This window comes from Streptomyces albus subsp. albus (assembly GCF_000719865.1).
Taxonomy (GTDB): domain Bacteria; phylum Actinomycetota; class Actinomycetes; order Streptomycetales; family Streptomycetaceae; genus Streptomyces; species Streptomyces albus_E.
In genome coordinates, this window is sequence record NZ_JOID01000008.1 from 112,297 (window position 1) to 226,415 (window position 114,119).

99 protein-coding genes and 3 tRNA genes (2 of these 102 only partly in view) are annotated in these 114,119 nt (G+C 71.9%); 44 read left to right on the forward strand and 58 right to left on the reverse strand.

Features of this window, described 5'->3' with window-relative positions; translation table 11 throughout:
• Positions 1 to 1,539 carry the 3' portion of a protein kinase domain-containing protein gene (locus tag IF83_RS0109330; protein ID WP_030543612.1) on the forward strand. Its footprint begins 171 nt before the window's first position, so 1,539 of the gene's 1,710 nt are visible here — the last part of the coding sequence; its start codon lies off the left edge, out of view; its stop codon occupies positions 1,537 to 1,539.
• A 158-nt stretch (positions 1,540 to 1,697) separates the two neighbouring features.
• Here the strand turns inward: IF83_RS0109330 and IF83_RS0109335 are convergent, their stop codons facing one another.
• From IF83_RS0109335 to pdhA, 9 genes are all read right to left on the reverse strand, one after another.
• The gene (locus IF83_RS0109335) at positions 1,698 to 2,270 is read right to left on the reverse strand and encodes a bacterial proteasome activator family protein (protein WP_030543613.1); all 573 of its coding nucleotides are present in this window, start codon (positions 2,268 to 2,270) and stop codon (positions 1,698 to 1,700) included.
• 223 nt (positions 2,271 to 2,493) lie between these two features.
• Positions 2,494 to 3,129, reverse strand: a complete 636-nt coding sequence (locus tag IF83_RS0109340; RefSeq protein ID WP_030543614.1) for a hypothetical protein — start codon at positions 3,127 to 3,129, stop codon at positions 2,494 to 2,496.
• A 172-nt stretch (positions 3,130 to 3,301) separates the two neighbouring features.
• Positions 3,302 to 4,279: an NAD(P)H-quinone oxidoreductase gene (locus tag IF83_RS0109345; protein ID WP_030543615.1), complete on the reverse strand. Its 978-nt coding sequence runs from the start codon at positions 4,277 to 4,279 to the stop codon at positions 3,302 to 3,304.
• A gap of 16 nt (positions 4,280 to 4,295) precedes the next feature.
• Positions 4,296 to 5,390, reverse strand: a complete 1,095-nt coding sequence (locus tag IF83_RS0109350; RefSeq protein WP_030543616.1) for a potassium channel family protein — start codon at positions 5,388 to 5,390, stop codon at positions 4,296 to 4,298.
• Positions 5,387 to 7,744, reverse strand: a complete 2,358-nt coding sequence (locus IF83_RS33045; protein ID WP_051722617.1) for a molybdopterin-binding protein — start codon at positions 7,742 to 7,744, stop codon at positions 5,387 to 5,389. Before IF83_RS33045 ends, IF83_RS0109350 begins: the two co-directional genes overlap by 4 nt.
• The gene (locus IF83_RS0109360; RefSeq protein ID WP_030543618.1) at positions 7,741 to 8,688 is read right to left on the reverse strand and encodes a DUF6457 domain-containing protein; all 948 of its coding nucleotides are present in this window, start codon (positions 8,686 to 8,688) and stop codon (positions 7,741 to 7,743) included. The genes IF83_RS33045 and IF83_RS0109360 overlap by 4 nt, the downstream gene beginning before the upstream one ends.
• Before the next feature lie 300 nt (positions 8,689 to 8,988).
• Positions 8,989 to 10,710, reverse strand: a complete 1,722-nt coding sequence (locus tag IF83_RS0109365; RefSeq protein ID WP_030543619.1) for a dihydrolipoamide acetyltransferase family protein — start codon at positions 10,708 to 10,710, stop codon at positions 8,989 to 8,991.
• On the reverse strand, positions 10,710 to 11,705 hold the full coding sequence (locus tag IF83_RS0109370; protein WP_030543620.1) for an alpha-ketoacid dehydrogenase subunit beta: 996 nt from the start codon (positions 11,703 to 11,705) through the stop codon (positions 10,710 to 10,712). Before IF83_RS0109370 ends, IF83_RS0109365 begins: the two co-directional genes overlap by 1 nt.
• A gap of 53 nt (positions 11,706 to 11,758) precedes the next feature.
• Positions 11,759 to 12,940: a pyruvate dehydrogenase (acetyl-transferring) E1 component subunit alpha gene (gene pdhA, locus IF83_RS0109375; RefSeq protein WP_030543621.1), complete on the reverse strand. Its 1,182-nt coding sequence runs from the start codon at positions 12,938 to 12,940 to the stop codon at positions 11,759 to 11,761.
• A gap of 197 nt (positions 12,941 to 13,137) precedes the next feature.
• Here pdhA and IF83_RS0109380 point away from each other — a divergent pair, with 197 nt between their 5' ends.
• Positions 13,138 to 13,629 carry an Lrp/AsnC family transcriptional regulator gene (locus IF83_RS0109380; RefSeq protein ID WP_037679345.1) on the forward strand — a complete coding sequence of 164 codons (492 nt, stop codon included), beginning with the start codon at positions 13,138 to 13,140 and terminating at the stop codon, positions 13,627 to 13,629.
• 60 nt (positions 13,630 to 13,689) lie between these two features.
• Here IF83_RS0109380 and IF83_RS0109385 read toward each other — a convergent pair whose 3' ends face one another.
• Positions 13,690 to 14,280 carry a TetR/AcrR family transcriptional regulator gene (locus tag IF83_RS0109385; protein ID WP_030543623.1) on the reverse strand — a complete coding sequence of 197 codons (591 nt, stop codon included), beginning with the start codon at positions 14,278 to 14,280 and terminating at the stop codon, positions 13,690 to 13,692.
• Positions 14,277 to 15,821, reverse strand: a complete 1,545-nt coding sequence (locus IF83_RS0109390; RefSeq protein ID WP_030543624.1) for a 3-hydroxyacyl-CoA dehydrogenase — start codon at positions 15,819 to 15,821, stop codon at positions 14,277 to 14,279. Before IF83_RS0109390 ends, IF83_RS0109385 begins: the two co-directional genes overlap by 4 nt.
• Before the next feature lie 170 nt (positions 15,822 to 15,991).
• Between IF83_RS0109390 and paaN the strand changes: the two genes are divergently transcribed.
• Positions 15,992 to 17,689, forward strand: a complete 1,698-nt coding sequence (gene paaN, locus IF83_RS0109395; protein WP_030543625.1) for a phenylacetic acid degradation protein PaaN — start codon at positions 15,992 to 15,994, stop codon at positions 17,687 to 17,689.
• 85 nt (positions 17,690 to 17,774) lie between these two features.
• Here paaN and IF83_RS0109400 read toward each other — a convergent pair whose 3' ends face one another.
• Positions 17,775 to 18,842, reverse strand: coding sequence for a carbohydrate kinase family protein (locus tag IF83_RS0109400; RefSeq protein ID WP_037679348.1), 1,068 nt, complete (start codon positions 18,840 to 18,842; stop codon positions 17,775 to 17,777).
• Between the two features lie 301 nt (positions 18,843 to 19,143).
• Between IF83_RS0109400 and IF83_RS0109405 the strand changes: the two genes are divergently transcribed.
• Positions 19,144 to 20,538, forward strand: a complete 1,395-nt coding sequence (locus tag IF83_RS0109405) for a family 4 glycosyl hydrolase (RefSeq protein ID WP_030543627.1) — start codon at positions 19,144 to 19,146, stop codon at positions 20,536 to 20,538.
• Between the two features lie 23 nt (positions 20,539 to 20,561).
• Here the strand turns inward: IF83_RS0109405 and IF83_RS0109410 are convergent, their stop codons facing one another.
• The 3 genes from IF83_RS0109410 to IF83_RS0109420 all read right to left on the reverse strand — a co-directional run bounded on the left by IF83_RS0109410 (position 20,562) and on the right by IF83_RS0109420 (position 23,352).
• Positions 20,562 to 21,188 carry a TrmH family RNA methyltransferase gene (locus tag IF83_RS0109410; protein ID WP_030543628.1) on the reverse strand — a complete coding sequence of 209 codons (627 nt, stop codon included), beginning with the start codon at positions 21,186 to 21,188 and terminating at the stop codon, positions 20,562 to 20,564.
• A gap of 146 nt (positions 21,189 to 21,334) precedes the next feature.
• Positions 21,335 to 22,636, reverse strand: a complete 1,302-nt coding sequence (locus IF83_RS0109415; RefSeq protein WP_037679354.1) for an HTTM domain-containing protein — start codon at positions 22,634 to 22,636, stop codon at positions 21,335 to 21,337.
• The gene (locus IF83_RS0109420) at positions 22,633 to 23,352 is read right to left on the reverse strand and encodes a DUF5819 family protein (protein ID WP_037679356.1); all 720 of its coding nucleotides are present in this window, start codon (positions 23,350 to 23,352) and stop codon (positions 22,633 to 22,635) included. Before IF83_RS0109420 ends, IF83_RS0109415 begins: the two co-directional genes overlap by 4 nt.
• A 205-nt stretch (positions 23,353 to 23,557) precedes the next feature.
• Here IF83_RS0109420 and paaA point away from each other — a divergent pair, with 205 nt between their 5' ends.
• The 5 genes from paaA to paaE are packed head-to-tail and all read left to right on the forward strand — an operon-like array spanning position 23,558 to position 27,316.
• Entirely contained in the window at positions 23,558 to 24,670 is a 1,113-nt protein-coding gene (gene paaA, locus IF83_RS0109425) for a 1,2-phenylacetyl-CoA epoxidase subunit PaaA (RefSeq protein ID WP_051722618.1), read from the forward strand.
• The gene (paaB, locus tag IF83_RS0109430) at positions 24,667 to 24,954 is read left to right on the forward strand and encodes a 1,2-phenylacetyl-CoA epoxidase subunit PaaB (RefSeq protein WP_030543632.1); all 288 of its coding nucleotides are present in this window, start codon (positions 24,667 to 24,669) and stop codon (positions 24,952 to 24,954) included. Before paaA ends, paaB begins: the two co-directional genes overlap by 4 nt.
• On the forward strand, positions 24,951 to 25,724 hold the full coding sequence (paaC, locus tag IF83_RS0109435) for a 1,2-phenylacetyl-CoA epoxidase subunit PaaC (protein WP_030543633.1): 774 nt from the start codon (positions 24,951 to 24,953) through the stop codon (positions 25,722 to 25,724). Before paaB ends, paaC begins: the two co-directional genes overlap by 4 nt.
• Positions 25,718 to 26,221 (forward strand): 1,2-phenylacetyl-CoA epoxidase subunit PaaD, encoded by a 504-nt coding sequence (gene paaD, locus IF83_RS0109440; protein WP_030543634.1) that lies wholly within the window; start codon positions 25,718 to 25,720, stop codon positions 26,219 to 26,221. Before paaC ends, paaD begins: the two co-directional genes overlap by 7 nt.
• Positions 26,222 to 27,316, forward strand: a complete 1,095-nt coding sequence (paaE, locus tag IF83_RS0109445) for a 1,2-phenylacetyl-CoA epoxidase subunit PaaE (RefSeq protein WP_030543635.1) — start codon at positions 26,222 to 26,224, stop codon at positions 27,314 to 27,316.
• A 242-nt stretch (positions 27,317 to 27,558) separates the two neighbouring features.
• Here the strand turns inward: paaE and IF83_RS0109450 are convergent, their stop codons facing one another.
• The 4 genes from IF83_RS0109450 to IF83_RS0109465 form a co-directional block, all read right to left on the reverse strand.
• The gene (locus tag IF83_RS0109450) at positions 27,559 to 28,392 is read right to left on the reverse strand and encodes a hypothetical protein (RefSeq protein WP_030543636.1); all 834 of its coding nucleotides are present in this window, start codon (positions 28,390 to 28,392) and stop codon (positions 27,559 to 27,561) included.
• Between the two features lie 119 nt (positions 28,393 to 28,511).
• Positions 28,512 to 30,044: a DUF2252 domain-containing protein gene (locus IF83_RS0109455; protein WP_078843318.1), complete on the reverse strand. Its 1,533-nt coding sequence runs from the start codon at positions 30,042 to 30,044 to the stop codon at positions 28,512 to 28,514.
• Positions 30,045 to 30,416: 372 nt separating this feature from the next.
• On the reverse strand, positions 30,417 to 31,079 hold the full coding sequence (locus tag IF83_RS0109460) for a response regulator (protein ID WP_030543638.1): 663 nt from the start codon (positions 31,077 to 31,079) through the stop codon (positions 30,417 to 30,419).
• Between the two features lie 139 nt (positions 31,080 to 31,218).
• The gene (locus IF83_RS0109465; protein WP_078843319.1) at positions 31,219 to 33,105 is read right to left on the reverse strand and encodes a sensor histidine kinase; all 1,887 of its coding nucleotides are present in this window, start codon (positions 33,103 to 33,105) and stop codon (positions 31,219 to 31,221) included.
• Between the two features lie 218 nt (positions 33,106 to 33,323).
• Here IF83_RS0109465 and arsM point away from each other — a divergent pair, with 218 nt between their 5' ends.
• From arsM to arsA, 3 genes are all read left to right on the forward strand, one after another.
• Positions 33,324 to 34,157 (forward strand): arsenite methyltransferase, encoded by an 834-nt coding sequence (arsM, locus tag IF83_RS0109470; RefSeq protein ID WP_037679359.1) that lies wholly within the window; start codon positions 33,324 to 33,326, stop codon positions 34,155 to 34,157.
• A 121-nt stretch (positions 34,158 to 34,278) separates the two neighbouring features.
• Positions 34,279 to 34,659, forward strand: a complete 381-nt coding sequence (arsD, locus tag IF83_RS0109475; protein ID WP_030543641.1) for an arsenite efflux transporter metallochaperone ArsD — start codon at positions 34,279 to 34,281, stop codon at positions 34,657 to 34,659.
• A 1-nt stretch (position 34,660) separates the two neighbouring features.
• Complete coding sequence (gene arsA / locus IF83_RS0109480; RefSeq protein WP_078843320.1) at positions 34,661 to 36,517, forward strand: arsenical pump-driving ATPase; 1,857 nt, start codon at positions 34,661 to 34,663, stop codon at positions 36,515 to 36,517.
• 112 nt (positions 36,518 to 36,629) lie between these two features.
• On the opposite strand, the gene IF83_RS0109485 is transcribed toward arsA, so the two are convergent.
• Positions 36,630 to 37,043 carry an arsenate reductase ArsC gene (locus IF83_RS0109485; RefSeq protein WP_030543643.1) on the reverse strand — a complete coding sequence of 138 codons (414 nt, stop codon included), beginning with the start codon at positions 37,041 to 37,043 and terminating at the stop codon, positions 36,630 to 36,632.
• Positions 37,044 to 37,184: 141 nt separating this feature from the next.
• On the opposite strand from IF83_RS0109485, the gene IF83_RS0109490 reads away from it, so the two are divergent.
• The 3 genes from IF83_RS0109490 to IF83_RS0109500 are packed head-to-tail and all read left to right on the forward strand — an operon-like array spanning position 37,185 to position 38,844.
• Complete coding sequence (locus tag IF83_RS0109490) at positions 37,185 to 37,499, forward strand: ArsR/SmtB family transcription factor (RefSeq protein WP_030543644.1); 315 nt, start codon at positions 37,185 to 37,187, stop codon at positions 37,497 to 37,499.
• Positions 37,496 to 38,620: an ACR3 family arsenite efflux transporter gene (gene arsB, locus IF83_RS0109495; protein WP_030543645.1), complete on the forward strand. Its 1,125-nt coding sequence runs from the start codon at positions 37,496 to 37,498 to the stop codon at positions 38,618 to 38,620. The genes IF83_RS0109490 and arsB overlap by 4 nt, the downstream gene beginning before the upstream one ends.
• Positions 38,617 to 38,844, forward strand: coding sequence for a DUF2180 family protein (locus IF83_RS0109500; RefSeq protein ID WP_030543646.1), 228 nt, complete (start codon positions 38,617 to 38,619; stop codon positions 38,842 to 38,844). The genes arsB and IF83_RS0109500 overlap by 4 nt, the downstream gene beginning before the upstream one ends.
• Positions 38,845 to 38,908: 64 nt before the next feature.
• On the opposite strand, the gene IF83_RS0109505 is transcribed toward IF83_RS0109500, so the two are convergent.
• The 3 genes from IF83_RS0109505 to IF83_RS0109515 form a co-directional block, all read right to left on the reverse strand.
• A complete protein-coding gene (locus tag IF83_RS0109505) occupies positions 38,909 to 39,172 on the reverse strand; it encodes an SHOCT domain-containing protein (RefSeq protein ID WP_030543647.1) in 264 nt (87 codons plus the stop codon).
• Between the two features lie 301 nt (positions 39,173 to 39,473).
• On the reverse strand, positions 39,474 to 41,159 hold the full coding sequence (locus IF83_RS0109510) for a ribonuclease J (RefSeq protein ID WP_030543648.1): 1,686 nt from the start codon (positions 41,157 to 41,159) through the stop codon (positions 39,474 to 39,476).
• A gap of 128 nt (positions 41,160 to 41,287) precedes the next feature.
• Positions 41,288 to 41,689, reverse strand: coding sequence for a MerR family transcriptional regulator (locus IF83_RS0109515; RefSeq protein ID WP_030543649.1), 402 nt, complete (start codon positions 41,687 to 41,689; stop codon positions 41,288 to 41,290).
• Between the two features lie 395 nt (positions 41,690 to 42,084).
• Between IF83_RS0109515 and IF83_RS0109520 the strand changes: the two genes are divergently transcribed.
• Positions 42,085 to 43,587, forward strand: a complete 1,503-nt coding sequence (locus IF83_RS0109520; RefSeq protein WP_030543650.1) for a SulP family inorganic anion transporter — start codon at positions 42,085 to 42,087, stop codon at positions 43,585 to 43,587.
• A 219-nt stretch (positions 43,588 to 43,806) separates the two neighbouring features.
• Here IF83_RS0109520 and IF83_RS0109525 read toward each other — a convergent pair.
• A tRNA-Leu gene (locus tag IF83_RS0109525) sits at positions 43,807 to 43,890 on the reverse strand.
• Positions 43,891 to 44,329: 439 nt separating this feature from the next.
• Here IF83_RS0109525 and IF83_RS0109530 point away from each other — a divergent pair.
• From IF83_RS0109530 to pknB, 6 genes are all read left to right on the forward strand, one after another.
• Positions 44,330 to 45,154 (forward strand): FhaA domain-containing protein, encoded by an 825-nt coding sequence (locus tag IF83_RS0109530; protein WP_030543651.1) that lies wholly within the window; start codon positions 44,330 to 44,332, stop codon positions 45,152 to 45,154.
• A gap of 10 nt (positions 45,155 to 45,164) precedes the next feature.
• On the forward strand, positions 45,165 to 45,686 hold the full coding sequence (locus IF83_RS0109535; RefSeq protein ID WP_030543652.1) for an FHA domain-containing protein FhaB/FipA: 522 nt from the start codon (positions 45,165 to 45,167) through the stop codon (positions 45,684 to 45,686).
• 138 nt (positions 45,687 to 45,824) lie between these two features.
• Positions 45,825 to 47,354: a PP2C family protein-serine/threonine phosphatase gene (locus IF83_RS0109540; protein WP_244176959.1), complete on the forward strand. Its 1,530-nt coding sequence runs from the start codon at positions 45,825 to 45,827 to the stop codon at positions 47,352 to 47,354.
• 10 nt (positions 47,355 to 47,364) lie between these two features.
• The gene (locus IF83_RS0109545) at positions 47,365 to 48,762 is read left to right on the forward strand and encodes an FtsW/RodA/SpoVE family cell cycle protein (RefSeq protein WP_030543654.1); all 1,398 of its coding nucleotides are present in this window, start codon (positions 47,365 to 47,367) and stop codon (positions 48,760 to 48,762) included.
• Positions 48,759 to 50,219, forward strand: a complete 1,461-nt coding sequence (locus IF83_RS0109550; RefSeq protein ID WP_030543655.1) for a peptidoglycan D,D-transpeptidase FtsI family protein — start codon at positions 48,759 to 48,761, stop codon at positions 50,217 to 50,219. The genes IF83_RS0109545 and IF83_RS0109550 overlap by 4 nt, the downstream gene beginning before the upstream one ends.
• Positions 50,220 to 50,387: 168 nt before the next feature.
• Positions 50,388 to 52,385, forward strand: coding sequence for a Stk1 family PASTA domain-containing Ser/Thr kinase (pknB, locus tag IF83_RS0109555; protein ID WP_030543656.1), 1,998 nt, complete (start codon positions 50,388 to 50,390; stop codon positions 52,383 to 52,385).
• A 141-nt stretch (positions 52,386 to 52,526) separates the two neighbouring features.
• On the opposite strand, the gene IF83_RS0109560 is transcribed toward pknB, so the two are convergent.
• From IF83_RS0109560 to IF83_RS0109580, 5 genes are all read right to left on the reverse strand, one after another.
• Complete coding sequence (locus IF83_RS0109560; RefSeq protein ID WP_030543657.1) at positions 52,527 to 53,255, reverse strand: class E sortase; 729 nt, start codon at positions 53,253 to 53,255, stop codon at positions 52,527 to 52,529.
• A gap of 30 nt (positions 53,256 to 53,285) precedes the next feature.
• Positions 53,286 to 54,800: a class E sortase gene (locus IF83_RS0109565; protein WP_030543658.1), complete on the reverse strand. Its 1,515-nt coding sequence runs from the start codon at positions 54,798 to 54,800 to the stop codon at positions 53,286 to 53,288.
• Complete coding sequence (locus IF83_RS0109570; protein ID WP_030543659.1) at positions 54,797 to 55,450, reverse strand: aminodeoxychorismate/anthranilate synthase component II; 654 nt, start codon at positions 55,448 to 55,450, stop codon at positions 54,797 to 54,799. Before IF83_RS0109570 ends, IF83_RS0109565 begins: the two co-directional genes overlap by 4 nt.
• Positions 55,447 to 55,620, reverse strand: coding sequence for a hypothetical protein (locus tag IF83_RS34050; protein WP_030543660.1), 174 nt, complete (start codon positions 55,618 to 55,620; stop codon positions 55,447 to 55,449). The genes IF83_RS0109570 and IF83_RS34050 overlap by 4 nt, the downstream gene beginning before the upstream one ends.
• Positions 55,621 to 55,738: 118 nt before the next feature.
• Positions 55,739 to 56,524 (reverse strand): DUF881 domain-containing protein, encoded by a 786-nt coding sequence (locus tag IF83_RS0109580; RefSeq protein WP_030543661.1) that lies wholly within the window; start codon positions 56,522 to 56,524, stop codon positions 55,739 to 55,741.
• A 151-nt stretch (positions 56,525 to 56,675) separates the two neighbouring features.
• Between IF83_RS0109580 and crgA the strand changes: the two genes are divergently transcribed.
• Positions 56,676 to 56,930, forward strand: coding sequence for a cell division protein CrgA (crgA, locus tag IF83_RS0109585; protein WP_030543662.1), 255 nt, complete (start codon positions 56,676 to 56,678; stop codon positions 56,928 to 56,930).
• Between the two features lie 306 nt (positions 56,931 to 57,236).
• On the opposite strand, the gene IF83_RS0109590 is transcribed toward crgA, so the two are convergent.
• Both IF83_RS0109590 and IF83_RS0109595 read right to left on the reverse strand, forming a co-directional pair.
• Entirely contained in the window at positions 57,237 to 58,136 is a 900-nt protein-coding gene (locus IF83_RS0109590) for a rhomboid family intramembrane serine protease (protein WP_030543663.1), read from the reverse strand.
• Positions 58,137 to 58,319: 183 nt separating this feature from the next.
• Entirely contained in the window at positions 58,320 to 58,853 is a 534-nt protein-coding gene (locus IF83_RS0109595; protein ID WP_030543664.1) for a peptidylprolyl isomerase, read from the reverse strand.
• 230 nt (positions 58,854 to 59,083) lie between these two features.
• Between IF83_RS0109595 and IF83_RS0109600 the strand changes: the two genes are divergently transcribed.
• Positions 59,084 to 59,830, forward strand: a complete 747-nt coding sequence (locus IF83_RS0109600) for a DUF5324 family protein (RefSeq protein WP_037679362.1) — start codon at positions 59,084 to 59,086, stop codon at positions 59,828 to 59,830.
• 74 nt (positions 59,831 to 59,904) lie between these two features.
• Here the strand turns inward: IF83_RS0109600 and IF83_RS0109605 are convergent.
• Positions 59,905 to 59,977, reverse strand: a tRNA-Ala gene (locus IF83_RS0109605).
• Positions 59,978 to 60,140: 163 nt separating this feature from the next.
• Here IF83_RS0109605 and IF83_RS0109610 point away from each other — a divergent pair.
• Positions 60,141 to 60,692, forward strand: a complete 552-nt coding sequence (locus IF83_RS0109610) for a helix-turn-helix domain-containing protein (protein ID WP_030543666.1) — start codon at positions 60,141 to 60,143, stop codon at positions 60,690 to 60,692.
• Positions 60,693 to 60,722: 30 nt separating this feature from the next.
• Entirely contained in the window at positions 60,723 to 62,423 is a 1,701-nt protein-coding gene (locus tag IF83_RS30070) for a serine/threonine-protein kinase (RefSeq protein ID WP_037679365.1), read from the forward strand.
• A 31-nt stretch (positions 62,424 to 62,454) separates the two neighbouring features.
• Here IF83_RS30070 and IF83_RS0109620 read toward each other — a convergent pair whose 3' ends face one another.
• The 11 genes from IF83_RS0109620 to dnaA form a co-directional block, all read right to left on the reverse strand.
• Entirely contained in the window at positions 62,455 to 63,993 is a 1,539-nt protein-coding gene (locus IF83_RS0109620) for a hypothetical protein (protein ID WP_051722620.1), read from the reverse strand.
• A 267-nt stretch (positions 63,994 to 64,260) separates the two neighbouring features.
• Positions 64,261 to 64,401 carry a DLW-39 family protein gene (locus tag IF83_RS34665; protein WP_019706276.1) on the reverse strand — a complete coding sequence of 47 codons (141 nt, stop codon included), beginning with the start codon at positions 64,399 to 64,401 and terminating at the stop codon, positions 64,261 to 64,263.
• Between the two features lie 165 nt (positions 64,402 to 64,566).
• Positions 64,567 to 64,640 (reverse strand) — tRNA-Ile (locus tag IF83_RS0109630).
• Positions 64,641 to 64,721: 81 nt separating this feature from the next.
• Positions 64,722 to 65,414, reverse strand: coding sequence for a DUF3566 domain-containing protein (locus IF83_RS0109635; RefSeq protein WP_030543669.1), 693 nt, complete (start codon positions 65,412 to 65,414; stop codon positions 64,722 to 64,724).
• Between the two features lie 3 nt (positions 65,415 to 65,417).
• A complete protein-coding gene (gene gyrA / locus IF83_RS0109640; RefSeq protein WP_030543670.1) occupies positions 65,418 to 68,057 on the reverse strand; it encodes a DNA gyrase subunit A in 2,640 nt (879 codons plus the stop codon).
• A gap of 97 nt (positions 68,058 to 68,154) precedes the next feature.
• Positions 68,155 to 70,212: a DNA topoisomerase (ATP-hydrolyzing) subunit B gene (gyrB, locus tag IF83_RS0109645; protein ID WP_030543671.1), complete on the reverse strand. Its 2,058-nt coding sequence runs from the start codon at positions 70,210 to 70,212 to the stop codon at positions 68,155 to 68,157.
• A 391-nt stretch (positions 70,213 to 70,603) separates the two neighbouring features.
• Complete coding sequence (locus IF83_RS0109650) at positions 70,604 to 71,143, reverse strand: DciA family protein (RefSeq protein WP_030543672.1); 540 nt, start codon at positions 71,141 to 71,143, stop codon at positions 70,604 to 70,606.
• A 161-nt stretch (positions 71,144 to 71,304) separates the two neighbouring features.
• Positions 71,305 to 72,495 carry a DNA replication/repair protein RecF gene (gene recF, locus IF83_RS0109655; RefSeq protein WP_030543673.1) on the reverse strand — a complete coding sequence of 397 codons (1,191 nt, stop codon included), beginning with the start codon at positions 72,493 to 72,495 and terminating at the stop codon, positions 71,305 to 71,307.
• 8 nt (positions 72,496 to 72,503) lie between these two features.
• A complete protein-coding gene (gene gnd, locus IF83_RS0109660) occupies positions 72,504 to 73,439 on the reverse strand; it encodes a phosphogluconate dehydrogenase (NAD(+)-dependent, decarboxylating) (protein WP_030543674.1) in 936 nt (311 codons plus the stop codon).
• Positions 73,440 to 73,620: 181 nt separating this feature from the next.
• Positions 73,621 to 74,751 (reverse strand): DNA polymerase III subunit beta, encoded by a 1,131-nt coding sequence (gene dnaN, locus IF83_RS0109665; protein WP_030543675.1) that lies wholly within the window; start codon positions 74,749 to 74,751, stop codon positions 73,621 to 73,623.
• Between the two features lie 898 nt (positions 74,752 to 75,649).
• Entirely contained in the window at positions 75,650 to 77,545 is a 1,896-nt protein-coding gene (gene dnaA / locus IF83_RS0109670; RefSeq protein WP_030543676.1) for a chromosomal replication initiator protein DnaA, read from the reverse strand.
• 451 nt (positions 77,546 to 77,996) lie between these two features.
• Between dnaA and rpmH the strand changes: the two genes are divergently transcribed.
• From rpmH to IF83_RS0109715, 9 genes are all read left to right on the forward strand, one after another.
• Positions 77,997 to 78,134, forward strand: coding sequence for a 50S ribosomal protein L34 (rpmH, locus tag IF83_RS0109675; RefSeq protein WP_030543677.1), 138 nt, complete (start codon positions 77,997 to 77,999; stop codon positions 78,132 to 78,134).
• A gap of 25 nt (positions 78,135 to 78,159) precedes the next feature.
• The gene (gene rnpA / locus IF83_RS0109680) at positions 78,160 to 78,558 is read left to right on the forward strand and encodes a ribonuclease P protein component (RefSeq protein ID WP_051722622.1); all 399 of its coding nucleotides are present in this window, start codon (positions 78,160 to 78,162) and stop codon (positions 78,556 to 78,558) included.
• Entirely contained in the window at positions 78,555 to 78,872 is a 318-nt protein-coding gene (yidD, locus tag IF83_RS0109685; RefSeq protein WP_030543679.1) for a membrane protein insertion efficiency factor YidD, read from the forward strand. Before rnpA ends, yidD begins: the two co-directional genes overlap by 4 nt.
• A 3-nt stretch (positions 78,873 to 78,875) precedes the next feature.
• Positions 78,876 to 80,003 (forward strand): membrane protein insertase YidC, encoded by a 1,128-nt coding sequence (gene yidC, locus IF83_RS0109690; RefSeq protein ID WP_030543680.1) that lies wholly within the window; start codon positions 78,876 to 78,878, stop codon positions 80,001 to 80,003.
• Positions 80,004 to 80,014: 11 nt separating this feature from the next.
• Positions 80,015 to 80,521, forward strand: a complete 507-nt coding sequence (locus IF83_RS0109695) for a Jag family protein (protein ID WP_030543681.1) — start codon at positions 80,015 to 80,017, stop codon at positions 80,519 to 80,521.
• A gap of 135 nt (positions 80,522 to 80,656) precedes the next feature.
• Complete coding sequence (gene rsmG / locus IF83_RS0109700) at positions 80,657 to 81,385, forward strand: 16S rRNA (guanine(527)-N(7))-methyltransferase RsmG (protein WP_030543682.1); 729 nt, start codon at positions 80,657 to 80,659, stop codon at positions 81,383 to 81,385.
• A gap of 291 nt (positions 81,386 to 81,676) precedes the next feature.
• Complete coding sequence (locus IF83_RS0109705; RefSeq protein ID WP_078843323.1) at positions 81,677 to 82,795, forward strand: ParA family protein; 1,119 nt, start codon at positions 81,677 to 81,679, stop codon at positions 82,793 to 82,795.
• Positions 82,792 to 83,895, forward strand: a complete 1,104-nt coding sequence (locus IF83_RS0109710; protein WP_030543684.1) for a ParB/RepB/Spo0J family partition protein — start codon at positions 82,792 to 82,794, stop codon at positions 83,893 to 83,895. The genes IF83_RS0109705 and IF83_RS0109710 overlap by 4 nt, the downstream gene beginning before the upstream one ends.
• Positions 83,896 to 84,088: 193 nt before the next feature.
• Entirely contained in the window at positions 84,089 to 84,706 is a 618-nt protein-coding gene (locus IF83_RS0109715) for a GNAT family N-acetyltransferase (RefSeq protein WP_030543685.1), read from the forward strand.
• Between the two features lie 78 nt (positions 84,707 to 84,784).
• Here IF83_RS0109715 and trxA read toward each other — a convergent pair whose 3' ends face one another.
• From trxA to IF83_RS0109750, 7 genes are all read right to left on the reverse strand, one after another.
• Positions 84,785 to 85,114, reverse strand: a complete 330-nt coding sequence (gene trxA, locus IF83_RS0109720; protein ID WP_030543686.1) for a thioredoxin — start codon at positions 85,112 to 85,114, stop codon at positions 84,785 to 84,787.
• A 38-nt stretch (positions 85,115 to 85,152) separates the two neighbouring features.
• A complete protein-coding gene (gene trxB, locus IF83_RS0109725; protein WP_030543687.1) occupies positions 85,153 to 86,139 on the reverse strand; it encodes a thioredoxin-disulfide reductase in 987 nt (328 codons plus the stop codon).
• 128 nt (positions 86,140 to 86,267) lie between these two features.
• Entirely contained in the window at positions 86,268 to 87,200 is a 933-nt protein-coding gene (locus IF83_RS0109730; RefSeq protein ID WP_030543688.1) for an anti-sigma factor family protein, read from the reverse strand.
• On the reverse strand, positions 87,197 to 87,874 hold the full coding sequence (sigM, locus tag IF83_RS31895; RefSeq protein WP_107046743.1) for an RNA polymerase sigma factor SigM: 678 nt from the start codon (positions 87,872 to 87,874) through the stop codon (positions 87,197 to 87,199). The genes IF83_RS0109730 and sigM overlap by 4 nt, the downstream gene beginning before the upstream one ends.
• A 49-nt stretch (positions 87,875 to 87,923) precedes the next feature.
• Positions 87,924 to 89,678: a protein kinase family protein gene (locus tag IF83_RS0109740; RefSeq protein WP_030543690.1), complete on the reverse strand. Its 1,755-nt coding sequence runs from the start codon at positions 89,676 to 89,678 to the stop codon at positions 87,924 to 87,926.
• 108 nt (positions 89,679 to 89,786) lie between these two features.
• The gene (gene murJ / locus IF83_RS0109745; RefSeq protein ID WP_030543691.1) at positions 89,787 to 91,934 is read right to left on the reverse strand and encodes a murein biosynthesis integral membrane protein MurJ; all 2,148 of its coding nucleotides are present in this window, start codon (positions 91,932 to 91,934) and stop codon (positions 89,787 to 89,789) included.
• Positions 91,935 to 91,979: 45 nt separating this feature from the next.
• On the reverse strand, positions 91,980 to 94,421 hold the full coding sequence (locus IF83_RS0109750) for a DUF6049 family protein (RefSeq protein ID WP_030543692.1): 2,442 nt from the start codon (positions 94,419 to 94,421) through the stop codon (positions 91,980 to 91,982).
• A gap of 167 nt (positions 94,422 to 94,588) precedes the next feature.
• Between IF83_RS0109750 and IF83_RS0109755 the strand changes: the two genes are divergently transcribed.
• Positions 94,589 to 96,064: a CCA tRNA nucleotidyltransferase gene (locus IF83_RS0109755; protein WP_208605859.1), complete on the forward strand. Its 1,476-nt coding sequence runs from the start codon at positions 94,589 to 94,591 to the stop codon at positions 96,062 to 96,064.
• Positions 96,065 to 96,183: 119 nt separating this feature from the next.
• Here the strand turns inward: IF83_RS0109755 and IF83_RS0109760 are convergent, their stop codons facing one another.
• The 3 genes from IF83_RS0109760 to IF83_RS0109770 form a co-directional block, all read right to left on the reverse strand.
• Positions 96,184 to 97,341 carry an MFS transporter gene (locus tag IF83_RS0109760; RefSeq protein ID WP_107046733.1) on the reverse strand — a complete coding sequence of 386 codons (1,158 nt, stop codon included), beginning with the start codon at positions 97,339 to 97,341 and terminating at the stop codon, positions 96,184 to 96,186.
• A gap of 110 nt (positions 97,342 to 97,451) precedes the next feature.
• Positions 97,452 to 98,534 carry an inositol-3-phosphate synthase gene (locus IF83_RS0109765; protein WP_030543695.1) on the reverse strand — a complete coding sequence of 361 codons (1,083 nt, stop codon included), beginning with the start codon at positions 98,532 to 98,534 and terminating at the stop codon, positions 97,452 to 97,454.
• 49 nt (positions 98,535 to 98,583) lie between these two features.
• Positions 98,584 to 99,387, reverse strand: coding sequence for a PadR family transcriptional regulator (locus IF83_RS0109770; RefSeq protein ID WP_030543696.1), 804 nt, complete (start codon positions 99,385 to 99,387; stop codon positions 98,584 to 98,586).
• A gap of 385 nt (positions 99,388 to 99,772) precedes the next feature.
• Between IF83_RS0109770 and IF83_RS0109775 the strand changes: the two genes are divergently transcribed.
• Positions 99,773 to 102,439, forward strand: a complete 2,667-nt coding sequence (locus tag IF83_RS0109775) for a transglycosylase domain-containing protein (protein WP_030543697.1) — start codon at positions 99,773 to 99,775, stop codon at positions 102,437 to 102,439.
• 138 nt (positions 102,440 to 102,577) lie between these two features.
• Entirely contained in the window at positions 102,578 to 104,053 is a 1,476-nt protein-coding gene (locus tag IF83_RS0109780; protein WP_037679375.1) for a glycosyltransferase family 87 protein, read from the forward strand.
• A 70-nt stretch (positions 104,054 to 104,123) separates the two neighbouring features.
• Here the strand turns inward: IF83_RS0109780 and IF83_RS0109785 are convergent, their stop codons facing one another.
• The 3 genes from IF83_RS0109785 to IF83_RS0109795 form a co-directional block, all read right to left on the reverse strand.
• Positions 104,124 to 105,155: an alanine racemase gene (locus IF83_RS0109785; RefSeq protein WP_030543699.1), complete on the reverse strand. Its 1,032-nt coding sequence runs from the start codon at positions 105,153 to 105,155 to the stop codon at positions 104,124 to 104,126.
• Positions 105,156 to 105,272: 117 nt separating this feature from the next.
• Positions 105,273 to 106,391 (reverse strand): lipid II:glycine glycyltransferase FemX, encoded by a 1,119-nt coding sequence (locus tag IF83_RS0109790; RefSeq protein WP_030543700.1) that lies wholly within the window; start codon positions 106,389 to 106,391, stop codon positions 105,273 to 105,275.
• Positions 106,392 to 106,549: 158 nt separating this feature from the next.
• Positions 106,550 to 106,879, reverse strand: a complete 330-nt coding sequence (locus tag IF83_RS0109795; RefSeq protein ID WP_030543701.1) for a hypothetical protein — start codon at positions 106,877 to 106,879, stop codon at positions 106,550 to 106,552.
• Between the two features lie 269 nt (positions 106,880 to 107,148).
• Between IF83_RS0109795 and rpsF the strand changes: the two genes are divergently transcribed.
• From rpsF to rplI, 4 genes are all read left to right on the forward strand, one after another.
• Complete coding sequence (rpsF, locus tag IF83_RS0109800; protein ID WP_019707397.1) at positions 107,149 to 107,439, forward strand: 30S ribosomal protein S6; 291 nt, start codon at positions 107,149 to 107,151, stop codon at positions 107,437 to 107,439.
• Between the two features lie 116 nt (positions 107,440 to 107,555).
• Positions 107,556 to 108,155 (forward strand): single-stranded DNA-binding protein, encoded by a 600-nt coding sequence (locus tag IF83_RS0109805; RefSeq protein WP_030543702.1) that lies wholly within the window; start codon positions 107,556 to 107,558, stop codon positions 108,153 to 108,155.
• A 57-nt stretch (positions 108,156 to 108,212) separates the two neighbouring features.
• Positions 108,213 to 108,449, forward strand: a complete 237-nt coding sequence (gene rpsR / locus IF83_RS0109810; RefSeq protein WP_004950692.1) for a 30S ribosomal protein S18 — start codon at positions 108,213 to 108,215, stop codon at positions 108,447 to 108,449.
• A gap of 18 nt (positions 108,450 to 108,467) precedes the next feature.
• A complete protein-coding gene (rplI, locus tag IF83_RS0109815; RefSeq protein ID WP_019707399.1) occupies positions 108,468 to 108,914 on the forward strand; it encodes a 50S ribosomal protein L9 in 447 nt (148 codons plus the stop codon).
• 95 nt (positions 108,915 to 109,009) lie between these two features.
• On the opposite strand, the gene IF83_RS0109820 is transcribed toward rplI, so the two are convergent.
• Positions 109,010 to 110,347 carry an MATE family efflux transporter gene (locus tag IF83_RS0109820; protein ID WP_030543703.1) on the reverse strand — a complete coding sequence of 446 codons (1,338 nt, stop codon included), beginning with the start codon at positions 110,345 to 110,347 and terminating at the stop codon, positions 109,010 to 109,012.
• A 458-nt stretch (positions 110,348 to 110,805) separates the two neighbouring features.
• Between IF83_RS0109820 and dnaB the strand changes: the two genes are divergently transcribed.
• Positions 110,806 to 112,287, forward strand: coding sequence for a replicative DNA helicase (dnaB, locus tag IF83_RS0109825; protein ID WP_030543704.1), 1,482 nt, complete (start codon positions 110,806 to 110,808; stop codon positions 112,285 to 112,287).
• A 23-nt stretch (positions 112,288 to 112,310) separates the two neighbouring features.
• Complete coding sequence (locus tag IF83_RS0109830) at positions 112,311 to 113,705, forward strand: serine hydrolase domain-containing protein (RefSeq protein ID WP_030543705.1); 1,395 nt, start codon at positions 112,311 to 112,313, stop codon at positions 113,703 to 113,705.
• A 29-nt stretch (positions 113,706 to 113,734) separates the two neighbouring features.
• Here the strand turns inward: IF83_RS0109830 and IF83_RS0109835 are convergent, their stop codons facing one another.
• A protein-coding gene (locus IF83_RS0109835; protein ID WP_030543706.1) for a GNAT family N-acetyltransferase crosses the window boundary here: on the reverse strand, positions 113,735 to 114,119 show its 3' portion. Its footprint extends 71 nt past the window's final position; only the last 385 of its 456 coding nucleotides appear in the window; its start codon lies off the right edge, out of view — the gene reads right to left on this strand; the stop codon is at positions 113,735 to 113,737.

Genomic DNA, 114,119 nt, shown 5'->3' on the forward strand with positions numbered 1-114,119 from the left:
GAGGAGGCGTTCCGCGAGCGTTTCCGGCGCGAGGCGCAGTCGGTCGCGAAGCTCTCGCACACCAACATCGTCTCCGTCTTCGACACCGGTGAGGACACCCTCTCCGACGCCGAGGGCGGCGGCAAGATGCCGTACATCGTCATGGAGTACGTCGAGGGCCGCCCGCTGCGCTCCGTGCTCGACGAGGACATCGCCCGGTACGGCGCGATGCCCGCCGACAAGGCCCTGCGGATCGCGGGCGACGTGCTGGCGGCCCTCGAGGTCAGCCATGAGATGGGCCTGGTCCACCGGGACATCAAGCCGGGCAACGTCATGATGAACCGGCGCGATGTGGTCAAGGTCATGGACTTCGGCATCGCGCGGGCCATGCAGTCCGGGGTCACGTCGATGACGCAGACCGGCATGGTCGTCGGCACCCCGCAGTACCTCTCGCCGGAGCAGGCGCTGGGGCGCGGCGTCGACGCCCGCTCCGACCTCTACTCCGTCGGCATCATGCTCTTCGAGCTGCTCACCGGGCAGCTGCCGTTCGACGCGGACTCCCCGCTGGCCATCGCGTACGCGCATGTGCAGGAGGAGCCGCCCGTCCCGTCGTCCGTCAACCGCTCGCTGCCGCCGGCGGTGGACGCGCTCATCGCCCGGGCGCTGAAGAAGAACCCGAACGAGCGGTTCCCGACGGCGGAGGCGATGCGCCAGGAATGCGCGCGGGTGGCATCCGCGGGCCAGACCGGCGCCGCCCCGGCGATCGTCGGCGGCGGAGCCCGGAACAGCGGCGCCGGGGTCGGCTCGGCGGTCTTCCCGCCGCTCGACCAGCAGAACCCCGCCGCGTCCGCGCACGGGGTGCCGGGTGCTCCCGGGGCTCCGGGCGTGCAGATGCCGTACCAGCCGTCGCCCGTGCCGGGTCTCGCGGGCCCGGGCGGCTTCGGTCCGTCCACTCCGCCGCCCCCCAGCTACCCGATGGGGCAGCAGGGCTATCCGACGCCCTCCCCGTACGGCCCCTCCGGACCGGGCGCGCCGTACAACCTCTCGCCGCCGGCCGGCGGGAGCGGCGCGGGCGGCGGCAAGAGCAACATGCCGGTCGTGGTGGGCGCCGTCGCCGTGGCGCTGCTGGCCGTCGGCGGTCTGATCACGGCTCTCGTCCTCAACAACGACGACGACGCGGGGAAGCCGGTCGGCGGCGGGGGGACCAGCCAGTCCGCGGACCCCTCCGGCGGCCAGACCGGTGAGGGCGGTGAGGCCGCGCCCGCCAAGGAGATCCCGGAGGACAAGAGCCGGACGATCGACGCCGAGAAGTGCACCGACGCGTATGAGCACTACGACGACAAGGACGCGGTGTCCATGCCGGATCTGCGCTTCCGCCACATCGCGTCGGTGAAGGACTGCATGAACCAGGCGGGCTGGAAGTACAACGAGCTCGAGTACGAGGATTCCTCCATTTGGGGGAAGAACGCGGTCCTGGAGCAGGTCCCCCGCCAGGGTGACCCCTTCGACCCGGACAAGGACACGATCACGCTGACCGTCGCCACGGGCAAGCCCGAGTAGTCCGGGCGGTCCCCGCGGTCCGGACGGTCCGGGGAAGACGACGGCCGGGGCCCGGCACGCGGCGCGCGATGCGCGCCGTACGTGCCGGGCCCCGGCCGCTTCCGTTCACGGGCCCGGGCGCCGCCCCGCGGAACCACGTCCGCGAGAGCCGCGGTGGATCAGAGGTACGGGCCCGAGCGCGCGCCGCCGCCGGGCCGGCCGTCCTCCTCCTCGCCCTCCTGGTCCGGCAGATGGACGCCCGGGGGCAGGGCGCGGCGCATCTGCTCCAGCTGGGCGCGGGCCGCCATCTGCTGGGCGAACAGGGCGGTCTGGATGCCGTGGAAGAGGCCCTCCAGCCAGCCGACCAACTGGGCCTGGGCGATGCGCAGTTCGGCGTCGGTGGGCACCGCGTCGTCGGTGAACGGCAGCGAGAGCCGCTCCAGCTCCTCCACCAGCTCCGGTGCGAGGCCGTCCTCCAGCTCCTTGACGGAGCTCGCGTGGATTTCCTTGAGCCGTACCCGGCTCGCCTCGTCGAGAGGAGCCGACCGGACCTCTTCGAGCAGTTGCTTGATCATGCTGCCGATGCGCATGACCTTGGCGGGCTGTTCGACCATCTCCGTCAGGGGGGTCTCGCGGGACTCGTCCTGCTCCTCCCCGCCATCGGAAGCGGCGCTTCCGAGAGCCATCCCGTCCGGTCCCACGACCAGGACATGGGAGCTCTCCTGCGACCGTTCATTCCTCGGCTTCTCCATGCGGCCATTCTCGCGCACACGGCGCGGGGAGGGCGGGGAGGGGCTCGACGAGACGATCCTCACAGCCGGACCGGGACGGGGCGGGCACGGGTGGACACAGGCGGACACGGACAGAAACGAGCGGAAACGAGCGGACAGAGACGGACGGGGACGGAGGGGAGTGGAAGGGAGCGGACGGCGGGACAGGGGGCGGACAGGGGCGGACCGAAGCGGCCCGCCGTTTTCAGTCGCGGCGCAGCCGGAAGCCGATGTAGCCGAGCCCCAGACCGATCAGCAGCAGACCGGTGCCGAGCGGCAGCACCCGTACCGCCGGGCGGCCGGCCGGCACGGCGGCCGGAGTCCCGGTTCCGGTGTCCGCGCCGGGGCCGGGGCCGGCGTCCGTGGCGTCGCCGGCGCCGCCCGCTTCCGTACCGCCGTCCGGCTCCTTCTCCGGCGGTGTCGGGCGGCCGGGGCCCCACTCGTACGGACGCGGGCCGGACGGGTACGGCTCGTACCCGTCTCCGTATCCATATCCGTATCCGTATCCGTACGGAAAGACATCGGAGGGCGGCCCCCCGGCCGCCGGCCCGTGGTCCCGCGCGGGCGGCTCCCACGGCGGGAGGCCACCCGGCGGAGTGCGGGCGGGAGGGCCGGACTCCGCCGGGGGCTCCGGGGGCCCGGTCCGCCCCGGCCGGGCGCGCCCCTCGGCGGCCCGCCGTCCCGCGGAGCCCCCGGCCTCGTGACGGGCGGTGGGGGAGGCGGCGGCCCGCGGCTCCGCGTCGCCGGAGAGGCGGTCGTGCAGAAGGACGAGGGGCGCGGGAAGAAGCACCGCGGCTGCCAGCAGTCCCGACGCGAGCCGGGAACGGAACACCGGAGTCACCGCCGGACCCCTTCCCGGACCGAAACGGCAGGACGGTGTCCAGCGTCACACGGGGGAACCGTCCCGGCATCCCGATCACCGGGCCCGGGCCGGCAGCCGGGCCGCCCCGGCCCCCTGGCGTCGCGCCCGCAGTGCGCCGGGCGCCACGGACAGGCGCCACGGGCAGGCGCCGCTACGGCACCAGCAGGATCTTGCCGACGTGGCCGCCGGCCTCCATCACCCGGTGCGCCTCGGCGGCGTCCCGCATCGGCACCGTGCGGTCCACGACCGGCCGCACCCGGCCCGCCGCGATCAGCGGCCACACGTGCTCGCGCACCGCCGCGACGATCGACGCCTTCTCCGCCTCCGGGCGGGCGCGCAGCGAGGTGGCGGTGACGGCGGCCCGCTTCGTCAGCAGGGCGCCCAGGTTGAGTTCCCCCTTGACGCCGCCCTGGAGGCCGATGATGGCGAGCCGGCCGTTGACCGCCAGGGCCTTCACGTTCCGGTCCAGGTACTTGGCGCCGATGATGTCCAGGATGACATCGGCCCCCGCGCCCTCGGTGGCCCGGCGCAGCTCCTGGACGAAGTCCTGCTCGCGGTAGTTGATCAGGATGTCCGCGCCCAGCTCCCGGCAGCGTTCCAGCTTCTCCGCGCTGCCCGCGGTGACCGCGACCCGGGCCCCGGCCGCCTTCGCCAGCTGGACCGCCATGGTGCCGATGCCGCTCGCCCCGCCGTGCACCAGCAGGGTGTCGCCGGGCCGGAGGTGGGCGATCATGAAGACGTTGGACCAGACCGTGCAGGCGACCTCCGGCAGGGCCGCGGCCGTCACCGCGTCGACGCCCTCCGGCAGCGGCAGCAGCTGACCGGCCGGCACGGCCACCTTCTCCGCGTAACCGCCGCCCGAGAGCAGCGCGCACACCTCGTCGCCCACGGACCAGCCGGCGACGCCCGGGCCCAGTGCCGCGATCCGTCCGGAGCACTCCAGTCCGGGGTACGGCGAGGCGCCCCGCGGCGGATCGTAGTAACCCTGGCGCTGAAGGACGTCGGCGCGGTTGACGGCACTGGCCGCCACCTCGACCAGCACCTCCCCCGCGGCGGGTACGGGATCCGGCACCGGGGCCCACACCAGGGCCTCGGGTCCGCCGGGTTCGGGGATGGTGATCGCGTGAATGGACATGTCCGCGAGGCTACTCCCGCGGACGGCGGTCCTCCGGCTCCGCGGCCTGCGCTCGGGGGCGGGCCCGGACGATGGTGATGAGGCGGTCGGTGGAGCGCAGCGGGCTCGCGGTCGGGTCGTCGTAGGCGAGCAGCCGGTGGCCGCGGAGGACGGAGACCACCAGGTCCTCCGTCTCCCGTACGGAACGGCCCACTTCGGCCTTGACCACCGGGCGCTCGACGAGGTCGAGCCCGCTGCCCTGCTGGATGAGGTCCTCCATGACCATGCCCGCGCTCGGGCTGAGGGAGGAGAGGCCGAGCAGCCGGCCGGCCGCGCTGGCGCTGGTGATCACGGCGTCCGCGCCGGACTGGCGCAGCAGCGGCGCGTTCTCCTCCTCCCGGACGGCCGCAACGATCTTCGCCGCCCGGTTGAGCTGCCGGGCCGTCAGGGTGACGAGGACGGCGGTGTCGTCGCGCTGGGTGGCGATGATGATCTGGCGGGCCTTCTGCGCCTCGGCGCGCAGCAGGACGTCGCTGCGGGTAGCGTCCCCTATCACGCCCACGAAGCCCTCGGCGTTGGCCGAGTCGATCACCTTGCTGCTCGGGTCGACGATGACGACCTGGTCCTTCGGCAGCCCCTTGGCGTTCAGGGTCTGCACGGCCGAACGCCCCTTGGTGCCGAAGCCGATGATGACGGTGTGGTCGCGCAAGTGGGTCCTCCAGCGGGCCAGCCGCCACTCCTCACGGGTGCGCTCCGTGAGGACCTCCAGGGTCGTGCCGACCAGGATGATCAGGAACATCACCCGCAGCGGCGTCACCGCGAAGATGTTGACGAGCCGGGCACTGTCGCTCGCCGGGATGATGTCGCCGTAGCCGGTGGTGGAGAGGGTGACGGTGGCGTAGTAGGCGGCGTCGAGGAAGTCGACGCTCTTGTCGGTGTTGTCGGTGTAGCCCTCGCGGTCCACGTAGACGATCAGCACGGTGGTCACCAGGACCAGCAGCGCCAGCAGCAGCCGCCGCACCACCTGGCGCAAGGGGTGCGCGGCGATGCGGCGCGGCAGCTGGATGCGGAAGCCGGTGGCGTCCGAGGCGTCCCGTGCGGCGATGTCGTAACTGGGCAGCTTCACTCGGTTTCCCCCTCGAACCAGGGGAGTTCGAGAATCTCCGCCATGGACCCGTCCACGGCGCCGCCCGGCGGGACGACGGCGAGCCCGTCGGCGGCGGCGATCCCGCGGAGCATAGCCGGTCCGTTGAAGCGCAGCGGCACCGCCCGGTGGGCGGTCGCGGCGCTGGTCGCGGCGCTGGTCGCGGCGCCGGTCCGGGTGCCGGTCCGGGTGCCGGTCCGGGTGCCGGTCCTCGTGACGGCCCGGGTGCCGGACGGGGACGCCTCCGGGATGCCGGTGCGGCGGACCACGGGCACCAGGCGGGTGTCCCGGGGATGGCCCGGCGCGCCCTCCGCCAGCGGCGCGTACGCGGCGGTGCGCGGGGCACGCCCGGAGAGCGTGCGGAGCAGGGGCTCGACGAGCGTCAGCAGCCCCGAGACGGCTGCGAGCGGGTTGCCGGGCAGGCCGACCAGGTGCCGGCCGGCCGCGAGCCGGGCCAGCAGCATGGGATGGCCGGGGCGCACGGCGACACCGTCCACCAGCACCTCGGCCCCGGCGCGGCGCAGCACGGGGTGCACATGGTCGACCGGGCCGGCGGCCGTACCGCCGGTGGTGACGATCACGTCGGCGTCCGATTCCGTGACCGCGGTGTGCAGGACCTCGGCATCGTCGCCGAGCCGGTGGGTTCCGGTGACCTCCGCGCCGAGTGCCTCCAGCCAGGGGCCGAGCATGGGGCCGAGGGCGTCGCGGATGCGGCCGTCGCGGGGGAGCCCGGAGTGCAGCAGCTCGTCGCCGAGCACCAGCACCTCCACGCGCGGGCGGCGGACCGTCCGCAGCTCGTCGTAGCCCGCGGCGGCGGCGAGGCCGAGCACCGCCGGGGTGACGGCCGTCCCGGCTGCCAGCAGCCGGTCACCGCTGCGGCACTCCTGGCCGCGCGGGCGGATGTCCTGGCCGGGCACGACGGTACGGCCACCGGTGGTGTGCAGCCAGGCCTCGCCGGGGGCGGGGGTCTCCGGGGCCTCCGGGGCCTCCGGGGTGGCGGCGGTTTCGGGGCCGGCGGGCGTTTCGGCGGGGGCCCCGGGTCGGGCGGGTGCCCGAGTGGTGGGGCCGTGGTGGGCGGCGGCGGGGTGGGCGGGGGAGCCGGCCGTGTTCCGTCTGCCTTCGCGGGATTCGCGGGAGTTGACGGTCCGGTGGACCGCCGCCGCACCGCTGCCGCGGCTGCCGTCCCGGCGGGCGTACCCCGGGCCGCCCTGGTGACCGTTCCCCGAGCCGTCTTGGTGACCGTTCCCCGAGCCGTCCTGGGTGCCGTTCCCCGGGCCGTCCCCATGCCTCTTCCCCGAGTCGTCCCGGTGACCGTCCCGCCAACCGTCCTGGGTGCCGTCCCCCGGGCCGTCCTGCGCGCCGTCCTCGCCGCCGCGCGCCGTGCCGCCGGCGGCGGCGGCACGGCCGCGGGCATCCTCGCCGCCCGCTCGGCCCGGGCCGGGACCGGCTCCTCGGGCGGCCGGGCGCCGGCGGATCTCGCCGTACTCGCTGCGGAGGACGCCGGTGGTGCCCGGCGGCACCCGCGCCCCCGTCGCGATACGGACCGCGTGGCCGTCCTCCAGCGGTACGAGGCCGTCGTCCCCGGCCAGGACGCCCGGCCCGCCGGTGTCGATCCGCCAGGGGCCCGGGCCGGACACGGCCCAGCCGTCCATCGCGGAGGAGTCGAAGGACGGCAGATCGGTGAGCGCGGTGAGCGGCTCGGCGAGCACCTTGCCCAGCGCTGCCGGGAGTTGACGGACCTCCGGGGTCAGCGGACCGCGCACCGCACGGGCGGCGGTGGCGCGGGCCTCGGCCCACGGCATGGCTCCGTGCCGGTGCCCGGGGCGTTCCCCCGGTGACGACCCCGGGGTGCCCGGCCCCCCGGTGTGCCCGGCGCGGCCCGCCCGGGCATCCGGGGGCCCGGGAGCGGTCGCGCCGGGGCGCCCGTACCCGTGCTCGTCTCCCTGTCCGTGGTCGTGGCCGTGCCCGTGGTCGCGGTCGTGCCCGTGGTCGCGGTCGTGCCCGTCGCCCGGCCGCCCGCCGGAGGCCGGTCCGGGCCGCCGGGTGCGGGACGCCGTTGCGTCCGGGGGTTCCTCACCGTTGATCCGTTCCCAGGGATCCCAGGCGTCGTCCTGCCCGGCGAGCGGTTCCCCGGGGGACCCGGAGGACGGTCCGCCGGGCGGTCCGGCCGACGCCCGGGCATGGTCCCCGGTGCCGGACACCGGCTCCGCGGCGCGTCCCGCGGACGGCGTCACGGCCGTACGCGGCGACGACAGGCCGTCGTTGGCGATCGCGAGGGCTTCGTCGACGTCCCGGTCGGCGCCGGCGGCACCGCGGTCCGCTCCCCGGTGCGTCATCCGTCGGTCTTCCCCGGGGCCTCGCCCGCCTCCTCGGCCCAGCGCGCGGCGAGCGCCGCGGCCCGGCGGACGTTGGCCAGTACCTGCTCGGGACCACCCCCGGAGTGACCGGCCGCGTACCCCACCAGGAAGGTGGTCAGCGGGGCGGCGGGCCGGGCGACCCCGTGGGCGGCGTCACGGGCCAGATCGAGGAGCGCGGCGGTGTCCACGTCCAGCTCGATGCCGAGTTCCTGCTTGACTTCGGAAATCCATTCGTCCAACACCCGCCCATGGTCCCTGATGCGGGCCCGGGCCGCGGCAAGGTGGTCCCAGGTGTCGCAGTCGAAGGCCGCGGCGGGGTCGGGGGCCGGGAGCCGGCGGAGCGACAGACCGGCGGTGAGCAGGCGCAGCGGGAGGTGTGCGAGGCCGCCGTGTTCGGCCGCGATCAGGGCGAGTTCGCGGCGCAGCGGCTCGGTGCGGTAGACGGCGACGAGGGGCTGGTCCCGGCCGTCGGCGTCGGTCAGCAGCACCCCGTCGGGGCGGGCGGGGCCGGGCGGGCGGTCCGCGTTCTCCGGCCGGCCGGTCGCCGCTCCCTCGCCGGCGTCCGCATCGGTGTCCGCGTCCGGCGCGTCGAGGGCCGTGAGCAGGGCCCGTACGGTGTCCGCCGTCAGGAAGGGGAGATCGGCGGAGAGCGCGAGCACGACCGGGGCGTCGACCAGACGGACCCCGGCGTTGAGCGCGGCGAGCGGACCGCCGCCCGGCGGCTGCTCGAACGTCCAGCGCACGGGCCGTACGGTCGGACGGCGGGAGCCGACGACGACCGTCCCGGCCGCGTCCGCGCAGGCGCTCAGCACCCGGTCCAGCAGGGGCCGGCCGCCGACCCGCAGTCCGGGCTTGTCGGCACCGCCCAGCCGCTTCGCGGCACCGCCGGCCAGCACCACGGCGTCGTACACCAGCACAGTCATGCCCCGAGTATCACCGGGCCCCGCCCGGCCCGGACAACCGGCCACCCGCCGGGCCGGATTCCGGCGCCCGCGGCCGCGTTCCGCCGGGGCCGGCCCGGACCCGGCACGGCGGGAAGGAAGAGCACCGGACCCGGTCGGCTCGGACCGGGGCGGCACCCATGGACCCGGCCCCGGTACGGGAAGGCGCGGGTCCGGCCCGGACCCGGCCGTACCGGAACCGATGAACCGAGCCGGCCCGGACCGGGCATGCACCCGGCCGGGTGGGTCCGGGCCCCGGGCCCGCCCGGCCGGGGGCGCGGGTCAGAGCGTGCGGAGGAGCAGGGCCGGCTGCTCTATGCAGTCGGCGACGTAGCGCAGGAAGCCGCCGGCCGTGCCGCCGTCGCACACCCGGTGGTCGAAGGTGAACGACAGCTGCACCACCTGCCGTACGGCCAGCTCCCCCCGGTGCACCCAGGGCTTCGGGGCGATCCGGCCGACGCCGAGCATGGCCGCCTCGGGGTGGTTGATGATCGGTGTGGAGCCGTCGACCCCGAAGACCCCGTAGTTGTTGAGGGTGAAGGTGCCCCCGGTCAGCTCGGCGGGGGTGAGCCGCCCGGCGCGGGCGGCCTCCGTGAGCCGGGCGAACTCCGCCGACAGGGCGGCGGCTCCGAGCGTGTGGGCGTCCCGGATCACCGGCACCATCAGGCCCCGGTCGGTCTGCGCCGCGAACCCCAGGTGCACGGCCGGGAGCCGGACGACCTCGCGGGCGGCGGTGTCCACGGTGGAGTTCAGCTCCGGATACTCGGCGAGGGCCGCCGTGCAGATCCGGGCCAGCAGCGCCGGCAGCGACACCTTGGGGCGGCCCGGGGTGTTCATGGCCGCCCGCGCCGCCAGCAGCTCGGTGGCGTCGGCGTCGACCCACGTCGTGGCGTCCGGGATCTCGCTCCGGCTGCGGGACAGCTTGTCGGCGACCGCACCCCGCACGCCGCGCAGCGGGATCCGCTCGGAGCGCAGGCCCCGTTGTCCGGCCGCCGCGGCCGCCGGTGAGGTGCCCGTACGAGCCGCGGAGGCCCGGGAGGCCCCGGTTCCCGGAGCACCGGCACGGGTACCGGCCGGGTGCGGGTCCGCGGAGGCCGCCGTGTCCGGGGCCGTGACCGGCGCGGCCGGGCCGCTCCGCTCGGCCGCCCGCCGTACCGCGTTCTCGACGTCGGCGCGGAGGATCAGCCCTTCGGGGCCCGAGCCCGTCAACTGCCGTAGATCGAGGCCGTGTTCCCGGGCCAGCCGGCGCACCAGCGGGGAGATGACGGCCAACGGGCCGTCCCGCCGGTCCGTCCCGGTGGGGGCTCCGTCCGCGCCGACGGCGCGGGCAACGCCGGGAGCGGCCGCTCCGGTACCGGTGCTCCCGGCGGGGGCCGGGCCGGCGGTGGCTCCGGGCGCGATCTCCACCCCCGGCTCGCGGAAGCCCGTCCCGCCGGGCCCGGACGGGGCGGAGCCGCCTCCGGGGCGCGAGCCGTTCCGGGAGCCGGCGGCCCCGGGAGCCGCCGGGGCGCGGCCCGCGGCGGTGCCGCCGCCGAGGCCCGTGGGACGGACCCGGCGCCGGCGCGCGGGAGGCGCGCCCGTGCCGTAGCCGACCAGGACGTTGCCGGACGCTTCGCCGGCCGCCCCGTTCACCGCCGCGGCGGGCGCACGGGAGCCCTCCGGCCCCGTGCCCTGTGATCCGGCCGGGCCCGCAGGACCGGCCGAGCCGCCGGAGTCTCCGGAGCCGCCGGAGCCCGCGCCGCCGTCCGCCGCGGACCCGGCGCCCACGGCGACGGTCAGCAGCGCCGCGCCGACGGGGAGTTCCGTGCCCTCCTCACCGAACCGGGCCGTCACCACCCCCGCGTAGGGACAGGGGACCTCCACCATGGCCTTGGCCGTCTCGACCTCGACGACGGGCTGGTCGACGGCGACGACGTCGCCCACCTCCACCAGCCAGCGGACGATCTCCGCCTCGGTCAGCCCCTCGCCCAGGTCGGGCAGCGCGAACTCACGGACGGCGGCCATCAGCGGGCCCCCTCGCGGCCGGTGAAGTCCGCCTCCCACTGGAGCCGGGCCACCGCGTCCAGGACGCGGTCGACGCCGGGCAGATGGTGCTTCTCCAGCATGGGCGGCGGATACGGGATGTCGAAGCCGGTGACGCGGAGCACCGGGGCCTCCAGATGGTGGAAGCAGCGCTCGGTGACGCGGGCGGCGATCTCCGCGCCGGGGCCGGCGAACCCGGTGGCCTCGTGCACCACGACGGCCCGGCCGGTGCGGCGGACGGAGGCGGTCACCGTCTCGTCGTCGAACGGCACCAGGGTGCGCAGATCGACGACCTCCAGCTCCCAGCCCTCCTCGCGGGCCGCCTCGGCCGCCTCCAGGCAGACGGGCACGGACGGTCCGTAGGAGATGAGCGTCGCCGAGCGGCCGGTGCGGCGGACCGCGGCGCGGCCGAGGGGGCCGACGGGCTCCGGCGATTCCGGGGTCCAGTCGGCCTTGGACCAGTAGAGCCGCTTCGGCTCCAGGAAGACCACCGGGTCGTCGGAGTCGATGGACGCGCGGAGCAGCCCGTAGGCGTCGGCGACCGTCGAGGGGGTGACGACGTGGAGGCCGGGCGTGGCCATGTAGTACGCCTCGGAGGAGTCGCTGTGGTGCTCGACGCCGCCGATGCCGCCGCCGTACGGGACCCGCACCGTGATGGGCAGCGGCATGGCACCGCGGGTGCGGTTCCGCATCTTGGCGACGTGGCTGAGCAGTTGCTCGAAGGCCGGGTAGGCGAAGGCGTCGAACTGCATCTCGACGACCGGCCGCAGCCCGTACATCGCCATGCCGACGGCCGTGCCGAGGATGCCCGCCTCGGCCAGCGGGGTGTCGGTGCAGCGGTCGTCGCCGAACTCGGCGGTCAGCCCGTCGGTGATCCGGAAGACCCCGCCGAGGGCGCCGACGTCCTCGCCCAGGACGTGCACCGCGGGGTCGGCGGCCATCGCGTCGCGCAGGGCGCGGTTGAGGGCCTGCGCCATGGTGGCGGGCTTGCGCGTGGTCGTGGCCGGCTTCTCGGCGGCCGGTGCGGTGGTCACCGGTGGTCCTCCCCCGTCTGCTCCGTGTGCTGGGTCTGCTCCGTCTGCTCCGTCTCCTCGGCGGCGTCCAGCTCGGCGCGCAACTGTTCGGCCTGCTCGCGCAGTTGCGAGGTGCGCCGGGCGTAGACGTGCTCGAAGAGGTCCATGGGCTCCGTCACCGGGTCCTCGTTCATCCGGGCCCGCAGGCCGGCGGCCATCTCCTCGGCCGCCTCCCGCGCGGCCGCCACGTCCTCGTCACCCAGGTGCCCGGCCTCCCGCAACGCGCGCTCCAGCAGCGCTATCGGGTCGTGGGCGCGCCACACCTCGACCTCCTCCGCCTCCCGGTAGCGGGTCGCGTCATCGGCGTTGGTGTGCGCCTCCATGCGGTAGGTGACGGCCTCGACGAGGGTGGGCCCGCCGCCGGCGCGTGCGCGCCGCACCGCCTCGTCCAGGACGGTGTGGACGGCGGCGACGTCGTTGCCGTCGACCAGGCGGCCGGGGATGCCATAGCCGACGCCCTTGTGCGCCAGGGAGGGCGCCGCGGTCTGCTTGGCGAGCGGTACGGAGATGGCGAAGCCGTTGTTCTGGACGAGGAAGACGACCGGGGCCCGCCAGACGGCGGCGAAGTTCAGCGCCTCGTGGAAGTCGCCCTCGCTGGTGCCGCCGTCGCCCACCATGGCGAGCGCCACGACGTCGTCCCCCTTGAGGCGGGCGGCGTGCGCCAGGCCCACGGCGTGCGGGAGCTGGGTGGCCAGCGGGGTGGACAGCGGGGCCACCCGGTGCTCGCGGGGGTCGTAGCCGGTGTGCCAGTCGCCGCGCAGCAGGGTGAGGGCCTGGACGGGGTCGAGACCGCGGGCCACGGCGGCGAGGGTGTCGCGGTAGCTGGGGAAGAGCCAGTCGCGCTCCGCCAGGACCTGGCCGGCGGCGACCTCGCACGCCTCCTGCCCGGTGCTGGACGGGTAGACGGCGAGCCGGCCCTGCCGGGTGAGCGCGGTGGCCTGCGTGTTGTAGCGGCGGCCGCGCACCAGGGCGGCGTAGAGGCGCTTCAGGAGCTCCGGGTCGGCGTCGCGGGCCGCGGGCGTACCGAGCACGCGGAACGGCTCCCGGTCCGGCAGCAGGGGAGCGGGATCGGTGCGGGGCCGCCAGGCGGGCGGCGGGACCGGCCGGGGAGACGTGGCGGTCTGCTGCAGGACCGTCATGGACGAACACCTCCTGGACTGCCCCGGCGGGATGCGCCGGGGGGCGGGGGGCTTCGGACGCGGAGCGGGGTGGACTCCCCTACCGATTGTTCGGTCCGTCGGCACAGTTTGGCTACAGGCGGCCTCAGCCTGTGGACAAACGGTTTTCCACGGCGTGGGATGTGCACAGGACGTCCAAGAGGGGGTGGCGCAGGGAAATGCCGGCTGAACAGATGGCCCCCGGTGACGTGCCGAGGCCCCCCGCACGGCCGCTCGACTCCATCGACCGCGACATCCTGCGGATCCTGCGCGCGGACGGCCGCGCCTCCATACGGTCCGTCGCCGAGCAGGTGCACGTCTCGCGCGCCAACGCCTACGCGCGGATCAACCGCCTCGTCGAGGACGGGGTGATCCGCGGCTTCAGCGCCCGGGTCGACCAGGAGCGGGCCGGCCAGGGCGCGTCCGCGTACATCACCCTCAAGATCGTGCAGAACTCCTGGCGCCGGGTCCGCGAACAGCTGCAGGAACTGCCGGGGGCCGCCCACATCGCCCTGGTCAGCGGGGACTTCGACGTGCTGCTGCTGGTGCACACCGAGGACAACCGGGCGCTGCGGGAGCTGGTGCTCACCAGGATCCAGTCGATCCCGGAGGTGCTCAGCACCCGCACCCTGCTGGTCTTCGAGGAGACGGACCTCGGCCCCGAGCCGTAGCCCCGGCTCGCGCCCCGCGTGCCCGGCCGGAGCCGGAGCCGGCCGGGCCGGTCCGCTCGCTCAGGAGGTGCGCAGGCCGCCGAAGGCCATGAGCACCACCGCGTCCGCGACCCGCTCGCGCTCGGCCGCCCCGCCGCCGTCCGGGCGGTACCACTCCGCGATGGAATTGATCATGCCGAAGAGGAGCCGGGTGGCGAGCCGGGCGTCGAGGTCCTCGCGCAGATCGCCGTCCGCCGCCGCCTGCTTGAGCAGGGCCGCGACCCGCTGGTCGAACTCGCGGCGGCGCTCCATCGCCCAGCGCTCGGTGCCGGTGTTGCCGCGCACCCGCAGCAGCAGGGTGACGTACGGCAGTTCGGTCATCAGCACCTCGGCGGTGCGCCGGGTCACGTGCTCCAGCCGCCGCACCGCCCGGCCCTCCCGCGCGCCCGGTTCGTCGAGCACGGCGAACAGGCCGTCCAGCGCCCGGCTTATGGCCCGCCGCAGCAGTTCCTCCTTGCCGCGCACGTGGTGGTAGATCGACGACTTGGAGATCCCCGCGGCCTGCGAGAGGTGCTCCATGGAGGTGCCGTCGTAACCGCGCTCGTTGAACACCCCGACGGCGACCGCGAGGAGCGACTCGGGCGTGTAGGTGTCGCGCTTGGCCATGGTCATGATTCAAGCAGGTTCTCTTCGGCGGCGGCCCGGCGGAGCAGGTACGGGGACGGGGCGTAGCGGCCGGTGGGGTGGACCCGGTCGAGGTTCCACAGGACGTTCCTCACCCAGCGGGCCCCCAGGGCCTCGCCCCACTCCAGCGGTCCGCGCGGGTAGTTCACGCCCAGCCGCATGGCGGTGTCGACGTCGCCGGCGCTCGCCACCCCGCGGCCCACCGCGTCGGCGGCGAAGTCCACGAGCATGGCGACCGTGCGGGCGACGATCAGGCCGGGTACGTCATCGATCACGCTGACCTGCTTGCCCAGCGCCTGGAACAGACCGATGGCCGCCGACACCGCCTCGGGGTCGGCCCGCTCCGAGGGGGCCAGCGCGACGCGGGCCGCGGTCCGGTAGTCCAGCGCCAGGTCGAACTTGATGTACGTGCCGGCCTGGTCGGTGGTGGCCGGGGAGCCGTCGGTCAGGGCGAGGCGGGTGCCGCCGGGCAGCGCGAGGAAGCCCTCCGGGGCGTACGGCGTCCGGTCCCGGGTGACCTCGATTCCGGCCTCCTCGATCAGCGCGCACAGGGCCGTCGCCGGCCCCAGGTCGCCGTGGACGGCGACCACGGCGGGGGCCTCGCAGGGCGGCGCGGTGTGCGGCGCGGGGCGCTCGGCGTCCGCCCCGTGGTCGTACCAGCCGCGGCCGGACTTGCGGCCGTGCAGCCCGGACTGCACCAGCCGCCGCTGGGCCAGGGAGGGCGTGAACTTCGGGTCACGGAAGAAGGATTCCCACACGGAGTGGGTGACGGCCTCGTTGACGTCCTGGCCGATGAGGTCGGTCAGTTCGAACGGGCCCATCCGGAAGCCGCCGGACTCGCGCAGGACGGCGTCGAGGGTGGCCGGGTCGGCGGCCCGCTCCTCGTACACCCGGAACGCCTCGGCGTAGAACGGGCGCGCGACCCGGTTCACGATGAAGCCGGGGGTGTCCGCGCAGCGCACCGGGGTCTTGCCCCAGGCCGCGGCCGTGGCGTACGCGCGGCCGGCCGCCGGGGCGTCGGTGGCGAAGCCGCTGACGACCTCGACGAGCGGCATGAGCGGCGCCGGGTTGAAGAAGTGCAGTCCGAGGAAGCGCCCCGGCAGCCGCAGGGCGCCCGCCACGGCGGTGACGGAGAGCGAGGAGGTGTTGGTCGCCAGGAGGCAGTCGTCCGCGACCACCTCCTCCAGGGCCGTGAACAGCTCCCGCTTGGCCCCGGCGTCCTCGGCGACGGCCTCCACGACGAGCGCGGCGTCGGCCAGTTCGGCGATCGAGGCGGCGGGGGTGAGGCGGGCGCGGGCCGCGTCGCGGTCGGCGGGCGCCATGCGCCCCTTGTCCACCAGCCGGCCGAGGCGCGCGGCGACGCCCTCCGCGGCCTCTGCGGCCCGGCCGGGCACGGCGTCGTACAGCTTGACGGGATGGCCGGCCACGAGGGCGACCTGGGCGATGCCGGCGCCCATGGTGCCGGTGCCGACGACGGCGACCGTACGGTCCGTCCCGACGGGGTCCGGTGCCTGCCCGGCTGCGGTCATGCGCACATCCCTTTCACCCGGGGACGAGGAGTTCTCCGGAGTTTTCCACAGCCCCTTGTCCCGACCGATCGTTCGGTTACTCTAAAGCCGTTCCCGCATCCACACCCCACCGTCCCTCACGGAGCGCTCACGCGCGTCGTCATTCCGGCTCGACGAGGAGTTGGTCAGACATGGCCCCCCATCTCACCGCACACCAGCTCGCCGAGAGGCACCGCCCCACCCTCGACCGGGCCCTGGAGGCCGTCCGGACGCGGGCGTACTGGTCGCCCCACCCGGAGCACCCGAAGGCCTACGGGGAGAACGCCGCCGAGGAGGGCAAAGCGGCCTTCGAGGCGCTGCTCGGCCGCCGCCTGGAGCTGGACCAGCCGGGCACCGACGCCTGGACGGGCGGCGAGGTTTCCCCGTACGGCATCGAGCTCGGCGTGGAGTACCCGCACCCCGACGCGGAGGTGCTGCTGCCGGCCATGCGGGCCGGCATGGGCGACTGGCGGCGGGCCGGCGCGGAGACGCGCGCCCTGGTCTGCCTGGAGATCCTGGCCCGGATCAGCGCCCGCACCCATGAGTTCGCGCACGCCGTGATGCACACCTCCGGCCAGGCCTTCCTGATGGCCTTCCAGGCCGGCGGCCCGCACGCCCAGGACCGGGGCCTGGAGGCGGTGGCGTACGCCTACGCCGAGCAGGTCCGGGTGCCGGAGCGCGCGGAGTGGTCCAAGCCGCAGGGCAAGCGCGACCCCCTCGAACTGACCAAGACCTTCACGCCCGTTCCGCGCGGTGTCTCGCTGCTCATCGGCTGCAACACCTTCCCCACCTGGAACGGCTACCCCGGTCTCTTCGCCTCCCTGGCCACCGGCAATCCGGTGCTGGTCAAACCGCATCCGCGGGCCGTCCTGCCGCTCGCCCTGACCGTGGTGGCGGCCCGGGAGGTGCTGGCGGAGGCCGGATTCGACCCCAATCTGGTGGCGCTGGCCGCGGAGCTTCCCGAGGAGGGCCTGGCGAAGACGCTGGCCACGCGCCCGGAGATCCGCATCATCGACTACACCGGCTCCTCGGCCTTCGGCGACTGGCTGGAGGAGAACGCCGTCCAGGCGCAGGTGTACACCGAGAAGGCCGGGGTCAACACGGTCGTCGTCGACTCGACCGACGACTACCGCGGCATGCTGGCCAACCTCGCCTTCTCCCTGTCCCTGTACAGCGGCCAGATGTGCACCACCCCGCAGAACTTCCTCATCCCGCGCGACGGCATCACCACGGACGCCGGGCCGAAGTCCTACGACGAGGTGGTGGCCGACCTGGCCGCCGCCGTGGACAAGCTCCTCGGTGACGACGCCCGGGCGAACGCCTTGCTCGGCGCCCTCGTCAATCCGCAGGTGGAGAAGCGCGTCGAGGAGGCCGGCGGGCTGGGCGGGACCGCTCTCGCCTCACGCCCGGTGACCAACCCGGAGTTCCCCGGTGCCACCGTCCGCACCCCGGTCGTGGTCAAGCTCGACGGCGCCCGGAAGCTGTGGGAGGGCAACGGGAACCGGCCGGCCTTCCTCAGCGAGTGCTTCGGCCCGGTCGCCTTCGCCGTCGCCGTGGACTCCACGGCCGACGGGGTCGAGCTGCTGCGCCGCACCGTCCGGGAGCACGGGGCGATGACCGTCGGCGCGTACACCACCTCCGAGGAGGTGGAGCGGCTGGTGGAGGACGTCTGCCTGGAGGAGTGCGCCCAGCTGTCGCTCAACCTCACCGGCGGGGTGTACGTCAACCAGACCGCGGCCTTCTCCGACTTCCACGGCTCCGGCGGAAACCCGGCGGCGAACGCCGCGCTGTGCGACGCGGCCTTCGTGGCGAACCGCTTCCGTACGGTGGAGGTGCGCCGGCCCGCCTGAACCCGCACGTCCCGTGACTCCGCGGTCCGCGCGCCGCGGAGGCCGCGGGTGGCCGTTGCCCGGCTGCCCGCGGCCCGCGGCCCGCTCAGGGGGCGCGGAAGCCGATCGTCGGGGTGGCCCGGCGCAGCGGCCAGTCGGCGGTGCCCGCGGGCAGCAGGTCGTCGAGGAAGCGGTAGCGCCGCATCACCTCCTCGCTCTGCCCGCCGCACTTGATGGCGTACTGCCACCAGGCGGCGACCTCGGCCCAGCCGGGGGCGGAGAGCGATCCGCCGAAGTGCTGCACGGAGAGGGCGGCGGTGAGGTTGGCGAAGGCGAGCCGGTCGGTGAGCGGCCAGCCGGCCAGGGTGCCGGTGATGAAGCCGGCCATGAAGACGTCGCCCGCGCCGGTCGGGTCGAGGGCGTCCACGCGCAGGGCCGGCACATCGGCGCTCTCCCCGGTGAGCCCGTCGACGGCGACCGCGCCCGCGGCCCCCTTGGTGACCACCGCGACCGGCACCAGCTCCGCCAGCGCCCGCACCGCCGCCTCGGGGCTGTCGGTGCGGGTGTAGTGCTGGGCCTCGGTGGCGTTGGGCAGAAAGGCGTGGCAGTGGGTGAGGTCGGCCAGGGTGTCCGGATCCCAGACGCCGCTTCCGTCCCAGCCCACATCCGCGAAGATCTTGCTGCCCTCGCCATGGGCCCGGCGCACCCAGTCGTCCAGCCGCCGGCCCGGGTCCAGGGAGGCCACACAGGCCAGGGAGCGCGGCCGTTCGGCGACGCTGACGCAGGGGGTGGGCGCCGCGTGCCCGTGCGAGACCATCGTCCGCTCGCCCTCGTACGCCATGGAGACGGTGACCGGCGAGTGCCAGCCGGGCGCGCGGTGGGAGGGCCCTAGGTCGATGCCCTCGCAGTCCGCGAGGCTCTCCCAGCAGTAGTCGCCGTAGACGTCGTCGCCGAAGGCCGCGGCCAGTGAGGTCCGCAGCCCGAGCCGGCGCAGCGCGGTGGCCATATTGGCCGCGCCGCCCGGGCTGGAGCCCATACCGCGGGCCCAGGTCTCGGTGCCCCGCACCGGCGCGTGGTCGAGCCCGGTGAAGACGATGTCGAGGAAGACGGTGCCGGTCAGGAAGACGTCCGTCACCGGGTCGTCCTCGCGCCGTACGGAGGCCAGCGGGTCCATCGGCGTCCGCGACGGCGCCGGATGGGCGGTTCCGGTGTTACTCAACGCTCGTGCCTCTCTCGCTGGGCCTGCTCACCGGGGCGCCTGTCCGCTCGTTCGCGCCGGATCCGGCGCGGCCTCCGGTGCCGTGCATCGTACGGCGGGGGGCCGCCCCCGTACCGGGCGTACGCGAGGACGGGCCCGGCACGGCGGCGAGGCGCGACGCCGGGCGCCGCGGACCCCGGGGGAAGGGCCGGGCAGGGCCTAGTGTGACGGACACCGTGCGAGGCGATGGGGAGGTTGTCCAGGCATGAGTCCAGGCATGAGGCTGACCGTGCTGGGCGGTGGCGGATTCCGCGTACCGCTGGTGTACCGGGCGTTGCTCGGCGACAGCGGCGATCCGGCGGGCCGCTGCACCGAACTGGTCCTGTACGACACCGACCGCGGCCGGCTCGACGCGATCGGCGCCGTGCTCGCCCGCCAGACCGCGCTCCATGCCGAGGCCGGCGACGGACCCGGCGGCCCGGCCGGCCCCGCGCCCGCCGTCCGCCTCACCACCGACCTGGACGAGGCGCTGCGCGGCACCGACTTCGTCTTCTCCGCCATCCGCGTCGGCGGCCTGGAAGGCAGGGTCCGCGACGAGCGGATCCCACTGACCGAGGGCGTGCTGGGCCAGGAGACGGTCGGCGCGGGGGGCGTGCTCTACGGGCTGCGCACCCTGCCCGTGGCGGTACGGATCGCCGAACGCGTCGCCGCCGTCGCCCCGGACGCCTGGGTCATCAACTTCACCAATCCCGCGGGCATGGTCACCGAGGCCATGGGCCGGGTCTTCCGCGAACGGGGCCTGCCGGACCGGGTGATCGGCATCTGCGACTCCCCGGTGGGGTTGTGCCGGCGGGCCGCGCGCGCCGTCGGAGCCGACCCCGACCGCGCGGACTACGACTACGTCGGCCTCAACCATCTGGGCTGGCTGCGCCGGCTCACCGTGGACGGCCGCGATCTGCTGCCCCGTCTGCTCGGCGACCGCGCCGCGCTGGAGTCCTTCGAGGAGGGGAAGCTCTTCGGCGCCGACTGGCTGCGGGCCCTCGGCGCGCTGCCCAACGAATATCTGCACTACTACTACTTCAACCGGGAGACGGTGGCATCCGTGACCGCCGCCGAGACGACCCGGGGCGAGTTCCTCCACCGCCAGCAGGCCCGCTTCTACGCCGGCGAGGCCGGCGCCGGAGCCGTCGGCGGGGCCGCGGGCGATCCGTACGAGGCCTGGGAGCGCACCCGTCTCGAACGCGAGGAGACGTACATGGCCGAGAGCCGGGAGGCGACCGGCGGCTGGCAGCGCGACAGCTGCGATCTCGACGGCGGCGGCTACGACCGGGTGGCGCTGGCCCTGATGCGCGCGATCGCCCGCAATGAGCGGACCAAGCTGATCCTCAACGTGCCCGGCCGCGGCGCGGTGCCGGCGCTCGACGCGGAGGCCGTGGTGGAGGTGCCGTGCCTGGTGGACGCGGGAGGCGCCCGGCCGCTGGCCACCGGCCCCGTGGCACCGGACCAGCTCGGGCTGATGCTGACCCTCAAGGCCGTGGAGCGGTCGGCGATCGAGGCCGCGGCGAGCGGCTCGCGCGCCGCCGCGCTGCGTGCGCTGGCCCTCCACCCGCTGGTGGACTCGGTCCGGGTGGCGGAGCGGATCCTGGACGCGGCGGGCGGTTTCCGCGGCTGACCGCCCAGACCGCCCGGGCCGCCTCAGCCGAACACGTGTGCCTGTACCCAGGCGTGCATGGCGATGGCCGCGGCGGCGCCCGCGTTGATCGACCGGGTCGAGCCGAACTGCGCGATCGAGCAGACCATGGCGGCGTGCTTTCGCGCCTCCTCGGTGAGGCCCGGCCCCTCCTGCCCGAACAGCAGGACGCAGCGGCGGGGCAGCACGGTGGTCTCCAGCGGTACGGAGCCGGGCAGGTTGTCGATACCGATGACGGGCAGGTCCTCGGCGGCCGCCCAGGCGGTCAGGTCCGCGGTGTCCGGATGGTGCCGGACGTGCTGGTACCGGTCGGTGACCATCGCGCCCCGCCGGTTCCAGCGCCGCCGCCCGACGATGTGCACCTCCTTCGCCAGAAAGGCGTTGGCGGTGCGCACCACGGAGCCGATGTTGAAGTCGTGGGACCAGTTCTCGACCGCGATGTGGAAGTCGTGCCGGCGGGTGTCCAGGTCGGCGACGATCGCCTCGCGCGTCCAGTAGCGGTACCGGTCGACGACGTTGCGGCGGTCGCCGTGCGCGAGCAGGTCGGGGTCCCAGTGGTCACCGGTGGGCCACGGCCGCGGGTGCGGCCCGACGCCGACGGTCTCGGGGGCGTAGCCCTCGTCGTACTGCACGGGTTCCGGGGCTGCTTCCGCGTCCGGCTCGCGCCCCGTCCCCGGCCCCGCCTCCCGTCCGGTTTCCCGTCCGCGGGGCCGGGCGGGTTCCCGCACCGGCTCGCCCGGTGCCGCCGGTGGTTCCGCTCCGCAAGAGTTCTCGCCGCTCACCCGACGAGGGTACGGTGCCGCCGGTCCTCCGGATCGCCGGCCGCCGGACCGCCGCCGGAGCCCGCCCCGCCCTCGCCGCGCCGCGACGGACGGCCGGACAGCAGCCGGTCGCGGGCGCGGCCCGCGATCCGTCCCGTGATCCGTCCCGTGGTCCGCAGGAAGCCGGTCGGCAGGAAGACCGCGTCCGCCGCGATCATCGCCAGCGAGAAGAAGGGCAGTCCGAGGACCACGGAGATGGCGAAGTGCTCGGTCATCATCGCGGCCAGCAGCACGTTCTTGACCCGCCGGTTGAAGAGCGTGAAGGGGAAGGCGACCTGGACGATCACCGTGCCGTAGGTGATCAGCATCACCATCACGCCGTTGGAGCCGAGCGCCTCGGAGAGGGCGGGCCAGGGCGTGAAGTAGTCGAGGTTGAGCGGGTAGTGCAGCGCGGTGCCGTCCTGCCAGCGCGAGCCCTGCACCTTGTACCAGCCGGCGGTGGCGTAGATCAGGCAGACCTCGGCCATGATCACGAACAGGGCGGCGTTGTGGACCAGGTTGGCGATCATGTCCAGCACCGCGCGGAGTTCGCCGCCGGGCGCGTGGCGGGACACCGCCCACCACAGGGCATGCACCAGCCAGAGGCCCCAGAACACCACCGCCCAGCCGGCCTCCAGCCCGGGGAGGAGGGACGCCAGGGCGAGGGCGAGGCCGAGCAGCGACCAGAGGATGACGCCGGTGACGTCCCGCGGGGCCCGGGGCGCGCCGGCACCCGTACCCGCGTCTCCACCGTCCCCGCCGTCCCCCGCCGCGGCCGCGGCGGCGCGCCGCCGCTCCCTCCGCCGCTCGCGGCGGGCGTCCAGCGACCAGACCCGGCCGCAGCGGGTCAGCACCAGGTAGATCGCCATGAGGTGGATGACGTTGTCCCCGCCGTCCCCCATGAAGACGCTGCGGTTCTGCAGCGACAGCACCCCCACCATGAACAGCACGGAGAACGTGCGGGTGCGCCAGCCGAGCAGCAGCAGCGCGCTCGCCGCCACGGACAGCAGATACACCGCTTCGAACCACAGCCGCCCGTCCGACCACATGAGCACCGTGAAGGCGCCGTTGCCGTCGGTCAGCTGCCGGGCCATGTCCCAGCTCCACGGCCCGTCGGGGCCGTACAGCTCCCGGCGGTTCGGCCACTCGCGGAGCAGGAAGACGAGCCAGGTGAAGGAGAACCCGATCCGCACCACGGCGGACTGATACGGGCCCAGGGCACCGCCCGTGACCCGGGTGATGCCGCGCGCGAGGGCGCCGGCGAGGCGGGAGAGGCTCACTTGCCGCTCACCACCGCTGCCTGGCCGGGGCGGGCGCTGCCGGGTACGTCGCCGGGGCCGGCCGGCCACCAGGGGAGCTCGCGGTGCACCGTCCCGCCCCCGTCCTCCCGGCCGGCCGTCCGCTCACCGCCGGTGGTCCAGGCGGGCGGGGCCACCGGAGTGGTGGCGGAGCGCAGCTGGACGCGGAGCACCTCCGTACCGGCGGTCTCGGGACCGATCCGGGAGAGGGCGATGCGCCGCAGATACTCCTCGGAGAGCGCGCCCCGCAGCCCGTTCGGGCGGTTCTCCTCGTCGTGGGAGCCGGTGAAGAAGTCCCAGGCCCGGCGGAGTTCGTTCTGGTTGACGTGGCTGGGGACGGGGTTGTGGCGGATGGCCTCGGCGTCCCGGGCCGTGAGGCTGGTCCAGCGGGTGACCGAGACGCCGCCGTCGGGCGCCATGACCTCGGCCCGGGCCTCCACGGCGATGTTCTGCTGGAGCGGGTTGGGGGCGAACAGCTTCCAGTTCTGCTCGAACTCCGGGTAGACGTAGCCGTCGATCGTCCCGCCGTGCCGGCTGGAGACCGTGTTCGCCGGCGCGACGTGCAGGAACACCATCGCCAGATGGACCAGGGCCGTCACCGCGACGAGCCCGAGGGCCACCGCGACGGCTATTCGGGCGGGCCACGACAGCGCTCCCACCCCGGCGTGCCCCGCCGCTCCGTGCTCGTCTGCGTCCATCGCGCCTCTCCCCTGGCTTCCCCCCGGTCCCGGAGAACGGTACTCAGCGCCCTCCGGACCGGCACAGGACCGTCAGGTTATCCACAGCCTTGACACCCCACAGCCCTCCCCGCACCATTGAACCGAACGATCGGTCGGTTGGGTCCCTGTCCGGGGCCGCATGGTCGGTGGCCGCTGGGGCCGGATCACGGAAACGAGGGGTGGCATGACGGCGGCTGGGACGACAGCGGCGGCGGAGGCCGGGACGGCCGGGCCCGGCACGGCGCCGGCCGGGAGGGCGGCACCGGAGGCGCCCGGCGCCGAAGCCGCGCGGGCGCTCTTCGAGGCGACGGTGGCGGCGGACGAGCGCGTCGAACCCCGCGACTGGATGCCGGACGACTACCGCGCCACCCTCGTCCGGCAGATGGCGCAGCACGCCCACTCCGAGATCATCGGCATGCAGCCGGAGGCCAACTGGATCACCCGCGCCCCCTCGCTGCGCCGCAAGGCGATCCTCATGGCCAAGGTGCAGGACGAGGCCGGGCACGGCCTGTACCTCTACAGCGCCACCGAGACGCTGGGCGTGAGCCGCGCGGAGCTGCTGGACAAGCTGCACAGCGGCCGCCAGCGGTACTCCTCCATCTTCAACTACCCCACGCTCACCTGGGCCGACGTCGGTGCGATCGGGTGGCTGGTGGACGGCGCGGCGATCACCAACCAGGTCCCGCTCTGCCGCTGTTCGTACGGGCCCTATGCCCGCGCGATGGTGCGGATCTGCAAGGAGGAGTCCTTCCACCAGCGTCAGGGGTACGAACTCCTGCTCGCCCTCAGCCGGGGCACCGAGGCGCAGCACGCCATGGCGCAGGACGCCGTCGACCGCTGGTGGTGGCCCTCGCTGATGATGTTCGGTCCCCCGGACGCCGAGTCCGCGCACAGCGACCGCTCCATGGCCTGGAAGATCAAGCGGCACTCCAACGACGAGCTGCGGCAGCGCTTCGTGGACATCTGCGTGCCGCAGGCGGAGTCCCTCGGGCTGACCCTCCCGGATCCGGAGCTGGCCTGGAACGAGGAGCGCGGGCACTACGACTTCGGGCCCATCGACTGGCAGGAGTTCCGCGAGATCCTGCGCGGCAACGGCCCCTGCAACGACCAGCGGATCTCCCAGCGCCGCCGGGCACACGAGCAGGGCGCCTGGGTGCGGGAGGCCGCGGCGGCGTACGCCGCCAAGCACAGCGCGGCCGGGCAGGAGCCCGGCGGGCGCCGGACCGACGAGCACCGGACCGACGAGCGGAGCGCCGGCGGGCAGAGGGCCGCCGCGCACGGAGAGGCAAGCGCATGAACCACGACGACTGGCCGCTGTGGGAGGTCTTCGTACGGAGCCGCCGCGGCCTCTCCCACACCCACGCCGGCAGCCTGCACGCCCCGGACGCCGAGATGGCCCTGCGCAACGCCCGTGATCTCTACACGCGGCGTGCCGAGGGCGTCTCGATCTGGGTGGTGCCGTCCGCCTCCGTCACCGCCTCCTCCCCGGACGAGAAGGACGCGTTCTTCGAGCCCTCCGCCGACAAGCCGTACCGGCACCCGACGTTCTACGAGATCCCCGAGGGGGTGCGGCACCTGTGAGCACACCACCGAACGCCCCGGCGGCACCGGCCGCCCCGGCGCCCCCGGGCACACCCGCCGCCGCGGCCGCCCTCGCCCTCGGCGACGACGCCCTCGTCCTCTCCCACCGGCTGGGGGAGTGGGCCGGACACGCCCCCGTGCTGGAGGAGGAGGTCGCGCTCGCCAATATCGCGCTCGACCTGCTGGGCCAGGCCCGGCTGCTGCTCTCCCTCGCCGGTGACGAGGACGAGCTGGCCTTCCTCCGCGAGGAGCGCGCCTTCCGCAACACCCAGCTCGTGGAGCAGCCGAACGGCGACTTCGCCCGGACCATGGCCCGCCAGCTCTACTTCTCCGTATACCAGGAGCTGGTGTACGACCGGCTGGCCGCGGGCGGCGGGCTCTTCGCCCCGATCGCGGCCAAGGCCGTCAAGGAGGTCGCCTACCACCGCGACCACGCCGAGCAGTGGACCCTCCGTCTGGGCGACGGCACCGAGGAGAGCCACCGCCGCATGGCGGCCGGGCTGACGGAGCTGTGGCGCTTCACCGGCGAGCTGTTCCAGCCGATGGAAGGGCTCGGCCTCGACGCGGCCGCGATGGCGGAGCTGGAGAGCGAGTGGTCCGAGCGGATCACGGCCGTCCTCCGGCGGGCCACGCTCCCGCTCCCGGAAGGGCCCCGGCACAGCGGCTGGACGGCCGGAGCCGGACGGCAGGGCCTGCACACCGAGCCCTTCGGCCGGATGCTGGCCGAGATGCAGCATCTGCACCGCAGCCATCCCGGAGCCTCCTGGTGACCCCCACGGCGCTGGAGGAGCGGCTGCGCGAACTGGCCGGCTCCGTGCCCGACCCGGAGCTGCCGATGCTCACGCTCGCCGAGCTGGGTGTCGTCCGCGGGCTCCGGCTGCTCGGGCCCGGCCGGGTCGAGGTCGAACTGACGCCCACGTACACCGGCTGCCCCGCGGTCGGCACGATGGCCGCCGACATCGAGCGGATACTCCGGGAGGACGGCATACCCGAGGTGACCGTCCGCACCGTCCTCTCCCCGCCCTGGACCACCGACGCCATCAGCCCGGAAGGGCGCCGGAAGCTCCAGGAGTCCGGTATCGCGCCGCCCCGCCCCGGCGGAGCCGCCGCGGCCGGCGGGCCGGTGCCGGTGGAGCTGTCCCTGCGCTGCCCGAACTGCGGCTCGACCGACACCACGCTGCTGAGCCGCTTCTCCTCCACCGCGTGCAAGGCGCTGCGCCGCTGTGATGCCTGCCGCGAACCCTTCGACCACTTCAAGGAGTTGTAGATGACCGCGGCTGCCCGTCACGGCGCGTTCCATCCGCTGCGCGTGGCCGCGGTCGACCGGCTGACCGACGACTCGGTCACCGTCACCTTCGCCGTGCCACCCGAGCTCCGCGAGGCGTTCCGCCACCGTCCGGGGCAGCATCTGACCCTCCGCACCCGGATCGACGGCGCGGAGATCCGCCGAACCTACTCGATCTGCGCCCCGGTGACCGACGCGGACGGTCCCGGCACCCTGCGCGTGGGCATCCGGCTCGTGGAGGGCGGCGCCTTCTCCACCCACGCCCTCAAGGAACTGTCCGCCGGGGACACCCTGGAGGTGATGACCCCGGCCGGCCGGTTCGTCCTGGAACCGCGCCCCGGGACGTACGCGGCCGTGGTCGGCGGCAGTGGCATCACCCCCGTGCTGTCCATCGTCGCGACCCTGCTCGCGCGGGAACCGGAGGCCCGTTTCTGCCTCGTCCGCAGCGACCGGACCACGGCCTCGGCGATGTTCCTGGAAGAGCTGGCGGACCTCAAGGACCGCTATCCGCAGCGGTTCCAGCTGGTGCAGAGCTTCTCCCGGGAGCAGCAGCAGACCGGCCCGGCCTCCGGCCGCCTGGACGCGGAACGGCTGACGGCCCTGCTCCCGGCGCTGCTGCCGGTGGAGCGTGTCGACGGCTGGTTCCTCTGCGGACCGTACGGGCTGGTCGACGGCGCCGCCCGGGCCCTGCGGGGCCTCGGAGTCCGGCGCGACCGCGTGCACCAGGAGATCTTCCATGTGGACGGCACCACGGCCGGGGAGGGAACGGCCGCGGCCGCACCGCGGACGCCGGGCCCCGAGGAGAGCACGCTGGCCGTGACCCTGGACGGCCGCTCCGGCGACTGGCCGGTCCGGAGCGGCGAATCCCTGCTGGAGACCGTCCTGCGCAACCGCTCGGACGCCCCCTACGCCTGCAAGGGCGGTGTCTGCGGCACCTGCCGGGCCCTGCTGGTCTCCGGCGAGGTGCGGATGGACCGCAACTTCGCCCTGGAACCGGACGAGCTCGACGCCGGCTATGTGCTGGCCTGCCAGTCGCATCCCGCGACGGAACGGGTGGAACTGGACTTTGACCGCTGACCGCTGATCGTTGCCTGGTGACTGCCGGCCGCCAGCCGGGGCCGGGCAGGGGACACGGGGCCGGACCGGGGCACTTGGACAGGCCGGATGCCGCGACGCCGCGCCGGGGCCCGCCGGGGTCCCCGGGCAGCAGGGAGCGCACGGCCGCCGAGCCCTGCCCCCGGTTCGGGCGGCCCGGAGCACCGGGCGCGCCCCGCCCGTGGGAGAGCTGAGCCGCCGCGCCGGGAAACGGCGCGGAAGCGCTACTCGGCGGTCAGCTTCGCCAGCGCGGCCTCGCGCTCGGAGACCTGTGCCAGCAGCTGCTCGGCGATCTCCTCCAGCAGCTTGTCCGGGTCGTCCGGGGCCATCTTCAGCATCTGCCCGATGGCGCTCGACTCCAGCTCCGAGGCGAGGCCGGCCAGCATCTCCTTGCGCTGGGCGAGCCATTCCAGACGGGCGTACAGCTCCTCGCTCCGGTCCGGCGCGCGCTCCGCGGGCCGCGGTCCGGACTCCCACTCCTCGGTGAGCGTCCGCAGCGTCTCCTCGTCCCCCAGGGAGTACGCGGCGTTGACCCGTGCGATGAAGGCGTCCCGGCGCCGCCGTTCGGCGTCGTCCCGGGCGAGGTCCGGGTGGGCCCTGCGCACCAGTTCGCGGTAGATCCGCCGGGCCTCCTCGCTCGGCCGGACCCGGCTCGGCGGCCGCACCGGCTTCTCGGTGAGCATGGCCGCCGCCTCCGGCGGGATGCCCTCCGCGTCGAGCCAGCCGTGGAACAGCTCCTCCACCCCGGGCATCGGCTGCACCAGTCCGCGAAGCTCCTCCGCCCGGCGCACGTCCTCCGGCTTGCCCGTCCGCGCCGCGACCGCCTCCGCGATCAACGCGTCCAGCTCGTCCAGCCGGGAGTACATCGGGCCGAGCCGCTGGTGGTGCAGCCGGGAGAAGTTCTCCACCTCGACCCGGAAGGTCTCCACCGCGATCTCGAACTCGATGAGCGCCTGTTCCGCCGCGAGCACCGCCCGCTCCAAACGCTGGGTGGCCGCCCGCTCGGCCTCGCGCTGCTCGGGCGTGGGCTCGGTCTGCTCGGCTTCCGGATTCGTCACCGGTACAGCCTACGAGCAACGCCACCGCCCGTGAGACCCTCCGCCGCCCGCATTCCGCCGCCCGCACTCCGCAGCGCGCATTCCGCGGCCTTCCCGCCCGGCGGTCCGCCCGGGAGCCGTCAGACCCCCGTCTCCGCCGCGATCCGCCCGCTCCGCACCGCCGCCACGAGCTCCGCGTGGTCCGCCTCCGTACGGTCCGCGTACGCCACCGCGAACGCCGCCACCGCCTCGTCCAGCTCCTCGCTCCGGCCGCAGTAACCCGCTATCAGCCGGGGATCGGCACTGTGCGCGTGCGCCCGCGCCAGCAGCGCACCGGTCATCCGCCCGTAGTCGTCGAGCTCGGCCGCGGTCAGCGCCGCCGGGTCCACGCTCCCCTTCCTGTTGCGGAACTGCCGCACCTGGAACGGCCGGCCCCGCACGGTGGACCAACCGAGCAGCACGTCGCTCACCACCTGCATCCGCTTCTGCCCCAGCACGACCCGCCGGCCCTCGTGGCCCGCTTCCGGGGCCGGGCGGCTCAGCCGCGGATCCAGCGCCGCCTTCTCCAGGTACGGCAGCAGCACCGACGGGCGGGCTTCCTTCACCTGGAGTACGAGGGGCGCGCCCCGGTGGTCCAGCAGCAGCACCACATAGGACCGCAGTCCGACACTGCCGGTGCCCACGACCCGGAAGGCCACGTCCTGCACGGAGAACCGCGCGAGCAGCGGCAGCCGGTCCTCGGGCAGCGTCCCCAGGTACTCGCCCAGCGAGCCCGCCACGGCGGCGGCCTCCTCGTCCGGCACCCGCCGCAGCACCGGAGGCGCGTCCGTGAAGCGCCGCGAGCCGCCGGGCAGCCGCTCCGTGGACTTGGCGGCGAACCGCGCACTCGTATTGCGCCGCGCCTTCTCCGAGACCCGTTCCAGGGTGCCCAGCAGATCGTGGGCGTCGCTGTGCGAGACGAGCTCCTCGTCGGCGATGGCGTTCCAGGCATCCAGCACCGGGAGTTTCGCCAGCAGCCGCATCGTCCGCCGGTAGGCGCCGACGGCGTCGTACGCGGCGGCGCGGCAGCTGTCCTCGCCGGCCCCGCCCTGCCGGCCCGCCAGCACCAGTGAGGCCGCGAGCCGTTTGAGATCCCACTCCCAGGGGCCGTACGCCGTCTCGTCGAAGTCGTTGATGTCGATGACCAGTCCGCCCCGGGCGTCGCCGTACAGCCCGAAGTTCGCCGCGTGGGCGTCCCCGCACAGCTGGGCGCCGATTCCGCTGACCGGCGTGGCCACCAGATCGTGGGCCATCAGCCCGGCGGAGCCGCGCAGAAAGGCGAAGGGGCTCGCGGCCATCCGGCCCACCCGGATCGGGGTCAGCTCCGGCAGCCGGCCGGCGTTCGACTCCTCGACCGCGCGGACCGCGCCCGGCCGGTCCGGCCCCGGGGGCAGACCTCCATGCGCCGATCGCGGCGTCCGCCCCCGCAGTTCCTTCCCCAGCCGCTTGGGGGAGACCGCGGAGTCCGCCGCCGGGGGAGCGAAGCCCGGCACCACCGGAATCCGGCGGTCCGCCCGCTCCAGCCGCCCGCCACTGCCCGGCCCGGCGTCGGCCGCCCCGTCATCCGGCCCAGCAGCCCCGCCCGGCCCGTCCGTACGCGTCTCCGCCGCCCCGCCGGCACACGTCTCCACCATGTCCTGTCGCCTCCCCCGCCACTGCGGCCGCCGTCCGACACGGGGCCCGTCCTCGACTGCCCAGACCGTACCCCCGCCCACCGGCAGCGGGCACTCCCCTGTGGATAACTCTTCCTCAAGAGCACGGCCCCGGCCCGACCTGCGCGATTCCCGCGTCCGCCGGACGCCCGGCACGGACCGGCCACCCCGGAGCCCTCGGCCATCCCGGCCATCTCGGCCGTGTGGCCGTCCCCGCCGCCCGGCTGAAGGCCGCCCCGCGCACCGGGCGTACGCACGCGTGCCCGCAACACGGCGAGGTGCGGTCCCGTGCGCCGCGGAACCGGCGGCGCCCGGCGGCAGCAACAGCCGGGCGGGCGGGCAGGTCCTCGTCCCTCAGGCCCCCAGTCCCGCGTCCCGGGCCAGCAGTGCCGCCTGGACCCGGTTCTCGCAGTCCAGCTTCGCGAGGATGCGGCTGACGTAGGTCTTGACCGTCGCCTCGCTCATGTGGATCCGCGCCCCCGCGTCCGCGTTCGACAGCCCCTCGCCCAGCAGGGCCAGCACCTCGCGCTCCCGTGCGGTCAGCGTCTCCAGGCGCCGCCGCGCCTCCTCCGCCTGTGCGGACGCGCGACCCGCTCCCCCCGAGGCCAGTGAGTCGACGACATGCCGTGTCGCCGCCGGCGACAGATAGGCGTCGCCCGCGGCCGCCGCCCGGACCGCCCGGATCAGCTCCCCCGGAGCCGAGTCCTTCAGCAGGAATCCGGCCCCGCCCGTGCCCAGCGCCCGCAGGACGTTCTCCCGCTCCCCGAAGGTGGTGAGCACGAGCACCCGCGCGGCCGGCGCGGCCCGCCGCAGTTCGGGGAGGGCCGACAACCCGTCCATCACCGGCATCTGAAGGTCCAGCAGGACGACGTCGACACCGTGCGCACGGGCCAGTTGGACCGCCTCCCGGCCGTTGCCCGCCTCCGCCACCACACCGATGCCGGGATCCGAGGTGAGGATCATCCTGATGCCCGCTCTGATGAGCGGCTCGTCGTCGACGACGAGGACCTTGATCACAGCTCTCCTGTCCGGCCGCCGTTTCCCCGACGGCACCCTGCGCCTGCTCCGTCTCCGTGAGCGGGACGCAAGGACGGCGCCCGCACCCGGTCTCCGGGCGAGCCACGGGGGACCGGCGGAGCGGCCCCTCGTGAGCCGGCTACAACCGGGCGTCGTAGGCCCGCTTCTGGACCAGTTTTCCGTCCCGGAAGCAGAAGCGGAACGCCGGATCGACCGCCCAGTCGGCCGAGGACTCGGTGGACAGCACGGCCAGACAGCGGGAGCCCTCCGGCCGGGGCGGTCCCTGCTCCTCCAGTCCGTCCGTCAGCCACGGGCTCCCGTCCGGCACCTTCTTCCGCACCTCCGCCTCGGAGTCCCCGACCTGCACCGACCGATAGGTCCTGGGCGAGATCATCGACTCCTCCAGTGCCAGGACCATCTTGACGACGCCCCACGCCAGGAGGGCACCCGCCACCACCAGCACCAGCACCGCGACCCCGCAGCCGGTGGCCACGCCCCCGGCCCTGCCGCCGCCGCGGACCGCGCCGGAGACCTCGCGCGGCGGCCGGTACGGGTCGTACTCCGCGGGCCCCCCGCCCCCGGCGCCGCCCTGAACGGGAAGGGCCACCGCCCCGGCGACCACCCCGCCCGGCCCGTGGAGCTCCGCGCCGGCCGCGCCCTCGATGCCGTACAGGCCCGCCGGACCGGCCGGGTCGCCTCCGGCGTTTCCGTGACCTTTCCGCTCCGTCCCCCGGTCCGGCCCGTACGGCAGTACGCCCGCCAGCCGGAAGCCGCCGTCCTCCACCGGACCGGCGTGCACCATCCCGCCGACCAGCCGGGCCCGTTCCCGCAGCCCGGGCAGCCCCTGGCCGCCGCTCACCTCATCGCCGACCGGAGCCGCCACCCGGAGGACCGCGCCTCCCACCGTGCCACCCCCCGCCGTGCCGCCCCCCGCGGCCCCGGCCGTCACGGGGACGGGTCCCGCCGCCGGCACCGGCACCGGTCCGTTGGCCACCTCGATCACCAGCGAGTCCGGCTCGTACCGCAGGTGCACGGTGATCGGCGCGCCCGGCGCGTGCTTGTGCGCGTTCGTCAGCCCTTCCTGGGCGATCCGGTACGCCGCGTGCCCCGCGGCCGGCGGCAGGTCCCGCGGCTCGCCCGAGCGCACCAGCTCGACCGGTGTCCCGGCGCCCCGCGACGCCTCCACGAGCCCTTCGACGCCCGCCACGCCCCGGGCCGCCGGCTGCGCGTCCTCGGCCGGCTCCGGGCCCTCCGTGCCGTCCCGCAGGATGCCCACGGCCTCGCGCAGTTCGTGCATCGCGGCCACCGACGCCTCGCGCAGCACGCCCACCGCCTCGCGCTGCCGTCCCGTCAGTTCGCGGTCGACCTCCAGCGCCCCGGTGTGGACGGCGATCAGCGCGAGCTGATGGCCGAGGCTGTCGTGCATGTCCTGCGCGATGCGCTGCCGCTCCCTCAGCCGCGCCTGCCGTACGACCATGGCGCGCTCGCGCAGCAGTTGGGCGTTGTGCTCGCGCAGGGTGTGCAGCAGGGTACGGCGCTGCGTCCAGTAGCGGCTGGCGAGGCCGGGCACCACCGTCGTCGCCAGGAAGAAGGCGCCGGAGAAGACGATCAGGATGGGCAGCGCCGTCCCGAACCGCGGATTCTCGTCCAGCACCGTCAGCCCCGTGCTGAGGACGAACGCCGCGCCGAACGCCCCCAGGGCCCGCCCCACCCCCTCGATCCGCCGGCCCGCGGACCAGCCGGCGGCCATCAGCAGCAGAGAGAACCCGGGGAGCACCCCGGACAGCGCGCCGGTGACCACCAGCACCGTCGCCGGCAGCGACCGCCGCAGCAGGGAGAGCACGGCCACCGCGAGCGCGGCGCCCGCCACTCGGAGACCGCCGGCGTCCCCCAGCGCCTCCAGCCCCGCCCCGGACAGCGCCAGCAGCGCCGCCAGTACCAGCTCCCCCGCGATGCGCCGCCCCGGCCAGTCGGCCCGTACGAACAGCCGCCCCCGGGCGTCCCGCACCCTCTCCCGTACATCCACGGGACCACGCTAGGCAGCCGGAGGGCCCGGCGGCACCGTCTTTCGTCGCGCTCGCACGCAACGAAAGTCGTCCCCGGGGGCACCCGCGCCGGACCCGCCGGGCATCCGGGAGGATCGGAGGACACTGATTCGACGCACTTCTATGTTGACGTCTCTCGATTCAGGCCCCACTCTTGATTCCACGAACATCGATGCAGAATCGATCGAGGGGAGCCCTCATGAGTGACCAGTCCGATCTGCGCGAGACCGTCCGTGCCGGCTACGCCGCCGCCGCGCTCCAGGTGACCGGGGGCGGCACGGCCTGCTGCGGATCCGGGTCCACGGAGATCGACGAGAGTTTCGGCGCCCGCACCTACGGCGACGAGGACCTCTCGGCGCTCCCCGAGGACGCGGTTGCGGCCTCCCTCGGCTGCGGCAACCCGCTCGCCGTCGCCGAACTCCGCGAAGGCGAGCGGGTGCTCGACCTCGGCTCGGGCGGCGGCATCGACGTCCTGCTCTCCGCGCGCCGGGTCGGGCCGGACGGCAAGGCCTACGGGCTGGACATGACCGAGGAGATGCTGGCCCTCGCGCTCGCCAACGCGGAGAAGGCCGGCGCCCGCAACGCCGAGTTCCTCAAGGGCACCATCGAGGCCATCCCGCTGCCCGCGGGCACCATCGACGTCGTGATCTCCAACTGCGTGATCAACCTGTCCGTGGACAAGCCCGCCGTCTTCGCCGAGATGTTCCGCGTCCTGAGGCCCGGCGGCCGCATCGGCATCTCGGACGTGGTGGCCGAGGACCACCTCACCCCGGAGCAGCGCGCGGAGCGCGGCAACTACGTGGGGTGCATCGCCGGGGCGCTGTCCTACGCCGAGTACCGCGCGGGTCTGGAGACGGCCGGGTTCGGCGATGCCGAGATCACCCCGGCGCACGAGGTCGCCGAGGGCATGTGGTCCGCCATCGTCCGGGCGGTCAAGCCCGCGGACGCCCAGGGCACCCCGGCCGTCCCGGCCACCACGGAGAGCACCGGCGCGGCGGCGGCCGCGGGCAGTGGCGGTTCCTGCTGCGGCTGACACGGCCGGCCGCCCGATCACATCAGTGGAGATTGATACATCAGACTTGACTGATGTAACGTCGCGTGTGGCCGATCCCCGGGAGATCCCGGGGACGGCCCGCTCGAGGAAAGGAGCCCCCATGTCCGCTGTCGAGGTGTACGACCCGGCGATGTGCTGCTCCACAGGAGTCTGCGGTCCGTCGGTCGACCCGGCGCTGACCCAGTTCGCCGCCGACGTGGAGTGGCTCGGCACCGCCGGCGTCGGGGTGAACCGGTACGGGCTCTCCACCGACCCGGGCAAGTTCGCCGCGGAGGCGCAGGTGACGTCGCTGCTGCAGGAGAAGGGCGACGAGGCCCTGCCGGCCGTGCTCGTCGACGGGGTGCTGCGCTGCTCCGGCCGCTACCCCACCCGGCTGGAACTGGCCGAGTGGACGGGCCTGCCCACCGAACGCCCCGGCCTGCCGCTGGCCCAGGACCCCGGCGGCGCGGGTGGCTGCGGCTGCGGCCCCGAGGGCTGCTGACATGACCACCCGCGCACCGGTACCCGCGACGGCGCCCCCGCCGCACCCCGCGCCCCTCCCCTCACCCTCCGACGCCCTGGCCGGCCTGCGCGCCGCCGCCACGCCGTACCTCTTCTTCACGGGCAAGGGCGGGGTCGGCAAGACCTCGACCGCCTCGGCCACCGCTCTCGGGCTGGCCGACGCCGGCCGGCGGGTGCTCCTGGTCAGCACCGACCCGGCCTCCAACCTGGGCGAGGTCCTGGGCGTCGAGGCGGGGCCGGTCCCGGTGCCCGTCCCCGGCGCTCCGGGGCTGTACGCCGTGAACATCGACCCGGCCGCCGCGGCCGCCCAGTACCGCGAGAAGGTCGTCGGGCCCTACCGCGGAACGCTGCCGGCCTCGGCGATCGACCAGATCGAGGAGCAGCTCTCCGGCGCCTGCACCGTCGAGATCGCCGCCTTCAACGAGTTCGTGGCCCTGCTGGCGGACCCCGCGGTCACGGAGCGCTTCGAGCACGTCGTGTTCGACACCGCCCCGACCGGGCACACCCTGCGGCTGCTGAGCCTGCCGGCCGCCTGGTCGGGCTATCTGGTGACCAACCCCGGCGGGGCCTCCTGCCTGGGCCCGCTGTCCGAGCTGGGCGCGCAGCGGGAACGGTACGCGCGGGCCATGGAGACACTCGCCGACCCGGAGCGCACCACGGTCGTCCTGGTGACCCGTCCGGACGACGGGCCGCTGGCCGAAGCGGCCCGTACGGCGGACGAGCTGCGCGCGCTCGGCATCGCCCGCCAGCGGCTGGTGGTCAACGGGGTGTTCACCGCGGCGCGGCGGGACGATCCCCTGGCCGTCGCCTGGCAGCGGCGTGCCGAATTGGCCCTGGACCGCCTGCCGCCCGCCCTCGCGCGCCTCACCGAGGTGGACAGGGTGCCGCTGCTGCCCGTGCCGCCGGTCGGGCTCGCCGCGCTGCGCGTCATGCTCGGCCGGGAGCCGGCGGAGCGGCCCGCGGCCGACGAGGCCGCGGCCGCCGTCCGGCCCGGCGAGCCGGGCCTGGGGGCTCTGGTGGACGAGATCGCCGCCGGCGGAAGCGGTCTGGTGATGACGATGGGCAAGGGCGGGGTCGGCAAGACCACCGTGGCCGCCGCGCTGGCCGTCGAACTGGCCCGCCGCGGGCTGCCCGTCACGCTCACCACGACCGACCCGGCCGCGCATGTGGACGCGGTCGCCGGCGCCGGCTCCGACCGGCTGCGCGTCACCCGGATCGACCCGGCCGCGGAGACCGCCGCCTACACCGCCTCGGTGCTGGCGGAGGCGGGGGCGTCACTGGACGAGGACGGCCGCCGGCTGCTGGCGGAGGACCTGGAGTCGCCCTGCACGGAGGAGATCGCGGTCTTCCACGCCTTCGCCCGCACCGTCGCCGAGGCGGCGGACCGGTTCGTCGTGGTCGACACGGCGCCCACCGGCCACACCCTGCTGCTGCTCGACGCCTCCCGGAGCTACCAGCGCGAGCTGTCCCGGCAGGCGGGGCAGACGGGACAGACGCCGCCGGCCGCGGCCGTGGACCTGCTGAACCGGCTGACCGATCCCGGCTACACCCGGATCCTGCTGGTGACGCTGCCGGAGGCGACGCCCGTGCACGAGGCCGCCGCGCTGCAGGCCGATCTCGTCCGGGCCGGTATCGAGCCCTTCGCCTGGGTGGTCAACCAGAGCCTCGCCGCCGTCTCCCCGGTGGATCCGCTGCTGGCGGCCAAGGCCGGGGCCGAGGGGCGTTATCTCACCGAGGTGACCGCCGAGCACGCCGAGCGCACCGCCGTCCTCCCCTGGACGGCCGTCCCGCCGGTCGGGGCGGAACAGCTGGCCGGGCTGGCCGCCGGCGGGCGCTGACTCCGGCCACCCCACGGGAGCCCGTAAGCGGCCCCGGAACACCTGGGGCCGGCACCCACGCGGGTACCGGCCCCAGGGGACCCCGGCAGGGGAGGGACGGTGAATCCGGCGCTCAGCCCGCCGGTTCCGGGGCGATCTCGGAGATCAGGCCCTCGATCCGGCTCCTGATCTCGTCGCGGATGGGCCGCACGGCGTCGACGCCCTGCCCGGCCGGGTCGTCCAGCTTCCAGTCCAGGTAGCGCTTGCCGGGGAAGACGGGGCAGGTGTCGCCGCAGCCCATGGTGATCACGACATCGGACGCCTGCACCGCGTCCACCGTCAGCACCTTGGGCACCTCCGCGGACATGTCGATGCCCACCTCGCGCATCGCCTCGACGGCGGCGGGGTTGACCTGGGCGGCGGGCTGTGAGCCGGCGGAGCGGACCTCGACGCGGTCGCCCGCGAGGTGAGTCAGCCAGGCGGCGGCCATCTGGGACCGGCCGGCGTTGTGGACGCAGACGAAGAGCACGGAGGGCTTCTCGGTCATCACGGGTTCTCTCTTGCCGTAGGGGCGGGTCGTGCGGAAACACACACGCGCGGCGAACGGCCGAGGCAACTGGCCACAGGCGGCCACAGGCGGACCACAGGCCACTGGCATCATCCGACGCTGATGTGAGAGTATCAGTCCATGATGACGTCAGTCGACACTGAACTGATCCGGGTGCTGGCGGACCCGCTCAGGCTGAGAATCGTGACGCTGCTAGCCAGCGAGACCCTCTGCACCACGCACCTGGTCGAGGAGACCGGCGCCCGCCAGACGAATCTTTCCAACCATCTGCGGGTGCTCCGCGAGGCCGGAGTCGTCGAAACCGAGCCCTGCGGCCGCTACACGTACTACAAGCTGCGGCCCGACGTCATCGAAGCCCTGGCCGTCTCGTTCGCCGAGCTGGCCCGCACCGCCCGCGCCACCCAGGCCGCCGACACGAAAAGGTCCTGCCCGTGACCCGCACCGACCCGCCCCTCGCGCCGGCCACGGAGGAACCCGGTTCCTCCGTCGTCGCGAAGCTCTCCACCCTCGACCGCTTCCTCGCGGTGTGGATCCTGATCGCCATGGCCGCGGGCCTGGGCCTGGGCCGGCTCGTCCCCGGGATGAACGACGCCCTGGCCGCCGTGGAGATCGGCGGCATCTCGCTGCCCATCGCGCTCGGTCTGCTGATCATGATGTACCCGGTCCTGGCCAAGGTCCGCTACGACAAGCTGGACGCCGTCACCGGCGACAAGCGGCTGATGGTCTCCTCGCTGGTGATCAACTGGCTCGTCGGCCCGGCCGTGATGTTCGCCCTCGCCTGGATCTTCCTGCCCGACCTGCCCGAGTACCGCACGGGGCTGATCATCGTCGGCCTGGCCCGCTGCATCGCCATGGTCATCATCTGGAACGACCTGGCCTGCGGCGACCGCGAGGCCGCCGCCGTCCTCGTCGCCCTCAACTCCGTCTTCCAGGTCCTGGCCTTCGGCCTGCTCGGCTGGTTCTACCTCGACCTGCTCCCCGGCTGGCTCGGCCTCGGCGACGGCAGCCGCCTCGACATCTCGATGTGGGAGATCGCCCTCAACGTCGTCATCTTCCTGGGCATCCCGCTCCTCGCCGGCTTCCTCACCCGCCGCATCGGCGAGCGGCGGATGGGCCGCGAGTCCTACGAGGCGAAGGTGCTCCCGAGGATCGGCCCCTGGGCCCTCTACGGCCTGCTCTTCACCATCGTGGTCCTCTTCGCCCTGCAGGGGAAGACGATCACCTCGCAGCCGCTGGACGTGGCCCGCATCGCCGTCCCCCTGCTCGTCTACTTCGCGCTGATGTGGTTCGGCAGCTTCGCCCTCGGCAAGGCCATCGGCCTGCCCTACGACCGCTCCGCGACCCTGGCCTTCACCGCCGCCGGGAACAACTTCGAGCTCGCCATCGCTGTCGCCATCGCGACCTTCGGCGTCACCTCCGGCCAGGCGCTCTCGGGTGTCGTCGGCCCCCTGATCGAGGTCCCCGTTCTCATCGGCCTCGTCTACGTGTCACTGGCCTGGCGCCACCGGTTCGGAACCCCCGCGCCGGCCGCCGGCCCGGAAGGAAAGCTGTCATGAACTGCCTCACCTGCACCCTGCACGGCGACACCGCCCCGGCCACGGGCCTCTGCGCCGGCTGCGGCACCGGAGTCTGCCGGGAGCACACCCGGATCGGCCTGCGTACCGTCCGCCGCGGCCCGATCATCGGCCCGGCCCTGTACGGCACCGAGCGCCGGCTCCTCTGCCCGGAGTGCGCGACGGCGGACGCCGCGGCCCCCGTGGCCGTCACGACCGCCGCGTAACCACGGGGCCGGCACCACGGCGGCCCGCCGCGGGAGCACGGGCCCGCCGCGGGCCGCCGGCCGTTCACGTCCGGGGCGGCCCGGCGGAGTGGAGCGTGTCCAGACGCCGCCGGTACTCCTCGTCGTCGATCTCGCCCCGTGCGAACCGTTCGGCGAGCACCTGCTCCGGCGAGGGGGGAACGGGCCGCGTCGGCTGCTCGGTCCGGCTGCCCAGGGCCCGGAAGAGCATCACCGCACCGGTAATGATCAGCACCCAGAAAAGGATCATCCCGGCGGACATCGCGAACCAGCCCCAGCCGCTGACGTCATGGTCGTACCAGAACATCATGTCCCTCACGCCCTTCGGATCCTCGGGCCGCGAACACGGACCGTCCGCCGCCCTCATCCTCCAGGCTGCCTCGCCCCCCGGCTGCCCGCATGAGCCGTTCGGGGGCCACACCCGGGACCAAGTACCCCCACCGGGTAGGGATGACTTCCCAAACCGACCCTGAACGGGAGCCCCGGGGGCGGACACCGGAACCCCGCCCTCCCCCGGCTCCGGGACCGGCTCGGGACACCGGCCGGGCCGCCGTCGGCCGCCCCGGAAAGGGGACGAGGCCCGGCCCCGGCCCGTCCGGTGAGCGCCCCCGTCAGGCGTCGATGACGACGGGGATGATGAGGGGCTTGCGGCGGTACGTACGGAACGCCCAGGAGGCCACGGCGCGGGCGATGAGCTGTTCGAGCTGGTGGGCCTCCCCGACCCCTTCCTCCGCCGCCTTCGCCAGCGTCTTCTCGATGACGGGCACGACCGGCTCGAACGTGGTGTCGTCGTGGACGAAACCACGGGCGAGGAAGTCGGGGGCCTCGGCCAGGGCGCCGGTGTCGGCGTCGACGATGGCCACGACGGTGACCACGCCCTCCTCCGCGAGGGTGACCCGGTCCTTGAGGGAGGCCTCGGTGGCGCCGCCGACCTCCATGCCGTCCACGTAGATGTTCCCCGCGGGCACCTTGCCGGTGATCGAGGCCCGTCCGTCCACCAGGTCGACGACCACGCCGTCCTCGGCGATGACCACGCGGTCGGGGTCGACCCCGGTCCGCACGGCCAGCTCCGCGTTGGCCCGCAAGTGACGCCACTCCCCGTGCACGGGCATGACGTTCCGGGGCTTGACGATGTTGTAGCAGTACACGAGCTCACCGGCGCTGGCGTGCCCGGAGACGTGCACCTTCGCGTTGCCCTTGTGGACGACGTTGGCGCCCCACCGGGTCAGCCCGTTGATCACCCGGTAGATGGCGTTCTCGTTGCCCGGGATGAGCGAGCTGGCCAGCAGCACGGTGTCGCCCTCGCCGATCCGGATCATGTGGTCGCGGTTGGCCATCCGCGACAGCGCGGCCATCGGCTCGCCCTGCGACCCGGTGCACACCAGCGCGATCTTGCTCGGCGGCAGCTTCTCCAGCTCCTTCACGGAGACCACCAGCCCCTTGGGCACCTTCAGATAGCCCAGGTCCCGGGCGATGCCCATGTTGCGGACCATCGACCGGCCCACGAAGGCGACCTTCCGGCCGTGCTGGTGCGCCGCGTCGAGCACCTGCTGGATACGGTGCACATGGCTGGCGAAGCTGGAGACGATGACCCGCTTCGGGGAAGTCCTCAGCACCCGCTCGATCGCGGGGTTCAGCTCCTGCTCGGAGGTGGTGAAGCCGGGCACTTCGGCGTTGGTGGAGTCGGTGAGGAACAGATCGACGCCCTCCTCGCCGAGCCGCGCGAAGGCCCGCAGGTCGGTGATGCGCTCGTCCAGCGGGAACTGGTCCATCTTGAAGTCGCCGGTGTGCAGCACCAGGCCCGCGGAGGTGCGGATCGCCACCGCCAGACTGTCCGGGATCGAGTGGTTGACCGCGACGAACTCGCAGTCGAACGGGCCGAAGCCGCGCCGGTCACCCTCGCGGACCCGCACCTGGCGCGGCTTGATGCCGTGCTCCTTGAGCTTCGCCTCCAGGAACGCCAGCGTCAGCTTGGAGCCCACGACGGGAATGTCCGCCCGCTCGCGGAGCAGATACGGCACACCGCCGATGTGGTCCTCGTGCCCGTGCGTCAGCACGATCGCCACGATGTCGTCCAGCCGGTCCCGGATCGAGGTGAAGTCGGGGAGGATCACATCCACACCGGGCTGGTGCTCCTCGGGGAAGAGCACGCCGCAGTCGACGACGAGCAGCTTGCCGGCGTGCTCGAAGACCGTCATGTTGCGGCCGATCTCGCCCAGGCCGCCCAGGGCGACCACCCGCAGCCCGCCGTCGGGCAGCGGAGGAGCGGCTTTCAATTCGGGATGGGGATGACTCATTGTCCGGACGCTACCGGAGGCTCCGGCAGGCGGCTCCCGGCCCCCACCGCTCGGCCCACCCGGCACCGCCCGATCAGGTAACCGGAAGCCGGCCCCCGAGGGCCTCCGGAGCCGCCCGCCGCCGGCCGTCAGCCGCGCGCTTCGAGCCGCCGGCGGAGGGTGGCGGCGAAGTCCTCGGCGGCCAGCAACCGGGCCCGCAGGGTCTCGCAGCGGGCGTCGGCCACCTTGCGGTACGCGTCCAGCCGCTCGCGCAGCAGCTCCCGCTCCCCGTCCGCCGGCGGATCACCGGCGCCCGAGAGGCGGTCGGTGATCTCCAGCAGATCCCGCATCTCCTCCAGGGAGAAGTCCAGCGGTTTCATCCGGCGGATGACCATGAGGCGCTCGACGTCGGCGTCGGTGTACAGGCGGAAGCCGCCCTTGCTGCGGGCCGAGGGGCGGACCAGACCGACGTCCTCGTAGTGGCGGATCGTGCGGAGCGACAACCCGGTCCGCTCGGCCACCTCGCCGATCTGCATCTGCCGCTCACTCATCGCCGCGCCTGCTCCCTCTGCCGTTCCACCGCTTCGAACGTTCGCATCGATCCAGCCCGCGTGTCTGGAATCACATGATTCGAGCGCTTGTCTACCTGCATTTCACAGCCCTGATTCGCACCCTGCCCTCACGTCAGGGTAGAGTTTTTGACGTGGACGCCCGCGCCGTACAGCTGCGGCCCGGGCACCCCCGCTGGACCGTGGCCCCCACCAAGCCCCGCCGGCACCCGCAGACTTCCGGGCAATGATGCCCGACCGGCGGCCACGACGGCCGCCACCCCCTACCGGCAGGGCCCCCGTCGAGGCCGGGCCGCCGGGATGCCGCACCGGGTGCGGAGCAGAGTACGCGTGGGCATCCAGCGGTTGGAGGCCTGCGCCCGAACAGAAACGGTCGCATGTCCTTCTCGCTGTCCGCGGTGCCCAAGCCGCGCCTGTCCCGGCCCGACTGGCTCGCCTCCCCGAAGGTGTTCCGCACCGAGGTACTGGCCGGCCTCGTGGTCGCCCTGGCCCTGATCCCGGAGGCCATCTCCTTCTCGATCATCGCCGGAGTCGACCCCGCCATCGGCCTGTTCGCCTCCTTCACCATGGCCGTGGTGATCTCCGTCGTCGGCGGCCGCAAGGCCATGATCTCGGCGGCGACCGGTGCGATAGCCCTCGTCATCGCACCGCTCAACCACGAATACGGCCTGGGTCACCTGGTCGCCGCGGTCATCCTCGGCGGTCTCATGCAGATCGCCCTCGGCGCGGTGGGCGTGGCCAAGCTGATGCGCTTCGTCCCGCGGTCGGTGATGGTCGGCTTCGTCAACGCCCTCGCGATCCTGATCTTCCTGGCCCAGGTCCCCGAGCTGCGGAACGTGCCCTGGGCCGTCTACCCGCTCGTCGCGGGCGGCCTGGCGCTGATGGTCCTCTTCCCGCGCCTGACGAAGGCCGTCCCGGCCCCGCTGGTCTCCATCGTCATCCTGACGCTGATCACCGTCGGCGCCGGCCTGGCCGTCCCGACGGTCGGCGACAAGGGCGAGCTGCCCTCCTCACTGCCGGTGCCGGGCCTGCCCGAGGTGCCGCTGACGCTGGAGACGCTCACCGTCATCGCCCCGTACTCCTTCGCCTTCGCGCTGGTCGGCCTGATGGAGTCACTGATGACCGCCAAGCTGGTCGACGACATCACCGACACCCACTCCAACAAGACGCGGGAGTCCATCGGCCAGGGCATCGCCAACGTCGTCACGGGATTCTTCGGCGGCATGGGCGGCTGCGCCATGATCGGCCAGACGATGATCAACGTGAAGACCTCCGGGGCCCGCACCCGGCTCTCCACCTTCCTGGCCGGTACGTTCCTGCTGATCCTGGTCGTGGTCTTCGGGCCCGTCGTCTCCGACATCCCGATGGCCGCCCTGGTCGCCGTCATGATCCTCGTCTCGGCCGCCACCTTCGACTGGCACTCCGTCCGGCCCGGGACGCTGCGGCGGATGCCGCTGGGCGAGACGGTCGTGATGGCCGCCACGGTCGCCGTGGTCGTCGCCACCCACAACCTCGCCATCGGCGTGGTCGTCGGCTGCGTCACCGCCATGGTGATCTTCGCCAAGCGCGTCGCCCACCTCGCCGAGGTCTCCGGCGTGGTCGACCCGGACGGCAACCAGGTGGTCTACGCGGTCACCGGCGAACTGTTCTTCGCCTCCTCCAACGACCTCGTCTACCAGTTCGACTACAAGGACGACCCGGACGACGTCGTCATCGACCTCACCGACGCCCACATCTGGGACGCCTCCTCCGTCGCCGCCCTGGACGCCATCGAGACCAAGTACGCCCAGCGCGGCAAGAAGGTCACCATCGTCGGCCTCAACAAGCCCAGCGCCGAGATGCACGACAAGCTCGCCGGCCGGCTCACCGCGGGCCACTGAGCCACTGACGCGCCCGTCCCCGGCCTCCCTCCTCCCGACGGGCCGAGGACGACTCCTCTCGCGGGGCCGGGCCGGGACACCGTGATCTCCGGCTCCGCGGGGGCGAGGCCCAGGCGCGGCAGCCGGCCGGCGACGGGGAACGGGATTCGGAAAACACGAAACGGGCCTCTCCGAGCGACTTTCGTCACCTGGAGAGGCCCGTTTCCGATACCTCTTGCGTGCGCGAGGGGGGAGTTGAACCCCCACGCCCTTTCGGGCACTGGAACCTGAATCCAGCGCGTCTGCCTATTCCGCCACCCGCGCATGGGTGTTGCCGAATGATTCTCTCACATCTCCCGGGCCTCTTCGGGCCGGTGGTGTGTGAGCGCCTTCCGACATCCAGAAGATTAGCACGCCGGTCAGGGTGACTTCACACGCGTTCCGCCGACCCCCGCGCGCCCCGGCGCGGCCCTCGCGCGACCCGGCCGCGGCGCCCGCGGGGGCCGCGCCGCCCGCCCCGGCCGTCCGCTCTCTCCCCATCCGTCCCGCGATCTCCTCGCGGGCGTCCGGTTTCCCGCCCCCGACCGCCCGAGCACCCCGCAGGTTGCGGGACACTGTAGGCGGCCGCCTCTACGATCCTGTGAGCGGCAACACTGACAGGCAGGGGCGGGATGTGGAACCAGTCGTGTTTGCGGCTCGTGGATACGATCAGTAGGCAGTACCAGCGGCGCGTTGCGGCACGGGTCAGGGAAGGAGGTGCCCAGTGGGAGTACTGAAGCGCTTCGAGCAGCGTCTCGAGGGTCTCGTGAACGGCACCTTCGCCAAGGTGTTCAAGTCCGAGGTGCAGCCGGTCGAGATCGCCGGCGCGCTCCAGCGCGAGTGCGACAACAACGCGACCATCTGGAACCGCGAGCGGACGGTCGTGCCCAATGACTTCATCGTCGAGCTGAGCACACCGGACTTCGACCGCCTCAGCCCCTACTCGGGCCAGCTGGGCGACGAACTGTCCGGCATGGTCCGCGACTACGCCAAGCAGCAGCGCTACACCTTCATGGGCTCCGTCCAGGTCCACCTGGAGAAGGCCGAGGACCTCGACACCGGCCTCTACCGGGTCCGCAGCCGCACCCTCGCCTCCAGCGAGTCCCAGGCGCCGGCCGGCCGCCGCCCCGCCGCGGCGCCGCACCCCGGCGGCTACCCGGCACAGCCCGGCGGTCCGCCGCCGATGCCCTCCTCGCCGCCGCCCGGTGCTCCGCCCGGCCCGGCGCCGGTGTCGCGGCTGCCCGGAGCCGGCCCGCTGCCCGGAGCGCAGACCCGCCGCTGGATCGAGATCAACGGCACCCGCCACCAGATCTCCCGTCCGACGCTGGTCCTCGGCCGCAGCACCGAGACCGATGTCCGCATCGACGACCCCGGGGTCTCCCGCCGGCACTGCGAGATCCGCACGGGTGCGCCCACCGTGATCCAGGATCTCGGGTCGACCAACGGCATCGTGGTGGACGGACAGCACACCACCCGCGCTACGCTCCGCGACGGCTCGCGAATCGTCGTGGGCAGTACCACCATCGTTTACCGGCAAGCCGAAGGGTGAAGCGGGGGCAATGTCAGAGCTGACCCTGACGGTCATGCGGCTGGGTTTTCTCGCCGTACTGTGGCTGTTCGTCATCGTGGCCGTACAGGTCATCCGCAGCGATCTGTTCGGCACCCGCGTGACGCAGCGCGCGGCGCGCCGCGGCGCCGAGCCCGGCCGCGCGGCCCCGGCGGGCCGTCCGCCGCAGCCCCCGCGCCAGCAGACCGGCGGCCGCGGCGCGGGCCGGCAGCGGCGCGGCGCCCCGACCAAACTCGTCGTCACCGAGGGCACGTTGACGGGCACCACCGTCGCGCTGCAGGGGCAGACCATCAGCCTCGGCCGCGCGCACGACTCGACCATCGTGCTCGACGACGACTACGCCTCCAGCCGGCACGCCAGGATCTATCCGGACCGGGACGGCCAGTGGATCGTCGAGGACCTCGGCTCCACCAACGGCACCTACCTCGACCGGAACCGACTCACCGCGCCGACGCCGATTCCGCCGGGAGCGCCGATCCGCATCGGCAAGACCGTCATCGAGCTGCGGAAGTAGTAAGACAATGAGCGAGCGGAGCGAGCGCGCCCCGGCGGATACCGCCGCCGGGACCGTCCCGGCAGGGGACCCCCGCGCGCTCCCGACCGGAGGGTGGGCACCGTGCGGATGTACCCGGAGCCGACAGGCGAGGTGCGCATGAGTCTGTCACTGCGCTTCGCCGCCGGATCGCACAAAGGCATGATCCGTGAGGGCAACGAGGACTCCGGTTACGCCGGTCCCCGCCTCCTCGCCATCGCCGACGGCATGGGCGGCCAGGCGGCGGGTGAGGTCGCCAGCTCCGAGGTGATCTCGACCCTCGTCCAGCTCGACGACGACGTACCCGGCTCGGACCTCCTCACCTCGCTCGGCACCGCCGTGCAGCGCGCCAACGACCAGCTGCGCGTGATGGTCGAGGAGGACCCGCAGCTGGAGGGCATGGGCACCACCCTGACCGCGCTGCTGTGGACCGGCCGCCGCCTCGGCCTCGTGCACGTCGGCGACTCCCGCGCCTATCTCCTCCGCGACGGCGTCCTCACCCAGATCACCCAGGACCACACCTGGGTCCAGCGGCTGGTGGACGAGGGCCGGATCACCGAGGAGGAGGCCACCACCCACCCGCAGCGCTCCCTGCTGATGCGCGCGCTGGGCAGCGGCGACCACGTCGAGCCCGATCTCTCCATCCGCGAGGTCCGGGCCGGCGACCGCTACCTGATCTGCTCCGACGGGCTCTCCGGTGTCGTCAGCCACCAGACGCTGGAGGACACCCTCGCCGGCTACCAGGGCCCGCACGAGACCGTGCAGGAGCTCATCCAGCTCGCGCTCCGCGGCGGCGGCCCCGACAACATCACCTGCATCGTGGCCGACGTCCTCGACGTGGACGGCACGGACACCCTCGCCGGCCGGCTCAACGACACCCCCGTGGTCGTCGGAGCCGTCGCCGAGAACCAGGCGCAGCTCGGCGACAACGGCGCGATGCAGACCCCGGCGGGCCGTGCGGCGGGCCTCGGCCGGGGCGTGCCCCAGCAGGGCCAGAACCCCGGCTCCCCGGCCCAGGGCGGCTTCGGCCCGCCCGGCAGCGGCGAGCCGGTCGGCGACCCGCCCGGTGACGGCTCCTACGGTGCCTACGCCGGCGGCGATCTGAGCAAGCCCCGGCGCGGCAAGTGGCTCAAGAGATCCCTGGGACTCGTCCTGGTGCTGGGCATCGTCGGCGGCGGGGTCTACGGCGGGTACCGCTGGACCCAGACCCAGTACTACGTGGGCACCGAGGGCGAGCACGTCGCGCTCTACCAGGGCATCAGCCAGGATCTCGCGTGGATCAGCCTCAACAAGCTCCACGAGGACCACCCGGAGATCGAACTCAAGTACCTTCCGGTCTACCAGCGCAACCAGGTCAAGGAGACCATCGCGGTCGCGAGCCTCTCCCAGGCCCGCGACAAGGTCGGCGACCTCGGCAAGCAGGCCACGGCCTGCCGCAAGCAGGCCGAGCAGCGGGCCGCCGCCGAGGAGAAGGCTGCCAAGGAGAAGGAAGCCGAGGAACGGCAGAACGAGGCCGGCGCCCCCGGCGGAACGGCCGACCGCGAGAACCAGAACGACGATGCCAGCAGGGCCGCCACTCCTTCGCCCGGCCCCAGCCTTTCGGAGGAAGAGCAACGGCTGGCCAAGCAGTGCGACAGCACGCAGCCGTAAGGGGCCAGCCATGAGCAGTTCCGCCAACACCACCACCATCGGACCGATGGGCGCACCGAGCCGGCGCAACACCGAGCTCGCGCTGCTCGTCTTCGCCGTGCTCATCCCCGTCTTCGCCTACGTCAACGTGGGCCTGGCGAAGGAGGGCACCGTTCCCGCGGGCGTCCTCGGCTACGCGGCGGGCCTCGGCCTGCTGGCGGGCATAGCCCACTTCATGGTGCGCAAGTTCGCCCCGTACGCCGATCCGCTGATGCTGCCGATCGCCACCCTCCTCAACGGCCTCGGCCTGGTGCTGATCTGGCGGCTGGACCTGGAGCCGAGCATCACCACCCCGCGGCTCGGCGGCGCGATGGCCCCCGGCCAGCTGATGTGGTCCACGCTCGGCATCGCGCTCTTCCTCGGCGTGCTGTTCTTCCTCAAGGACCACCGGGTGCTCCAGCGCTACACCTACATCTCCATGGTGGTGGCGCTGATCCTGCTGATCCTGCCGATGTTCTTCCCGGCCCGCTTCGGTGCCCGGATCTGGATCACCATCCCGGGCGTGGGCTCGCTGCAGCCCGGTGAGTTCGCGAAGATCATCATCGCGGTCTTCTTCGCCGGCTACCTCATGGTCAAGCGGGACGCCCTCGCGCTCGCCAGCCGCCGGTTCATGGGCATGTATCTGCCGCGCGGCCGCGACCTCGGCCCGATCCTCGTCATCTGGGCGCTCAGCCTGATGATCCTGATCTTCGAGACCGACCTCGGCACCTCGCTGCTCTTCTTCGGCCTCTTCGTGATCATGCTGTACGTGGCCACCGAGCGCACCAGCTGGGTGGTCTTCGGCCTCACCCTCAGCGCCGTGGGCGCTGTCGCGGTGGCGTCCTTCGCCTCCCACGTCCAGAGCCGGGTCCACAACTGGCTGAACCCGCTGGAGCTGCAGAACGGCGGGGTCACCGAGACCGCGCAGGCCATGTACACCTTCGGCGCGGGCGGCATCCTCGGCTCCGGGCTCGGGCAGGGCTACTCCCGGCTCATCGGCGGTATCGCCCCCAAGAGTGACTACATCCTGGCCACCGTGGGCGAGGAGCTGGGGCTCACCGGCGTCATGGCCGTCCTGGTGCTCTACGCCCTGCTGATCGAGCGCGGGATGCGCACCGCCCTCGCCGCCCGCGACCCGTTCGGCAAACTGCTGGCCGTCGGCCTCGCCGGCGCCTTCGCCCTCCAGGTCTTCGTGGTCGCCGGCGGCGTCACCGGGCTGATCCCGCTGACGGGCATGACGCTGCCGTTCCTCGCCCAGGGCGGCTCGTCCGTGATCGCCAACTGGGCCCTCGTGGCCATCCTGCTGAGAATCAGCGACACCGCTCGCCGCCCGGCCCCCGCCCCGGCACCGTCCACCGACGCCGAGATGACCCAGGTGGTCCGAACGTGAACAAGCCCCTCCGCCGTGTAGCGATCTTCTGCGGCCTGCTGATACTGGCCCTGCTGATCCGCGTCAACTGGGTGCAGTTCGTCCAGGCCGACGAACTACAGAGCGACAAGCACAACCGCAGGGTCGCCATCGAGCGGTACAGCGTGCCGCGCGGCAACATCATCGTGGACGGCAAGGCCATCACCGGCTCCACCACCACCGACAGCGGCGACTTCAAGTACAAGCGCACGTACAAGAACGGCGAGATGTGGGCGCCGGTCACCGGCTACGCCTCTCAGGCGTTCGGTGCCGACAAGCTGGAGAACCTCTTCGACGGCATTCTCACCGGCAACGACGACCGGCTGTTCTTCAGCCGCACGATCGACATGTTCACCGGCAAGGAACAGACCGGCGGGCAGGTCGTCACCACCCTCAACTCCAAGGCGCAGAAGGCCGCGTTCGAGGGACTGGGAAGCAAGAAGGGCGCCGTCGCGGCCATCAACCCGTCCACCGGCGCGATCCTCGCCCTCGCCAGCGCCCCGAGCTACGACCCGTCGGACATCGCCGGGATGGGCAGCAAGGACCAGGAGAACTACCAGAAGCTGCTCAAGGACCCGGACCGGCCGATGAACAACCGGCCGCTGCGGGAGACCTTCTTCCCCGGCTCGACCTTCAAGGTGGTCACGGCGGCCGCGGCACTCGAGCACGGTCTGATCGAGGACATCGACGCCAAGACGGACACCCCCGACCCGTACATCCTCCCGAACACGCGGACCGAGCTGGAGAACGACGGGCCCCACCCGACGTGTGAGAAGGGCTCCCTCCGGGAGGCGCTGCGGGTCTCCTGCAACACGGTCTTCGGCAAGATCGGCGCCGATCTCGGCCGGGACAAGCTGGTCGAGACCGCCGAGAAGTTCGGCTTCAACAACGACGAGATCGACACCCCGGTCCGAGCGGGCCGCAGCAACGTCTCCACCGAGATGGACAAGCCGCAGACGGCGCTGTCCGCCATCGGCCAGTTCGAGACCGCCGCCACCCCGCTGCAGATGGCCATGGTCGCCGCCGCCGTCGCCAACGACGGCAAGCTGATGAAGCCGTACATGGTCGACGAGCTGCGGGCCCCGAACCTCAACGTCATCGAGCAGACCAGCCCGGAGGAGATGAGCCGGCCGCTCTCGCCGGAGAACGCGCAGAAGCTCCAGCAGGCGATGGAGACGGTGGTCGAGAAGGGCACCGGCCGGGAGGCGCAGATCCCCGGTGTGACGGTCGGCGGCAAGACCGGTACCGCGCAGCGCGGTGTCGACAACAGCGAGAAGCCGTACGCCTGGTTCATCTCCTACGCGAAGACGGACGAGGGCTCCCCGGTCGCCGTGGCCGTCGTGGTCGAGGACTCCGACGCGGCCCGCGGCGACGTCAGCGGCGGCGGGCTGGCGGCCCCGATCGCCGAGGACGTCATGCGGGCCGTGCTCGGCAAGTGATCTCGGTCACGCCATGAAGCGATCCGCCCTTCTTGTCGTACCGGTCGTGTATCAGCTCGCCCCGACGCCCGGATCGCGTAAGACGCGCCGGGTACGGTATGCCCGGACAGCACACCGCCGGGCCCCATGTCGGTGCGGTCGGGAATGACGGAGAGGGCTGGAGAAGCTATGGAAGAGCCGCGTCGCCTCGGCGGCCGGTACGAGCTGGGCTCGGTGCTCGGCCGCGGTGGCATGGCCGAGGTGTACCTCGCCCACGACTCCCGGCTCGGCCGTACCGTCGCTGTGAAGACACTCCGGGTGGACCTCGCCCGTGACCCGTCGTTCCAGGCCCGGTTCCGCCGCGAGGCCCAGTCGGCCGCCTCCCTGAACCACCCGTCGATCGTCGCGGTCTACGACACCGGCGAGGACTACGTCGACGGTGTCTCCATCCCGTACATCGTGATGGAGTACGTCGACGGTTCCACCCTGCGGGAGCTGCTGCACTCCGGGCGGAAGCTGCTGCCCGAACGTTCGCTGGAGATGACCATCGGCGTCCTCCAGGCGCTGGAGTACTCCCACCGGGCCGGCATCGTCCACCGCGACATCAAGCCCGCGAACGTCATGCTGACCCGCACCGGCCAGGTCAAGGTGATGGACTTCGGCATCGCCCGCGCCATGGGCGACTCCGGCATGACGATGACGCAGACCGCCGCCGTCATCGGCACCGCCCAGTACCTCTCCCCGGAGCAGGCCAAGGGCGAGCAGGTCGACGCCCGCTCCGACCTCTACTCCACCGGCTGCCTCCTCTACGAACTCCTCACGGTGCGGCCGCCGTTCGTCGGCGACTCGCCCGTGGCCGTCGCGTACCAGCACGTCCGCGAGGAGCCACAGCCGCCGAGCACCTTCGATCCCGAGATCACGCCCGAGATGGACGCCATCGTCCTCAAGGCGCTGACGAAGGACCCGGACTACCGCTACCAGTCGGCCGACGAGATGCGCGCCGACATCGAGGCCGCCCTCGACGGACAGCCCGTCGCCGCCACCGCCGCCATGGGTGCCGTCGGCTACGGGGCCTACGGCGCCGACCAGCCCACCACGGCCCTGCCGGCCCAGGGCGCGGGCGGCCAGACGAGCATGCTGCCGCCGATGCGCGAGGACGACGGCGGCTTCGGCTACGACGAGCGCCCGGACCGGCGCCGCGGCGCGGCCAAGAAGACCAGCACCTCGACGATCCTGCTCGTCGTCGCGGGGCTGCTGGTCCTGATCGGCGCGATCTTCATCGGGCGGGTGCTCTTCGACGGCACATCCGACGACGACCGCACCGTCCCCAATCTGATCGGCCAGTCCTTCGAGGAGGCGGAGCGGCGGACCGGCAACACCGATCTGGAGATCGCCAAGGGCGGCAGCGAGCCCTGCGAGAGCGGTGAGAAGGGCACCGTCATCAAGCAGTCGCCGGAACCGAAGACCGAGGTCCCGAAGGGCGACACGGTCACGGTGACCGTCTGCTCGGGCCCGGAGAAGATCTCCATCCCGGATGTCATCGGGGCCAAGTTCGACGAGGCCAAGTCCGATCTGGAGGACAAGGGCTTCGAGAACATCCAGCGCAAGGACGTGGTCTCCGAGCGCACCCCCGGCACGGTCATCGAGCAGTCCCCCGAGGCGGGCAGCGAGCGGGCGAAGGACGTGACCATCACCCTCTCCGTCGCCAAGGAGTCGGAGAAGTCCACCGTCCCGGACCTCACGGGCAAGCGGCCGGACGAGGCCAAGACGATCCTCGAGGGCGTCGGTCTGGTGCTCGGCGAGCAGAGCGAGGTCGAGTCGGACGCCCCGCCGGGCACCATCGTCTCGCAGAGCTTCCAGCCGGGCGAGCAGGTCGCGGCGGGCTCGACCGTCAACATCCAGGTGGCGAAGGCCGCGGAGCAGTTCCCGATGCCGGATGTGAAGCGCCAGAGCGTCAAGGACGCCAAGAAGACCCTGCAGGACGCGGGTCTCACCATCGGCGGCTTCACCGGCCCGCAGGACGACAAGGCCGTGGTGATCAACAGCTCGCCGGCCGCGGGTGAGCAGGTGAAGAAGGGCCAGGCCGTCACGCTCGTCACCATCGGCGGTGACCAGGGCGGCAACGGCGGCGGTGACGGCGGCGGCTTCGGCGGCTTCTTCGGTGGAGCCGGCGGAGGCGACGACTAGCCCGACGGCCCGTCCCCGTCACGCGGAAGTCCCCGGTACCCCTCGCGGGTGCCGGGGACTTCCGCGTGAGCGGAGGGGGCGCGCGGGACGCGGAACCGCGCCCGCCGCCGGGGCACCCGGAACGCCCGGGCCCCGCGGGCTTCAGCGCAGTTCCTCCGGCGGGGTGCGGTCCGCGTCGACCTTCTCCGTGCGCTCCAGCTCGGCCCAGACGATGTAGCGGTAGTCCGAGGTGTAGATCGGGGTGCAGGTCGTCAGCGTCAGATAGCGGCCGGCCTTCTCCTTCCCCGACGCCTCGGGGATGTGGGCGAGCACGTCCACGTTGTACTTGGAGGTCTCCGGCAGCTTCTCGTAGATCCGGTACACGTACCAGGTGTCGCGGGTCTCGAAGACGACCGGATCGCCGTTCTCCAGCTTGTGGATGTTGTGGAACTTGGCGCCGTGGCCGTCGCGGTGGGCGGCGAGCGAGAAGTTGCCCCGCTTCTTCCAGGGCATCGCGGCCTTCACCGGGTCCGTGTAGTAGCCCGCGACGCCGGCGTTGAGTTCCTCGGTGTCGGTGCCCTCGGTGACGAGGATCGGCTCCTTCTCCATCGCCGGAACGTGGAGGAAGCCGATGCCGTCCCCGGTGTCGAGCGCGCCGGGGCCGCCCGCCCAGCGGTCCCGGATCTCCTGGCTCTTGCGGTCCGCCTCGCGGTCGGCCAGCACGTTCGTCCACCACAGGGAGTAGACGACGAAGAGGGCCAGCACCAGACCGGCGGTGATCAGCAGTTCGCCCAGTAGGCCGATCACCGCGGCCACCCGGCCCCTGCGGCGCGGCCGGGGGGCGGTCCGGGACGCCCCGGTCTGTTCATCGTGTTCGGTTGTGGCTGCCACGGCGTCCCCGTTGTCCGTTCCGCTCGGTCCTCAGCCGACGAGCGCGTCGGGCTTGCCCTCGCTGCGCGGCCGTTCGTCGACCATCTTGCCCCAGACGATCATCCGGTACGTACTGGTGAACTCCGGTGTGCAGGTGGTGAGCGTGACGTAGCGGCCGGGCTCGGTGAAGCCCGACTGCTTCGGCACCGGGTCGATCACGCTGATGTTGGACGGCGGGGTCTGGGGGAGGATGCTCGCCATCGCGTAGGTGTAGTAGGTGTCCCGCGTCTCGACGATGATCTCGTCACCCGGCTTGAGCTTGTTGATGTAGCGGAACGGCTCACCGTGGGTGTTGCGGTGCCCGGCCACCGCGAAGTTGCCCCGCTCGTCCCAGGGCATGGCCGTCTTCAGCTTGCCGTCGGCGTAGTGCCCGGCCATGCCGCGGTCGAGCACCTTGTGCTTGTCGATCCCCTCGGCGATCGGGACCTTCACGTCGAGCTTGGGGATGTACATGATCGCGAAGCCCTCGCCGGGCGAGAAGACGCCCGGGTCCCGGTTCTCGGTCTTCTCGCCGCCGCCCTTGTCCCACTCTTCCTGGAGGTTGCTGGCGGCGCCGCCGGCCTGCTGGTTCGCCAGGACGTTCGTCCACCACAGCTGGTAGGTGACGAACAGCAGCATCAGGACGCCGACCGTGATGAACGTCTCGCCGAGGACCCGGCTCGCGATCACCCCGGGGCTGTCCTTGCGGGCCCGCGCCAGCCGGCGGGCCTCGACCCGCGAGCACGGCGTCGCGGCGGCACCGGTTCCGCTGCCCGGGGCGGTTGCCGGCGTCGCACGGGTTCCCGCCGCCGCGCCGCCCGCGCCGGCCGTTCCGGGGCGCCGGGCGCGCCGTCCGCCGCCGTGCCGTCGGCCGCCGCTCTGCGCGGCCTTGCGCCGGGCCGCCCGGCCGCCGGTGACCGGTGCCGCGTCGGCCGGGCCGGCACCGCCGCTCCCCGGCTCCGCCGTCGGGATGTCGGCGATCCGCAGGGCCACCGTGGCCTCGTCCGCGGGCGGTTCGGGGGCGCGCAGGGTGACCGTGCGGTCGTCGCCGGAGACGGCGGCCAGCCCGGCGGTGAAGGGGCTGGGGCCCCGCCGGTGCGTCCGGGGCTCCGGGACGCCGTCGTAAGGCTCCGTGAGGGCGTCCGGGGGCCCGCTTCCGTATCCGCTGTGCGCGCGGCCCGACGGGGGCTCCACGGGCTCCAGGGGGTCCGCCACGGCCCGGAAGGCGGGGCTCCGGGGATACGCCTCGGCCGGGAACTCCTCGTGCGGACGGGCGGACGGTGGCGCGTACGGGTCGTCGTAATCCCCGGAGTGGCCGGCCGCGGTATGCGTCTCGCCGTAACCGGGCGGGGTGCTTCCGCCGTCGCGGAGGGCCTGCCGCGGGAGGCCGGGGAGCGGATCGTTCAGCGGATCGTGCGGCCCGCCGGCCGCCGCCGCCGGGAACGAGCCGGGCTCGTCGTACGGCGGTGTCCCGCCGCCCTCGTACGGGGCGCGGGAGCTGTCCCGTTCGGGGCGGAGGGCGGTCACGCGGCGGCCTTGCCGACCACCGGCGCGAGACCCACCGACCGTTCCACCGCGCCGCCGTCCCCGCACTCCGCGAGCCAGTTCGCCAGCATCCGGTGCCCCCATTCGGTGAGGACCGACTCCGGGTGGAACTGCACGCCCTCGACGGGGAGTTCCCGGTGACGCAGCCCCATGGCGATACCGTTCTCCGGTCCGTCCCCGCCCGTCCAGGCGGTGATCCGCAGCTCGGCGGGCACGGTGTCCCGTTCGACGGCGAGCGAGTGGTACCGGGTGGCCGTGAAGGGCGAGGGCAGGTCGCGGAAGACGCCCTCACCGCCGTGGTGCACCAGGGACGTCTTGCCGTGCAGCAGTTCGGGGGCCCGGCCGACGACGCCGCCGAAGGCCACCGCCATGGACTGCATGCCCAGGCAGACGCCGAAGACCGGGACGCCCGTGCCCGCGCAGTGGCGCACCATGTCCACGCAGACGCCGGCCTCTTCGGGGGTGCCGGGTCCGGGGGAGAGCAGCACCCCGTCGAAGCCGTCCTGGGCGTGGCCGAGCTCCACGGCGTCGTTCCGGACCACTTCACACTCGGCACCCAGCTGGTAGAGGTACTGGACGAGGTTGAAGACGAAGCTGTCGTAGTTGTCCACGACCAGGATGCGCGCGCTCACCGCGGACCACCCCCGTTGTCGACCGTCACGTCGCCGAACGGCAGCAGTGGCTCCGCCCACGGGAAGACGTACTGGAACAGCACGAAGACGATCGCCAGCACGAGCACGAGCGAGAGCAGTGCCCGCACCCATGTGTTCCCCGGCAGCTGCCGCCAGATCCAGCCGTACATGCTGACCCTTTCCGATCGGTGCACCGACCAGAGTAAGGGGAGCCGGGCCCCGGCCGGGGGTCAGCGGGGGAAAGCACCCCTTCCGGTTGACGCCGCGGGGCCGCGGCCCCGCGGCCGGTCACCTCTCGAGCGGGGTCGCGTGCTGGAGGTCGACGGTGCCCGCGTGGCCGCGCAGGGTCACCGTGTCGTGCCGCTCGACCTCCCAGCCGAGGCCGTACGCGTCCACGTAACGGAGGTAGTTCTCGATCGCCGGGGAATCGCCCAGCGCCTGCTGCAGGGTCTCGGTGTCGCCGACCGCGGTGACCGTGTACGGCGGCGAGTAGACCCGGCCCTGCAGGATCAGGGTGTTGCCGACGCAGCGCACCGCGCTGGTGGAGATCAGCCGCTGGTCCATGACCCGGATGCCCTTGGCGCCGCCCTGCCAGAGGGCGTTGACCACGGCCTGGAGGTCCTGCTGGTGGATGACGAGATCGTTGGGCTGGGGCTCGGGGGCGCCGGGGGTGCGGGCGGTGGCGTCCGGCGGGGCGTCGGTGAGGGTGACGGTCAGGCCGGGGCCGCTGACCTTCTCGGTGCCCGCGGCCTTCTCCAGTCCGTCCAGCTTGCGGTCCTGGGCCTCGGTACTGCCGTCGTCGCGCCGGGCCAGCCGGTCGATCTCGGCACGCACGGCGGCGGACTGGTCGTCGAGCCGGGCGTTCTCCCGGCTGCGCTCCTGGATGAGATCGGAGAGTTCCAGCAGGGAGTCGTCCGTCCGGAGATTGGTACCCTGAGCGGTATTGAAACTGGTCCAGAACAGCAGGCCGGCCAGGGCGAAGATGCCTGCCGTGAGGAGCCGTACCGGATGCCATCCCGGCCTCCGGGGCGCGGGGAGGCGGGGGTCGGGGGCGGGATCCGCCGGATTGCTCACCGTACCCTTATCTCCTTCGAAGCCGCGGAAGCACTACGCTAACGGACGCGCCCGGGGGAGCAAGTGTCCCCGTCGCTCTCAACCCGGCTCAACCCGGCCGACAGCCCGGATCCCCGCGCGGCCGCACAGCGCATCGACAGGAGAGTCTCTCGTGCCGAAGTCACGTATCCGCAAGAAGGCCGACTTCACGCCGCCTCCGGCGAAGCAGAACACCGTCAAGTTGTCGAGCGGCCGCAGCTGGGTGGCGCCGCTGATGCTGGCCCTGTTCCTGATCGGGCTGGCCTGGATCGTGGTGTTCTATGTGACCACCGGTGACATGCCGGTCGAGTCCCTCGGCAACTGGAACATCGTGGTGGGCTTCGGGTTCATCGCGGCGGGGTTCGTGGTCTCCACTCAGTGGAAATAGCGGCCAGTGACCGTGTGGTCAAGCTTTGCCCACACGTTGTCCACAGAGTTATCCACAGCAGGGGAAAAGATATGAAGAGCTGTGGATAACTTGGCCGGGCAGGCCGCCGATACGACTGCCCCGTTGTCGTACAATCCGCAGCCCGATCGGCAAAGACGCAGGTCAACCTGGTGTTGACGGAGGGTGCCCGCCCTGCCGTCAACACTGTGCACAAGATCCCACACCCGCTGTGGACAACGCCCGTCACGCTGCGGAAAACCTGCCCGGCCCGAACGGCCGGGACGGCCCGGACCGCCGGAAGGCCCCTCAGCCCAGGAGCTGCAGGGTGCGGACCCAGACCACCACGATGATCGCCAGCAGCACCGCCCCGCAGGTCAGCCACTGCACCAGCTCGCGCCGGCCGCGCGGGGCGTGCACCATGCCGAACGCCACCGCGGCGCCGGCGACCAGGCCGCCGATGTGCGCCTGCCAGGCGATGTCGGCCCAGGTGAAGGTGATGAAGAGGTTCAGCACCAGCAGGATGACCACCGGGCGCAAGTCCTGGTTCGTCCGCCGCATCAGCACGACCGTGGCGCCCAGCAGACCGAAGATGGCGCCGGAAGCGCCCAGCGACGGCTGGTTCTGCGCCGCGAGCAGATAGGACAGGGCGCTGCCGCCGAGCGCGGACAGCAAGTAGAGCGCCAGGTAGCGGACCCGGCCCAGGGCCGCTTCCAGCGGTCCGCCGAGCCACCACAGCCCGAGCATGTTGAACGCGATGTGCATCGGCTGCTCGTGCAGGAACGCGGAGGTCAGCAGCCGGTACCACTCGCCGTCGGCGACGCCGACCACCTCGCCGGTCCCGCGGTCCACGGCCAGGCCGAGCATGTCGAGGGAATCGATGAACCGGTCCTGGACCACCAGGGCCACGACCCAGACCGCCACGTTGACCGCGAGCAGGATCTTGGTGAGCAGCCGCGGGTCGGCGGTCTGCACTCCCCCCGCTATCGTGCGCGGACGGTTGGCGCCGGGCGCGTGCCCCGTACCGGAGCCGCTCCGCACACAGTCCGGGCACTGGAAGCCGACCGAGGCGCTGATCATGCACTGCGGGCAGATGGGCCGCTCACAGCGGACGCAGCTGATGCCCGTCTCGCGATCCGGGTGCCGGTAGCAGCCGGGCAGGCCGCTCCCGTCCGCGGGCCGTTCCGGACTTCCCGGCGCCTGCTCCATCGATCCCCCTCGCTCCGGCGGGCCCTGCGGTCCGGCGGTCCAGCGGTCCTGCGGTTCTGCGGTTCTGCGGTACGGACGCGGTATCCCACGGGCGTCCGAACGGCGGATCGCCGCGCCGCCCCGGGCCCGTTCACGGGCGGCCGGGGCGGGCGGCTGCTCGCGGAGCGATCCGCCGGCCGCCGGTCAGCCCTCGCGGCTCTCCACGACGACCGACTCGATCACCACGTCCTGCACCGGGCGGTCGGTGCGCGGGTTGGTGGGGAGCGCCGCGATGGCGTCCACGACCTTCTGCCCCTCCGGGTTCGCCACCTCGCCGAAGATGGTGTGCTTGTTCGTCAGCCACGCGGTCGGCGAGACGGTGATGAAGAACTGCGAACCATTGGTGCCCGGGCCGGCGTTGGCCATGGCGAGCAGGTAGGGACGGTCGAACGAGAGGTCGGGGTGGAACTCGTCCCCGAACTCGTAGCCCGGACCGCCCGTGCCGTTCCCCAGCGGGTCCCCGCCCTGGATCATGAAGCCGCTGATGACCCGGTGGAAGACCGTGCCGTCGTAGAGGCGGTCGCTGGTCTTCTTGCCGGTCCGGGGGTGCGTCCACTCACGCTCGCCCCGGGCGAGCTCGACGAAGTTCTTGACCGTCTTCGGAGCGTGGTTCGGCAGCAGCCGCACCTCGATGTCTCCGTGGTTGGTCTTCAGGGTGGCGTAGAGCTGCTCGGCCACGATCTGCCTTCCGTAAGTTCTCACTGACGCCCCCGATCCTCGCACGCCGCGCCCCGCCGCGACGAGCGACCGCCCCTCCGGCCGCCCCGGGAAACCCACTCGGATGCGCGTCACCGCATGCCGCGCCCCGGTGCCGCGGGCATGATCTCTCTTCGGGTGGATAGGCGAACTGCGTCCCGACTGGGGGATCCCCCAGGCACCCGTGTTCCACCACCGAGGAGGAGGATCCCGTGACACGCATCGACAGCGTGCGCGCCGCGACCGACACCGCGAAGGAGAGCGTGCTGCACGCAGCGGAGGTGGTGGCGCCGTACGCCGGCACGGCGAAGCACCAGGCCGCGCATTACGCGCAGGAGGCCCGGGCCATGCTGGCGCCGAAGGTGTCGCAGGCCGCGCAGCAGGCCCGCAGCACCGCCCGCGCGCAGTACGGCGCGCTGCAGCCCCGGATCGAACAGGCCCGCGGTTCACTGCCGCCCAAGGTCGACCTGGCGGCGCAGCAGGCGGTGATCCGGGCGCGTGAGACCGCCCGCCATGCCGCCGACTACGCCGTACCGCGGGTCGAGCACGCCCTGGCCGACGCCATCGCCGCGGCCGAGCCCGCCCGCGCCGAAGCCGCCGCGCGCAGTGCCGCCGCGGTGGCCGCGATCCGCGGGCAGGTCACCCCGGCGGAGATCCAGAAGCTGGTCAGGAAGCGGGAGCGCCGGGCCCGGGGCGGCCGGGCGGCGAAGCGGCTGCTGTTCCTGGGCGCCCTGGCGGGCGCCGCCGTCGCCGCCTGGAAGTGGTGGGACAAGCAGGCCAACCCCGACTGGCTGGTCGAGCCGCCCGCCGCGACCGAACTCGGCGAGCGGGCGCCCCTGGCGTCCACGGGCGGCACCGAGCAGGCCGAGCTGGACGCCGAACTCCAGTCGCACCAGACCGGGGTCGCGGACGGCGGGACGGCGGCCGGGGGCGCTACGGAAAGCGACGAAAAGCGCTGAGCCGGGGCGCGCCCCGCGCGGCCGGAACAGCGGAACGGCGGGAGACCACTGGTCTCCCGCCGTTCGTCGTGCGGTGGAGCCTAGGGGAGTCGAACCCCTGACATCTGCCATGCAAAGACAGCGCTCTACCAACTGAGCTAAGGCCCCGGGCCGGTGAACCCCCGCCGCGCGCAGGCGCGCCCGCGGTGTCCGCCGCAACAAGAGTACCGGGTCCGCGGAGTGATCCCGTCAAAGCGCCGGGGACTCCCGAACCCCCGTCACGCTCCGTAGGATGGCGGCGCGAGGTTCGCAGCAGCGAAGGGGAGTCGCCATGGAAGCAGCACAGCAGGAAGCCACCGCCAGAGCCCGCGAAATGCAGCGGAGCTGGTACGGGGAACCGCTGGGGGCGCTCTTCCGGCGGCTGATCGACGACCTCGGGCTCAACCAGGCCCGGCTCGCCGCCGTCCTGGGACTCTCGGCGCCCATGCTGTCGCAGCTCATGAGCGGCCAGCGGGCGAAGATCGGCAACCCGGCCGTCGTACAGCGGGTGCAGGCCCTGCAGGAGCTGGCCGCCCAGGTCGCGGGCGGCAGCGTCAGCGCCGCCGAGGCCGCGGAGCGCATGGAGGAGATCAAGCGCAGCTCCGGCGGCTCCGTGCTCACCCCCACCGGCTCCCAGACGACCGGCAGTTCGGGCGCTCCCACCGTGCGCCGGGTGGTGCGCGAGATCCAGTCGCTGCTGCGGTCCGTCGCCGCCGCCGGCGACATCATCGAGGCGGCGGACGCGCTCGCGCCCTCCCAGCCCGAACTCGCGGAATTCCTCCGGGTGTACGGTGCCGGGCGGACCGCCGAGGCGGTCGCCCACTACGAGGCGCACCAGAGCTGACCGGCCGGTCCGCGAGGGGGAGGCGGCACGATGGGTGAGGTCTTCGCGGGACGGTACGAGCTGGTCGACCCGATCGGCCGGGGCGGCGTCGGCGCCGTCTGGCGCGCCTGGGACCACCGGCGGCGCCGCTATGTCGCCGCCAAGGTCCTCCAGCAGAGCGACGCGCATACGCTGCTGCGCTTCGTACGGGAACAGGCGCTGCGCATCGACCACCCGCATGTGCTGGCCCCGGCGAGCTGGGCCGCCGACGACGACAAGGTCCTCTTCACCATGGACCTGGTGCGCGGCGGCTCGCTGGCCCATCTCATCGGCGACTACGGGCCGCTGCCGCCCCGCTATGTCTGCCTGCTGCTGGACCAGTTGCTCTCCGGGCTGGCCGCGGTGCACGCGGAGGGCGTCATCCACCGGGACATCAAGCCCGCCAACGTCCTGCTGGAGGCCACCGGGACCCGGCGGCCGCATCTGCGCCTCTCCGACTTCGGCATCGCCCTGCGCAAGGGGGAACCCCGGCTGACGGAGACCGACTACGTCGTCGGCACCCCCGGCTATTTCGCGCCGGAGCAGATGCTGGGCGCGGAACCGGACTTCCCGGCCGATCTGTTCGCCACCGGCCTGCTGGCGCTCTATCTGCTGACCGGGCACAAGCCCGACGCCCAGGCGCTCGTCGAGCGGTTCACGGCGCACGGCGTCCCCGGTGCCCCCGAAGAGGTGCCGGAGCCGCTCTGGCAGGTGCTGGCCGGACTGCTGCAGCCGGACCCCGGCGCGCGGTTCCGTACCGCCACGGGCGCGCGCAAGGCGCTGGCCGCCGCCGTCGAGCTGCTCCCGGAGGAGGCGCTGGACGAGGAGGTGGTGGAGGTCTTCGACCAACTGGGTCCGCTTCCCGAGGGGTTCGGCCCCCAGGGGCCGTTACGGGAGCGGCTCGCCACCCCGGCCGCCGGAGGCGAGGGGGAGGGGAGGGGCGAGCGCACCGCCGGAAGTTCCGGGGCCCTCCGGCCCGGTGGACCGGCGGCCACCGCACCGCCGCCGCCCTCGGTCACGGACACCGGCAGTTTCACCCTGGCACCTCCGGCGCGCTCCCCGGAGGACCCGGGCCCGGCCACACCTCCGGTGCCGGAACCGCCCGTCACACCGCCGACCCCTGTCCCGGCCCCGTTCGCGGGATCCTTCCGGGACCCGGGCACCGCCCCGTTCGCGGACCGGGACCCGGACTCGCCCGGGACCGCCACTCCGACCCCGAGCCCGGCCCCGGCCCCGACCTCGAACCCGAACCCGGCCTTGGGCTCGTTCCCGGCCTCGGACCCGGGCCCGGCCACGCCCCGAACCCCGGCCCCGGCCCCGTTCCCGGCCCCCGGGTACGCGCCACCGCCCCCTCCGCCGGGCATTCCGCGTCACGGCCCGGCGGGCCCCGTGCCCCCCGCGATGCCGCCCGGCGCCCCCGGCTCCCCCGGCTTCTCGCAGGCGACCACCGCCGGTCTGCCGCGCGACTACGCCGCCACGGGCCCGTACACCGCTCCGGACACCCCCGCGGCGGCCGGGCGCGCCGGCGCCGCCGGACCGCACCCGGCGGTTCCGGCCACCGGCCCGGCCGTCGCCTCGGCTCCCGCCGCCGCGACGTCTCACCGGGCGCCGGTGCGGCGGCGGACGGGGCCGCCCGCGAAGGTGGCCGTCCCGGTCCTCGTCCTGGCGCTCCTGTGCTACGCGGTCGGCATCTGGGCCCTGACCGCCGGGTGAGCCGGGCCCGGGTGAGCCGGGGCCGGGTGAGTCAGGGCCGGGGCGGATACCCGTAACCGCCGCCGTGCGGCTCCGGCGGCACGTCCTCCGGTCCCGGCCGGCCTCCCGGCCGTGCGTGCCCGGGGCGCCGGCGCCGGCCCGCCCCGGGCTGGTGCAACATCCCGGCGGAGGCGATGGAACCGGCGGTGGGGGCGCCTGCGCCTTCGGCCCGGTCACCGCCGCGCCGGGCGGCCAGCGTCCAGACCGCGAGCCCCAGCAGCAGGAGTGTGCCCGCGCCGACCCCCGCGATCCCGACAGCCCTGAGCGCCCCGTTCCCGCCTCCGGTCCCGGCGCCGGCCCCGTCTCCGTCTCCGTCCGCGCCCGTCCGCTCCGTCGCCGGTGGCCGCTCCTCCGCCGCCCGTTCCCGGTCCTCCCCGGTGACGGCGAATCCCGCCGCCGCCGCGTCGCCGTCGTACGCCGGTCCCGGCCGCGGCTCGCCCTCCAGGGACAGCCGCAGGGTGAGATCCAGGCCGCCCTCCAGGTGCCCGGCCGCTTCCGGCGTCAGGCCCACCGACAGGTAGTACCAGCCTGCGAAGCGCATCTCCCCGGTCTTGGCGGCACCGCTGAACCGGTGACCGAACGCGGCGGGCGCGGTGGTGAACCCGAGGGTCCTCGGCCGCCCGTCGAAGGCGGCGCCCTGCTCGTGGACGGGGGCGCGGGCGGTGTTGTGCAGCCGCAGCAGCAGTCCGCTGCCGAGGTGGGGGGCGCTGCCGACGGGCTCCGCACCGTCCAGTTCCGCGGTGACGCCGAGGCGTCGGCCCCAGTCCACCGGCACCCGGTAGAAGAGCGTCTCACCGGGCTCCAGACGGTCCCGCCACACTCCCTTGCCGATGGCGGCCGCGTCGTTGAATCCGGTGCCGCCCCCCGCCTGCCGCGGCAGGCCGCCGGGGACGGCGGGGGGCTCGGTGCTCCACTCGGCCCCGCCGGGCGCTTCGGTGGCGCCGCCGGTCACTCCGGGCTCCGCCATGAAGGCGATCTCCAGCGGCCAGTCCCCGGCGGTGGAGCCGGCGTCGCCGGTCCGCTCGACCGTGAACAGATACGCACCGGCCCGCTGGCAGGCCGCGTTGGGCCGGACGAGACGTGAGGCGGTGGCGGCGACCGGCAGGCCGAAGCCGCCGGCACCGGCCGTGCCGCGCATGCCGTCGCAGCGGGTTCCCTCGGCGCTCAGCAGCGTCACCTCGACGCCCGCGTCGTACGCCGCCCCGCCGGTGGGCGGGAGCGCGGCGACCGCGGAGAGATGGGCGTTGGTCTCCCCGTCCAGCCGCACCCGGTAGTGGAGGGTCTCACCGGCGCCGATCGCGTCCGTGTAGAGATGGCGGGCCTTCAACTCCGGCGCGCCGGTGCTGCTTCCGGTGCCCTCGGCCGGCTCGGCCTCCTCTGCGGTCCGGTACGCCGACGCGCGGTCCTCCGCCTCGGCGGCGGCCGCGACGGACCATCCCGGGAGCGGCGCCGTCACCCCGCACAGCACCGCCACCGCGCCGAGCGCCACCAGCGCGGCGAGCCGGATCCGTAACCCCGCGCCCTGCCTCATCCCCCGACCGCCCTCCGTCGTCCCCCGGCCGTCCCCGCCGCGCCGCGGCCGTACGGGCACGCAGCGTACGGCGGTGCGGAGCGCCGGCGCGCGGCCCGGCCCCGCGCCGCTCGCCGTGCCCCGGGCATCGTCCCGCACCGGCCACGACGATTTGCTCTTGCACAATATTTATTCGCTTGAGCAACATCAAGAGCCGGGCCACGCCCGGACAGCACGGAGCCCCGGCCGCTCACGGCGGCCGGGGCTCCTACAGGCTTGGCGTCGTTCTCACACACCGGAACCCGAACCCGCGGGCACGGAGTCGGTCGCCTCCGTCCACAGATCCTGCTCGGCGCGATCCGCCTGGATCTGGCGGTACACGAGGAGCCCGCCGATGGCGGCCAGTGCGACCAGGAGCAGCTTCTTCACCGCGCTACCTCGTCCTTCTTGACGTAGGGGACCTCTGCCGCCCGACTATACACACCGGCCGATACCGATCGGTGACCTCCGGCGGACCCACCCCGGCCGCTCAACGCGCCCTGGAGAGAAACGAGATCGGCCCGGACGGGATCCGTCCGGGCCGATGCACAGGGGTGGGGCTAACAGGACTTGAACCTGTGGCCTCTTCCTTATCAGGGAAGCGCTCTAACCGTCTGAGCTATAGCCCCGCGCTGCCCCTGAAGATTAGCGCACACCCGGCCCGGTCCCAAAATCGGTTCCGCAGGTGGTGGGGCGCGCCCCGCCCGCCGCTACTCGTCCTCGGCCAGCGTCAGCTCGACACCGCCGACGAACCCGGCCGACAGGTTGTAGACGAAGGCGCCCAGCGTGGCCAGAGCCGTCGCCAGCACCACGTCGATCACCGCGATGACCGAGGTGAACATCAGCACCCTCGGCAGCGACAGGAACGACTCCAGATCGAAGCCGCCACCGCCGCCCTCGCCGGACTGCGTCGCCTGCCCGATCGTCGTGCCGACCGTGCTGAACACCCCCATGGCGTCCAGCACCATCCACAGCACCGCCACGGCGATGATCGTGCAGATCCCCAGCGCGATGGACAGCAGGAAGCCGACCTTCATCACCGACCACGGGTCCGCCTTGGCAACGCGCAGCCGCGCCTTGCGCGTCCGCGGCACCGTACGGGCCCCCGCGCCGGTGCGCGGTCTGCGCACCGGCTGCCCCGGCGCCTGGGGCGGGACCGCGACGGGCGGCTGCCCCGCCTCGCCGGGGGACGCGTAGGCCTGCGGCGGGTGGTACGGCTCCGCCGGCTGCGGATAGGGCTGGCGCGTGTCCGTCACAGCGGCTGTTCCCCCTTGATACGTGCCTGCCGGATACGAGTCGGCCTGCGCGGGGCCGCGGGCACCGCCCGTTCCGGTGGCTGCGGGGGGCATGTGTCGCCCCTCGGTCCCCGCGCCACCCGCGCCGGCGCCCGTGGCTCCACTCACGGCTTACTCCTCTTGGCTTCCGGCCGAGGACTCCGCGCCCTCGGCCGCCTCGGGCGCGGCCGCGACGGCTGCGTCGGCGATCTCCTCGACCTCTTCAGCCGCACGTCCGGCCTCGGCGTTCCGGGCGATACCGACCACGGCATCGCGCTTGCCCAGGTTGATCAGTTGGACGCCCATGGTGTCACGGCCCGTCTCCCTGACCTCGTTGACCCGTGTCCGGATCACACCACCGCTCAGCGTGATGGCGAGGATCTCGTCGCTCTCCTCGACCACCAGAGCGCCCACCAGCGAACCGCGGTCCTCCACGATCTTGGCGGCCTTGATACCGAGGCCGCCGCGGCCCTGGACGCGGTACTCGTCGACGTTCGTCCGCTTCGCGTAACCGCCGTCGGTGGCGGTGAAGACGAAAGTACCGGGCCGGACGACATTCATCGAGAGGAGTTCGTCGCCCTCACGGAAGCTCATGCCCTTCACGCCCGACGTCGCCCGCCCCATCGGGCGCAGGGTCTCGTCCGAGGCGGTGAACCGGATCGACTGGGCCTTCCTGCTGATGAGCAGCAGGTCGTCCTCCGCCGACACCAGCTCCGCGCCGATCAGCTCGTCCTCGCGGCCGTCCTCCATCTCGCGGAGGTTGATCGCGATGACGCCGCCGGAGCGCGGGGAGTCGTAGTCCTTGAGCGGGGTCTTCTTCACCAGGCCGGACTTGGTGGCCAGCACCAGGTACGGCACCGCCTCGTAGTCCCGGATGGCCAGGATCCGGGCGATCTTCTCGTCCGGCTGGAAGGCCAGCAGATTGGCGACGTGCTGGCCGCGCGCGTCCCGGCCGGCGTCCGGCAGCTCGTACGCCTTGATCCGGTACACCCGGCCCTTGTCCGTGAAGAACAGCAGCCAGTGGTGGGTGGTCGAGACGAAGAAGTGGTCGACGATGTCGTCCTGCTTGAGCTTGGTGCCCCGGACGCCCTTGCCGCCGCGCTTCTGGGAGCGGTAGTCCACCGTCTTGGTGCGCTTGACGTAGCCGCCGCCCGTGATGGTGACGACGATGTCCTCCTCGGCGATCAGGTCCTCGATGGACATGTCGCCCTCGAAGGGCACCAGCTTGCTGCGCCGGTCGTCACCGAACCGCTCGACCAGCGCGGCCAGTTCCTCGCTGACGATCGACCGCTGCCGGGAGGGGGAGGCCAGGATCTCGTTGTAGTCGGTGATCTTCGCCTGGAGGTCGTCGTGCTCCGAGGTGATCTTCTGCCGCTCCAGGGCCGCCAGCCGGCGGAGCTGCATCTCCAGGATCGCGTTCGCCTGGATCTCGTCGATCTCCAGCAGGTCCATCAGGCCGCCGCGCGCCGTGTCCACGGTGTCGCTGCGCCGGATCAGGGCGATGACCTCGTCGATCGCGTCCAGCGCCGCCAGCAGGCCGCGCAGGATGTGCGCCCGCTCCTCGGCCTTCCGCAGCCGGAACCGCGTCCGCCGGACGATGACCTCGATCTGGTGGTCCACCCAGTGCTTGATGAAGGCGTCCAGGGAGAGCGTGCGCGGCACGCCGTCCACCAGGGCCAGCATGTTGGCGCCGAAGTTGGTCTGCAGATCGGTGTGCTTGTAGAGGTTGTTCAGCACGACCTTGGCGACCGCGTCCCGCTTGAGGACGATGACGAGCCGCTGGCCGGTGCGCGAGGACGTCTCGTCGCGGACGTCGGCGATCCCGCCGACCTTGCCGTCCTTCACGAGGTCGGCGATCTTCTGCGCGAGGTTGTCCGGGTTGACCTGATAGGGCAGTTCCGTGACCACCAGGCACTGCCGGCCCTGGATCTCCTCGACCTCCACCACGGCCCGCATGGTGATCGAGCCGCGGCCCGTGCGGTACGCCTCCTCGATGCCCTTCCGGCCCACGACGAGCGCGCCGGTCGGGAAGTCGGGGCCCTTGATGCGCTCGATCAGCGCGTCCAGCAGCTCCTCACGGGAGGCCTCCGGGTTCTCCAGCGCCCACTGCGCGCCGGCCGCCACCTCGCGGAGGTTGTGCGGCGGGATGTTGGTGGCCATGCCGACCGCGATACCGGCGCTGCCGTTGATCAGCAGATTGGGGAAGCGGGACGGCAGGACCGTCGGCTCCTGGTTCCGGCCGTCGTAGTTGTCCTGGAAGTCGACGGTCTCCTCGTCGATGTCCCGGAGCATCTCCATCGACAGCGGCGTCATCTTGCACTCGGTGTACCGCATGGCCGCGGCCGGGTCGTTGCCCGGGGAGCCGAAGTTGCCGTTGCTGTCGACGAGCGGCAGCCGCATCGACCAGTGCTGCGCCAGGCGGACCAGCGCGTCGTAGATCGAGGAGTCACCGTGCGGGTGGTACGTGCCCATGACGTCGCCGACGACGCGGGCACACTTGTAGAAGCCCTTCTCCGGCCGGTAACCGCCGTCGTACATGGCGTACAGCACACGGCGGTGCACCGGCTTGAGCCCGTCGCGGATGTCGGGCAGCGCACGCGAGACGATGACGGACATCGCGTAGTCGAGATAGCTGCGCTGCATCTCCGTTTCGAGGCCCACCGGCTCGACCCGCATCCCCACGCCCTCGATGGCGACGGGCTCGCCCTCGGGGCTGACGGGAACGGGGACGGCGGGGCCGCCTTCGGAGGGAGGCGGGGTCACGTCGGCCATGGCAGTTCAGAAGTCCTTTCGAGGTGCGGCGCGGGCGCACCGGCCCGGATGAGGGGCCGGTGCCGCGCCGGAGGCCGGAGGCGGATGCCGGGTTGCGTCAGATGTCCAGGAATCTGACGTCCTTGGCATTGCGCTGGATGAAGGAGCGCCGCGCCTCGACGTCCTCGCCCATGAGCACCGAGAACAGGTCGTCCGCCTGGGCCGCGTCGTCCAGGGTGACCTGGCCCAGCACCCGGTGGTCGGTGTCCATGGTCGTGATGCGGAGCTCCTCGGCGTTCATCTCGCCCAGACCCTTGAAGCGCTGGACCGAGTCGTCCCGGATCCGCTTGCCGTTCTCCCGGCCGAGGGCGATGAGGGCGTCCCGCTCGCGGTCCGAGTAGGCGTACTCGAAGTCGTCCCGGCCCCACTTGATCTTGTAGAGGGGCGGGCGGGAGAGATAGACGTGACCGGCCTCGACCAGCGGGCGCATGAAGCGGAAGAGGAACGTCAGGAGCAGGGTGTTGATGTGCTGGCCGTCGACGTCGGCGTCCGCCATCAAGATGATCTTGTGGTAGCGGAGCTTGGAGATGTCGAAGTCCTCGTGCACCCCGGTGCCGAAGGCCGAGATCAGGGCCTGCACTTCCTGGTTCTGCAGGATCTTGTCGATCCGGGCCTTCTCGACGTTCAGGATCTTGCCGCGGATCGGGAGGATCGCCTGGTACTCCGGGTTCCGGCCGGACTTGGCCGAGCCGCCGGCGGAGTCACCCTCGACGATGAAGATCTCGCACTTGGTCGGGTCGTTGGACTGGCAGTCGCTCAGCTTGCCCGGCAGCGACGCGCTCTCCAGCAGGCCCTTGCGACGGGTCAGATCGCGCGCCTTGCGCGCCGCGACCCGGGCCGTGGCAGCCTGGATGCCCTTGCGGATGATGTCCGCGGCCTCGTTGGGATTGCGGTCCAGCCAGTCCATGAAGTGCTCGTGGACGATCTTCTGGACGAAGGTCTTCGCCTCGGTGTTGCCCAGCTTCGTCTTCGTCTGACCCTCGAACTGCGGCTCGCCCAGCTTGATCGAGATGATCGCCGTCAGGCCCTCGCGGATGTCCTCACCGGTGAGGTTGTCGTCCTTCTCACGGAGCAGCTTCTTCTCGCGCGCGTAGCGGTTGACCAGCCCCGTCAGCGCGGCCCGGAAGCCCTCCTCGTGGGTACCGCCCTCATGGGTGTGGATGGTGTTCGCGAAGCTGTAGACACCCTCGGTGTACTGGGCGTTCCACTGCATCGCGATCTCCACCGAGAGCATCCGCTCCTTGTCCTCGGCCTCGATGTCGATGACGGAGGGGTGGACCAGCTCCCCCTTGCGGGAGTTGAGGTACTTCACGAAGTCGACGATGCCGCCCTCGTAGTGGTACCGGACGGAGAGCGGCTTGCCCTCCTCGTCCACGTGGTCCGCGCGCTCGTCGGTCAGCGAGATGGCCAGGCCCTTGTTGAGGAAGGCCATCTCCTGGAAGCGCCGCGCCAGGGTCTCGAAGGAGTAGTCGGTGGTCTCGAAGATGTCCGGGTCGGCCCAGAAGGTGACCGTGGTGCCGGTGTCCTCCACCGGCTCGTTCTTCGCCAGCGGCGCCGTCGGCACACCCAGCTTGTAATCCTGCGTCCAGCGGTGGCCCTCGGTGCGCACCTCGACGGCGACGCGCGTCGACAGGGCGTTGACCACCGAGACGCCGACACCGTGCAGACCGCCGGAGACGGCGTAACCGCCGCCGCCGAACTTGCCGCCCGCGTGCAGCACGGTCATGACGACCTCGACAGCCGGCTTCCCCTCCGACGGCACGATGCCCACGGGGATGCCGCGGCCGTTGTCGGTCACCCGAACCCCGCCGTCGGCGAGGATCGTGACGTCGATGGAGTCCGCGTGCCCGGCCATGGCCTCGTCGACCGAGTTGTCGACGACCTCCTGCACGAGGTGGTGCAGGCCCCGCTCACCGGTCGAACCGATGTACATGCCGGGTCGCTTGCGCACCGCGTCCAGGCCTTCCAGGACCGTGATCGCGCTGGCGTCGTACGCGACCTCCTGGGCGGCCTCGATCACGGACGGCGGGCCGTCGCCGGAGGCGGTGGGGGAAGCGGTGTTGGTCTCGTTGGGGTTGCCGGAATCGGCCACGAAGCGCCCTTTCTGGCACAGCACATGCCATCTCCCGGCATCCAGGAGCGGCTGCGTCGTTCGACATGTTCCGCGAATCGGCGGTATGGCCACCAGTCTACCGGTAGCGCTGACATGAATGGGGGTTTGCCGGTGCCTGGATCGTTGTGTGCCGCCCTGAACCGGCCTCCGCCGACTCCCCATATGCGGGCCCGGGCTCCGAGCGGCCCACAGGGGCACTCAGCGCTTCGGGCTGTCAACCCCCGACCACGCAGCGGGACGCCTCCGGCGGCACATCCGTCACAGGGCCATCGCGGCGGCTCCGAGGCGGCTCGGCGACGGTCCCCGGAAGGCCTCCGGGCGGTGTCGCGGCGGCTCTCGCGGCCGTTCTTGCGGCCGTCCCGCGGCGGTCCCCCGGCGGTCCCGCGCCCCGCGGTCAGCCGTAGGTGTCGCCCGGGCCTCTGCTGCCCGGTGCGCGCAGTGGACCGTAGCCCTGCCGGGGCCCGCCTCCCGGCCCCAGGACCTTGATCAGCCGGACCGTCCCCCGGCCCAGGTCCCCATTGAGCCGGGCCACCAACTGGGGTGCCAGCAGACGAAGTTGAGTGGCCCACGCGGTCGAGTCGCAGCGCACCGTCAGCACCCGCGCCTCCTCGTCGTACCGCTCGGGCGCGCAGTGCTGCGCCACCTCCGGGCCGACCATCTGCGGCCAGCGGCCCATCACCCCGCCCACCGCCGCCGGAGCCTCCCAGCCGCGGTCGGTGATCAGGCGGTCGATGGCCGCGCCCAGTGGCAGCGGGTCCCGGCCGTCGGCACGCGCCCCCGAGCGCAGACCGCCGCGGCGGGCCTGCTTCTTCTGCTGGGCGGCCGCGCCCCGGGCCCGGGCCTGCTCCTTCGCGGCCCGCAGGGCGACGCGGGCCAGATCGACGCCGGAGGACGCCGGTTCCGCGGAGTGCTCCGGAGGCGTCCCGGCCGGCACCGGGCCTCGGGAGCCGGTTCCGGGACCGGAGGCAGAGGCGGAGGCGGACCCGGTGGCTCCGGTTCGCGGACCGGCCGCGGACGGCCCCGGCGCCCCGGTGCCGCCGCGCCGGCCCGTACCGCCCGTACCGCCCGGCCCCTCCGTACCGGGCAGCCGGCCCGTCACGGGGCCACCCGCTCGACCGTGCCGCCGGCCACCGCGTACCGGGCTCCCGCCAGCACACCCGGCACGTCCTCGGGCACCGCCGCCGTGACCAGCACCTGCTCCGCCGGGGCCACCAGTTCCGCGAGCCGGTCGCGGCGGCGGGCGTCCAGCTCCGCGAAGACGTCGTCGAGCACGAGCACCGGCTCACCGGCCCGCCGCCCGGCCCCGCCCTCCGGCGCGGACGGGATACCGGGCCCGGCAGGGCTCTCGGCGCGCAGCAGGTCGTACGAGGCCAGGCGCAGCGCGAGCGCGTACGACCAGGACTCGCCGTGGCTCGCGTATCCCTTCGCCGGGAACCGGCCGAGCTTGAGCACCAGATCGTCCCGGTGCGGCCCGACCAGCGTCACCCCGCGCTCGATCTCCTGCTTGCGGGCCTCCGAGAGCGCCGCCAGCAGCACGCCGTACAGCTCCTCGCGGTTGCCCGCCTCACCCAGCCGCTCGCCCGCCGACCCGCGGTACTCCAGCACGAGCGGACCGCCGCCGGGCGCCAGTTGCTCGTACGCCTTGTCGGCGAGCGGCTGCAGCGCGGCGATCAGATCCAGCCGCTGGGCCAGCAACTCCGCGCCGGCGCGCGCCAGATGCTGGTCCCAGACGTCCAGGGTGGACAGGTCCGCGCCGCGGCCGCCGTGGCGGCGGGCCATCGCGGCACTCTTGAGCAGGGTGTTCCGCTGCTTGAGCACCCGGTCGTAGTCGGACCGCACCCCCGCCATGCGCGGGGAGCGCGCGGTGATCAGCTCGTCCAGGAAACGCCGGCGCTCCCCGGGATCGCCCTTCACCAGGGCGAGGTCCTCCGGCGCGAACATCACGGTGCGGGTGATGCCGAGGACGTCACGCGGCCGCACCTGCGAGGAGCGGTTGATGCGGGCTCGGTTGGCCCGCCCCGGATTGAGCTCCAGCTCGACGAGCTGCTGCCGGTCCCCGCCGACCACGGCGGCCCGGATCACGGCCCGTTCGGCGCCCATCCGCACCAGCGGGGCGTCGGAGGAGACGCGGTGGCTGCCGAGGGTGGCGAGATAGCCGACGGCCTCCACCAGATTGGTCTTGCCCTGGCCGTTGGGGCCGACGAAGGCCGTGACGCCCGGGTCGAGGGGGACCTCGACCCGGACGTACGACCGGAAGTCGGCGAGCGACAGATGGGCTACGTGCATCGGGGCCGTCAGCCGCCCACCGGCGGTTCGACGTCCGCTCCCGGGGCGTCGGCGCCCTTCTCGTCCCCCGCGGAGGCCGTGACGGCGTGGCCGCCGAACTGGTTGCGCAGCGCGGCGATCATCTTCATGGCCGGGGAGTCGTCCTGGCGGGAGGAGAACCGGGCGAACAGCGATGCCGTGATCGCGGGGAGGGGCACCGCGTGGTCGAGTGCGGCCTCCACGGTCCAGCGGCCCTCGCCGGAGTCCTGGGCGTAGCCGCGCAGGGCGGTGAGGTGCTCGTCGTCGTCCAGGGCCCGGACGGCCAGGTCCAGCAGCCAGGAGCGGATGACCGTGCCCTCCTGCCAGCTGCGGAAGACCTCGCGCACGTCGGTGACCGAGTCGACGGCCTCCAGCAGCTCCCAGCCCTCGGCGAAGGCCTGCATCATGGCGTACTCGATGCCGTTGTGGACCATCTTGGCGAAGTGCCCGGCGCCGACCTTGCCCGCGTGGACGGAGCCGAACTCGCCCTCGGGCTTGAGGGCGTCGAAGACCGGCTGGACCTTGGCCACGTCCGCGGCGTCACCGCCGTACATGATCGCGTAGCCGTTCTCCAGGCCCCAGACACCGCCGGAGACGCCGCAGTCGACGAAGCCGATGCCCTTGGCGGCGAGCTCCCGGGCGTGCTTCTCGTCGTCTGTCCAGCGGGAGTTGCCGCCGTCGACCACCACGTCCCCGGGGGAGAGCAGTTCGCCGAGGGCGTCGATGGTCGACTGGGTCGCCGCACCGGCCGGGACCATGATCCAGACGACGCGGGGACCCGTGAGCCGGCCCACCAGCTCCTCCAGGCTGTGGACATCGGCGAGATCCGGATTGTGGTCGAATCCGATGACGGTGTGGCCTGCGCGGCGGATGCGCTCGCGCATGTTGCCGCCCATCTTGCCGAGACCGACGAGACCGAGCTCCATCAGTGACCCTCTTCGACGTAGTCGTTGCGATTGGTACCCGGCCGAGCCTACGCCCGGGCACCCGCCGCTCACCTGTGGGCTTCCGGTGCTCAGACGCACGTCGGAGGGGGCGGCGGGGACAAAACGCCGGGCCCGGCGCGGTGGCCCGCGGGGGCGCCGGCTCCGGCCGGGTACCCGCCGCTCAGCCGCTCAGTCGCACCGGCATGATCAGGTACTTGTAGGCGTCGTCCGCTTCCGCGTCCACGGCGGGCCTGCCGCTCAGCAGGGCGGGCTTCGTGGAGGTGGTGAAGGACAGCTGGGCCACCGGGGAGTCGATGGCGCTCAGGCCCTCCAGGAGGAAGCCCGGGTTGAAGGCGATGGAGATGTCGTCCCCGTCCAGCTGGGCGTCGACCCTTTCCACAGCCTGTGCGTCGTCGCTGGACCCCGCCTCCAGGATCAGGACGCCCTGCTCGAAGCTGAGACGCACCGGGGTGTTCCGCTCCGCGACCAGCGCCACCCGCTTCACCGCGTCCACGAACGGAGCGGTCTCGATCACGGCGACGGAGTTGAACTCGGTCGGGAAGAGCGTGCGGTACTTCGGCAGATCGCCCTCGAGAAGGCGGGTGGTGGTGCGGCGGCCGGCCCCCTCGAAGCCGATCAGGCCCTCGCCCTTGCCGGAGCCCGCCAGCGCGATGCTCACGGTGTCACCGCTGGTGAGCGACTTGGCCGTGTCGAGCAGCGTCTTGGCGGGCACCAGGGCGACGGCGGAGAGGTCGGGGACCTCCGGCTTCCACAGGAACTCGCGGACCGCGAAGCGGTAGCGGTCGGTGGCGGCCAGCGTGACCGTGTCGCCCTCGATCTCGATCCGGACGCCGGTGAGTACCGGGAGGGTGTCGTCCCGGCCGGCGGCGATGGCGACCTGAGCGGCGGCCGCGGCGAAGACCTCGCCGGGGACCGTGCCGGTCGCGGAGGGCATGTCGGGCAGCGCCGGGTACTCCTCCACAGGGAGGGTGTGGAGGGTGAAGCGGGAGGAGCCGCAGACCACGGTCACCCGCACACCGTCCGTGGAGATCTCCACGGGGCGGTTCGGCAGGGCGCGGCAGATGTCGGCGAGCAGCCGGCCGGACACCAGGACCGTGCCGCCCTCCTCGACGTCCGCCTCCACCGAGACCCGGGCCGAGACCTCGTAGTCGAAGCCCGACAGGCTCAGGGAACCGTCCTCGGCCTTCAGCAGCAGGCCCGCGAGGACGGGCACCGGCGGACGGGCCGGGAGGCTGCGGGCCGCCCAGGCCACCGCCTCCGCGAGTACATCGCGCTCCACCCGGATCTTCACCGTAAGCCGCCTCCTGCTGTTGCTGGCTCGCCCTGCTGGCCTTCGTCGTCGGCTGTGTGCCGCCGGACCAGTCTGACGCACACCACGGACAGTCGGTGCGCTCCGGGGTCAAGTCGGGCCGGGAGGCGTGGCGCGGCCCGAGGGCGAGTTGTGCACAGGCCCCACTTCGAAACGGATTTCCCCCTGTAACTACGTGGTCGTAGTAGTAGGGCCTGTGGATACCGTGGATAACCCGCTTCTCGCAGCTCAGAGGCTGTTTTTTGTCCACTGGCCCTGTGGGCGGGACCGGTGGACAACTCACCGGTCCTGTGGACGCGGAAGAGTTGTGCACACGCCGTACACAGGGAAGGGCGGGTTCTCCCCAGCGGCGTCCCCAGTTTTACCCAGGTTCTGCACAGCCCAATCCGGCGCGTTGATGTGATGCAGTTCACTCTTGGTGGTGAAGAGGGGTGTTGTGTTGCCGAACAGTGGACAACGGTGTGGAAAGGCTGTGCACAACAGGCCCTTGCCTGTGGGCGGACGGTGGACAACCGGACCGCGGCGCCCGGGCCGGGCCGTTCCTCCACAGTCTGTGGAGACTGGATAACCACAAGCCCACAGGCCGTTGACCTCCCGGTGCGTCTCCCAGCGAGGGCTGCCTGTGGACAGAATCTGGACAACTTCCCTCTCCCCAGGGTGTGGACGGCTCATTTGCCCGTCCGTTGTGGAGAACTGCCCTGTCACGGCTGGTATTCGAACAGCGCAGGGGCGCGCAGAGCACGGTCACCGGCCGCGCGCGCGGCGCACGCGCGGCCCGTGGGCGACGGAAAGGGGCGCGGAACGCGGAAGGCGTTCCCCGGGAGCACGGCTCCGGGGAACGCCTCTCGTACCGCCGCGGCGGCGCCGGCCGCGCGCCGCGTCAGCTGTTCTTGATGCGGTTGGTGAGTTCCGTCACCTGGTTGTAGATCGAGCGCCGCTCGGCCATCAGCGCCCGGATCTTCCGGTCCGCGTGCATCACGGTGGTGTGGTCGCGTCCGCCGAACTGGGCGCCGATCTTGGGCAGGGAGAGATCCGTCAGCTCCCGGCAGAGGTACATGGCGATCTGGCGGGCGGTCACCAGCACCCGGCTCCGGGACGAGCCGCAGAGATCCTCCACGGTCAGCCCGAAGTAGGCGGCCGTCTCGGCCATGATGGCCGAGGCCGTGATCTCCGGTGCCGCGTCCTCGCCCCCCGGGATCAGGTCCTTGAGGACGATCTCCGTCAGGCCGAGGTCGACGGGCTGCCGGTTGAGGCTGGCGAAGGCGGTGACCCGGATCAGCGCGCCCTCCAGCTCCCGGATGTTGCGGGAGATGCGCGAGGCGATGAACTCCAGCACCTCCGGCGGGGCGTTGAGCTGCTCCTGGACCGCCTTCTTCCTCAGGATCGCGATCCGCGTCTCCAGCTCCGGCGGCTGCACATCGGTGATCAGGCCCCACTCGAAGCGGTTGCGGAGCCGGTCCTCCAGCGTGACCAGCTGCTTGGGCGGCCGGTCCGAGGAGAGGACGATCTGCTTGTTGGCGTTGTGCAGGGTGTTGAAGGTGTGGAAGAACTCCTCCTGGGTCGACTCCTTGCTCGCCAGGAACTGGATGTCGTCGACCAGCAGGATATCCATGTCGCGGTAGCGCTTCCGGAACGCGTCCGCCTTGCCGTCGCGGATGGAATTGATGAACTCGTTGGTGAACTCCTCGGAGCTCACGTACCGCACCCGGGTCCCCGGGTAGAGGCTCCGCGCGTAGTGCCCGATGGCGTGCAGCAGATGCGTCTTGCCGAGCCCCGACTCCCCATAGATGAACAGCGGGTTGTACGCCTTGGCCGGCGCCTCCGCGACGGCCACCGCGGCGGCGTGCGCGAAGCGGTTGGAGGCACCGATGACGAAGGTGTCGAAGAGGTACTTCGGATTCAGCCGTGCGGTCGGCTCACCCGGGCCGGTCGCGGGCGCGGGCTGCGCGGCCAGCGGGCCGGGCGCACCGCTCGGCGCGGGAAGCCCGGCCGGGCCGCCGGGGACGCCGTGGCTCCGGCCGGCCGGCGGCTCGGGGAGTTCGCGGTGCTGGGAACCGTACGGCGGGCGGTCGGGGCTGCCGGACCGGTAGTCGCCCTGCTGTGGCACGGGGCGCTGGGGATCCTCGTAGCGCTGCGGCTCGTCGTAGTGCGGGCCGTCCTCGTAGCGGTGCGGGCGGCCCTGCTGCTGTTCCCCGTGCGGGGAGGCGTAGGGGTCGCGTTCCGGGAAGCCGCCGGGCCGCGGCGGGCGCCAGCCGTACTCGTCGCGCGGACGGGGCCAGGCGCCGGGCTCCGGGCGGCCCCGCTGGTAGTCCGGGTAAGCGGGACGGGCTGTGGGCAGGCCGTCGGCCGGACGGCCGTAGCCGCCCTCGTATCCGCCGTCGTAGTCGTAGGTGTCCCGCTGCGGATCCGGGTGCTGCGGCTCGTCGTAGTGCTGGGGTTCCTCGTAGCGCTGGGTCTGCTGCGGTACCGGGTTCTGCGCCGGAGCCTGCGGGGCCGACCCGGGCTCGGCCGCGCTGACGGTCACAGCCAGGCGGACCGTCTGGTTGCACTCGCGGCTGAGGGCTTCACTGATCACCGGGGACAGCCGGCCCTCGAGTACACCCTTGGCGTATTCATTGGGGACCGCGAGCACCGCCGTGCCGGCGATCAGGACGAGCGGCTGGCAGTCCTTCAGCCAGCGGCGGTCCTTCGCCTCGATGCCCTGGGCGCCGTCGCCGAGAAGCTGATCGAGGACGCGTGGCCACACCGCGGCAAGATCAGCAGGTACGTCAGCCACAAGGCACGCTCTCTCACTCACTGGGTGGGTGGCGCCGACGGATCCCACGCATGTGTGGTTCTCGGGGCGGGAGGGAAGAATCCGGAGTTCCGCCACGGTAGTCAGGCCGACGCGCGGGGTTCAAGTCGTTGTCCACAGGGTGTGTACAAATGTGCCATGCTCGGCCGGTCCGCCCTTCCGCGGTCTCTGACGCGGGGGCGCGGCGCGGTCGCGGCGGCGGGACCCGGATACCCGGCGCCTGCCCGGCACGGGCCCGGTTTGACCGGGTGACGTGGCCGCGCGTACCGTGAGCAGGTCGAGTTGTCGATGGCTGCTGCCGCCTGCCTCCGATGGGCGAAGATCGCTTGAGTGTCGATCATGCGGTGCACTCGGGCGTATGCGAGCTACTCGTGGGCGCACGGTGACAGCCAGATGACGTCACGCAAAACCCGAGTCCTAGTGGAGCCCCCGAGTGAGCAAGCGCACTTTCCAGCCGAACAACCGCCGCCGCGCGAAGACCCACGGCTTCCGGCTGCGTATGCGGACCCGCGCCGGCCGCGCGATCCTCGCGACCCGCCGTGCCAAGGGCCGCGCCCGCCTGTCGGCCTGAGCAGCCAGACCTCAAGGTCCATGTCGTGCTGCCTACCGAGAATCGGCTGAGGCGGCGCGAGGACTTCGCCACTGCGGTACGCCGAGGGCGCCGGGCCGGCCGCCCGCTCCTCGTCGTGCACCTGCGCAACGGCTCAACCGACCCGCACGCGCCTGGGGAGAACACTCCCCCGGTGCGTGCGGGTTTCGTTGTCAGCAAGGCCGTTGGCAATGCCGTGACCAGGAATCTGGTGAAGCGGCGGCTGCGGCACCTGATGCGGGAGCGGTTGTCCGCACTGCCCGCCGGTAGCCTGGTGGTCGTAAGGGCACTGCCCGGGGCGGGAACGGCCGGTCACGACGAGCTCACCCGCGATCTCGACACCGCGCTGAGGCGGCTGCTGGGTGGGGCCGTCCATGGCAAGGCCGAGGAGAAGGCGGAGCGATGAAGTATCCGCTGCTCTGGTTGATCAAGCTCTATCAGTGGACCATCAGCCCTTTGCTGGGTCCGGTCTGCAAGTACTACCCGTCGTGTTCACACTATGGCTACGGAGCCATCCGGGTGCACGGCGCGGTGAAAGGGACGGCACTGACCGCCTGGCGCATTCTGCGCTGCAATCCGTGGTCGCCCGGCGGCGTCGACCACGTCCCTCCCCGGAAGCATCCGGTCTGGCACCAGCGGCTGCGGAACAGGTGGAGTGCCCACTCCGCCGGTGCGGCCGAGGGACAGCCCGAGACTCAGCCCAACGCCCAAGGAGCCTGATTCATGGACACGATCCTCGGTCCTCTCTATATCGCCGTCTCCTGGATCATCGTCCAGTTCCACTCGCTGTACAGCCTTGTCTTCGACGAGAACAGCGGCTGGGCCTGGGGTCTGTCCATCGTGTCGCTGGTGGTGCTGATCCGTATCGCTCTGATCCCGCTCTTCGTGAAGCAGATCAAGGCGACGCGGAACATGCAGGTGCTCCAGCCGAAAATGAAGGCGATCCAGGAGCGCTACAAGAACGACAAGCAGCGCCAGTCCGAAGAGATGATGAAGCTCTACAAGGAGACGGGCACCAACCCGCTCTCGAGCTGTCTTCCGATTCTGGCGCAGTCGCCCTTCTTCCTCGCGCTCTACCAGGTCCTCAACAAGATCGCGAACAACGAAGCGGTCGGCGTCATGGGCAAGGACCTGGTCGGCAGCGCCCGTAACGCACACATCTTCGGCGCCCCGATCGCGTCCAAGTTCATGGACAGCGCGAGCAAGGTCGAGAGCCTCGGCGCCACGCTCGCCGACGTTCGTGTGGTCACCGTCATCATGATCGTTCTGATGTCGGCCTCGCAGTTCTACACGCAGCGCCAGCTGATGACGAAGAACGTCGACCTGACGGTCAAGACGCCCTTCATGCAGCAGCAGAAGATGCTGATGTACATCTTCCCGATCATGTTCGCCGTCTTCGGTATCAACTTCCCGGTCGGTGTCCTGGTCTACTGGCTCACCACGAACGTCTGGACCATGGGCCAGCAGATGTACGTGATCCAGCGGAACCCGACCCCCGGCAGCATCGCCTTCCAGCAGCGTCAGGAGAAGCTGCGGGCCAAGGGCAAGCTCAAGGAGGACCCGGCGCAGGTCGAGGCCCAGCGGGCGGTCGAGGAGGCGCGAGCCAAGCGGCAGCAGCCGAAGCGCCAGCCCAAGGCGAAGCGCCAGGCGGCCACCGCCCAGGGCCCCGCCAAGACCGGCACGGGCAAGCAGCCGGCGGGCGGTGAGAAGACCCAGGAAAAGCCCTCGCTGGAGAAGAAGCCCGCGCAGGGCGACCAGCAGAAGCAGTCCGGGGGCGCGTCCGCCTCCCGCACCACCAAGTCCGGACAGCGCAAGGGCCGGCAGCGGCCCAAGCACCCGACCAAGAAGTGAGGAGCCACCCAGTGACGGAGGGCACCACCGCCACCGACGGCGCCGACACCCTTACCCGCCTGGAGCAGGAGGGTGACATCGCGGCCGACTACCTCGAGGGCCTGCTGGACATCGCCGACCTGGACGGCGATATCGACATGGACGTCGAGGGCGACCGGGCAGCGGTGTCGATCATCAGCGACTCGACCAGCCGTGATCTGCAGAAGCTGGTCGGCCGTGACGGCGAGGTGCTGGAGGCGCTTCAGGAGCTCACGCGCCTCGCCGTGCACCGTGAGACCGGCGACCGCAGCCGGCTGATGCTGGACATCGCCGGGTTCCGCGCCCGTAAGCGCGAGGAACTCGCGGACCTGGGTGCGCGGGCCGCGGAGGAGGCGAAGGGCAGTGGGGAGCCGGTGAAGCTGAAGCCGATGACCCCGTTCGAGCGCAAGGTCGTCCACGACGCGGTGGCCGCCGCCGGCCTCCGCAGCGAGTCGGAGGGCGAGGAACCCGAGCGCTGCGTCGTCGTTCTTCCGGTCTGACCACGCGCGGATGTGTCACCCGGCCCCGCCTGTTCGCAGGCGGGGCCGTACTTTGTGAGCCTTGCAAGCCGGCGTCCCGCCGGAGGTCGTACGTCCGGGCAGCGGTGCCCCGGAAACCCGAGGAAGGACGGTCCTGTGACCGAGGCAGCAGAGCTTCCCCCGGCACCTCATACGGCCGAGACGGTGTTCGGCGAGCACCTCCCGGAAGCTGTCCGGTACGCCGAATTGCTCGCCGACGCGGGCGTGCGCCGCGGGTTGATCGGTCCCCGGGAAGTCCCCCGGCTCTGGGAGCGGCACCTGCTGAACTGCGCGGTGCTCTCGGAAGCCGTACCCGAAGGTGTGACCGTCTGCGATGTGGGATCCGGGGCGGGCCTGCCGGGCATCCCGCTGGCGCTCGTGCGTCCGGATCTGCGCATCACTCTGCTGGAACCGTTGTTGCGGCGAACCACCTTTCTGCAGGAGGTAGTGGAACTCCTGGGCCTCGACCACGTCACGGTGGTGCGCGGGCGGGCCGAGGAGGTCCTGGGCTCACTGCCTCCGGTGCATGTGGTGACGGCGCGGGCAGTGGCACCGCTGGACCGATTGGCGGGGTGGGGCGTTCCCTTGCTGCGGCCCTACGGCGAGATGCTGGCCTTGAAGGGGGACACGGCGGAGGAGGAACTCAAAGGGGCCCGGGCGGCGCTGAGCAAACTCGGTGTTGTCCGGACGTCCATCCTCCACGTGGGAGAAGGTGTGGTGGAGCCCCTCTCCACGGTGGTCCGGGTCGAGGTCGGCGAGAGCCCCGGTGGTGTTCGCTTCGCCGCCAAACGAGCCAAGGCCGCACGGGCCGGCAGGCCCTCACGGAGTGCCCGAAGGCGGCGCTGAGCTTTCCCATTGCTCCATACAAGCTGCCAAAACTACCCGAATCGGAGTGTCGCTGCTCGGGGTGGAGCGGGCGCGTGCATCGTGTTTCACGTGAAACGACGCTCCCTGTTGCATGGAATCATTAGCCGTGGCCGGGCTGCCGTGCCGCGTCACCACGCCGCGTCCGAGAAAGCGGCCGCCGACCGACCAACCGGCTCACCCCAGCGGGTGGTCCGGTTGTCCACAGAGGGGCCGTCCGAGGCGGATTCATCCACAGGAGAACGGACCTCGCTGGTTCATAACCCCGAAAGCATGGCAGGCTCTGTCTATCGCGAGCCAGAAGTCGAGGAGAGTGAATCCTTGCGGTCCGACGCCAATATCGCGGGACCGATGACCGATCCGGTCCCCGGTCCCCGCGCCGCTGAGCCCTCTCGGGGGGTGACCTCCGATACCCCGCCTCCGGGAGTTGATGTTTCACGTGAAACGCCGCCCCTGATGGACGGCGCCCCCGTCGGCCGCGCGGCGCAACTCGCCGTAGAGGCTCTGGGGCGTGCCGGTGACGGCCTGCCGCGCCCCGAGCAAACCCGGGTCATGGTCGTGGCCAATCAGAAGGGCGGGGTCGGTAAGACGACCACCACGGTCAACCTGGCCGCATCGCTGGCTCTGCACGGTGCCCGCGTTCTGGTGATCGATCTCGACCCGCAGGGAAACGCTTCAACCGCACTCGGTGTCGACCACCACGCTGAAGTGCCCTCGGTGTACGACGTCCTGGTCGACAGCAAGCCACTCTCCGATGTCGTCCAGCCCGTGCCCGATGTGGAGGGCCTCTTCTGTGCTCCCGCCACCATTGACCTGGCCGGCGCGGAGATCGAATTGGTCTCCCTGGTGGCCCGGGAGAGCCGGCTGCAACGGGCCATCCAGGCCTATGAACAGCCTTTGGACTACATCCTCATCGACTGCCCGCCGTCGCTCGGCCTGCTGACCGTGAATGCTCTGGTCGCGGGGGCCGAGGTCCTGATCCCCATCCAGTGCGAGTACTACGCGCTGGAAGGGCTGGGCCAGCTTCTGCGGAACGTCGAACTGGTGCGTGGGCATCTCAATCCCAAGCTTCATGTGTCCACCATCCTGCTGACGATGTACGACGGCCGTACCCGGCTGGCCTCGCAGGTCGCGGACGAGGTGCGGAGCCACTTCGGCAACGAGGTCCTGAGGACCAGCATCCCGCGTTCCGTGCGCATTTCGGAGGCGCCCAGCTATGGGCAGACGGTACTGACTTATGATCCCGGCTCCAGTGGTTCTCTCTCCTACCTGGAAGCGGCCCGGGAGATCGCGTTGCGCGGGGTGGGGATCAGCTATGAGGGCCACAACGCGCACACCATGGGCGGCAACGCTCAGCACGAACAGCACGGCACGCCGGAGGGGACGCAGTGAGTGAACGACGCAGAGGACTGGGCCGTGGGCTGGGCGCCCTGATCCCCGCCGCGCCTCAGGGGGGAGACCAGCCGGTTCCGGCGGTCGCCCAGGGAGGGGCCACCTCTCCCACGGCGGTCCCCGTCCTCGCCCCGGAGCGCGGTGTGGCGGCGGCCAGGGTTGCCACGCTTCCCCAGAACGGCGCGGACCAGAGTACAGAGGACGTCCCTGCGGCGACCGAGCCGGTGTACGAGCAGCCGACCGGCGCACATTTCGCGGAGCTGCCACTGGACTCGATCACCCCGAACCCGCGCCAACCCCGGGAAGTCTTCGACGAGGACGCCCTGGCGGAGCTGGTGACGTCCATCCAGGAGGTCGGGCTTCTCCAGCCCGTCGTGGTGCGGCAGTTGGCTCCGGAGCGCTACGAGCTCATCATGGGAGAGCGCCGGTGGCGTGCCTGCCGTGAGGCCGGCCTGGAGCGGATTCCGGCGATCGTCCGGGCCACCGAGGACGAGAAGCTCCTACTCGACGCGCTGCTGGAGAACCTGCACCGGGCGCAGTTGAACCCCCTGGAAGAGGCGGCTGCCTACGATCAGTTGCTCAAGGACTTCGACTGCACTCACGATCAGCTGGCGGACCGTATCGGCCGGTCCCGGCCGCAGGTGTCCAATACGCTGCGGCTGCTCAAGCTCTCCACTCCGGTCCAGCGTCGCGTCGCCGCGGGGGTGCTGTCCGCAGGCCATGCGCGGGCACTCCTGTCGGTGGAGGACTCGGAGGAGCAGGATCGCCTGGCTCATCGGATCGTCGCCGAAGGGCTGTCGGTGCGTGCTGTCGAGGAGATCGTGACGCTCATGGGGTCCCGGCAGGGCAGTGCGGTGAAGCCCAAGGGGCCGCGGGCGGGAAACCGGGTGTCGCCCGCGCTCACCCAGCTGGCTTCCCGGCTCTCCGACCGCTTCGAGACCCGGGTGAAGGTCGACCTCGGGCAGAGGAAAGGCAAGATCGTCGTGGAGTTCGCCTCCATAGAGGATCTGGAGCGGATCCTGGGGACGCTCGCTCCGGGAGAGGACCGGGTTCTGGATCTCGGGCCGGAGGGAGAAGCCGGGAGCGGCGAGGACAAGTGAGCTGAGGCACGGGGCGGGTCACGCGGGTCGTGACCCGCCCTTTGCTCTGCCTTCGCTTCGGAGCGGTGCCGGCTGGATACGATGCCCGGAGGACATGGCGGCGTTTCGTCCCGATCCCCGCGGAGAGCGAGCAGGCCTGCTGTGAGCCGCCCTTGCATTGGTGGAACAGGAGCGAGAGTAGGGAGCAGGCTTCATGGGGCGTCGGCTCGTACCGCTCACCTTGGACAACCTTCCCGACGTTCCCAAGCGCTGCCGCACCTGCGTCTTCTGGGAGCTGGATCCGGTCAGTGGTGAGGCCGCGATGCAAGCGGGCAGGCCGGAACTGGAGAAGGAAGCCTGGATCTCCGGAGTGCTCTTGGAGTGGGGATCCTGCGGTCGCGTTCTCTATGTCGACGAGGTCCCGGCCGGCTTTGTCCTCTACGCACCGCCCGCCTATGTTCCGCGGTCCACGGCCTTTCCGACGAGTCCGGTCGCCGCGGACGCCGTTCAACTGATGACGGCCAGGATCATGCCCGGTTATCAGGGTCAGGGACTGGGACGGGTGCTGGTCCAGACCGTCGCCAAAGATGTGCTGCGACGGGGCTTCAAGGCCATCGAGGCCTTCGGGGACGCCCGCTGGACGGAGCCGGTCTGTGTTCTGCCCGCCGATCACCTCTTGGCCGTTGGCTTCAAGACCGTACGCCCGCATCCTCGGTACCCAAGGCTGAGGCTGGAGCTGAGGACGACGCTCTCGTGGAAGGAGGACGTCGAGATGGCACTGGACCGGCTGCTCGGAGCGGTACAGAAGGAGCCGGCGCTCAGACCGCTGTAGCGCTTGGAACAGCAGCACAGAACCGGAACAGGGACCACCCTCTTCAGAGGGCGGTCCCTGTTCCACGTGAAACCTGTGTCAGCCGATGAAGGGTTCCAGGTCGCGCACGATCGCCGCCTTCGGCTTGGCGCCGACGATCGTCTTGGCGACTTCGCCACCCTGGTAGACGTTGAGGGTCGGGATCGACATGACGCCGTACTTGGCGGCGGTCGCCGGATTCTCGTCGATGTTCAGCTTCACGATCTCGATCTTGTCCCCGTGCTCTGCCGCGATGGCCTCGAGGGAGGGAGCGATCTGGCGGCACGGACCGCACCAGGCGGCCCAGAAGTCCACCAGAACGGGCTTCTCGTTCTTGAGAACCTCTTCGTCGAAGTTCGCATCGGTCACATTCTTGAGGGCGCCGGCCATGGCGATCTCCTAGCTTTTACGGAAGGGAAGGGGGATGGTCAGACAGTGGCGGCGGCGGTCTTCTCCGGCTCCGGGGTGTGCTCAGCGGAGGTGTCGGAGAGGGCCGCGAGGTAGCGCTCGGCATCCAGGGCGGCGGAGCATCCGGTACCGGCGGCCGTGATGGCCTGGCGGTAGGTGTGGTCGACCACGTCGCCGGCGGCGAAGACACCGGGGATGTTCGTGCGGGTCGAGGGGGCGTCGACGGTGAGGTAGCCCTCGTCGTCCAGCTCCAGCTGCTCGGTGAAGAGCTCGGTGCGCGGGTCGTGACCAACGGCGATGAAGAGGCCGGTGACGGGGAGCTCGCGGGTTTCACCGGTCTTGGTGGAGCGCAGGGTCACGCCGGTGAGCTTCTGGTCACCGTGGATCTCGGCGACCTCGCTGTCGTAGGCGAACGTGATCTTCGGGTCGGCGAATGCCCGCTCCTGCATCGCCCGGGAGGCGCGCAGCGTGTCCCGGCGGTGGACGATGGTGACGGACTTGGCGAACCGGGAAAGGAAGGTCGCTTCCTCCATGGCTGTGTCGCCACCGCCGACGACGGCGATGTCCTGGTCCTTGAAGAAGAACCCGTCGCAGGTGGCACACCAGGAGACACCGCGGCCGGAGAGTTCGTCCTCGCGGGGCAGCCCGAGCTTGCGGTGCTGGGAGCCGGTGGCGACGATGACCGCGCGGGCCTTGTGGACGGTGCCGGCGGAGTCGGTGACCGTCTTGATGTCACCGGTCAGGTCGACGGCCGTGATGTCATCGGGGATGAGTTCGGCTCCGAAGCGCTCGGACTGGGCCCGCATGTTGTCCATGAGGTCGGGACCCATGATGCCGTCGCGGAAACCGGGGAAGTTCTCCACATCGGTGGTGTTCATGAGCGCGCCACCGGCAGTGACGGCGCCCTCGAAGACCAGGGGCTTCAACGAGGCACGCGCGGTGTAGAGCGCCGCGGTGTACCCCGCCGGTCCGGAGCCGATAATGATCACGTTACGGACGTCGCTCACGGGTGTCTTCCTCGTTTCTGCCGACTGCTGTCCAGGGTCAATCGCGGGCCCGTTCCGGAGTCCCACCCCACCCAACGGATCCTAGACGGCAGGCATTCCCACTGCTGCTGACCCATGACCCCCACGGGTCAGTGTCGGGGATAGACCCGGTTGAGGAGCACGTCGCCACGCGGCTCGGCCGTGCTGATACACGAGGAGTCGACGACGTAAGCGTCGACCTTCCGGGCATCTGCGTGGTGAGGCAGAACGACAATGTAGACCTGCTTGCCTTCGAAGGTGCTCTCTTCGGCAGCCAGTGGTTCCACCCCGGGATCAACGCCGTTCCGTATGCACGGGGGGAGCACCACATCGGCTCCCTTCAATGGCTGCGCAGGACTTGACTGGGCTCCGAGGGTGTCAGGCTCGGTGCCGGACGGTCCTTTCTCCTGGCCATCCCGGCCCCGGTCGAGGAGGCCGCGTACCTTGCTCTCCAATGTCGCGGCGCTCAGGCCCGGATGCCCGCTCCTGGTATCGGCGGCAGTCTCGCCACCGGCAACGGCCCCGCCCTCCTGGACTGATGCCATGGATTGAACGATGGCCGCACCGCCGACCCCCAGCCCGAGGACACAGGCCACGCTGAGGGCAGCGGTCCGCCAGCGGCGTCGGTCGCCGACCTGCCGGGCGGGACCCGTGCTGCCGCCGGCCTGGTGCGGACGGCGCCCGGCAGAGCGCCGGACTCCCGGCGAACGTTTCGACCCGGTCCCTGTTTCACGTGAAACAAGGGACGCGGAGCCGTCCGTTTCACGTGAAACGGCGTCGGGGGTGGTCGCGGAGAGAAGAGACTCCGCGGCGATTGCCGCGTCGATCCTGCTGGCGACGTCGGCGGGCATGCGGGACGGCCCCGGCAGGGTGCCCAGGAGGTCCCGGATCTCCTCCAGGGAGACACGTACCTCCGTGCAGAGATCGCAGTCGTTGAGATGGCCGCGAACGGCTGAGGTGCGCTCCGGGGGCAGCACTCCTTCCGCGAGCGCGGAGATCTCCGCAACGTCCGGATGCTGATCCGTGTCAATCGTGGATGTCACGCCCGCCTGCCTCCCTTCACGGCATCTGGATCTCGCGGTGCTGGTGCCGCCGGTGGGACGGATGTCCTCGGCGCACGGTTCCTTCCCTCATTCGAATCCCTCCTACCGCTTTCCCCACTGCGGAGATGGGACAGCAGCGGCAGCAGGCGAGCCCGCCCACGGGCGCACCGGCTCTTGACGGTTCCGCTGGGAACGCCGAGAACCTCAGCCGCTTCTGCCACGGGGTATCCCTGCATGTCGACCAGCACCAGGGCGGCGCGCTGTTCCGGCGGGAGGGTCCCCAGCGCTCTCAGGAGTTCGCGGTGCAGATCGCCGCGTTCGGCGGGCGCGTAGGCCGATTCATGGGGTTCCAGGAGTTGCTCCAGCCGCTCGGTCTCGGCGACCGGAGACGTTCGGCGGGACGCGGTCTTGCGGGCTCGGTCCAGGCAGGCGTTGACGGTGATGCGATGCAGCCAGGTGGTGACGGCTGACTGGCCGCGGAAGGTATGTGCGGCCCGGTAGGCGGAGACGAGGGCGTCCTGAACCGCGTCAGCGGCCTCCTCGCGGTCGCCCAGGGTCCGGAGCGCCACTGCCCAGAGCCGGTCCCGGTGACGGCGGACGATCTCACCGAAGGCTTCCGGATCGCCCGCGACGTGACGCGCGAGGAGATCCTTGTCGGTCATGGAGCCGCGCATGCCGTCATCCACGTCGGCCCCTCCCCTCCGCTTCGGCTCCGGCTGCGACTCAGCCTGTCACAGTGATCTCGGAAATGCCGCCCCGGAACTGGTTCGCCGAACCGTCATACGGCAGCTCGCTGATGTGGATGAGTACGTACCGGGTCCGGATGGGCTTGTCGGTGCTTATCTTCAGCTCGCTGCCGGCCTTCTCCCGCTTGCTGAGGCGCTGGGAGAAGTCCTCCAGTGAGGTGGGAGCGGTGGCGGATTCCGGAGCGGCCAGCACCTGTGTCGTCTGACCACTGCGGTACATGGCGACACTGAGACCGGTCACGGTCTGCACACTGCCGAGATCGACGATGAGACCACTGCCATCCTTGCGGTTCGCGAGGTTGCCGAAGTTGGCATGGCCTTTGTAGTGGGGGGTCACCCACGCGGTGCCCGGATCACCGTCCACCGCGTTCGGGACCTTGCCGGCGGCCACGGGCGCGTCCAGCGGCGAGAACTCGGTTGTGGCCGAGATCTTCAGCGGGGTCGCCTTCTCCGTCTGCGGCTGCTTCTTCTCCGAAGCGTCGCCCTGGGCTTGGTCGGTATCCCCGGAAGGGCGTTGGTCCCTGTTCATCAGGGTGTCCGCGACCTGCCAGCTGCCGAGACCGAGTGCGGTGATCAGCAGGGCCGAGACTGTCCACTTCAGCGCCTTGCCCGTCCGGCTGTGCAGGGGAGGCGGGGGCGGCGCCGGGACGGGCCGGGCCACCGGCGGTACACCAGTCCGGAGGGAAGCCTGCGGGTAGGCGGACGGGGGCTGGTACGAACCCGGCTGGTAGGTCGGGGTGGCGAAGGAGGGCTCCGGCGGACGGATGCGGGGCAGTGCCGCGACGGCCTTGCAGAGCTCCTCCGGAGTGGTGCAGGGCTGCTCCAGCCGCAGCGGTGTGGACCCGTTGTTGACCAGGGCCCGCATCGCGATCTCCGAGAGCCCGCGGTGGACACCGGCCCGCACCTGGTCGGGGGCGATGAGGCCCGTTCCTCTGGGTAGCCCCGGTAGACCGAAGGCGTCTTCCTCGTACGGCCAGCGCTGGGTGAGGGAGGCGTACAGGAGGGCGCCGATCGCCTCGGTGTCGGTGCGCTGCGGGTGTTGCGAGCTGATGCCGCGGAGGGCGGCCATCACGGCCAGTCCCCGGATCCGGTACTGGCCGGATTCCGTGCGCAGGACGCATCCGGGGGTGAGCCTCAGATGCGCGAGACCTTCGCGGTGCGCGGCGGCCATGGCCTGGGACACCTGGGTCACGAGCTGGTAGGAGTCGTGCGGCTCCAGCGGTCCGGAGGCGAGGACGGCGGTCAGTTCGGTGGCGTCGGGCAGCCACTCGTGGACGACGTACACCAAGTCGTTCTCCTCGACGGCGTCGAGGACCTGAACGAAGCGGGGGTCGCCCAGCAGCGCGGCGGAGCGCGCGGCGGCGAGGACCGGCCGGGCGCGCGGGTGGTCGGCCGGCAGCACATGCACTCCGACCGCGCGACGGAGCTTCTCGTCCACGGCACGCCAGCTGCTGAAGCCGTCCAGACGGGTGAGGCACTCCTCCAGCCGGTAGCGCCCCGCGAGCTTGTGGCCGCTGTGCAGCTCGGGCGGTTCGACATCGGCCACGGTGGCCGGCCGCGGTCTCGCCGCGTCCCGGGAATCGGCGTCGGTGCGGGCGGCGTCCGTATCCGCCGTGCCGGTCGTGTTGTGGGCTTTCACCTCGTCGGCGTTGGCATCTTCCGCCTGAGCGGTCAGCGGGTCCTCCCCGCTGTTGTCTGCCACGTCGACGGCAGCCGTGCTCCGTTCCGCCACCGTCGTTCCTGCCTCCCCATCCGTTGCACGCCGGTCACCACAGCTAAGCAATTGTGCCCACAGTCCGTCCGTACGCACGACGTGCGGGGGCGGACGATGGTTGTGCGGTCAGCGGCCGAGGCGGCCGCGGACCATCCCGACCATGGCGGTCATCTCCTCGATCCTCATGCGCTTCGCCACCAGGACGAAGACCGCCAGCAGCACGATCCCGCCCCCGCACAGCGCTGCCAGGGAAGCGAGACCGCCGTTTCCGAGAGCCTGCGTGATGCCATAGCTCGCCGCTCCTCCCGCGAGCGCGGCCGGAATACCGGCCCCCGCCAGCCGGGCGTAGGTCCGCGTGACGCGGCGCCCGTCGAGATCGCCGCCGAGCCGTCGGCTCAGCCTCTTCCATGCGACGCCTACCCCGACGACGTAGGCCAATCCATAGGAAGCCCCCATACCGACCACGGCCCAGCGCGCGGGGAGCAGCAGGAAGCTCGCCCCGGCGGCCGCGGCGTTGACCGCGGCCACGATGACCGTGTTGTAGAACGGCGTCCGGGTGTCCTCGTAGGCGTAGAAGCCGCGCAGGACGACGTACTGCACCGAGTACGGGATGAGACCGAGACCGAAGGCCATCAGCGTGAAGCCGATGTTGCGCGCCCCGGACTCGCCGGAGGCGCCGTAGAGCAGGGTGGCGATGGGGACACCGAGCGCCAGGAAGGCGAAGGCGCACGGGACGATGGCCACCGCGGAGGTGCGCAGTCCGTAGGAGATGTCGTCGCGGACGGCTCCGCCGTCGCCGTCGGCCGCGGCGCGGGAGATCCGCGGAAGGACCGCGGTCATCACGGAGACCGTGATGATGGCTTGGGGCATCTGCCAGAGCAGCAGGGCGTAGTTGTACGCGGTGATGCCCGTGCCGGGGTAGCCCTGTTTGTCGGCGACGGTCCCCGCCCACGTGGCGAGCTGGGTGACCACGATCATGCCGAGCTGGTTGGCGAGAACGAAGAAGAAGGTCCACTTGGCCAGCCGGGCCGCCTTGCCGAGGCCGTGGCCGCGCCAGTCGAAGCGGGGCCGGAAGGTGAAGCCGGCCGCGCGGAGGTAGGGGAGCATCGCCAGCGCTTGGACGGTGAGGCCGAGGAGGGTGCCGAGACCGAGGAGCCGGACACCTTCGGGAGTGACGGTCTCCGCGGTCATGCCGGTGCTGGTGAAGCCGCCGAAGGCCCAGATGAAGCCACCGAAGGTGGCGATGATGACGACGTTGTTGAGGACCGGGGTCCACATCATGGCGCCGAAGCGGCCCCGGGCGTTGAGGATCTGGCCGAGGACGACGTGGACGCCCATGAAGAAGAGGGTGGGCAGGCAGTAGCGGGCGAACGCGACGGCCACATCCATCTGCGCGGGGTCGGAGACCCACTTCGCCGACATCATCCTGATGAGGAGCGGGGCGGCGAGCACACAAACGGTGGTGACCCCTGCGAGCAGGACGATGACGAGGGTGAGCAGACGGTTGGCGTAGCCCTCGCCGCCGTCGTCGTCGTTCTTCATGGCCCGGACGAGCTGGGGGATGAAGACGGCGTTGAGCGCCCCGCCACCGACGAGGATGTAGATCATCGTCGGGAGGGTGTTGGCGACCTGGTAGGCGTCGTTGAGCGTGCCGACGCCGATGGCCGCGGCCATCACCAGAGTGCGTAGAAAGCCGGTGATCCGGGAGACCAGGGTGCCGGCCGCCATCACCGCGCTGGACTTCAGGATCCCTGAGGCGCGCCCGCCGGACCTCTTCGCAGGGGCCGGTTCGGGATCCGAGGGGAGCTCCGGGTTCGGGCCCGTGGCGGGGGCCGGGGCCGGAGGCGGAGAGGCCGGTCCGGGCGTCCGGAGGGCCTGGGACGGCGGGGCCGTCTGGGGCACAGGGGGAGTCTGGGAGGTCTGCGGTGGCCGCTGCGGTTCGTAGGGCTGCTGCTGGTCCCGGTAGAGGTGCGCGAAGGCGTCCTGCTGCTGCCCGGCCCGGTGCTCCGCACCGGGCGGCGGCGAGGGCGCCCACGGGGACGGCCCGGGAGTGGCGGGCCGAGGCGGTTCCCGGTGGTTCAGCGCGTCCCCGCCGGGGCCGGCCGAGGGCTCCGGTCCGGGGTCCTGGGCGTAGGGGGCGGGAGCCGAGTCCTGAACGTACGGGCCGCGGTCGTGGGGATCGTGGGCGTACGGGTCGTGGGCGGGCGGCGGTGCCTGGCCGGCCGGGTCACTGCCCGGGTACCGGCTCCGGTCACCGTCATACGGCGCGTTCATCGCTTTCCCACCTCATCGTCCCGGGCCACCAGACCACGACTTCGCTCAACGCTCCACCCTCTCACCCGGATCGGCGGCTTCGCTCTTCTCCGGCCCGGCCTGCGCACCCTCGGCCCCGTGCTTTCCGGGCTGCGCGCCCCGCTCGGTCCCGGCCGCGTCCGGGGCTTCCCCGGTATCCCGGGCTTCCCCGGCGTCCTCGGCGTCCCCGGCGTCCTCGGCGTCCCCGGCGTCCTCGGCGTCCTCGGCGGTCTGCGCGCTCCCCGGGGCCTCCGGCTCGTCCTCGCTCTCCGCTCCTGCCGCGGGACCGTCCGCGTCCCGTGCGGCGGCCCGCTTGCGCTGGGTGTACATCCGGATTCCGGCCAGGACCAGGAGCAGCACACCGCCCGCGATGACCAGCATCACGGTGGAGGTGATCTCGGTGACGTTCACCTTGAACGACATCGGGGCGCCGTAGGGCCGTCCGTCCTCGGTGTAGAGCTGGGCCTCGACCCAGACGAGGCCGTTCGCGTTTGCGGTGGTGTCGAATTTGACCGTCTGGCTGTGGCCGCTTCCGATCTTCACTTCCTGGGGCTCCCCGGGGTCGAGCCGGTGGGGAGAGCTGGAGCGGAGGACCAGTTCAAGGTCCTCGACGCCCTGCAGGAGGTTGTTCTGCACCGTCACGGGGATCGTGCCGCTGCGCCCGGACAGCGTCAGCTTCTTCTGCGCCTTCTCGATCAGCTTCACTTCCTGGGTGAGACCCGCCAGGTAGTCCTCCACGGACTCCCGGTAGGCCTCGGCGGCCCTGGGCTCACCCCGCCAGGCGGTGGACATCTCGCGCAGGATCGCGTTGCCGAAGGGGGTGATCACTCGCTCCGGCTCGGAGAGGATCACCGTGAAGCCGTTGAGCGCGTTCTGGGTCCGCTGGACGTCCTCGAAAGCCGTGGTCGGCAGTTCCCGCTTGCGCAGGGCCTTGGGGTAGGAGCGCACGCCGGGCACTTCGGTGGCGGCCTGCGGATCGGGCTTCTCCTCGATCGCGTCCCGCAGTTCCTGCGGCTGGGTCCAGCGGCCGGCCCGCAGCCCTGCCAGCGCCTCCGCCATCGCCCGGGCCTGGTGGGCGGTGGGCATGCGCTGCGGAGCGACGACGATGCTGCGTTCCTTGCCCGGCGCCTCCCGGTTGACCATCAGGGTGTGGGCGAGGAACTCCTGCACGGCGAGCGTGGAGGACTCCGCACGCGTCATGTCGCCCGTGAAGGCCGTGGAAAGGCGCGCGTCGGCCGCGAGGGCCGTGGTGCCGCCGCCGATCGGCCGGACGGCACTCGGGGTGTGGGACGGCTCCTCGGACCCGCGCAGGCTGTCGCTGCGGGTGATGACGTTGCGGGCGCCGGCGGCGGTGGCGACGTCCACAACGGAGGTGTCGACGGCCCCGTTGACGGGCCAGGCGAAATCGGCCCGCGGCTTGCGGCCGAAGAACGTCTCCCCGGTCTTCACGGCGAGATCGGTGGCGGTCTTCAGATGGCTGATCGACCCGGAGACCTTCGTACCTCGGTGGGCGAGCGACGCGAGATCCGGATCGGCGAAGGGGAGGGTGACCAGCTCCCGTCCCTCGACGGCCGCCAGCAGATCGGTCAGCCACTGGCGGGCGACGGCCTGCCCCTCGCCCTTGGTGACGGATCCGTCGGGTTCCCGGATCTCGTACTCCTTGGTCATCATCTCGACACTGGCCAGCAGATCGGGATCGATCACCCAGGTCACGGGGAGGTCCTTGCCGAGGGCCACGAGCTGCTGGAGTCGGCCGCCGGGTGCCAGTTCGGCAGCGAGGGAATCGTCGCGGAACTGGGGTGTCTGCTGCTGATCCGAACCGGTCCGGGCCGTGAGGTGCGGGGTGGAGACGAGCGGCCAGAGGTAACCGATCTTCGTCGGCTTCCGCGCTTCCTCCGGTTGCCAGGGCAGGAAGGTCCGCTCGATCCCCAGCACCTGGTCGTACTGGCCCGCGGTACGGCCGTTGAAGGCCACACCGAGCTGGTAGACCCCCGCTTCCCCCAGGTTCAGCTCGTCGGCGGGAAGTTTCATCCGGAAGTCGCGGCTGGCGCCGGTGGGCAGCCTGCCGAGCTTCACGGTGTGCTCGGCGTCGACCGCGCGTCCGTCCTCGGCGGCGGAGAACCCCTTGCGCTTGGCGACGATCCCGATGGCGCCGCGGCTGCTCAGCGGTGTCTGTCCGACACGGAGCCCGACGCGGGCGTCGTCGACCGGGGACTTTCCGTTGTTGCTGACCCGGCCCGTGATGGTGATCGTGTCGTCTTCCGCGGGTACCACGGGGGTCAGCGTGTTGATGGCGACGTCGACGGTACGGGAGCCGGTGGCCGCCGGGGCGGCCACCGCCACGGGCGCGGCGGGAAGCTGTATCAGCCCGGCGAGCAGCGGTGTGCCGGCCAGCGCGGCGGCGGCCCGCCGCCACCACCGGCGGGCGCGACCGGTAGTCGTCCCCTGGGATGCTGCCACCTCGGCCACGCGCTCGCCCGTCCCTCGTCATCGGTGGTGGTCGTCGGATGTGCGTCCACGCATGGTAACGATGCCCGGCCGGGCGAAGTGCTGGGGATGGCCCCAAGATCCGCACGCGCGGCTGCCCAGCGAAACGTGGACGCCTCGGGGGCGCGGGGGCCGTACCCTGGTCTGTCGTGCCGAACGCGAAGAATGACAGCCTCAGCCCGCAGGCCCCGCTGATCTCGAACCCCGCGCAGACCCTCAGCCAGGTGCAGCGCCGCGCCGTGGGTGAGCTGCTGCGGGTGTCCCCCGTCGCTGACGACCTGGCGCGCCGGTTCCAGGAGGCCGGTCACGCTCTCGCGCTCGTCGGCGGATCGGTCCGGGACGCGCTGCTGGGCCGGCTGGGCAACGATCTGGACTTCACCACGGACGCCCGTCCCGACGATGTGCTGAAGATCGTCCGGGGATGGGCGGATTCGGTCTGGGAGGTCGGTATCGCCTTCGGGACGGTCGGCTGCCGGAAGGGCGATTTCCTGATCGAAGTGACGACCTACCGCTCGGAGGCCTACGACCGGACCTCGCGCAAGCCCGAGGTCTCCTACGGTGATGCGATCGAGCAGGATCTGGTCCGTCGGGACTTCACGGTGAATGCGATGGCGGTCGCCCTGCCCGAGAAGGAGTTCATCGACCCGCACGGCGGCCTGGAGGATCTCGCCGCCCGGATCCTGCGGACACCGGGTACTCCGGAGGAGTCGTTCTCCGACGATCCCCTGCGCATGATGCGAGCCGCGCGGTTCGCCGCACAGCTCGACTTCGAGGTCGCCCCCGAGGTGGTCGCCGCGATGACCGCGATGGCCGGACGCATCGAGATCGTCTCCGCCGAGCGGACGCGCGAGGAGCTGAACAAGCTTCTGCTGGCCGACCGGCCGAGAAAGGGACTCGCGCTGCTCGTGGACACCGGTCTGGCCGCGCATGTGCTGCCGGAACTCCCGGCGTTGCGTCTGGAGCGCGACGAGCACCACCGGCACAAGGATGTGTACGAGCATTCGCTGACCGTGCTGGAGCAGGCCATCGACCTGGAGGAGAACGGTCCCGATCTGGTGCTGCGGCTGGCCGCGTTGCTGCACGACATCGGGAAACCGAAGACCCGGCGCTTTGAGAAGGACGGGCGGGTCTCCTTCCACCACCACGAGGTGGTCGGGGCCAAGATGACGAAGTCCCGGATGGCGAAGCTCAAGTACTCGACCGAGATGATCAAGGATGTCTCGCGACTGGTGGAACTCCATCTGCGCTTCCACGGCTACGGGACTGGCGAGTGGACGGATTCGGCGGTGCGTCGCTATGTGCGGGACGCCGGACCGCTGCTGCACCGGTTGCACAAGCTGACCAGGTCGGACTGCACGACCCGGAACAAGAGGAAGGCGAACGCCCTCTCCCGGGCCTATGACGGGCTCGAAGCGCGGATCGCCCAGTTGCAGGAGCAGGAAGAGCTGGACGCGATCCGGCCGGACCTGGACGGAAACGAGATCATGAAGATTCTCGGTGTCCCCCCGGGCCCGGTGGTGGGCAAGGCGTACAAGCACTTGCTGGAGTTGCGGCTGGAGCACGGGCCGATGGAGCACGACGCGGCCGTCGCGGCGCTGAAGGAGTGGTGGGCCGCTCAGCAGTGATCCCGTCCGGTCGCCCGGGCCTCTGTTTCACGTGAAACGCGACGGGGGCCCCGGGGGCTTGCGGTCGGCCCGTGTGTGAGAGGCGGGTGCGTGTTTCACGTGAAACACCCACCCCCCTCTCACACACCGGCCGACCCCAAGCCCCCCGGGCCCCCCTCGCGTTTTACGTGGAAATCCACCGTGGACTGGATCACCGTGTCCGTGGCGATCTTGGCGCCCTGGGTGGTGAAACCGAGGAAGAAGGTGGCGGTGAGAACGGGAACCGGCGCGAAGGTGAGCCCCAGGGCCGGTTCCAGAACGGCGGCCGCCACGGCGCACGCCGTAATCCAGCCGGACGGGCCGAGGCGTCCGGCCGCCCAGGGGGTGACGACAGCGGCGGTGAAGTATCCGGCTCCGGAGAGGGCGACCGCCATGCCGAGGAAGGACAGTCCGGCCGCGGCGTTCTCATCGCCGGTCTGTCCTTCCGTTCCGTCGCCCGTCCAGGCGTACCGGGAGAGCATCAGCACCATGACGGTCAGCGCTCCGTAGCAGAAGCGCATCAGGGCCATGGCTGTGAGCGCCAGAGCGGCCGGTCGGCGCTGCGACAGATGCCTCAGCCCTTCCCGGAGCCCTCGCGCCGTACCGGCCACCGCGGCTCCGAACCGGACCCGTATCGGACCGCGGGATCCCAGTTGGTCGCGACCGAGTCCGAGCGCTGTCAGCGCAGCCCCGAGGTAGACCCCGGCTCCCACCAGGACGACTTCCGCGTCCGATCCCCACCCGGTGAGGCGCAGGACGAAGACCAGGCCGCCCCCCGCCGTGGCGGCGATGGTGCCGGCCGTCGGCGAGAGCGCGTTGGCCGTCACCAACTGCCGTTCGTCGGCGACGACATGGGGGAGCGCCGCGGAAAGGCAGGCGAGGATGAAGCGGTTCACGGCCGTGACGGACAGCGCCGAGAGGTAGAAGAGCCAGTCCGGCACCTCAGCGAGGATCAGCACGGCGGTGGCCCCGGCGAGCGCCGCCCGCAGCACATTGCCGTAGAGGAGCACTTGGCGGCGGCGCCAGCGGTCGAGAAGGACACCGGCGAAGGGGCCGACGAGGGAGTACGGCAGAAGCAGGACCGCCATGGCGGAGGCGATGGCCGCGGCGGAGGTCTGCCGCTCGGGGGAGAACACGACGTACGCGGCGAGCGCGACCTGGTAGACGCCGTCGGCGGACTGGGACAGCAGCCGGACGGCCAGCAGCCGGCGGAAGCCGCGGAGCCGCAGCAGTGCCCCCACGTCACGCAGAACAGCCATGCTCCACAGCCTCACACAGTGCGGGGACGCATACGGACCCCGGGCGCGGTGCCCGGGGTCCGTACGGGAGAGGGGGAAGCCGTGCGGCGGATGCGCGGCTCAGCCACCGGTCAGTGATCGACCTCGCCGGCGATGAACTTCTCGACGTTCTCGCGGGCCTCGTCGTCGAAGTACTGCACCGGCGGGGACTTCATGAAGTACGAGGACGCGGAGAGGATCGGGCCGCCGATGCCCCGGTCCTTGGCGATCTTCGCGGCGCGCAGGGCGTCGATGATGACACCCGCGGAGTTCGGGGAGTCCCAGACCTCCAGCTTGTACTCCAGGTTCAGCGGAACGTCGCCGAACGCCCGGCCCTCCAGTCGCACATAGGCCCACTTGCGGTCGTCGAGCCAGGCGACGTAGTCGGAGGGGCCGATGTGGACGTTGTCCGCGCCCATCTCGCGGTCGCGGATCTGCGAGGTGACGGACTGCGTCTTGGAGATCTTCTTCGACTCCAGGCGCTCCCGCTCCAGCATGTTCTTGAAGTCCATGTTGCCGCCGACGTTGAGCTGCATCGTGCGGTCCAGGATCACGCCCCGGTCCTCGAACAGCTTGGCCATCACGCGGTGGGTGATGGTCGCGCCGACCTGCGACTTGATGTCGTCGCCGACGATCGGGACGCCCGCCTCGGTGAACTTGTCGGCCCACTCCTTGGTACCGGCGATGAAGACCGGGAGGGCGTTGACGAACGCCACCTTGGCGTCGATCGCGCACTGGGCGTAGAACTTGGCCGCGTCCTCGGAGCCGACGGGCAGGTAGCAGACGAGCACGTCGACCTGGCGGTCCTTGAGTACCTGGACCACGTCGACCGGGGCCTCGTCGGACTCCTCGATCGTCTCCAGGTAGTACTTGCCGAGACCGTCGAGGGTGTGGCCGCGCTGCACCGTCACGCCGGTGGAGGGCACGTCGGCGATCTTGATGGTGTTGTTCTCGCTGGCGCCGATGGCGTCCGCCAGGTCCAGACCGACCTTCTTGGCGTCCACGTCGAACGCGGCGACGAACTCCACGTCACGTACGTGATAGTTGCCGAACTGCACATGCATGAGACCCGGGACACGGCTGTCCGGGTCGGCGTCCTTGTAGTACTCGACGCCCTGCACCAGCGAGGCGGCGCAGTTGCCCACACCGACGATGGCTACACGAACCGAACCCATTCCGGTTACTCCCCTTGTTCATTCGACGAGGTCCCGCTGAATGCGGACCTCACTTGGCGGTGCCGTCGGACGGATCCGGCCGGGAGCTACCCCGGTTCCGGGGCAGGCCGCCCGTGCTTTCCGATGGTTCCTGAGACGCGGCGCCGGGCCGCGGAGGCTGAGACCGCTCCGGTGCGCGCCGCGCGGAGGCCGGCCCGGGCTCGGCCGGTGAGGCCGGCTCCGGCGCGGCGCCCGGCGCGGGCTCCCCCGCGGATTCCGCCGGGCCGGTACCGGGCGCGGCCCGGTTCCGGTCAAGCCCGTAGCGCTCGCTCTCGATCAGCTCGTTGAGCCAGCGGACCTCGCGCTCCACCGACTCCATTCCATGCCGCTGGAGCTCCAGGGTGTAGTCGTCCAGGCGTTCCCGGGTGCGGGCGAGAGATGCGCGCATCTTCTCCAGCCGTTCCTCCAGCCTGCTGCGGCGGCCCTCCAGGACGCGCATCCGCACATCCCGCGAGGTCTGCCCGAAGAAGGCGAAGCGGACGCCGAAGTGCTCGTCCTCCCAGGCGTCCGGGCCGGAGTGGGCGAGCAGCTCCTCGAAGTGCTCCTTCCCCTCGGCCGTGAGCCGGTAGACGATCTTGGCTCGCCGGCCGGCGAGGGTGGCGGCGAGAGCGTCCTCCGGTGCGCTGCCGGACTCCTCGATCAACCAGCCCTGACGCACCAGCGTCTTGAGGCAGGGATACAGGCTTCCGTAGCTGAAGGCCCGGAACACCCCCAAGGAGGTGTTCAGACGTTTCCGCAGCTCATAGCCGTGCATGGGCGACTCGCGCAGCAGGCCGAGAACGGCGAACTCGAGGACGCCGGAGCGTCTGCTCATGCGTCTTCTCCCTCGCCTTCCGCTGCGCTGTCGTCGGCTCTGCCGAGTGCTATGCCCGGCCGATGTATCGAATCGATACATCCAGACGATAGAACGGCGTCCCCAACGTCACAAGAGGGGCAGAGGTGAACGGCGTCACATCACTGTTTTGGCACAGGCAAGTTGCCTGTTTTGAAGGGAAAGTGGCGTTCTGGCGGGTTTTGGCCCTGCGTAGTCTGTGCGCCATGCAGACCACCGGGAACCAAGGGGCGCGGCGGAGCGTCCTCGTCCTGGGTGCAGTGCGGCCCGGCGCCCCTCCGGGGTGGCCGCCGGTCCGTACGTCGGGGGTACCGGAAGAAAACTGCCGCTTTCAGGCGATAGCGCCTGCCCGAGGAGTATCTGTTCCATGAGCGAGCACCGTCGCAAGCCACCGCAGTCCGCAGGTGGTGGACGCGCCGCGGCCCGACGCGGGGCGCAGGCCTCAGGCCGCCGTGCCGCGCCGAGGCGTGGAGCCACCGAGCCCCAGTCCGCACCGCCGCCCGCCGACGGGCGTCCCTACGGGGGACGAGCCGAGGCCCGCCGGGCGGCACAACGCGGTGGCGGCGGGCGCCGCCGGGCCGCCGAGGCCGGGGCCACCGCCACAGGCGCGGGTGCCGTGGGGCGGGGCCGCCGCGCGGCCGCGAACGGACCGGAGAAGAAGCGCCTGATCGACTATCCGCGGTCGGGCCGGACCGGGGCGCGGCGCTGGATTCCCTCCTGGAAGCAGGTCACGGGCACGGCCATCGGCTTCATGGGGCTGCTCGTGGGCGGCGCGGGCATAGCGCTCGCCGTGGTGGATATCCCCGAGCTCAAGGATGACGCAGAGATCCAGAAGAACGTCTACTACTGGGCGAACGGCGATCAGATGGTCGTGGCCGGTGCCGGCCAGTTCAACCGCCAGATCGTCGACTACGACAACATCCCCCCGGCGATGCGGAACGCGGTCATCGCCGCGGAGAACGCCTCTTTCGAGACGGATCCGGGCGTCGACCCGATGGGTATCGCCCGTGCCGTCTTCAACATGGCGAAGGGTGGCACCACCCAGAGTGGTTCCACCATCACCCAGCAGTACGTCAAGAACGCCATGCTGAGCCAGGAGCAGACCATCTCCCGGAAGGTGCGGGAGCTCTTCATCTCGGTCAAGGTCGGCGCCAAGATGGACAAGGAAGAGATCCTCGCGGGCTATCTCAACAGTGCCTACTACGGCCGCGGCGCCTATGGCATTCAGGCGGCCTCACGCGCCTACTACGACAAGGACTGCGAGGAACTCACCGCCAGCGAGAGCGCCGTCCTCTCCGCCCTGCTGAACGGCCCCAACCTCTACGACCCGGCCGGCGGTGTGGGCTCGGCGGCCACGCCGGCGAAGAACCTCGAACGCGTCAAGGAACGCTGGGCGTGGACTCTCAAGCGCGAAGTCGACACCAAGCGCATGTCGGCGACCGAGCGCAGCAAGCACATCGCGGACGGCTTCCCGATGCCGCAGCCCCCGAAGCCGGCCACGAACAAGGCCGGCCAGATCGGCTACCTCACGAACCTCGCCGACAACTTCATCACTTCCAGAAGCAACATCTCCCAGGCCATGCTCGACGAGGGCGGCTACGAGATCCACACCACCTTTGACAAGAAGAAAATGGATCAGCTCGAGCGGGCTGTGAAGAAGGTGACGAAGGAGAACCTCAAGCCGAAGGAGCGGGACGAGGACAAGTACGTCCAGTTCGGCGGCGCGTCCATCGACCCCAAGGACGGCAAGATCGTCGCCATCTACGGCGGCAAGGACGCGACCGAGCACTTCACGAACAACGCCGACTTCACCAACGTCCAGGTCGGCTCGACCTTCAAGCCCTTCGTGCTGGCCGCAGCCATGAGCCACGGTGTGCGCGACCCCGAGGGTCCCCCCGATCAGGGCCCCGACCAGCGCACGCCGGTCTCACCGCTGAGCGTCTACAACGGTGACAACAAGGTGAAGCTGCTCAACTACGACGGCTCCACCTGGCTCGACAAGGACAACAAGGAGTGGCACCAGACCAACGACGGTGACGAGAGCTACGGTGAGGTCACCCTCCGCACGGCGATGCAGCACTCCGTCAACACCCCCTTCATCCAGCTCGGTGTGGATGTCGGCACCGAGAAGGTGAAGGAGACGGCGCTCGACGCGGGACTCGTCGAGGACCAGATGGAGAAGACCACGCCGTCCTTCTCCCTCGGCACCTCCGCCCCCAGTGCCATTCGGCTCGCCAGCGCGTATGCCACCTTTGCGGCGGAGGGCGAGCAGACCGACCCGTGGTCGGTCAAGGAGGTCAAGAAGAAGGGCTCAGTCGAATTCTCGTATGAGCCGAAGAAGCAGCAGTCGATTGACGCCAAGGTCGCCAACAACGTCACCGACGTGCTGAAGAACGTCGTCGAGAAGGGCACCGGTACCTCGGCTCAGCTTCCCGACGGCCGTCCGGCGGCCGGCAAGACGGGTACGACCGACGGCAACAAGTCCGCCTGGTTCGCCGGCTACACCCCGCAGCTCTCCACCGCGATCGGTATGTTCCGGGTGAACGACCGGGCGGAGAAGCAGAAGTTCCTGGAGATGTACGGCACGGGCGGCAAGCAGAGCATCCACGGCTCGTCGTTCCCCGCCCAGATCTGGGCCGACTACATGGGCCGGGCGCTCAAGGGCGAGGAGATCGAGCAGTTCCCGAAGCCCGAGCCGATCGGCAAGAAGGTCTACGGCGACGGCGCCAGCCCGAGCCCGACGCCGACCCCGTCGCCCACCCCGTCGGAGAGCGAGACCCCCGAGGCCACGCCCAGCGAGACGCCCATCCAGACGCCCAGCGGGAAGCCCAGCAAGAGCTGTGGATTCTTCGACCCGAAGTGCAAGGAAGAGGAGCCCACGGGCGGTGCCGACGGAGGTGCCGACGGAGGCATCGACGGTGGAGCGGACGGCGGAATCAGCAGTTCGCCGACGACCTCTCCCCCGGGCGGTGGCGGCAACGGCAACAACGGTGGCGGCGGCTGGCTCGGCGGCCCCGACGGAGAAACCGGATAGGGACGGGCGGGCAGGACGACCCGGCCGCACGGCCCGGCCGCCCCGCCCCCGTCCCCCCACCCGCGGTGCCCCCGCTCCCATGGAACGTCATGGGGCGGGGGCACCGCCGCGTCCGGGCCCGTACGGCAGGATGGCCCCATGACGAGCGTGCGTGACGAGCAACCCGTACGGCCCACCCTGCAGGACGACGTGGCCGCGGCCGCCGGTGAGCTGATCGGGGGCCCCGCCGGGCGGCGCGCGCGGTACGGCACCGGCTGGTGGACCCCGGTTCGGATCATCGCCCTGTTCGCCATCGGGATGTTCGCGCTCGGCATGGTCCAGAAGCTGCCGTGCTACGACGGCGGCTGGTTCCACGGCGCCGGCAGCCAGTACATCCACGCCTGTTACTCCGACATCCCGCACCTGTACAACGCGCGCGGCTTCGCGGCCGACCTCGTCCCGTACTTCGACCGGCTGCCGGGCGACATGGAATACCTCGAGTACCCCGTGCTCACCGGGGTGTTCATGGAGGTCGCCTCCTGGCTCACCCCGCACGAGGGCACGATCCAGCACCGCGAGCAGATCTACTGGCTCGTCAACGCCGGGATGCTGATGATCTGCGCGGCCGTCATCGCCGTCAGCGTGGCCCGCACCCACCGCCGCCGCCCCTGGGACGCCCTGCTGATGGCCCTCGCGCCGGCCTTCGCCCTCACGGCGACCATCAACTGGGACCTGCTGGCCGTGGCCCTCACCGCCGCCGCGATGCTCATGTGGTCCCGCGGCCGCCCGCTCCCCGCCGGCGTGCTGATCGGCCTGGCCACCGCCGCCAAGCTCTACCCCGTACTGCTCCTCGGGCCGCTCTTCCTGCTGTGCCTGCGCGCGGGCCGGATGCGGGCGTACGCCGGCGCGCTCGGCGGAGCGGTCGCCGCCTGGCTGGTGGTGAACGCGCCGGTGATGGCGCTGGCACCGGAGGGCTGGAAGAAGTTCTACACGTTCAGCCAGGAGCGGCCCGTCGACTTCGGGTCGTTCTGGCTGATCATCTCCCAGCGCACCGGCAACCCCCTGGAAGGGGCCAATACCTGGGCCACGGCCCTGACCCTGCTGGCCTTCGCCGGCATCGCCGTCCTCACGCTCCGCGCTCCGCGCCGCCCGCGCTTCGCCCAGCTGGCGTTCCTGGTCGTGGCCGTCTTCATCCTCTTCAACAAGGTGTACTCACCGCAGTACGTGCTGTGGCTCGTACCGCTCGCCGCGCTGGCCCGGCCGCGGTGGCGGGACTTCCTGATCTGGCAGGCCTGCGAGGCCGTCTACTTCCTCGGCATCTGGATGTATCTCGCCTACACCACCAGCGACGACCCGCACCGGGGACTGCCGGCCGAGGGCTATCAGCTCGTCATCCTCGTCCATCTGCTGGGCACCCTGTACCTCTGCGCGGTCGTCGTCCGCGACATCCTCTTCCCCGAGCGGGACCCGGTCCGCCGGGACGGCTCCGACGACCCCTCCGGCGGTCTCCTGGACGGCGCGCCGGACGCCGTCGTCCTGCGCCGCCCCGTGCCGCATGCCGAGCAGCCGCCGTCCTTCGGCGGACAGCGGCTGCAGTGGGGCGTGGAGAGCGCCGGGGCGGCACAGCGCGGGTAAACCGGGCGGGAGCTGCGCGGAACGCCGGGAGAGGGACGCGACGGCGCGAGGGCCGCGGGGGAACGCCGCCTCAGCGGTCGACCAGGCGGTCGAACTGGGTCGTCGTGTGCCGCAGATGGGCCACGAGTTCGTCCCCCACCTGCGGTGGCGCCACCTCGGAGGGGATGAAGAGGATCGACACCTGCATGTGCGGCGGCTCCGCGAACCAGCGCTGCTTGCCGGCCCACACGAACGGCGACAGGTTGCGGTTGACGGTGGCGAGCCCGGCCCGGGCGACGCCCTTCGCGCGCGGCATCACGCCGTGCAGCGCCTTCGGGGCCTCCAGGCCCACCCCGTGCGAGGTGCCGCCCGCGACGACGACCAGATGGCCGTCGGAGGTGGCCTTCTGCTGGCGGTAGCCGAAGCGGTCGCCCTTCGCGACCCGGGTGACGTCCAGGACCGCGCCGCGGTACTCCGTCGCGTCGTGGTCGCCGAGCCACAGCCGGGTGCCGATCCGGGCCCGGAAGCGGGTCTGCGGGAACTGCTGCTGGAGCCGGGCCAGCTCACCGGCCGCCAGATGGCTGACGAACATGGTGTGCAGCGGCAGCCGCGCGGTCCGCAGCCGGTCCATCCACGCGAGGACCTCCTCCACCGCGTCGGAACCGTCCGTGCGGTCCAGCGGCAGATGCAGCGCGAAGCCCTCCAGGCGGACGTCCTCGATGGCCGCGTGCAGCTTGGGCAGGTCCTCCTCCGCAACGCCGTGCCGCTTCATGCTGCTCATCAGCTCGATGACGACCCGCGCGCCGACCAGCCCGCGCACCCCCTCCACCGAGGACACGGACCGCACCGCCCGGTCCGGCAGCGGCACCGGCTCCTCGCCCAGCCGGAAGGGCGTGAGGACCAGTAGGTCACCGCTGAAGTAGTCCTTGATCCGGGCGGCCTCGTAGGTGGTGCCCACGGCCAGGATGTCGGACCGGAAGCGGGTGACCTCCTCCGCGAGCCGCTCGTGGCCGAAGCCGTAGCCGTTGCCCTTGCAGACCGGGACCATGCCCGGGAACTGCTGGAGAACGGACTGCTGATGCGCCCGCCAGCGAGCGGTGTCGACATAGAGGGTGAGCGCCATGGCCGGTCCGGTACCTCTCTCGTGTTTCGGTGGATGAGCAGTGAACGGCGGGGTGGGACGGCGGTGGGACGGCGGTGAGCGGCTGAAGCGGCCGAGGGCGGCGGGCCCCCGGCGTGGTCAGCGCCGCGACATGTAGATGTCGAGCGCCTTGTGCAGCAGCTTGTTGAGCGGGAAGTCCCACTCGCCCAGGTACTCGGCCGCCTGGCCGCCGGTGCCGACCTTGAACTGGATGAGCCCGAACAGGTGGTCGTTCTCGTCGAGGGAGTCGCTGATACCGCGCAGGTCGTACACGCTCGCACCGAGCGCGTAGGCGTCGCACAACATCCGCCACTGCATGGCGTTCGAGGGCCGCACCTCGCGCTTGTGGTTGGCGGAGGCGCCGTACGAGTACCAGACGTGGCCGCCGACGATGAGCATCGTGGCGGCGGCGACGTTCTCGCCCTCGTGGCGGGCGAAGTAGAGGCGCATGCGGTTGGGGTCCTCGGCGTTGAGCGCCGTCCACATGCGCTGGAAGTAGCTCAGCGGCCGGGGGCGGAAGCGGTCCCGCTCGGCGGTGGTCTCGTACAGCCGCTGCCACTCGGCGAGGTCGTCGTAACCGCCCTGGACGACCTCCACGCCGGCCTTCTCGGCCTTCTTGATGTTGCGCCGCCAGAGCTGGTTGAAGGACTTGTGGACGTCCTCCAGGGAGCGGTTCTCCAGCGGCACCTGGAAGACGTAGCGCGGCTGGACGTCACCGAAGCCCGCGCCGCCGTCCTCGCCCTGCTGCCAGCCCATCCGGCGCAGCCGGTCGGCCACCTCGAAGGCGCGCGGTTCGATGAACGTGGCCTCGACGTCCCGGAGCCGCTTGACGTCCGGGTTCTGGATGCCGGCCTTGATCGCGGGGGCGTCCCAGCGGCGGATGACGACGGGCGGGCCCATCTTCACGGAGAAGGCGCCCGCCTGCTTGAGATGAGCGAGCATCGGCTGCAGCCAGTCCTCGAGGTTGGGCGCGAACCAGTTGATGACCGGGCCCTCGGGGAGATAGGCCAGATAGCGCTTGACCTTGGGAAGCTGCCGGTAGAGGACCAGTCCGGCGCCGACGAGGCGGCCGGATCCGTCGAACCAGCCGAGATTCTCCGAGCGCCACTCCGTCTTCACGTCCGCCCACGCCGGAACCTGGCAGTGGCTGGCCGCGGGCAGGCTCTGGATGTACGCCAGATGCTGCTCACGGCTGATGGTCCTCAGGGTCAGGCTCATGCGGGGTGCTCCTCGGCAGGTTTGTCCCCAGGGGGTTGGGGCTCCGGCTCTCGCCGCGAAGCCTACTGCGCCGGGGAGGACCCCGTTCGGGCGTACGGCTCGCGGGGCCGCGGCGGGGCGGCCCTCCGCGGGTGCCGGGGCCTGCCGGGGAGCCCCGGCTAGCCGATCAGGCCGCCGAAGAGACCGCCGTTCGCCATACCGAGGAAGAAGCCGAGCCCCGCCGCTCCCAGGCCGATGATCAGCGCGAAGCGCTCGGCGGTCGTCGCGGAGATCATCTGGCCCCAGGCCCCGCTGAGGATGCCGAGGAGGCCGGTCCAGGAACTGACCAGGTGCAGGTCGTCGAACTGCGCGGTGATGAAGGCCACCACACCGAGGACCACGGTGGCGGCGACGAAGCTGTTCTCGACGGGGTGGGCCTTGCCGTCGCTGTTGAAGACGGAGCTGACGGCGGAGAGGGGATTGCGGTGATGACGTACTGGCTGCGCCATGAGACACCTCCTGGCGGAAAGCGGCGAACTGTAGCGCCGGTCACACCCGATGTACCCAGATTGCGGGGTGCTGCCACGGGATTTCAACCGGAAGCGGACTTGCGGGTAGGCTGAACGGTCTGCACCGGTGTCCACATGCCCGGCCCTCATCCCCGGCTCCTTCCGGATTCCCGCGGTTGTCAGTGCCGGCCGGTACCGTTGCGCACGCATCACGACCCTCCTGCCACGGAAAGACCGTGGCCGCTGAGTCCAGAGGAGGTGGGTTCCACATGCGTCACTACGAGGTGATGGTCATCCTCGACCCCGATCTCGAGGAGCGCGCAGTCGCGCCGCTGATCGAGAACTTCCTTTCCGTCGTCCGTGAGGGCAACGGCAAGGTCGAGAAGGTCGACACCTGGGGCCGTCGTCGTCTCTCGTACGAGATCAACAAGAAGCCCGAGGGCATCTACTCGGTCATCGACCTCCGGGCCGAGCCCGCGGTCGTCAAGGAGCTCGACCGTCAGATGAACCTGAACGAGTCGGTCCTCCGGACCAAGGTCCTCCGTCCCGAGACCCACTGAACCACCGCGCCTCGTGCGCAGGTTCAGCGGCGATGCCCGGGGCTGAACCGGGCAGCGCCGAGTAGTCCGGTCCACCCGCAATCCGCAGCCAGCAGCACCCGCCGAGAGGTACCCCTATGGCAGGCGAGACCGTCATCACGGTCGTCGGCAATCTCGTCGACGACCCCGAGCTGCGCTTCACCCCGTCCGGTGCGGCGGTCGCGAAGTTCCGTGTCGCGTCCACCCCCCGCACCTTCGACCGCCAGACGAACGAGTGGAAGGACGGCGAGAGCCTCTTCCTCACCTGCTCGGTCTGGCGGCAGGCGGCGGAGAACGTCGCCGAGTCGCTCCAGCGCGGCACGCGCGTCATCGTGCAGGGCCGCCTGAAGCAGCGGTCGTACGAGGACCGCGAGGGCGTCAAGCGCACGGTCTACGAGCTGGACGTCGACGAGGTCGGCGCCAGCCTGCGCAACGCCACGGCCAAGGTCACCAAGACCACCGGCCGCGGTGGACAGGGTGGCTACGGCGGTGGCCAGGGCGGTGGCGGCGGCCAGGGTGGCGGCGGCTGGGGCGGCGGCCCCGGCGGCGGCCAGCAGAGCGGCGGCGGGGCTCCCGCCGACGACCCCTGGGCGACCGGCGCGCCGGCCGGCGGCGGCCAGCAGGGTGGCGGCGGTGGCTGGGGCGGTGGCTCCGGCTCCGGATCCGGCGGCGGTTACTCGGACGAGCCGCCCTTCTAGGCCGAAAGGCCCGGCCGGGCGGTCAGCGAAACTTTTTGATCACACTGGAGAGAGACAATGGCGAAGCCGCCTCCGCGCAAGCCGAAGAAGAAGGTCTGCGCGTTCTGCAAGGACAAGACCGCGTACGTGGACTACAAGGACACGAACATGCTGCGGAAGTTCATTTCCGACCGCGGCAAGATCCGTGCCCGCCGCGTCACCGGCAACTGCACCCAGCACCAGCGCGATGTCGCCACGGCCGTGAAGAACAGCCGTGAGATGGCGCTGCTGCCCTACACCTCGTCCGCGCGATAAGGGAAGGGTGACCGGACAATGAAGATCATCCTCACCCACGAGGTCTCCGGCCTCGGTGCCGCGGGCGACGTCGTGGACGTCAAGGACGGCTACGCTCGCAACTACCTGATCCCGCGCGGTTTCGCGATGCGCTGGACCAAGGGCGGCGAGAAGGACGTCGAGCAGATCCGCCGCGGCCGCAAGATCCGCGAGATCGCCACGATCGAGCAGGCGAACTCCGTCAAGGCCCAGCTGGAGTCCGTGAAGGTCCGCCTGGCCACCCGCTCGGGTGACTCCGGCCGCCTCTTCGGCTCCGTCACCCCGGCCGACATCGCCTCGGCGATCAAGCAGGCCGGCGGCCCGGACGTGGACAAGCGCCGCATCGAGCTCGGTGCGCCGATCAAGACCCTGGGCGCGCACCAGGTGTCCGTGCGTCTGCACGCCGAAGTCGCCGCCAAGGTGGGCGTCGAGGTCGTCGCCGCCTGACCGGGGCGCTCGGCAGCGTGTACGGGGCCGTACCTCCTCCACGAGGGGGTACGGCCCCGCGGCATATCCGGGCTGTACGGAGCGTACGGAGCCGTTCAGTCCCGCACGGCCCCGGTGACGATCCAGCGGCCGGACGCGGCGCGCAGACCCAGGGTGACCAGCCGCACCGTCATCATCAGTCCCATCACCCACCACAGCGCGGTCAGGCCGCCGCCCAGCGCCGGTACGGCGAGCGCGAGCGGGGCGAAGACGGCGAGGGTCGCGAGCATCGCCCAGGCCAGATACGGCCCGTCGCCGGCGCCCATCAGCACCCCGTCCAGGACGAAGACGACCCCGGACACCGGCTGGACGAGCGCCACCACCAGCAGCGCGGGCAGCAGCAAGCCGTGGACGGCCTCGTCACCGGTGAACAGCGGCAGCAGCAGGGGCCGGGCCAGGACGAGCAGCAGGCCCAGGACCACCCCCGAGGCGATACCCCACTCCACCATGCGGCGGCACGCGGCCCGGGCACCCGCTGCGTCTCCCGCGCCCAGGTAACGCCCGATGATGGCCTGCCCGGCGATGGCGATCGCGTCCAGTGCGAAGGCGAGCAGCGACCAGAGGGCGAGCACGATCTGGTGGGCGGCCACCTCCTGGTCCCCCAGCCGGGCCGCCACCGCGGTGGCGATCACGAGGATGGCGCGCAGCGAGAGGGTGCGGACGAGGAGCGGCGCTCCCGCCCGGGCACAGGCGCGGATTCCGGCGGCGTCGGGCCGCAGCGAGGCGCCGTGCCGGCGGGCGCCCCGTACGACCACGGTGAGATAGACGGCGGCCATGCCCCACTGGGCGATGACGGTACCCCAGGCGGAGCCGGCGATGCCGAGCCCGGCGCCGTACACCAGCAGGGCGTTGAGGGCGGCGTTCGCCGTGAACCCGCCGACGGCGATGTACAGGGGGGTACGGGTGTTCTGCAGTCCCCGCAGCACGCCCGTGGCGGCCAGCACCACCAGCATCGCCGGGATGCCGAGTGCGCTGATGCGCAGATAGGTGACCGCGTACGGGGTGGAGGTGCCGGAGGCGCCGAAGAGGCCGATGAGCCAGGGGGCGGCGGGGAGCGCGACGGCGACGGCACCGGCGCCGAGGAGCAGGGCGAGCCAGATGCCGTCCATGCCCTGCCGGATCGCGGCGGGCAGGTCTCCGGCTCCGACGCGGCGGGCCACGGCGGCGGTGGTGGCGTACGCGAGGAAGACGAAGACGTTGACGGCGGTCATGAGGAGTGCGGCGGCGATGCCGAGGCCTGCCAGTTGCGGGGTGCCGAGGTGGCCGATGATGGCGCTGTCGGCCATGACGAAGAGGGGTTCCGCGACCAGGGCGCCGAAGGCGGGGACCGCGAGTGAGATGATCTCGCGGTCGTGGCGGCGGCCGGGCCGGGGCGGCGCGGGGGCCTGGCTCATGACCGGCGGCTCCAATCTTCCACAGGTAAGGGACGGAGTTTATCGTCAGCCCTTACCGGGGCGATACTCCGGTGGTCCGCCGGGGCCTCTTCGCCGTGATCCCGGCCGGTCTGCGGATTTTTTTCTTCTGCACAGCCGGTGGATGGCGAAATAGCAGGTCAGAGGGCTGGGGATGGTGTGATTGGCGTACTGTCCACAAGGCTGTCCCCCGGCTCGTGCACAGGTTGGGGCGAGTTCTCCACAGGATGCGATCGGTCATCCACATGCCCTGTGGATAACTTTCTTGGTCCTCGGCTCCGCCGGCCCTACGGTGGTCCGGCCACCGCACTGAACTCGACGCGCCGCCAGGGGAGTCGAGCATCCCATTTGTCAGAGCCGTGCCGTAAGAAAGAGTCGCACGGCGAGGGGGTTTGCCGGGCGGCGAACAGTCCGCGTCGCGGACGGGAGGAGGTGCCGGGATGACCCAGCCGGACATGGAAGACACCTGGGCGCCGGACGTCCGCCCGGGCGACCGGCTGCCCGCGTCGCGTCCCGCCCAGCGGGGCGAGCGAGGCCGCCCCGACCAGCACGACCGGGGCCGGGACGACCCGTGGTCCGGACCGGGCGGAGGATCCGGATTCGAGCGGGTCCCGCCCCAGGATCTGGACGCCGAGCAATCCGTCCTCGGCGGCATGATGCTCTCGAAGGACGCCATCGCCGACGTGGTGGAGGTCCTCAAGGGAAGCGACTTCTACCGCCCCGCGCACGAGACGGTCTACCAGGCCGTCCTCGACCTCTACGCCAAGGGTGAGCCGGCCGACCCGATCACCGTTGCCGCCGAACTGACCCGGCGCGGCGAGATCACCCGTGTCGGCGGCGCCTCCTATCTCCACACCCTCGTCCAGTCGGTTCCCACGGCCGCCAACGCCGAGTACTACGCCGAGATCGTCCACGAGCGCGCGGTGCTCCGCCGGCTCGTCGAGGCGGGCACGCGCATCACGCAGATGGGATACGCCGCCGACGGCGACGTCGACGAGATCGTCAACAACGCCCAGGCGGAGATCTACGCGGTCACCGAGCAGCGCACCAGCGAGGACTACCTCCCCCTCGGCGACATCATGGAGGGCGCGCTCGACGAGATCGAGGCGATCGGTTCCCGCAGCGGCCAGATGTCCGGAGTGCCGACCGGCTTCACCGACCTCGACTCGCTCACCAACGGGCTCCACCCGGGCCAGATGATCGTCATCGCGGCCCGCCCGGCGATGGGCAAGTCCACCCTCGCGCTCGACTTCGCCCGGGCCTGCTCGATCAAGAACAACATGCCGAGCGTCATCTTCTCCCTGGAGATGGGGCGGAACGAGATCGCGATGCGCCTGCTGTCCGCGGAGGCGCGGGTGGCCCTGCACCACATGCGTTCCGGCAGCATGACGGACGAGGACTGGACCCGGCTCGCCCGCCGGATGCCGGACGTCTCCCAGGCCCCGCTCTACATCGACGACTCCCCGAACCTCTCGATGATGGAGATCCGCGCCAAGTGCCGGCGGCTGAAGCAGCGGAACGACCTCCAACTGGTCGTGATCGACTATCTCCAGCTGATGCAGTCCGGCGGAGCCAGGCGCCCCGAGAGCCGGCAGCAGGAGGTCTCGGACATGTCCCGGAATCTGAAGCTGCTCGCCAAGGAACTGGAGGTCCCGGTCATCGCGCTGTCGCAGCTGAACCGAGGGCCCGAGCAGCGGACCGACAAGAAGCCGATGGTCTCCGACCTCCGCGAGTCCGGCTCCATCGAGCAGGACGCCGACATGGTCATCCTGCTGCACCGCGAGGACGCCTACGAGAAGGAGTCACCCCGGGCCGGCGAGGCGGACCTGATCGTGGCCAAGCACCGCAACGGCCCGACGGCCACCATCACCGTCGCCTTCCAGGGCCACTACTCCCGCTTCGTCGACATGGCACAGACCTGATCCGGCCTGCTTGAGTTGGCCCCATGACTGCATCCTTCGAAGATCTGCTGCCGGAGACGGCCCGCGCCCTCTACCACCGGATCGCCGTGGCCCAGGCCGAGGGCCGGGCGCCGTCCCTGGTGGCGGCCGTGGTGCGCGGCGGCCGGACCGTGTGGAGCGGAGGCCGCGGTACGGCCGCGGAGGGAACGCCGGGGGACCGGACGCAGTACCGGGTCGGGTCCATCACCAAGGTCTTCACCGCGGTGCTGGTACTCCGGCTGCGGGAGGAAGGGCTGATCGGGCTCGACGATCCGCTGGGAAGGCATCTGCCGGACACCGGCGTGGGTGAGGTGACCATCGCCCAACTTCTCTCCCACAGCGCAGGTCTGACCGCCGAGCCGCCGGGACCGTGGTGGGAGCGGACTCCGGGGGAGCTGCGGCCCGGACTTCCGGATGTGCTGGGGGACCGGCCGGTGCTGCACCCCGCGGGCCGGGTGCACCACTATTCCAACCCCGGCTATGCCCTGCTCGGTTCGCTCGTGGAGCACCTGCGCGGAGAGCCGTGGGAGAAGGTGCTGCTCCAGGAGGTGCTGGAGCCGCTGGGGATGACACGTACCGGCGTGCGGCCCAGGGCTCCCTACGCCCGGGGCTGGGCCGTGCACCCGTGGGCGGACGTCATGCTGCCGGAGCCGGCCGAGGACCTCGGCACCATGGCCCCAGCCGGACAGCTGTGGTCCACGGCCGCCGACCTGAGCCGCTTCGCCGCCTTCCTGATGCGTGGCGACGAACGGGTGCTCGGCGCGGAGACGGTGGCCGAGATGCGCCGGCCCGCCGCGGTGCCCCTGCCCGGCGGCTGGGACGGCGGATACGGGCTCGGCTTGCAGCTGTTCCGCCGTAACGGGCGCGCCTTCTGCGGACACACGGGATCGCTCCCGGGCTATCTGGCCACGCTGTGGATGAGCGCGGAGGATGATGTCGCCGGGCTCGTGCTGGCCAATGTCACCTCCGGCCCCGCGGTCGGTCAGACATCGGCCGATCTGGTGGAGATCGTGGCGCAGCGCGAGCCGCGCATCCCGGAGCCCTGGCAGCCGCTGCCCGAGGCCGACCCGGCTCTTCTCGAACTGACCGGCCCCTGGTACTGGGGGCCCACCCCCTTCGCGCTGCGGCTGCTCCCCGGCAGAGGCCTGGAGCTCACCGCGCTCGCGGGTGCGGGCCGCACCTCCCGCTTCCGGGCCGTCCAGGACGGCGTCTGGACCGGCCTGGACGGCTACTACCTCGGTGAAAAGCTCCGCGCCGTCCGACGGCCGGACGGCTCCGTCAGCCATCTGGACCTGGGGACCTTCGTCTTCACGCGTGAGCCGTACGAAGCCTCGGCGCCGGTGCCGGGCGGAGTGGACCAGCAGGGCTGGCGGCCGGCCGAGCCCGGTCCGGCGCGGTGACCCCCGGGAGCCCAGAGGGCGCGGATGGTTCAGAGGGGGAGCTTGAAACCTATGTGTGAGCCGGTGAAGCCCAGCTTCTCGTAGAAGCGGTGGGCGTCGGTGCGGGTGGCGTCCGAGGTGAGCTGCACCAGCCCGCACCCCCGGCGCCGGGACTCCTCGATCGCCCACTCGATGAGCCGGGTGCCGAGCCCGCTGCCGCGCTCGTCGGCGTGGACCCGCACGGCCTCGATCACCGAGCGGGTGGTGCCTCGGCGGGACAGTCCGGGGATGATCGTGAGCTGCAGGGTGCCGACCGGCCGGCCGTCCTCCCGTGCGGCCACTATGAGGTACTGGTTGGGGTCGGCCGTGAGCTGGTCGAGCGCTGCGCGGTACGGAGTCAGGTCGTCAGGGGATTCGCGCTGGGCGCCGAGCGGA

Excerpts from the sequence above, each read along its gene's own strand:
- IF83_RS0109335 (WP_030543613.1), bottom strand. The coding sequence starts at position 2,270 with ATGGAGAAGCCGAGGAATGAACGGTCGCAGGAGAGCTCCCATGTCCTG.
- IF83_RS33045 (WP_051722617.1), bottom strand. The coding sequence starts at position 7,744 with ATGACGCACCGGGGAGCGGACCGCGGTGCCGCCGGCGCCGACCGGGAC.
- IF83_RS0109360 (WP_030543618.1), bottom strand. The coding sequence starts at position 8,688 with ATGACTGTGCTGGTGTACGACGCCGTGGTGCTGGCCGGCGGTGCCGCG.
- IF83_RS0109365 (WP_030543619.1), bottom strand. The coding sequence starts at position 10,710 with ATGGCCGCCGTCCGTGAGTTCGCGCTGCCCGACCTGGGCGAGGGGCTG.
- IF83_RS0109370 (WP_030543620.1), bottom strand. The coding sequence starts at position 11,705 with ATGGCGCAGGCCCTCAACCGCGCCCTGCGCGACGCGATGGCCGCCGAC.
- pdhA (WP_030543621.1), bottom strand. The coding sequence starts at position 12,940 with ATGACGGTCCTGCAGCAGACCGCCACGTCTCCCCGGCCGGTCCCGCCG.
- IF83_RS0109380 (WP_037679345.1), top strand. The coding sequence starts at position 13,138 with ATGCCGGCTGAACAGATGGCCCCCGGTGACGTGCCGAGGCCCCCCGCA.
- IF83_RS0109385 (WP_030543623.1), bottom strand. The coding sequence starts at position 14,280 with ATGACCATGGCCAAGCGCGACACCTACACGCCCGAGTCGCTCCTCGCG.
- IF83_RS0109390 (WP_030543624.1), bottom strand. The coding sequence starts at position 15,821 with ATGACCGCAGCCGGGCAGGCACCGGACCCCGTCGGGACGGACCGTACG.
- paaN (WP_030543625.1), top strand. The coding sequence starts at position 15,992 with ATGGCCCCCCATCTCACCGCACACCAGCTCGCCGAGAGGCACCGCCCC.
- IF83_RS0109400 (WP_037679348.1), bottom strand. The coding sequence starts at position 18,842 with ATGGACCCGCTGGCCTCCGTACGGCGCGAGGACGACCCGGTGACGGAC.
- IF83_RS0109405 (WP_030543627.1), top strand. The coding sequence starts at position 19,144 with ATGAGGCTGACCGTGCTGGGCGGTGGCGGATTCCGCGTACCGCTGGTG.
- IF83_RS0109420 (WP_037679356.1), bottom strand. The coding sequence starts at position 23,352 with ATGGACGCAGACGAGCACGGAGCGGCGGGGCACGCCGGGGTGGGAGCG.
- paaA (WP_051722618.1), top strand. The coding sequence starts at position 23,558 with ATGACGGCGGCTGGGACGACAGCGGCGGCGGAGGCCGGGACGGCCGGG.
- paaB (WP_030543632.1), top strand. The coding sequence starts at position 24,667 with ATGAACCACGACGACTGGCCGCTGTGGGAGGTCTTCGTACGGAGCCGC.
- paaE (WP_030543635.1), top strand. The coding sequence starts at position 26,222 with ATGACCGCGGCTGCCCGTCACGGCGCGTTCCATCCGCTGCGCGTGGCC.
- IF83_RS0109455 (WP_078843318.1), bottom strand. The coding sequence starts at position 30,044 with ATGGTGGAGACGTGTGCCGGCGGGGCGGCGGAGACGCGTACGGACGGG.
- arsM (WP_037679359.1), top strand. The coding sequence starts at position 33,324 with ATGAGTGACCAGTCCGATCTGCGCGAGACCGTCCGTGCCGGCTACGCC.
- arsD (WP_030543641.1), top strand. The coding sequence starts at position 34,279 with ATGTCCGCTGTCGAGGTGTACGACCCGGCGATGTGCTGCTCCACAGGA.
- arsA (WP_078843320.1), top strand. The coding sequence starts at position 34,661 with ATGACCACCCGCGCACCGGTACCCGCGACGGCGCCCCCGCCGCACCCC.
- IF83_RS0109485 (WP_030543643.1), bottom strand. The coding sequence starts at position 37,043 with ATGACCGAGAAGCCCTCCGTGCTCTTCGTCTGCGTCCACAACGCCGGC.
- IF83_RS0109490 (WP_030543644.1), top strand. The coding sequence starts at position 37,185 with ATGATGACGTCAGTCGACACTGAACTGATCCGGGTGCTGGCGGACCCG.
- IF83_RS0109500 (WP_030543646.1), top strand. The coding sequence starts at position 38,617 with ATGAACTGCCTCACCTGCACCCTGCACGGCGACACCGCCCCGGCCACG.
- IF83_RS0109505 (WP_030543647.1), bottom strand. The coding sequence starts at position 39,172 with ATGATGTTCTGGTACGACCATGACGTCAGCGGCTGGGGCTGGTTCGCG.
- IF83_RS0109510 (WP_030543648.1), bottom strand. The coding sequence starts at position 41,159 with ATGAGTCATCCCCATCCCGAATTGAAAGCCGCTCCTCCGCTGCCCGAC.
- IF83_RS0109515 (WP_030543649.1), bottom strand. The coding sequence starts at position 41,689 with ATGAGTGAGCGGCAGATGCAGATCGGCGAGGTGGCCGAGCGGACCGGG.
- IF83_RS0109520 (WP_030543650.1), top strand. The coding sequence starts at position 42,085 with ATGTCCTTCTCGCTGTCCGCGGTGCCCAAGCCGCGCCTGTCCCGGCCC.
- IF83_RS0109535 (WP_030543652.1), top strand. The coding sequence starts at position 45,165 with ATGTCAGAGCTGACCCTGACGGTCATGCGGCTGGGTTTTCTCGCCGTA.
- IF83_RS0109540 (WP_244176959.1), top strand. The coding sequence starts at position 45,825 with ATGAGTCTGTCACTGCGCTTCGCCGCCGGATCGCACAAAGGCATGATC.
- IF83_RS0109545 (WP_030543654.1), top strand. The coding sequence starts at position 47,365 with ATGAGCAGTTCCGCCAACACCACCACCATCGGACCGATGGGCGCACCG.
- pknB (WP_030543656.1), top strand. The coding sequence starts at position 50,388 with ATGGAAGAGCCGCGTCGCCTCGGCGGCCGGTACGAGCTGGGCTCGGTG.
- IF83_RS34050 (WP_030543660.1), bottom strand. The coding sequence starts at position 55,620 with ATGTACGGCTGGATCTGGCGGCAGCTGCCGGGGAACACATGGGTGCGG.
- IF83_RS0109590 (WP_030543663.1), bottom strand. The coding sequence starts at position 58,136 with ATGGAGCAGGCGCCGGGAAGTCCGGAACGGCCCGCGGACGGGAGCGGC.
- IF83_RS0109610 (WP_030543666.1), top strand. The coding sequence starts at position 60,141 with ATGGAAGCAGCACAGCAGGAAGCCACCGCCAGAGCCCGCGAAATGCAG.
- IF83_RS30070 (WP_037679365.1), top strand. The coding sequence starts at position 60,723 with ATGGGTGAGGTCTTCGCGGGACGGTACGAGCTGGTCGACCCGATCGGC.
- IF83_RS0109620 (WP_051722620.1), bottom strand. The coding sequence starts at position 63,993 with ATGAGGCAGGGCGCGGGGTTACGGATCCGGCTCGCCGCGCTGGTGGCG.
- gyrA (WP_030543670.1), bottom strand. The coding sequence starts at position 68,057 with ATGGCCGACGTGACCCCGCCTCCCTCCGAAGGCGGCCCCGCCGTCCCC.
- recF (WP_030543673.1), bottom strand. The coding sequence starts at position 72,495 with ATGCACGTAGCCCATCTGTCGCTCGCCGACTTCCGGTCGTACGTCCGG.
- gnd (WP_030543674.1), bottom strand. The coding sequence starts at position 73,439 with ATGGAGCTCGGTCTCGTCGGTCTCGGCAAGATGGGCGGCAACATGCGC.
- yidD (WP_030543679.1), top strand. The coding sequence starts at position 78,555 with ATGAAGTATCCGCTGCTCTGGTTGATCAAGCTCTATCAGTGGACCATC.
- yidC (WP_030543680.1), top strand. The coding sequence starts at position 78,876 with ATGGACACGATCCTCGGTCCTCTCTATATCGCCGTCTCCTGGATCATC.
- IF83_RS0109705 (WP_078843323.1), top strand. The coding sequence starts at position 81,677 with ATGGCAGGCTCTGTCTATCGCGAGCCAGAAGTCGAGGAGAGTGAATCC.
- IF83_RS0109715 (WP_030543685.1), top strand. The coding sequence starts at position 84,089 with ATGGGGCGTCGGCTCGTACCGCTCACCTTGGACAACCTTCCCGACGTT.
- trxA (WP_030543686.1), bottom strand. The coding sequence starts at position 85,114 with ATGGCCGGCGCCCTCAAGAATGTGACCGATGCGAACTTCGACGAAGAG.
- sigM (WP_107046743.1), bottom strand. The coding sequence starts at position 87,874 with ATGCGCGGCTCCATGACCGACAAGGATCTCCTCGCGCGTCACGTCGCG.
- murJ (WP_030543691.1), bottom strand. The coding sequence starts at position 91,934 with ATGAACGCGCCGTATGACGGTGACCGGAGCCGGTACCCGGGCAGTGAC.
- IF83_RS0109760 (WP_107046733.1), bottom strand. The coding sequence starts at position 97,341 with ATGGCTGTTCTGCGTGACGTGGGGGCACTGCTGCGGCTCCGCGGCTTC.
- IF83_RS0109765 (WP_030543695.1), bottom strand. The coding sequence starts at position 98,534 with ATGGGTTCGGTTCGTGTAGCCATCGTCGGTGTGGGCAACTGCGCCGCC.
- IF83_RS0109770 (WP_030543696.1), bottom strand. The coding sequence starts at position 99,387 with ATGAGCAGACGCTCCGGCGTCCTCGAGTTCGCCGTTCTCGGCCTGCTG.
- IF83_RS0109775 (WP_030543697.1), top strand. The coding sequence starts at position 99,773 with ATGAGCGAGCACCGTCGCAAGCCACCGCAGTCCGCAGGTGGTGGACGC.
- IF83_RS0109780 (WP_037679375.1), top strand. The coding sequence starts at position 102,578 with ATGACGAGCGTGCGTGACGAGCAACCCGTACGGCCCACCCTGCAGGAC.
- IF83_RS0109785 (WP_030543699.1), bottom strand. The coding sequence starts at position 105,155 with ATGGCGCTCACCCTCTATGTCGACACCGCTCGCTGGCGGGCGCATCAG.
- IF83_RS0109790 (WP_030543700.1), bottom strand. The coding sequence starts at position 106,391 with ATGAGCCTGACCCTGAGGACCATCAGCCGTGAGCAGCATCTGGCGTAC.
- IF83_RS0109795 (WP_030543701.1), bottom strand. The coding sequence starts at position 106,879 with ATGGCGCAGCCAGTACGTCATCACCGCAATCCCCTCTCCGCCGTCAGC.
- rpsF (WP_019707397.1), top strand. The coding sequence starts at position 107,149 with ATGCGTCACTACGAGGTGATGGTCATCCTCGACCCCGATCTCGAGGAG.
- IF83_RS0109805 (WP_030543702.1), top strand. The coding sequence starts at position 107,556 with ATGGCAGGCGAGACCGTCATCACGGTCGTCGGCAATCTCGTCGACGAC.
- rpsR (WP_004950692.1), top strand. The coding sequence starts at position 108,213 with ATGGCGAAGCCGCCTCCGCGCAAGCCGAAGAAGAAGGTCTGCGCGTTC.
- rplI (WP_019707399.1), top strand. The coding sequence starts at position 108,468 with ATGAAGATCATCCTCACCCACGAGGTCTCCGGCCTCGGTGCCGCGGGC.
- IF83_RS0109820 (WP_030543703.1), bottom strand. The coding sequence starts at position 110,347 with ATGAGCCAGGCCCCCGCGCCGCCCCGGCCCGGCCGCCGCCACGACCGC.
- dnaB (WP_030543704.1), top strand. The coding sequence starts at position 110,806 with ATGACCCAGCCGGACATGGAAGACACCTGGGCGCCGGACGTCCGCCCG.
- IF83_RS0109830 (WP_030543705.1), top strand. The coding sequence starts at position 112,311 with ATGACTGCATCCTTCGAAGATCTGCTGCCGGAGACGGCCCGCGCCCTC.